The 110,358-nt window shown below is 59.7% G+C and carries 117 protein-coding genes (1 of these 117 running past the window's edge); 82 read left to right on the top strand and 35 right to left on the bottom strand.

Annotated features, from left to right (window positions below):
- Positions 1-152 precede the first annotated feature (152 nt).
- Positions 153-1,259: an ABC transporter ATP-binding protein gene (locus tag DK870_RS24535; protein ID WP_104995641.1), complete on the bottom strand. Its 1,107-nt coding sequence runs from the start codon at positions 1,257-1,259 to the stop codon at positions 153-155.
- Complete coding sequence (gene argF, locus DK870_RS24530; RefSeq protein ID WP_090366486.1) at positions 1,256-2,176, bottom strand: ornithine carbamoyltransferase; 921 nt, start codon at positions 2,174-2,176, stop codon at positions 1,256-1,258. The genes DK870_RS24535 and argF overlap by 4 nt, the downstream gene beginning before the upstream one ends.
- Positions 2,177-2,610: 434 nt before the next feature.
- Between argF and DK870_RS24525 the strand changes: the two genes are divergently transcribed.
- Together DK870_RS24525 and grxD are read left to right on the top strand one after the other, a co-directional pair.
- Positions 2,611-4,719 (top strand): molybdopterin oxidoreductase family protein, encoded by a 2,109-nt coding sequence (locus DK870_RS24525; RefSeq protein ID WP_161549911.1) that lies wholly within the window; start codon positions 2,611-2,613, stop codon positions 4,717-4,719.
- 86 nt (positions 4,720-4,805) lie between these two features.
- Positions 4,806-5,144, top strand: coding sequence for a Grx4 family monothiol glutaredoxin (grxD, locus tag DK870_RS24520; protein ID WP_060753947.1), 339 nt, complete (start codon positions 4,806-4,808; stop codon positions 5,142-5,144).
- A gap of 81 nt (positions 5,145-5,225) precedes the next feature.
- Here the strand turns inward: grxD and bfr are convergent, their stop codons facing one another.
- On the bottom strand, positions 5,226-5,696 hold the full coding sequence (bfr, locus tag DK870_RS24515; RefSeq protein ID WP_060753948.1) for a bacterioferritin: 471 nt from the start codon (positions 5,694-5,696) through the stop codon (positions 5,226-5,228).
- Positions 5,697-5,897: 201 nt separating this feature from the next.
- Positions 5,898-6,116, bottom strand: coding sequence for a bacterioferritin-associated ferredoxin (locus DK870_RS24510; RefSeq protein ID WP_081086986.1), 219 nt, complete (start codon positions 6,114-6,116; stop codon positions 5,898-5,900).
- 244 nt (positions 6,117-6,360) lie between these two features.
- Here DK870_RS24510 and DK870_RS24505 point away from each other — a divergent pair, with 244 nt between their 5' ends.
- Positions 6,361-6,963: a peroxiredoxin gene (locus DK870_RS24505; protein ID WP_034096135.1), complete on the top strand. Its 603-nt coding sequence runs from the start codon at positions 6,361-6,363 to the stop codon at positions 6,961-6,963.
- A gap of 65 nt (positions 6,964-7,028) precedes the next feature.
- Here DK870_RS24505 and rnt read toward each other — a convergent pair whose 3' ends face one another.
- Together rnt and pyrC are read right to left on the bottom strand one after the other, a co-directional pair.
- The gene (gene rnt, locus DK870_RS24500) at positions 7,029-7,700 is read right to left on the bottom strand and encodes a ribonuclease T (protein WP_060753949.1); all 672 of its coding nucleotides are present in this window, start codon (positions 7,698-7,700) and stop codon (positions 7,029-7,031) included.
- A complete protein-coding gene (pyrC, locus tag DK870_RS24495; RefSeq protein ID WP_161549909.1) occupies positions 7,697-8,743 on the bottom strand; it encodes a dihydroorotase in 1,047 nt (348 codons plus the stop codon). The genes rnt and pyrC overlap by 4 nt, the downstream gene beginning before the upstream one ends.
- Positions 8,744-8,899: 156 nt before the next feature.
- Here pyrC and DK870_RS24490 point away from each other — a divergent pair, with 156 nt between their 5' ends.
- From DK870_RS24490 to DK870_RS24480, 3 genes are all read left to right on the top strand, one after another.
- A complete protein-coding gene (locus DK870_RS24490; protein ID WP_104995644.1) occupies positions 8,900-9,808 on the top strand; it encodes an OmpA family protein in 909 nt (302 codons plus the stop codon).
- 142 nt (positions 9,809-9,950) lie between these two features.
- Positions 9,951-11,168 carry an argininosuccinate synthase gene (locus tag DK870_RS24485; protein ID WP_025856870.1) on the top strand — a complete coding sequence of 406 codons (1,218 nt, stop codon included), beginning with the start codon at positions 9,951-9,953 and terminating at the stop codon, positions 11,166-11,168.
- Between the two features lie 624 nt (positions 11,169-11,792).
- Positions 11,793-12,425, top strand: coding sequence for a response regulator transcription factor (locus DK870_RS24480; RefSeq protein WP_060753953.1), 633 nt, complete (start codon positions 11,793-11,795; stop codon positions 12,423-12,425).
- Between the two features lie 82 nt (positions 12,426-12,507).
- On the opposite strand, the gene DK870_RS24475 is transcribed toward DK870_RS24480, so the two are convergent.
- From DK870_RS24475 to metG, 4 genes are all read right to left on the bottom strand, one after another.
- Complete coding sequence (locus DK870_RS24475) at positions 12,508-12,690, bottom strand: PA3496 family putative envelope integrity protein (RefSeq protein WP_060753954.1); 183 nt, start codon at positions 12,688-12,690, stop codon at positions 12,508-12,510.
- 107 nt (positions 12,691-12,797) lie between these two features.
- Positions 12,798-13,436, bottom strand: a complete 639-nt coding sequence (nth, locus tag DK870_RS24470; RefSeq protein ID WP_060753955.1) for an endonuclease III — start codon at positions 13,434-13,436, stop codon at positions 12,798-12,800.
- A 105-nt stretch (positions 13,437-13,541) separates the two neighbouring features.
- Positions 13,542-14,702: an electron transport complex subunit RsxB gene (rsxB, locus tag DK870_RS24465; RefSeq protein ID WP_161549907.1), complete on the bottom strand. Its 1,161-nt coding sequence runs from the start codon at positions 14,700-14,702 to the stop codon at positions 13,542-13,544.
- Positions 14,703-14,933: 231 nt separating this feature from the next.
- Positions 14,934-16,985 carry a methionine--tRNA ligase gene (gene metG, locus DK870_RS24460; RefSeq protein ID WP_060753957.1) on the bottom strand — a complete coding sequence of 684 codons (2,052 nt, stop codon included), beginning with the start codon at positions 16,983-16,985 and terminating at the stop codon, positions 14,934-14,936.
- A gap of 172 nt (positions 16,986-17,157) precedes the next feature.
- Between metG and apbC the strand changes: the two genes are divergently transcribed.
- The gene (gene apbC, locus DK870_RS24455; RefSeq protein WP_161549905.1) at positions 17,158-18,252 is read left to right on the top strand and encodes an iron-sulfur cluster carrier protein ApbC; all 1,095 of its coding nucleotides are present in this window, start codon (positions 17,158-17,160) and stop codon (positions 18,250-18,252) included.
- 502 nt (positions 18,253-18,754) lie between these two features.
- Here the strand turns inward: apbC and fdxA are convergent.
- Together fdxA and mutS are read right to left on the bottom strand one after the other, a co-directional pair.
- On the bottom strand, positions 18,755-19,078 hold the full coding sequence (gene fdxA / locus DK870_RS24450) for a ferredoxin FdxA (RefSeq protein ID WP_003208688.1): 324 nt from the start codon (positions 19,076-19,078) through the stop codon (positions 18,755-18,757).
- Positions 19,079-19,220: 142 nt separating this feature from the next.
- The gene (gene mutS, locus DK870_RS24445) at positions 19,221-21,812 is read right to left on the bottom strand and encodes a DNA mismatch repair protein MutS (protein ID WP_161549903.1); all 2,592 of its coding nucleotides are present in this window, start codon (positions 21,810-21,812) and stop codon (positions 19,221-19,223) included.
- Positions 21,813-22,001: 189 nt separating this feature from the next.
- Here mutS and DK870_RS24440 point away from each other — a divergent pair, with 189 nt between their 5' ends.
- The 42 genes from DK870_RS24440 (at position 22,002) to recX (ending at position 51,814) form a co-directional block, all read left to right on the top strand.
- Positions 22,002-22,745, top strand: coding sequence for an XRE family transcriptional regulator (locus DK870_RS24440; protein ID WP_174554046.1), 744 nt, complete (start codon positions 22,002-22,004; stop codon positions 22,743-22,745).
- Positions 22,746-23,353: 608 nt separating this feature from the next.
- Complete coding sequence (locus tag DK870_RS24435) at positions 23,354-23,692, top strand: phage holin family protein (RefSeq protein WP_060753961.1); 339 nt, start codon at positions 23,354-23,356, stop codon at positions 23,690-23,692.
- Between the two features lie 22 nt (positions 23,693-23,714).
- Entirely contained in the window at positions 23,715-24,230 is a 516-nt protein-coding gene (locus tag DK870_RS24430) for a hypothetical protein (RefSeq protein WP_161549902.1), read from the top strand.
- Positions 24,231-24,233: 3 nt separating this feature from the next.
- Positions 24,234-24,842, top strand: a complete 609-nt coding sequence (locus DK870_RS24425; protein WP_060753963.1) for a phage baseplate assembly protein V — start codon at positions 24,234-24,236, stop codon at positions 24,840-24,842.
- A 12-nt stretch (positions 24,843-24,854) separates the two neighbouring features.
- Positions 24,855-25,187 carry a hypothetical protein gene (locus tag DK870_RS24420; protein ID WP_060753964.1) on the top strand — a complete coding sequence of 111 codons (333 nt, stop codon included), beginning with the start codon at positions 24,855-24,857 and terminating at the stop codon, positions 25,185-25,187.
- Positions 25,184-26,179, top strand: a complete 996-nt coding sequence (locus tag DK870_RS24415) for a baseplate J/gp47 family protein (protein ID WP_060753965.1) — start codon at positions 25,184-25,186, stop codon at positions 26,177-26,179. The genes DK870_RS24420 and DK870_RS24415 overlap by 4 nt, the downstream gene beginning before the upstream one ends.
- Complete coding sequence (locus DK870_RS24410) at positions 26,176-26,817, top strand: phage tail protein I (protein ID WP_161549900.1); 642 nt, start codon at positions 26,176-26,178, stop codon at positions 26,815-26,817. Before DK870_RS24415 ends, DK870_RS24410 begins: the two co-directional genes overlap by 4 nt.
- A complete protein-coding gene (locus DK870_RS24405) occupies positions 26,814-27,344 on the top strand; it encodes a hypothetical protein (RefSeq protein WP_104995651.1) in 531 nt (176 codons plus the stop codon). Before DK870_RS24410 ends, DK870_RS24405 begins: the two co-directional genes overlap by 4 nt.
- Before the next feature lie 49 nt (positions 27,345-27,393).
- Entirely contained in the window at positions 27,394-28,176 is a 783-nt protein-coding gene (locus tag DK870_RS24400; protein ID WP_104995652.1) for a phage tail protein, read from the top strand.
- Positions 28,177-28,178: 2 nt separating this feature from the next.
- A complete protein-coding gene (locus tag DK870_RS24395; protein WP_161549898.1) occupies positions 28,179-28,481 on the top strand; it encodes a hypothetical protein in 303 nt (100 codons plus the stop codon).
- Positions 28,482-28,567: 86 nt separating this feature from the next.
- Positions 28,568-28,741 (top strand): hypothetical protein, encoded by a 174-nt coding sequence (locus DK870_RS29455; RefSeq protein WP_162843515.1) that lies wholly within the window; start codon positions 28,568-28,570, stop codon positions 28,739-28,741.
- A 2-nt stretch (positions 28,742-28,743) separates the two neighbouring features.
- Positions 28,744-29,910: a hypothetical protein gene (locus tag DK870_RS24390; protein WP_060753969.1), complete on the top strand. Its 1,167-nt coding sequence runs from the start codon at positions 28,744-28,746 to the stop codon at positions 29,908-29,910.
- A complete protein-coding gene (locus DK870_RS24385) occupies positions 29,910-30,416 on the top strand; it encodes a phage major tail tube protein (RefSeq protein WP_060753970.1) in 507 nt (168 codons plus the stop codon). Before DK870_RS24390 ends, DK870_RS24385 begins: the two co-directional genes overlap by 1 nt.
- Before the next feature lie 50 nt (positions 30,417-30,466).
- Positions 30,467-31,039, top strand: a complete 573-nt coding sequence (locus DK870_RS24380) for a phage tail assembly protein (RefSeq protein WP_161549897.1) — start codon at positions 30,467-30,469, stop codon at positions 31,037-31,039.
- Positions 31,036-31,161: a hypothetical protein gene (locus DK870_RS29765; protein ID WP_017844653.1), complete on the top strand. Its 126-nt coding sequence runs from the start codon at positions 31,036-31,038 to the stop codon at positions 31,159-31,161. Before DK870_RS24380 ends, DK870_RS29765 begins: the two co-directional genes overlap by 4 nt.
- 5 nt (positions 31,162-31,166) lie before the next feature.
- The gene (locus tag DK870_RS29760) at positions 31,167-32,831 is read left to right on the top strand and encodes a tail tape measure protein (protein WP_256679912.1); all 1,665 of its coding nucleotides are present in this window, start codon (positions 31,167-31,169) and stop codon (positions 32,829-32,831) included.
- Positions 32,831-33,214 (top strand): phage tail protein, encoded by a 384-nt coding sequence (locus tag DK870_RS24370; RefSeq protein ID WP_104995655.1) that lies wholly within the window; start codon positions 32,831-32,833, stop codon positions 33,212-33,214. The genes DK870_RS29760 and DK870_RS24370 overlap by 1 nt, the downstream gene beginning before the upstream one ends.
- A complete protein-coding gene (locus DK870_RS24365; protein ID WP_161549896.1) occupies positions 33,207-33,419 on the top strand; it encodes a tail protein X in 213 nt (70 codons plus the stop codon). Before DK870_RS24370 ends, DK870_RS24365 begins: the two co-directional genes overlap by 8 nt.
- 10 nt (positions 33,420-33,429) lie before the next feature.
- Positions 33,430-34,443 carry a contractile injection system protein, VgrG/Pvc8 family gene (locus DK870_RS24360; RefSeq protein WP_104995657.1) on the top strand — a complete coding sequence of 338 codons (1,014 nt, stop codon included), beginning with the start codon at positions 33,430-33,432 and terminating at the stop codon, positions 34,441-34,443.
- Positions 34,444-34,523: 80 nt separating this feature from the next.
- Complete coding sequence (locus DK870_RS24355; RefSeq protein WP_104996212.1) at positions 34,524-34,715, top strand: hypothetical protein; 192 nt, start codon at positions 34,524-34,526, stop codon at positions 34,713-34,715.
- An 83-nt stretch (positions 34,716-34,798) separates the two neighbouring features.
- Positions 34,799-35,290 (top strand): phage tail tube protein, encoded by a 492-nt coding sequence (locus DK870_RS24350; RefSeq protein ID WP_104995658.1) that lies wholly within the window; start codon positions 34,799-34,801, stop codon positions 35,288-35,290.
- Positions 35,291-35,298: 8 nt separating this feature from the next.
- Positions 35,299-35,649, top strand: a complete 351-nt coding sequence (locus tag DK870_RS24345; RefSeq protein ID WP_104995659.1) for a phage tail assembly chaperone family protein, TAC — start codon at positions 35,299-35,301, stop codon at positions 35,647-35,649.
- 29 nt (positions 35,650-35,678) lie between these two features.
- Positions 35,679-35,933, top strand: a complete 255-nt coding sequence (locus DK870_RS24340) for a hypothetical protein (protein WP_104995660.1) — start codon at positions 35,679-35,681, stop codon at positions 35,931-35,933.
- A gap of 62 nt (positions 35,934-35,995) precedes the next feature.
- Positions 35,996-37,216 (top strand): phage tail tape measure protein, encoded by a 1,221-nt coding sequence (locus tag DK870_RS24335; RefSeq protein ID WP_161549895.1) that lies wholly within the window; start codon positions 35,996-35,998, stop codon positions 37,214-37,216.
- Between the two features lie 28 nt (positions 37,217-37,244).
- A complete protein-coding gene (locus DK870_RS24330) occupies positions 37,245-37,583 on the top strand; it encodes a phage tail protein (protein WP_104995662.1) in 339 nt (112 codons plus the stop codon).
- A 60-nt stretch (positions 37,584-37,643) separates the two neighbouring features.
- Positions 37,644-38,327: a phage minor tail protein L gene (locus DK870_RS24325; protein ID WP_161549894.1), complete on the top strand. Its 684-nt coding sequence runs from the start codon at positions 37,644-37,646 to the stop codon at positions 38,325-38,327.
- Positions 38,328-38,329: 2 nt separating this feature from the next.
- A complete protein-coding gene (locus DK870_RS24320; RefSeq protein ID WP_161549893.1) occupies positions 38,330-39,103 on the top strand; it encodes a C40 family peptidase in 774 nt (257 codons plus the stop codon).
- A gap of 33 nt (positions 39,104-39,136) precedes the next feature.
- Positions 39,137-39,769, top strand: coding sequence for a tail assembly protein (locus tag DK870_RS24315; protein ID WP_104995665.1), 633 nt, complete (start codon positions 39,137-39,139; stop codon positions 39,767-39,769).
- Between the two features lie 14 nt (positions 39,770-39,783).
- A complete protein-coding gene (locus tag DK870_RS24310; protein WP_104995666.1) occupies positions 39,784-40,392 on the top strand; it encodes a tail assembly protein in 609 nt (202 codons plus the stop codon).
- Positions 40,393-40,452: 60 nt separating this feature from the next.
- Entirely contained in the window at positions 40,453-44,316 is a 3,864-nt protein-coding gene (locus DK870_RS24305) for a phage tail protein (RefSeq protein WP_161549892.1), read from the top strand.
- On the top strand, positions 44,313-44,642 hold the full coding sequence (locus DK870_RS24300) for a hypothetical protein (protein ID WP_161549891.1): 330 nt from the start codon (positions 44,313-44,315) through the stop codon (positions 44,640-44,642). The genes DK870_RS24305 and DK870_RS24300 overlap by 4 nt, the downstream gene beginning before the upstream one ends.
- The gene (locus DK870_RS24295; RefSeq protein ID WP_161549890.1) at positions 44,639-45,322 is read left to right on the top strand and encodes a hypothetical protein; all 684 of its coding nucleotides are present in this window, start codon (positions 44,639-44,641) and stop codon (positions 45,320-45,322) included. Before DK870_RS24300 ends, DK870_RS24295 begins: the two co-directional genes overlap by 4 nt.
- A 110-nt stretch (positions 45,323-45,432) precedes the next feature.
- The gene (locus tag DK870_RS24290; RefSeq protein WP_161549889.1) at positions 45,433-46,443 is read left to right on the top strand and encodes a pyocin knob domain-containing protein; all 1,011 of its coding nucleotides are present in this window, start codon (positions 45,433-45,435) and stop codon (positions 46,441-46,443) included.
- 2 nt (positions 46,444-46,445) lie between these two features.
- A complete protein-coding gene (locus DK870_RS24285) occupies positions 46,446-46,772 on the top strand; it encodes a hypothetical protein (protein WP_161549888.1) in 327 nt (108 codons plus the stop codon).
- A 69-nt stretch (positions 46,773-46,841) separates the two neighbouring features.
- The gene (locus DK870_RS24280; protein ID WP_161549887.1) at positions 46,842-47,924 is read left to right on the top strand and encodes a hypothetical protein; all 1,083 of its coding nucleotides are present in this window, start codon (positions 46,842-46,844) and stop codon (positions 47,922-47,924) included.
- A complete protein-coding gene (locus DK870_RS24275; RefSeq protein WP_161549886.1) occupies positions 47,921-48,316 on the top strand; it encodes a hypothetical protein in 396 nt (131 codons plus the stop codon). The genes DK870_RS24280 and DK870_RS24275 overlap by 4 nt, the downstream gene beginning before the upstream one ends.
- The gene (locus tag DK870_RS24270) at positions 48,309-48,500 is read left to right on the top strand and encodes a hypothetical protein (protein ID WP_161549885.1); all 192 of its coding nucleotides are present in this window, start codon (positions 48,309-48,311) and stop codon (positions 48,498-48,500) included. The genes DK870_RS24275 and DK870_RS24270 overlap by 8 nt, the downstream gene beginning before the upstream one ends.
- A 61-nt stretch (positions 48,501-48,561) precedes the next feature.
- Positions 48,562-49,119: a glycoside hydrolase family 19 protein gene (locus DK870_RS24265; protein ID WP_161549884.1), complete on the top strand. Its 558-nt coding sequence runs from the start codon at positions 48,562-48,564 to the stop codon at positions 49,117-49,119.
- The gene (locus tag DK870_RS24260; protein ID WP_161549883.1) at positions 49,107-49,607 is read left to right on the top strand and encodes a lysis system i-spanin subunit Rz; all 501 of its coding nucleotides are present in this window, start codon (positions 49,107-49,109) and stop codon (positions 49,605-49,607) included. The genes DK870_RS24265 and DK870_RS24260 overlap by 13 nt, the downstream gene beginning before the upstream one ends.
- 82 nt (positions 49,608-49,689) lie before the next feature.
- On the top strand, positions 49,690-50,190 hold the full coding sequence (locus DK870_RS24255; RefSeq protein ID WP_060753978.1) for a CinA family protein: 501 nt from the start codon (positions 49,690-49,692) through the stop codon (positions 50,188-50,190).
- Between the two features lie 83 nt (positions 50,191-50,273).
- Entirely contained in the window at positions 50,274-51,332 is a 1,059-nt protein-coding gene (recA, locus tag DK870_RS24250) for a recombinase RecA (protein WP_060753979.1), read from the top strand.
- Positions 51,333-51,340: 8 nt separating this feature from the next.
- The gene (gene recX, locus DK870_RS24245) at positions 51,341-51,814 is read left to right on the top strand and encodes a recombination regulator RecX (RefSeq protein WP_161549882.1); all 474 of its coding nucleotides are present in this window, start codon (positions 51,341-51,343) and stop codon (positions 51,812-51,814) included.
- Between the two features lie 244 nt (positions 51,815-52,058).
- Here recX and DK870_RS24240 read toward each other — a convergent pair whose 3' ends face one another.
- Both DK870_RS24240 and DK870_RS24235 read right to left on the bottom strand, forming a co-directional pair.
- Positions 52,059-53,171, bottom strand: coding sequence for a TIGR00730 family Rossman fold protein (locus DK870_RS24240; protein WP_161549881.1), 1,113 nt, complete (start codon positions 53,169-53,171; stop codon positions 52,059-52,061).
- A gap of 298 nt (positions 53,172-53,469) precedes the next feature.
- Entirely contained in the window at positions 53,470-53,910 is a 441-nt protein-coding gene (locus tag DK870_RS24235) for a PA3611 family quorum-sensing-regulated virulence factor (RefSeq protein ID WP_090366453.1), read from the bottom strand.
- A gap of 178 nt (positions 53,911-54,088) precedes the next feature.
- Here DK870_RS24235 and DK870_RS24230 point away from each other — a divergent pair, with 178 nt between their 5' ends.
- The 3 genes from DK870_RS24230 (at position 54,089) to DK870_RS24220 (ending at position 55,985) form a co-directional block, all read left to right on the top strand.
- Positions 54,089-54,838: a tRNA-uridine aminocarboxypropyltransferase gene (locus DK870_RS24230; RefSeq protein WP_161549880.1), complete on the top strand. Its 750-nt coding sequence runs from the start codon at positions 54,089-54,091 to the stop codon at positions 54,836-54,838.
- Between the two features lie 58 nt (positions 54,839-54,896).
- Complete coding sequence (erdR, locus tag DK870_RS24225; RefSeq protein WP_060753984.1) at positions 54,897-55,547, top strand: response regulator transcription factor ErdR; 651 nt, start codon at positions 54,897-54,899, stop codon at positions 55,545-55,547.
- 69 nt (positions 55,548-55,616) lie between these two features.
- Positions 55,617-55,985: a diacylglycerol kinase gene (locus DK870_RS24220; RefSeq protein ID WP_174554045.1), complete on the top strand. Its 369-nt coding sequence runs from the start codon at positions 55,617-55,619 to the stop codon at positions 55,983-55,985.
- A 3-nt stretch (positions 55,986-55,988) separates the two neighbouring features.
- Here DK870_RS24220 and DK870_RS24215 read toward each other — a convergent pair whose 3' ends face one another.
- Entirely contained in the window at positions 55,989-56,915 is a 927-nt protein-coding gene (locus tag DK870_RS24215) for a LysR family transcriptional regulator (RefSeq protein ID WP_060753986.1), read from the bottom strand.
- 125 nt (positions 56,916-57,040) lie between these two features.
- On the opposite strand from DK870_RS24215, the gene fpr reads away from it, so the two are divergent.
- Positions 57,041-57,820 carry a ferredoxin-NADP reductase gene (gene fpr / locus DK870_RS24210; RefSeq protein WP_017529767.1) on the top strand — a complete coding sequence of 260 codons (780 nt, stop codon included), beginning with the start codon at positions 57,041-57,043 and terminating at the stop codon, positions 57,818-57,820.
- A 54-nt stretch (positions 57,821-57,874) separates the two neighbouring features.
- Here the strand turns inward: fpr and tsaA are convergent, their stop codons facing one another.
- The 7 genes from tsaA to DK870_RS24175 form a co-directional block, all read right to left on the bottom strand.
- Complete coding sequence (tsaA, locus tag DK870_RS24205; protein ID WP_161549879.1) at positions 57,875-58,570, bottom strand: tRNA (N6-threonylcarbamoyladenosine(37)-N6)-methyltransferase TrmO; 696 nt, start codon at positions 58,568-58,570, stop codon at positions 57,875-57,877.
- 3 nt (positions 58,571-58,573) lie between these two features.
- Positions 58,574-59,035 (bottom strand): DUF1456 family protein, encoded by a 462-nt coding sequence (locus tag DK870_RS24200; protein WP_161549878.1) that lies wholly within the window; start codon positions 59,033-59,035, stop codon positions 58,574-58,576.
- A gap of 72 nt (positions 59,036-59,107) precedes the next feature.
- Positions 59,108-59,818 (bottom strand): rRNA pseudouridine synthase, encoded by a 711-nt coding sequence (locus DK870_RS24195; RefSeq protein ID WP_161549877.1) that lies wholly within the window; start codon positions 59,816-59,818, stop codon positions 59,108-59,110.
- A 71-nt stretch (positions 59,819-59,889) separates the two neighbouring features.
- Positions 59,890-60,363, bottom strand: coding sequence for a GNAT family N-acetyltransferase (locus DK870_RS24190; RefSeq protein WP_060753990.1), 474 nt, complete (start codon positions 60,361-60,363; stop codon positions 59,890-59,892).
- Between the two features lie 109 nt (positions 60,364-60,472).
- Complete coding sequence (gene rimO / locus DK870_RS24185) at positions 60,473-61,813, bottom strand: 30S ribosomal protein S12 methylthiotransferase RimO (protein ID WP_060753991.1); 1,341 nt, start codon at positions 61,811-61,813, stop codon at positions 60,473-60,475.
- A 181-nt stretch (positions 61,814-61,994) separates the two neighbouring features.
- Positions 61,995-62,330, bottom strand: a complete 336-nt coding sequence (locus DK870_RS24180) for an addiction module antidote protein (RefSeq protein ID WP_090366443.1) — start codon at positions 62,328-62,330, stop codon at positions 61,995-61,997.
- Positions 62,327-62,650 carry a type II toxin-antitoxin system RelE/ParE family toxin gene (locus DK870_RS24175; protein ID WP_090366441.1) on the bottom strand — a complete coding sequence of 108 codons (324 nt, stop codon included), beginning with the start codon at positions 62,648-62,650 and terminating at the stop codon, positions 62,327-62,329. Before DK870_RS24175 ends, DK870_RS24180 begins: the two co-directional genes overlap by 4 nt.
- A gap of 415 nt (positions 62,651-63,065) precedes the next feature.
- Here DK870_RS24175 and DK870_RS24170 point away from each other — a divergent pair, with 415 nt between their 5' ends.
- The 3 genes from DK870_RS24170 to DK870_RS24160 all read left to right on the top strand — a co-directional run bounded on the left by DK870_RS24170 (position 63,066) and on the right by DK870_RS24160 (position 66,865).
- A complete protein-coding gene (locus DK870_RS24170) occupies positions 63,066-64,967 on the top strand; it encodes a potassium transporter Kup (RefSeq protein ID WP_161549876.1) in 1,902 nt (633 codons plus the stop codon).
- Positions 64,968-65,192: 225 nt separating this feature from the next.
- Positions 65,193-66,299 (top strand): NADH:flavin oxidoreductase/NADH oxidase, encoded by a 1,107-nt coding sequence (locus DK870_RS24165; protein WP_060753993.1) that lies wholly within the window; start codon positions 65,193-65,195, stop codon positions 66,297-66,299.
- A gap of 380 nt (positions 66,300-66,679) precedes the next feature.
- Positions 66,680-66,865, top strand: coding sequence for a hypothetical protein (locus DK870_RS24160; protein WP_060753994.1), 186 nt, complete (start codon positions 66,680-66,682; stop codon positions 66,863-66,865).
- 59 nt (positions 66,866-66,924) lie between these two features.
- On the opposite strand, the gene DK870_RS24155 is transcribed toward DK870_RS24160, so the two are convergent.
- Positions 66,925-68,550: a glucan biosynthesis protein D gene (locus tag DK870_RS24155; RefSeq protein ID WP_090366438.1), complete on the bottom strand. Its 1,626-nt coding sequence runs from the start codon at positions 68,548-68,550 to the stop codon at positions 66,925-66,927.
- A 325-nt stretch (positions 68,551-68,875) separates the two neighbouring features.
- Between DK870_RS24155 and DK870_RS24150 the strand changes: the two genes are divergently transcribed.
- The 15 genes from DK870_RS24150 to DK870_RS24080 all read left to right on the top strand — a co-directional run bounded on the left by DK870_RS24150 (position 68,876) and on the right by DK870_RS24080 (position 84,925).
- Positions 68,876-69,583 carry a tellurite resistance TerB family protein gene (locus DK870_RS24150; RefSeq protein ID WP_161549875.1) on the top strand — a complete coding sequence of 236 codons (708 nt, stop codon included), beginning with the start codon at positions 68,876-68,878 and terminating at the stop codon, positions 69,581-69,583.
- A gap of 416 nt (positions 69,584-69,999) precedes the next feature.
- Positions 70,000-71,643, top strand: a complete 1,644-nt coding sequence (locus DK870_RS24145) for a methyl-accepting chemotaxis protein (protein WP_218580631.1) — start codon at positions 70,000-70,002, stop codon at positions 71,641-71,643.
- Positions 71,643-72,155: a chemotaxis protein CheW gene (locus DK870_RS24140; RefSeq protein WP_161549873.1), complete on the top strand. Its 513-nt coding sequence runs from the start codon at positions 71,643-71,645 to the stop codon at positions 72,153-72,155. The genes DK870_RS24145 and DK870_RS24140 overlap by 1 nt, the downstream gene beginning before the upstream one ends.
- Positions 72,152-73,411 (top strand): protein-glutamate O-methyltransferase CheR, encoded by a 1,260-nt coding sequence (locus tag DK870_RS24135; protein ID WP_161549872.1) that lies wholly within the window; start codon positions 72,152-72,154, stop codon positions 73,409-73,411. Before DK870_RS24140 ends, DK870_RS24135 begins: the two co-directional genes overlap by 4 nt.
- Entirely contained in the window at positions 73,408-74,109 is a 702-nt protein-coding gene (locus DK870_RS24130; protein ID WP_161549871.1) for a chemotaxis protein CheW, read from the top strand. The genes DK870_RS24135 and DK870_RS24130 overlap by 4 nt, the downstream gene beginning before the upstream one ends.
- Positions 74,106-76,370 (top strand): hybrid sensor histidine kinase/response regulator, encoded by a 2,265-nt coding sequence (locus DK870_RS24125; protein WP_060754001.1) that lies wholly within the window; start codon positions 74,106-74,108, stop codon positions 76,368-76,370. The genes DK870_RS24130 and DK870_RS24125 overlap by 4 nt, the downstream gene beginning before the upstream one ends.
- Positions 76,367-77,377 carry a chemotaxis response regulator protein-glutamate methylesterase gene (locus tag DK870_RS24120; protein WP_060754002.1) on the top strand — a complete coding sequence of 337 codons (1,011 nt, stop codon included), beginning with the start codon at positions 76,367-76,369 and terminating at the stop codon, positions 77,375-77,377. Before DK870_RS24125 ends, DK870_RS24120 begins: the two co-directional genes overlap by 4 nt.
- Before the next feature lie 51 nt (positions 77,378-77,428).
- A complete protein-coding gene (locus tag DK870_RS24115; RefSeq protein WP_060754003.1) occupies positions 77,429-78,430 on the top strand; it encodes a PleD family two-component system response regulator in 1,002 nt (333 codons plus the stop codon).
- A 110-nt stretch (positions 78,431-78,540) separates the two neighbouring features.
- Positions 78,541-79,636 (top strand): peptide chain release factor 2 gene (gene prfB, locus DK870_RS24110; protein WP_104995687.1). Its coding sequence is split into 2 segments (ribosomal slippage): positions 78,541-78,612 and positions 78,614-79,636, totalling 1,095 coding nucleotides; the frame shifts between segments, so codons are not numbered across the junction.
- 63 nt (positions 79,637-79,699) lie between these two features.
- Entirely contained in the window at positions 79,700-81,202 is a 1,503-nt protein-coding gene (gene lysS, locus DK870_RS24105; RefSeq protein ID WP_060754004.1) for a lysine--tRNA ligase, read from the top strand.
- Between the two features lie 106 nt (positions 81,203-81,308).
- Positions 81,309-82,025: a TetR/AcrR family transcriptional regulator gene (locus tag DK870_RS24100; protein WP_174554022.1), complete on the top strand. Its 717-nt coding sequence runs from the start codon at positions 81,309-81,311 to the stop codon at positions 82,023-82,025.
- A 73-nt stretch (positions 82,026-82,098) separates the two neighbouring features.
- The gene (locus DK870_RS24095; protein ID WP_060754006.1) at positions 82,099-83,376 is read left to right on the top strand and encodes a flavohemoglobin expression-modulating QEGLA motif protein; all 1,278 of its coding nucleotides are present in this window, start codon (positions 82,099-82,101) and stop codon (positions 83,374-83,376) included.
- A 27-nt stretch (positions 83,377-83,403) separates the two neighbouring features.
- On the top strand, positions 83,404-84,309 hold the full coding sequence (locus DK870_RS24090; RefSeq protein WP_161549870.1) for an alpha/beta hydrolase: 906 nt from the start codon (positions 83,404-83,406) through the stop codon (positions 84,307-84,309).
- Positions 84,306-84,632: a hypothetical protein gene (locus DK870_RS24085; protein WP_104995690.1), complete on the top strand. Its 327-nt coding sequence runs from the start codon at positions 84,306-84,308 to the stop codon at positions 84,630-84,632. The genes DK870_RS24090 and DK870_RS24085 overlap by 4 nt, the downstream gene beginning before the upstream one ends.
- Positions 84,633-84,784: 152 nt before the next feature.
- Positions 84,785-84,925: a hypothetical protein gene (locus DK870_RS24080; protein WP_161549869.1), complete on the top strand. Its 141-nt coding sequence runs from the start codon at positions 84,785-84,787 to the stop codon at positions 84,923-84,925.
- Positions 84,926-84,975: 50 nt separating this feature from the next.
- On the opposite strand, the gene DK870_RS24075 is transcribed toward DK870_RS24080, so the two are convergent.
- The 3 genes from DK870_RS24075 to DK870_RS24065 form a co-directional block, all read right to left on the bottom strand.
- Entirely contained in the window at positions 84,976-85,761 is a 786-nt protein-coding gene (locus DK870_RS24075; RefSeq protein WP_060754009.1) for an OmpA family protein, read from the bottom strand.
- A gap of 56 nt (positions 85,762-85,817) precedes the next feature.
- Complete coding sequence (locus tag DK870_RS24070) at positions 85,818-86,243, bottom strand: DUF4398 domain-containing protein (RefSeq protein ID WP_090366425.1); 426 nt, start codon at positions 86,241-86,243, stop codon at positions 85,818-85,820.
- 283 nt (positions 86,244-86,526) lie between these two features.
- Positions 86,527-86,871, bottom strand: coding sequence for a pilin assembly protein (locus DK870_RS24065; RefSeq protein ID WP_161549868.1), 345 nt, complete (start codon positions 86,869-86,871; stop codon positions 86,527-86,529).
- Positions 86,872-87,054: 183 nt separating this feature from the next.
- Here DK870_RS24065 and ppc point away from each other — a divergent pair, with 183 nt between their 5' ends.
- The 6 genes from ppc (at position 87,055) to DK870_RS24035 (ending at position 93,581) form a co-directional block, all read left to right on the top strand.
- A complete protein-coding gene (gene ppc / locus DK870_RS24060) occupies positions 87,055-89,682 on the top strand; it encodes a phosphoenolpyruvate carboxylase (RefSeq protein WP_161549867.1) in 2,628 nt (875 codons plus the stop codon).
- Positions 89,683-89,979: 297 nt separating this feature from the next.
- The gene (gene adk / locus DK870_RS24055) at positions 89,980-90,627 is read left to right on the top strand and encodes an adenylate kinase (RefSeq protein WP_010212617.1); all 648 of its coding nucleotides are present in this window, start codon (positions 89,980-89,982) and stop codon (positions 90,625-90,627) included.
- Between the two features lie 89 nt (positions 90,628-90,716).
- On the top strand, positions 90,717-91,403 hold the full coding sequence (tsaB, locus tag DK870_RS24050) for a tRNA (adenosine(37)-N6)-threonylcarbamoyltransferase complex dimerization subunit type 1 TsaB (RefSeq protein ID WP_060754013.1): 687 nt from the start codon (positions 90,717-90,719) through the stop codon (positions 91,401-91,403).
- Positions 91,404-91,563: 160 nt separating this feature from the next.
- Positions 91,564-91,866 (top strand): hypothetical protein, encoded by a 303-nt coding sequence (locus DK870_RS24045; protein ID WP_060754014.1) that lies wholly within the window; start codon positions 91,564-91,566, stop codon positions 91,864-91,866.
- Complete coding sequence (locus DK870_RS24040; protein ID WP_090366420.1) at positions 91,866-92,726, top strand: DUF72 domain-containing protein; 861 nt, start codon at positions 91,866-91,868, stop codon at positions 92,724-92,726. Before DK870_RS24045 ends, DK870_RS24040 begins: the two co-directional genes overlap by 1 nt.
- Before the next feature lie 27 nt (positions 92,727-92,753).
- Positions 92,754-93,581 (top strand): oxaloacetate decarboxylase, encoded by an 828-nt coding sequence (locus DK870_RS24035; RefSeq protein WP_161549866.1) that lies wholly within the window; start codon positions 92,754-92,756, stop codon positions 93,579-93,581.
- Between the two features lies 1 nt (position 93,582).
- Here the strand turns inward: DK870_RS24035 and DK870_RS24030 are convergent, their stop codons facing one another.
- On the bottom strand, positions 93,583-94,203 hold the full coding sequence (locus DK870_RS24030; RefSeq protein ID WP_161549865.1) for an energy transducer TonB: 621 nt from the start codon (positions 94,201-94,203) through the stop codon (positions 93,583-93,585).
- Between the two features lie 96 nt (positions 94,204-94,299).
- Between DK870_RS24030 and DK870_RS24025 the strand changes: the two genes are divergently transcribed.
- On the top strand, positions 94,300-95,082 hold the full coding sequence (locus DK870_RS24025; protein ID WP_060754018.1) for a class I SAM-dependent methyltransferase: 783 nt from the start codon (positions 94,300-94,302) through the stop codon (positions 95,080-95,082).
- Between the two features lie 121 nt (positions 95,083-95,203).
- On the opposite strand, the gene DK870_RS24020 is transcribed toward DK870_RS24025, so the two are convergent.
- Positions 95,204-95,839, bottom strand: coding sequence for a TetR/AcrR family transcriptional regulator (locus DK870_RS24020; RefSeq protein ID WP_060754019.1), 636 nt, complete (start codon positions 95,837-95,839; stop codon positions 95,204-95,206).
- A gap of 93 nt (positions 95,840-95,932) precedes the next feature.
- Between DK870_RS24020 and DK870_RS24015 the strand changes: the two genes are divergently transcribed.
- Positions 95,933-97,033, top strand: coding sequence for an efflux RND transporter periplasmic adaptor subunit (locus DK870_RS24015; protein WP_060754020.1), 1,101 nt, complete (start codon positions 95,933-95,935; stop codon positions 97,031-97,033).
- 6 nt (positions 97,034-97,039) lie between these two features.
- Positions 97,040-100,102 (top strand): efflux RND transporter permease subunit, encoded by a 3,063-nt coding sequence (locus tag DK870_RS24010; protein ID WP_161549864.1) that lies wholly within the window; start codon positions 97,040-97,042, stop codon positions 100,100-100,102.
- Between the two features lie 68 nt (positions 100,103-100,170).
- On the opposite strand, the gene DK870_RS24005 is transcribed toward DK870_RS24010, so the two are convergent.
- From DK870_RS24005 to plsB, 3 genes are read right to left on the bottom strand one after another with little or no spacing between them, the layout of a single operon-like run.
- On the bottom strand, positions 100,171-100,860 hold the full coding sequence (locus DK870_RS24005; protein ID WP_161549863.1) for a DUF4197 domain-containing protein: 690 nt from the start codon (positions 100,858-100,860) through the stop codon (positions 100,171-100,173).
- 23 nt (positions 100,861-100,883) lie between these two features.
- Entirely contained in the window at positions 100,884-101,285 is a 402-nt protein-coding gene (locus tag DK870_RS24000) for a YbaY family lipoprotein (protein WP_161549862.1), read from the bottom strand.
- A gap of 52 nt (positions 101,286-101,337) precedes the next feature.
- Complete coding sequence (gene plsB, locus DK870_RS23995; RefSeq protein WP_104995699.1) at positions 101,338-103,842, bottom strand: glycerol-3-phosphate 1-O-acyltransferase PlsB; 2,505 nt, start codon at positions 103,840-103,842, stop codon at positions 101,338-101,340.
- Between the two features lie 180 nt (positions 103,843-104,022).
- On the opposite strand from plsB, the gene DK870_RS23990 reads away from it, so the two are divergent.
- Entirely contained in the window at positions 104,023-104,232 is a 210-nt protein-coding gene (locus DK870_RS23990) for a cold-shock protein (RefSeq protein WP_017844724.1), read from the top strand.
- 132 nt (positions 104,233-104,364) lie between these two features.
- Here the strand turns inward: DK870_RS23990 and DK870_RS23985 are convergent, their stop codons facing one another.
- From DK870_RS23985 to DK870_RS23970, 4 genes are all read right to left on the bottom strand, one after another.
- Positions 104,365-104,742: a hypothetical protein gene (locus DK870_RS23985; protein ID WP_060754025.1), complete on the bottom strand. Its 378-nt coding sequence runs from the start codon at positions 104,740-104,742 to the stop codon at positions 104,365-104,367.
- 55 nt (positions 104,743-104,797) lie between these two features.
- Positions 104,798-105,607: a putative RNA methyltransferase gene (locus tag DK870_RS23980; RefSeq protein WP_161549861.1), complete on the bottom strand. Its 810-nt coding sequence runs from the start codon at positions 105,605-105,607 to the stop codon at positions 104,798-104,800.
- A complete protein-coding gene (gene dapE, locus DK870_RS23975; protein WP_161549860.1) occupies positions 105,607-106,758 on the bottom strand; it encodes a succinyl-diaminopimelate desuccinylase in 1,152 nt (383 codons plus the stop codon). The genes DK870_RS23980 and dapE overlap by 1 nt, the downstream gene beginning before the upstream one ends.
- A gap of 257 nt (positions 106,759-107,015) precedes the next feature.
- Positions 107,016-109,607 carry a glycosyltransferase gene (locus tag DK870_RS23970; protein ID WP_161549859.1) on the bottom strand — a complete coding sequence of 864 codons (2,592 nt, stop codon included), beginning with the start codon at positions 109,605-109,607 and terminating at the stop codon, positions 107,016-107,018.
- A gap of 211 nt (positions 109,608-109,818) precedes the next feature.
- Between DK870_RS23970 and tcdA the strand changes: the two genes are divergently transcribed.
- On the top strand, positions 109,819-110,358 hold the 5' portion of the coding sequence (tcdA, locus tag DK870_RS23965) for a tRNA cyclic N6-threonylcarbamoyladenosine(37) synthase TcdA (protein ID WP_081086991.1). Its footprint extends 276 nt past the window's final position; 540 of the gene's 816 nt are visible here — the first part of the coding sequence; its start codon is at positions 109,819-109,821; its stop codon lies beyond the right edge, outside the window.

The following is a 110,358-nucleotide window of genomic DNA, read 5'->3' as shown; positions in this document are numbered from 1 at the left end:
GCCCCAACAAGGACGCCGTGGTGTTTCAGGAAGATCGCGGTGACTGGATTTGGGGCGGCTTTGCCACCCAGCGCGGGGCAAGCCCGCTCACTACAGACGATGTGTTCTACATCCCACCCTTTAACTGACTGGCATTAGGGCGTGACCGGTCGTTACGCCGGGTTGTAGCGGCGTACGCCGGCGTCGGCGTGCGGGACCTGCGCGGCAACGCTGCCTGACGCCTGGAACAGCACCAGATGTTCAGCGGCAACACGAATGCCCACATCTGCCCCGACCCGGTGATCGGCATGGCTGGGGAAGATCGACTCCAATTGAGCGCCCGTTGGCAACTGCAAGCGGTACAAGGTCGAGGCACCGAGGAAGGTTTTGCCGACAATCCGCGCTTTCAACGGGCTGTCCGGTGCATAAACGATGTCATCCGGGCGCAGCAATACGTCCACTGCGCCACCTGTAGGCCAGGTATAGGCACGCTTACCGCGCAAGTCGCCCAGTTCGGTGCTGACCGATTGCGGCGAACTCAGCTGGCCGCGAATGAAATAGCCTTGGCCGACGAAGCTGGCCACGTAAGGTGTCTGCGGCTGGTGATAGAGGTTGTAGGGCGTGTCCCACTGTTCAAGGCGACCCTCTTTGAAAACCCCGACCTGATCACTGACGGCGAAAGCTTCTTCCTGGTCGTGGGTGACCAGGATCGCACTGGTGCCGCGTGCCTTGAGGATGTCACGCACTTCATGGCTGAGCTTGCGTCGCAGTTCGCCGTCGAGGTTGGAGAAGGGTTCGTCGAGCAGCAAAAGCTGCGGCTCCGGCGCCAGGGCGCGGGCGAGGGCGACCCGTTGCTGTTGGCCACCGGAAAGCTCATGGGGAAAGCGCTGGCCCAGGTTCTTCAGGTTGACCAGTTCGAGCAGCTCGGCGACCACGCGGTCTTTTTGCGGGTGTTTGCGAATGCCGAAGGCGATGTTGTCGGCCACGCTCAGGTGCGGAAACAGTGCGTAGTCCTGGAACACCATGCCGATGCGACGCTTCTCGGGTGCCAAGGTGAAACCTGCACTGGAGATGACTTCGCCGGCCAGGCGGATTTCACCTTCGTGCACCGGTTCAAACCCGGCAATCGCACGCAGGGTGGTGGTTTTGCCGCAGCCCGAGGAGCCCAGCAAGCAACCGATGTCACCTGCATTGAGGTGCAGGTTGAGGTTCTGCACCACCCGTTGAGCTTGATAGCCGCATGCCAGATTGTGCAGGTTCAGCAGAAGACTATGACTCATGCGTGGTGATACGCCGGCTCAACCAGGAATTCGAGCAGGGCTTTCTGCGCGTGCAGACGGTTTTCGGCCTGGTCCCAGGCGACCGAGCGAGGGTCGTCGAGTAAGTCGAGGCTGATTTCTTCGCCACGGTGAGCCGGCAGGCAGTGCATGAACAGGACGTCCGGCGCAGCCAGGTCGAGCAGGGCGCGGGTGACCTGGAAGGGTGCGAACAGGGTCAGGCGCTTGGCAGTTTCTTCTTCCTGGCCCATCGAGGTCCAGACGTCGGTACTCACCAGATGCGCACCGATCACCGCATCGCGCGGGTTGCGCACGATGGTGACGCGGTCACCCGCCTGCGCAAGGAAGCGCGCATCCGGCTCGTAGCCTTCGGGGCAAGCGATACGCAGTTGGAAGTCGAACTGGATCGCCGCTTCTATATAGCTGTTGCACATGTTGTTGCCATCGCCGATCCAGGCCACGGTCTTGCCCTGGATCGCGCCGCGATGCTCAAGGAAGGTTTGCATGTCGGCCAGCAATTGGCAGGGATGCAGGTCATCGGACAGGCCATTGATCACCGGTACACGGGAGTTGGCGGCAAATTCAGTCAATGTGCTGTGGGCGAAGGTACGGATCATCACCGCATCGAGCATGCGCGACATGACGATGGCGCAGTCGCTGATCGGCTCACCCCGTCCCAGTTGGGTATCACGCGGCGACAGGAAGATCGCCTGGCCGCCCAGCTGGATCATGCCGGCTTCGAAGGACAAGCGGGTGCGCGTCGAGGACTTTTCGAAAATCATCCCGAGTACGCGGTTTTTCAAGGGCTCAAACAGTACGCCGCGGTTACGCAGGTCTTTAAGCTCAATGCCTCGACGGATCACGCTGACCAGCTCTTCGGGCGTGCAATCCATCAGGGAGAGAAAGTGCCTTGCGCTCATCATTAACTACCTTTTTGCAACAGACCGCAGATACTCAAAGCCTTGTTTATTGTGACAACGGGCGAGACCTGCGGCGTAAGCCGCACGGGGCGACGAAATAGGGGAAGGCGCGATATTGACATTAAATGTCGCGTCTTACCAATAGGGCTACGGTTTTATGGGTGTTCAAGAAGGGCGCGAAGGCGCTTTTGAAGCCTGATTCCTCACAGCAGTAGGGCCTTTGTACACTGGCGTTGCAGCCTTTTGCAATGCGCGAGGGCGGGCCCAGGCCAGGCTGTGTCGGTTTCAGAGGGGGCATGCGCAGCTTGTAACATTTGCTCATGCTTACCCCCATGCCTTGGCCTGATAGCCGTCGATTCACACGGCGAACGGTGCTGGCGGCGCTGGGGGGCTGGGTCCATAGTCTGGCCAAAGCCCTTATAAAGAGACTGGCCATGACCAAGACTCTCCACCACCGAGCCTGCCATCTGTGTGAAGCCATCTGCGGGCTGACCCTGGAAACCACCCTGGCCGACGACGGCCACCTGGCGATCACCTCGATCAAGGGTGACCCGCAGGACACGTTCAGCCGCGGGCATATCTGCCCCAAGGCCGTGGCGCTGCAAGATATCCAGAATGATCCCGACCGTCTGCGCCAACCGATGCTGAGGGTGGGCAGCGAGTGGCAGCCGATCTCGTGGGAGGAGGCATTCACACAGGTCGCCGAGCGGCTGGCCGGCATCCAGGCCCGGCATGGGCAGAACTCAGTGGCGGTGTATCAAGGCAACCCCAGCGTGCACAACTACGGGCTGATGACCCACAGCAACTACTTCCTCGGCTTGCTCAAGACGCGCAATCGGTTCTCGGCGACCTCGGTGGACCAGTTGCCCCACCATCTCACCAGCCACCTCATGTACGGCCACGGCCTGCTGTTGCCGATCCCGGATATCGATCACACCGACTTCATGCTGATCCTCGGCGGCAACCCGCTGGCGTCCAACGGCAGCATCATGACCGTGCCGGATGTAGAGAAGCGCCTGAAAGCCATCCAGGCGCGTGGCGGCAAAGTGGTGGTGGTCGACCCACGGCGCAGCGAGACGGCAGCGATGGCTGATCAACACCTGTTCGTGCGCCCGGGAGGGGATGCCGCGCTGTTGTTCGGAGTGCTCAACACGCTGTTCAGCGAGAACCTGACCCGCGCCAGTCATTTGCCGGTTGAGGGGCTTGAGGAGGTAAGGCGGGCGATCGCCGGGTTCAGCGCCGACGCCATGAGCCGTCAATGTGCGGTGCCGGCCGAGCAGATTCGCCAGCTGGCGCGGGACTTTGCCGCTGCCGACAGGGCCGTGTGCTATGGGCGAATGGGCGTCTCGACCCAGGCCTTCGGCACGCTGTGCCACTGGCTGGTGCAACTGATCAACCTGGTGACCGGCAATCTGGACCGTGTCGGCGGTGCGCTGTGCACCACGCCGGCGGTGGACCTGGTGGCGTCCACTGGCGGCGGGCATTTCAACCGTTGGCAGAGTCGGGTTTCCGGGCGTCCGGAGTACGGTGGTGAGTTGCCCGTGTCGGCATTGGCCGAAGAAATGCTGACCGAAGGCGAAGGGCAGATCCGTGCGCTGGTGACGGTGGCAGGCAATCCGGTACTGTCGACGCCCAACGGCCGCCAGCTGGAGCAAGCGCTGGATGGCCTTGAGTTCATGTTCAGCATCGACCTCTACATCAACGAAACCACGCGCTATGCCGACCTGATCCTGCCGTCCACCTCGGCGCTGGAGAACGACCACTACGACACCACCTTCAATATGTTCGCCGTGCGTAACGTCACCCGTTTCAATCGCGCGATCCTGCCCAAGCCTGAAGGCGCCTTGCATGATTGGGAGATCTTTGTCGGCCTGGCCAAGGCCTTTGCCACGCGGACCGGTGTGGCGCTCAAGCCGACCATGGAGCCCGCGCAGATGATTGATTTCGGGTTGCGTGCCGGCGTGTACGGTGATGCCTCCAGCCACAAATTGTCGGTGGCGATGTTGGTCGATCATCCCCATGGCGTGGACTTGGGACCGCTCAAGCCCAATCTTGCGGCGCGCCTGAAAACCGCGAATGGCCAGGTGCAGGCGGCGCCCGCCGTGATCCTGGCGGATCTGGCGCGTTTCGCGGCACAGCCGGTACCCATGGCCGATGAGCTGCTGCTGATCGGTCGCCGGCACGTACGCAGCAATAATTCCTGGATGCATAACTATCACCGCCTGGTGAAAGGCAAGCCTCGCCACCAGTTGCTGATGCATCCCGACGACCTTGCCCGGCGCCAGTTGAGTGATGGTCAGCGGGTGCGCGTCAGCTCGCGTATCGGCATGGTCGAAGTGGAGGTGCTCGCCAGCCTGGACATGATGCCCGGGGTGGTCAGCCTGCCCCACGGTTGGGGCCATGGCCGCCCCGGGGTACAGATGACCATCGCCAGCGGGCAGCCAGGGGCCAGTGCGAATGACTTGACCGATGAACGGCTGTTGGATGAGTTATCCGGGAACGCCGCGCTGAACGGGGTGCCCGTGCGGGTGGCGGCGGCTTAAGCTGCCTGAGCACCACGCTGGAATTTTGCGTTACAATGCGTCACCGTGCCGACCAGTGAGTCGCGAAGTTCCTGCAGAGGTGTTCCATGGATATCATCGAAACGATCAAAGAGCAGATTGCCAACAACACCATTCTGCTTTACATGAAGGGCGCGCCAAACGCTCCTCAGTGCGGTTTCTCCGCGAAGGCTTCCCAGGCCATCATGGCGTGTGGCGAGAAATTCGCTTACGTGGATATCCTGCAAAACCCTGAGATCCGCGCCAACCTGCCGAAATACGCCAACTGGCCGACGTTCCCGCAACTGTGGGTAGCCGGTGAGCTGGTCGGCGGCAGTGACATCATCGTTGAGATGGCGGCTGATGGTTCGTTGCAAACGCTGATCAAAGATGCAGCGGCAAACGCAGCAGCCAAGACTGACGCTTGATGCTCTTGTAGAAAGTCCTGCAATAAAAAGCCCCGCTTCTCGTGAGAGAGCGGGGCTTTTTTGTACCTGCGTACGAAGGGCTTATTCGCCCATCTGCGATTGCAGGTAGTTTTCCAGGCTGACTTTGTCGATCAGGCCCAGTTGGGTTTCCAGCCAGTCGATATGCTCTTCCTGATCTTCCAGGATGTCTTCCAGCAGTTCGCGGCTGCCGAAGTCGCCCTTGCTTTCACAATGTGCAATGGCAGCCTTGAGGTCGCTGTGGCTCTTGTGTTCGAACTTCAGGTCGCTGCGGATCATTTCCTGGGTGTGTTCGCCGATGTTCAGCTTGCCCAGGTCCTGCACGTTCGGCAGGCCTTCCAGGAACAGGATGCGCTTGATCAGGGCGTCCGCATCCTTCATGGCCTTGATGGATTCCTTGTATTCACGCTTGCCCAGCTTTTCCAAGCCCCAATCGTCATACATGCGTGCATGCAGGAAGTACTGATTGATCGCGACCAGTTCATTGGCAAGGATTTTATTGAGTTGCTGGATGACTGAGATGTCGCCTTTCATGACTGGGGTCCTGCCCTGTAATTGCTGTGTATAGGGCGGAGTTTGAGCGGCCAATTACAGGGTGTCAAACCTAAGTTATTGAATAATAAATGAAAATTAATAGGAATAAGAATGTTTGTGTTCCGCGTCTTGGCGCTAACTAATTGAATTACGGGCATAAAAAAACCGGACACTAAGTCCGGTTCTTCAAAATATGCTGATTCAAGCGTGTGTAAATTCTGCTGAATAGGGGAGCGCGCCCTGGGCTGTCTGCAACTGCGTCAGGGTTTCCCGTACCACCTGCTTGGCCAGGCACGCACATTTTCCGCACTGGCTGGCAACGCCGGTGGTTTCGCGTACTTCCTTGTAGCTGCAGCAACCTTCGTAGATTGCTTCGCGGATTTGTCCGTCGGTGACGCCAGTGCAGAGGCAGACATACATAAGGGAGAACCGTCGCAGGTTTGAGGCTTAAGTGCGGTGGATCTTAATGTTAACGAGAATGATTGTCAAAGTAGAATCGTAGGGTCCGTTACTGGCACTGCGCCCGCACTGACGAACGGTTTTTTCAGTGTATGATGGTCGGTCTTCACGAAGCGTGACTGCGTCACAGGGCTGTCGTCGGAATGCGGCAGACTCGCGACCGGTCCTTTTACTTCAATCGTCACCTCACATCAGGAGATACCCCATGAGCGTACTCGTCGGTAAACAAGCCCCGGATTTCGACGTACCTGCCGTCCTCGGCAACGGCGAAATCGTAGACAGCTTCAAACTGTCTGAAGCCATCAAAGGCAAATACGGCCTGGTGTTCTTCTACCCGCTGGACTTCACCTTCGTCTGCCCTTCGGAGCTGATCGCTCTGGACCACCGCATGGACGATTTCAAGGCGCGCAACGTTGAAGTGGTAGCCGTTTCCATCGACTCCCATTTCACCCACAACGCTTGGCGCAACACTGCCATCAATGATGGCGGTATCGGCAAAGTCAAATACACCATGGCTGCCGACATGAAGCACGAGATTGCCAAAGCCTACGACGTTGAGTCCGAAGGCGGCGTGGCTTTCCGTGGCGCATTCCTGATCGATGACAAGGGCGTCGTACGTTCGCAGATCATCAACGACCTGCCGCTGGGCCGTAACATGGAAGAGCTGATCCGTCTGGTTGACGCTTTGCAATTCCACGAAGAGCACGGCGAAGTTTGCCCTGCCAACTGGAAAAAAGGCGACAAAGGCATGAACGCTTCGCCAGAAGGCGTTGCGGCTTACCTGACCGAGAACGCTGGCAAGCTGTAAGCCAGAATCTCGGTACAAAAAAACCGGCCTGAGAAGGCCGGTTTTTTTATGTGCGGGGTATGACTTCAGTCGTTGAAGTCTTCCCAGCCGCCCATGTCTTTCCAACGGTTGACGATGCCGCAGAACAGCTCGGCGGTCTTCTCGGTGTCGTAGCGTGCCGAGTGGGCCTCGCGACCGTCAAAGTCGATACCGGCTGCCTGGCACGCCTTGGCCAATACCGTCTGGCCGTAAGCCAGGCCGGCGAGCGTTGCCGTGTCGAAGCTGGAGAACGGATGGAACGGATTGCGCTTCATGTCCAGCCGCGCCACGGCGGCGTTCAGGAAGCCCAGGTCGAAGCTGCTGTTGTGCCCCACCAGGATTGCACGCTTGCAGCCATTGGCCTTCAGCGCCTTGCGTACGCCACGGAAGATATCGGTCAGTGCCGCTTCTTCACTTACAGCCATGCGCAGCGGGTGGTCCAGCTTGATGCCGGTAAATTCCAGGGCTGCCGCTTCGATGTTGGCGCCTTCGAACGGCTCGACACGGAAGAAGTGGGTGTGCTCCGGGTACACGAAACCCTGTTCATCCATGCCGATGGTGGTGGCGGCAATTTCCAGCAGCGCGTCGGTGGCGCAATTGAAACCACCGGTTTCTACGTCGATGACAACCGGCAGATAGCCGCGAAACCGCTCGGCCATCGGGTGACGGGAGCCGCCGCCACTGTGCTCGTGTTCGTCGTCGAAATGGTCTTCACTCACGTGTTTTCCTCCAGCAGGCGCCAGCGCAGTGTTTCACCGGCGCGCAGCGGGATGACAGTCAGCTCGCCGAACGGCAGGCTGGCAAGGGCGGTCCAGTCTTCACGGACCAGGGTAATACGGTCGGTATTCGCCGGCAGGCCGTAGAAACGCGGGCCATTGAGGCTGGCGAAGCCTTCGAGCTTGTCCAGGGCGTTACGCTGTTCGAACGCTTCGGCATACAACTCGATCGCCGCATACGCGGTATAGCAGCCGGCACAACCGCACGCGGCTTCCTTGGCGTGCTGGGCGTGGGGGGCGGAGTCGGTGCCGAGGAAGAACTTCGGGTTGCCGCTGGTCGCCGCATCCAGCAAGGCCACCTGGTGGGTGTTGCGCTTGAGGATCGGCAGGCAATAGAAGTGAGGCCGAATCCCGCCTACCAGCATGTGGTTGCGGTTGTAGAGCAGGTGGTGGGCGGTGATGGTAGCGCCGACGTTGGCCGAAGCCTCGGTGACGAACTGCACGGCGTCGGCTGTGGTGATGTGTTCGAACACGACCTTGAGGGTCGGGAACAGATCGACCACCCGGCGCATATGCTCGTCGATGAAAATCTTTTCACGATCGAATACGTCGACATCGCCACGGGTGACTTCACCGTGGATCAGCAACGGCATGCCGACTTCGGCCATGGCTTCGATGGCCGGCAGGATCTTGTCGATACTGGTCACGCCGGAATCGGAATTGGTGGTCGCGCCCGCCGGATACAACTTGGCGGCATGCACGAAACCGCTGGCTTTGGCCTGGCGGATCTCGTCAGGTTGGGTGCGGTCGGTCAGGTAGAGCACCATCAGCGGTTCGAAGCGGCTGCCGGCCGGCCGTGCAGCGAGGATACGCTGGCGATAGGCATCGGCTTCGGCGGCATTACGCACCGGCGGTACCAGGTTAGGCATGATGATGGCGCGGCCGAACGTGCGCGCGACATCAGCCACAGTTTGGGGTAACGCAGCACCATCGCGAAGATGAATATGCCAGTCGTCGGGACGCAGCAGGGTCAGGCGGTCGGACATTGGGGATTCCAGGCGGGTCAATCTGGTGGGAATGCTACCGGAAAAGACTCTTGCAGGCACTCGCTATCAAGTTTTGCAGGATGCGACCGATATCCCCGGGTATGCCTTAACGATGTATGACGCTTTGAAGTGTTGTAGAAACCAGTGGAGCCTCCCGTGCGCCAGCATTATCTAGCCCTGCTCAGTGCGTTCGCCAGCCTGCCTGTGATGGCCCTCACGTTCCAGACACGCCTGGAGAATATTGAGTGGAAGGTGGAGGGCGATCAGTTCGAGTGCCGTCTGACCCAGCCGATCACCGATTTCGGCTCTGGTGAGTTCGTGCGCCGGGCCGGCGAGCAGGCGACGTTTCGTCTGAAAGCCTTTAACGGGTCGCTGGGTGCCGGTTCAGCTACCTTGTTGGCCGCCGCTGCTCCCTGGCAACCCGGCCGCGGTGATATCAACCTGGGTGCCGTGCGGGTCGGCAGCGGCGACGTGTTGTTCAATAGCTCCCAGGCCCAAGCCGGTCGTCTGTTCAGTGGTTTACTGGAAGGGCGTAGCCCAACCGTGCGGCATTACGCGCGTGAAGGCGGCTATTCGGAAATTCGCCTGCTGCCGGTGAAGTTCAGCAAGGCCTACAACGATTATCAGTTGTGCACCGCAAAGTTGCTGCCGATGAATTACGATCAGGTCAAGCAGACCGAGGTCGGGTTCCCTGGCGGTGGTATCGAGCTGGATGCGGCGGCCAAGAAAAAGCTGTCGGTGATTCTTGCGTTCATGAAAGCCGATCCCACGGTCAATCATATCGAGTTGAACGGCCATTCCGATAACAGCGGTAATCGCCTGACCAACCGCGATGTGTCGCGGCGTCGTGCGCTGGCGGTGATGGACTACTTCAAGGCCAACGGTATTCCAGAATCGCAAATCACTCTGCGTTTCCACGGCGAAAGCTACCCACTGGCGCCCAACACCAATGCGGCCAACCGTGCGCGCAACCGTCGCGTGAATATCCAGCTTGAACGGGTCGCGGCGCCCGAGAAACCGGCGCCTTCGACCGCAGCCCCAAGCAACCCCGCGCATATTTCATAAAGCGCGCTCATAAGGTGCGACCATCGGTCGCCCGCTCGACATAATCTGTCGCTTTATCTTCATTTGCTGTCGCGCCTCTGTAAATTCACGGTTTTGGTCGGTAGAATCGACGCCTTTCCGTACAACCCCGTGGAGTGATGGCATGGCCGACGTAAACAAGGTCGTTCTCGCGTATTCCGGCGGCCTGGACACTTCGGTGATCCTCAAGTGGCTGCAGGATACTTATAACTGTGAAGTGGTGACCTTCACCGCTGACCTGGGTCAGGGCGAAGAGGTCGAACCTGCACGTGCCAAGGCGCAAGCCATGGGCGTGAAAGAGATCTACATTGACGACCTGCGCGAAGAATTCGTCCGCGATTTCGTCTTCCCGATGTTTCGCGCCAACACCGTCTACGAAGGCGAGTACCTGCTGGGTACTTCGATCGCGCGTCCGCTCATCGCCAAGCGTCTGATCGAAATCGCCAATGAAACCGGCGCCGACGCCATTTCCCATGGCGCCACCGGCAAGGGCAACGACCAGGTCCGTTTTGAATTGGGCGCCTATGCGCTCAAGCCCGGCGTAAAAGTGATTGCACCTTGGCGCGAATGGGACCTGCTGTCCCGTGAAAAGCTGATGGATTACGCTGAAAAGCACGCAATCCCGATCGAGCGTCACGGCAAGAAGAAATCCCCGTACTCGATGGACGCCAACCTGCTGCACATCTCCTACGAAGGCGGCGTGTTGGAAGACACCTGGACCGAGCACGAGGAAGACATGTGGCGTTGGACCGTCTCCCCGGAGAACGCGCCCGACAAGCCGCAGTACCTGGAACTGACTTACCGCAACGGCGACATCGTCGCGCTGGACGGCGTCGAAATGACCCCGGCCACCGTACTGGCGACCCTGAACCGTATCGGCGGTGAGCACGGTATCGGTCGTCTCGACATCGTTGAGAACCGTTACGTGGGCATGAAGTCCCGCGGCTGCTACGAAACCCCAGGCGGCACCATCATGCTGCGCGCTCACCGTGCCATCGAGTCCATCACCCTGGACCGTGAAGTGGCACACCTCAAAGATGAGTTGATGCCCAAGTACGCCAGCCTGATCTACACCGGCTACTGGTGGAGCCCTGAGCGTCTGATGCTGCAACAGATGATCGACGCTTCCCAGGTCCACGTGAACGGCGTTGTGCGCCTGAAGCTGTACAAGGGCAATGTGATCGTCACCGGTCGCAAGTCCGATGAGTCGTTGTTCGACGCGAACATCGCCACTTTCGAAGAAGATGGCGGCGCCTACAACCAGGCGGACGCGGCAGGCTTTATCAAGTTGAACGCATTGCGCATGCGCATCGCGGCCAACAAAGGTCGCTCGTTGTTCTGAGTGATTCGCCCGCAGTGAAAATGGCCCTTTGCTCAAGGGGCCATTTTTTTTTGCCTGTTATTTTTAACCGGAGTGAAGTGTTTAAAGTTATAAACGCCTGTTGATAGTTTTGTAGTTGGCGATTTTTATTTCGTTTGATTTGCTCCAGGGATAATTGAATTTTGTAGGGGGAATGAATTTTTTACACCTGAACAGGAACTAGCCTTACAGGAAATTCACTCACAAAAGTACAGCGAAGCCATTTGGCGCTGAAACGTCTGTAGGAATTTTGGGTGTAAGAAAATATGTTAAATGGAACTAAAGCAGTCGATTTTTTTATGCCGGCTTTCCCGTGTACAGGCAAGAGGCAAGGGGCATTTGCTGAAAGGTGTGTGCGCCGCGTTTACCGCATGCCCCATACCCGCTGGAGATTTCACTCAAAATATGTAAAAGCCCGGAAAGGTCTGAAAGGTCTTATAAAACTCGACACATCCGAGTTGTTGGTTTTTTGTAGGTTAATTCTTATATCGTTGTGGGTTGGGTCTCTGCTTGCTGTTGCTCGGGGGGTAACGCTATGCCAACTATGAAACGACTAGGCTATTGTGCTTGCTCTAAATAATTCGAACAGCGAAATTGGACTTTCTCATGAATAAAGTGCTGATCGTGGATGATCATCCCGTCATTCGTCTTGCTGTGCGCATGCTGATGGAACGTCATGGTTATGAGGTCGTTGCCGAGACTGATAACGGTGTCGATGCCTTGCAACTTGCACGGGAACATACGCCGGACATTGTCATACTGGACATCGGAATTCCCAAGCTCGATGGGCTGGAAGTCATTTGCCGGCTGGCTTCAACCAAACAACCTGCACCGTTCAAGGTGTTGGTACTGACATCCCAGGCCCCGGGGCATTTTTCCATGCGCTGCATGCAGGCTGGGGCGGCCGGTTATGTGTGCAAGCAGCAGGACCTGACCGAGTTGTTGAGTGCCATCAAGGCGGTGCTTTCCGGCTACAGCTATTTTCCGAACCAGGCGCTTAATTCGGTGCGCTCCACCATGGGCAACGCCAGTGAAGCTGACATGGTCGAGCGCTTGTCGGGGCGAGAGATGATGGTGCTGCAGCAACTGGCCCGGGGCAAGACCAACAAGGAGATTGCCGACGGTATGTTCCTGAGCAACAAGACCGTCAGCACCTATAAGACCCGCTTGCTACTCAAGCTCAATGCCCGCTCCCTCGTCGACCTGATTGAACTGGCCCAGCGCAACGGGTTGGTATGAGTTAAGACATTCCACCGCTCCGGCATTCGTATACCGGCAAAAAAGCCTCCGTCAGGGAGGCTTCCGGTCGTTCACGAGTCGATCAGAGATCGAAGTCGTAATCGGCCAGCTGTTTTTGCAAGCGTCGCTCTTCCAGAAGATTGTCGATAGTGCGGCGTTTGCTCAAATTGGTCTTGGCCACCTCTACAACAGGGGCATCTCCTTCGTCATCCGCCTCTGCAATGAGGTCGTCTTCTACATCCAGTTGTTCTTTGCCAGTGCTCATAAGGTTAACTCCAGGCTAAGACTGCCGTTGGCGCTCCTTATAACGATAATCCATGATCGGGTAAAAAAGATTTTTTCAATCGATTGATTGCAAAAACTAATGATCACTCAATCGTCGGACGTCTTGTCCTTGTATTCGCACAGGTCTTCGATGCGGCAGCTCCCGCAGCGTGGTTTGCGGGCCTGGCAGACATATCGCCCGTGCAGGATCAGCCAGTGGTGGGAATCGAGCAAATACGGCTTGGGCACGAACTTCATCAATTGTTTTTCCACCTCCACCACGTTTTTGCCGCGAGCAATCCCGGTACGGTTGCTGACGCGGAAGATATGCGTGTCCACCGCCATGGTCAGTTGCCGGAATGCCGTATTGAGTACGACGTTAGCGGTTTTTCGGCCCACACCGGGGAGCGCTTCCAGCGCTTCACGGGTCTGCGGCACTTCACTGCCATGTAGTTCAATCAGCAGGCGGCAGGTCTCAATGACGTTCTTGGCCTTGCTGTTGTACAAGCCGATGGTCTTGATGTATTCCGACAAGCCGTCCACCCCCAAGGCGTAAATGGCCTCCGGTGTATTGGCCACCGGATACAGTTTGGCCGTGGCCTTGTTGACGCCAACGTCCGTGGACTGAGCCGAAAGGATCACCGCAATCAACAACTCGAACGGCGACGAGTAGGCCAGCTCGGTTTTGGGTTCGGGATTGTCTTCGTGAAACCTGCGGAAAATTTCCAGGCGTTTGGCAGCGTTCATGGGGCGGGCGTTTCCTTGCAAGCGGGCAGCGTAGTGTTCAAAGGTGGGGGGCCGGGTCGTGCAGGATAAACCATCATCCGCACACCCGGCAGCGTCTGTCGCGGCTTACGCGCCGGTACGCGCGTTCACTTGGCGCTGTGCCTCGTCCAGCTTGTGCTGTGCGGCGTCCAGCTCAGTCGCGCTGCAGCCAGGTTGGCGTTGTAACTTGCTGACCTCGGCCCGGGCATAGGCCAAGGCGGTTTTCAACTGGCGCAGTTCTGCGTCGATGGGGCGTTTTTCTACGCGCTGCAAGTCGGGCCTGGGTTGCTCGCTGTCATTCTCAGCGTCATGCAAGGCTTGCTCGGCGCTGACCAGCGCTGCGCTCAAGGTTGCCAATTGCTGTTGGTCAGCGTTCAGGTCCTGGGCTTTTTTCAGTTCGGCGCGACGCATTGCCAGTTGGATTTTTGCGCGCTTGAGCGCTGGGTCTTTTTGACTCGGCAGCGCTGTCGGGCTGGGGACCTCCAGGGCCGCGAGGGCCTGCTCCGCCGCTTCGAACTGCTGTTGCAGCACGATCAGTTGCGACTGTTGCTCAAAGGTCGGTGGGTGACCAAAAGCTTTCAAGGATTTGTGCAACTGAGCGCGACTCATTGCGACCGTGATTTTGGCTTTTTTGACCGCAGCGTCCTGGGCTGAATCGGTCGGCATGGGCATAACCGGCGCCGAGCGCTTGGCCCGTGCCAGGCGTTCGTCGAGCTTGCGCGCTTCTTCGCGTTGCAGGCGGGCATTACGCTGCTCGAAGCGCCGTCGTGCCCGGTCGCGCTTGAGGCCGCGTTCATGGTGCTGGTGGTCATTAGCTGCCAGGCCACCCACAATCGGCAACACAGAGGTCGCTGGGCGCATCTCAATGCAATCGACCGGGCAGGGCGCGACACAAAGGTCGCAACCTGTGCACTCATCGATGATAACGGTATGCATCAACTTGGCGGCTCCGACAATCGCGTCTACCGGGCAGGCCTGGATGCACTTGGTGCAACCGATGCATTCGGCTTCTCGGATGTAGGCGACTTGGGCCGGGGCTTCTCCTCGGCTGGTATCCAGCGCCAGAATCGGCACTTTCAGCAATTGCGCCAGGCCGGCGATGGTTTCCTCCCCACCGGGAGGGCACTTGTTGATCGCCTCACCAAGGGCGACACCCTCAGCATAAGGCTTGCAGCCCGGATGCCCGCATTTGCCGCATTGGGTCTGCGGCAGCAGCGCGTCGATACGTTGAATCAGGTTCGTGACCATTGGCATGCCAGTTGAACAAACAGGGCTTGTAGTGAGCGGGCTTGCCCCGCGCTGGGTGGCGCAGCCGCCCCAAATCCAGGCGTCTTGGTGTTTCTGAAACTACTGCGGCGTCCTTATTGGGGCGAAGCCTCCCCAAATCCAGGCGCCTTGGTGTTTCTGAAACTACTGCGGCGTCCTTATTGGGGCGGCTGCGCCACCCAGCGCGGGCAAGCCCGCTCACTACACAGCCGGTTATTTGATGCGTTGGCCCGGCTTTGCGCCGCTGTCCGGGCTGAGCAGGTAGATTTCTTCGCCGCCAGGGCCTGCCGCCATCACCATGCCTTCGGAAATGCCGAACTTCATCTTCCGTGGCTTGAGGTTGGCGATCATCATGGTCAGGCGCCCGTCGAGTTTGGACGGGTCCGGATACGCGCTCTTGATCCCGGAGAAGACATTGCGTCGCTCGTCACCAATGTCCAAGGTCAGGCGCAGCAGCTTGTCGGCACCCTCTACTGCTTCGGCCTTGACGATCAGTGCAACACGCAGGTCCACGGCCGCAAAGGCGTCAAACTCGATTTCCGGAGAAATCGGGTCCTTGGCCAGCTCGCCGTTGCCGGTCGTGGCGGACTCGCCGGTGTCGGTCTGGCTGGCAGTCAGGTCTTCTTTCGAAGCGTCGGTCATGGCCTGGACTTTGGCCGGGTCGATGCGGGTCATCAGTGGCTTGAACTCATTCAACTGATGGTTGCCGAGCAAGGTGGCGTGATCGTTCCAGGTCAACGGCGCGACGTTCAGGAACGCTTCGGCGTCGGCGGCCAGCAGTGGCAGTACCGGCTTGAGAAAGATCACCAACTGGCGGAACAGGTTGACGCCCGTGGCGCAGATCGCCTGCACTTCAGCCTGCTTGCCTTCCTGCTTGTTCAGCGACCACGGTGCCTTGTCGGCGATCCAGGCGTTGGCTCGGTCGGCCAGGCCCATGATTTCGCGCATGGCGCGGGCAAAGTCGCGGGCTTCATAGGCGTCGGCGATGCTTGGCGCAGCGGCCGTGAAGGCTTCGGTCAGCTCCGGCGCGGCGTTTTCGGCGACCAGCAGGCCGGCGTTGCCCTTGTGGATAAAACCGGCGCAACGGCTGGCGATGTTGACCACCTTGCCGACCAGGTCCGAGTTGACCTTCTGTACGAAGTCTTCCAGGTTCAGGTCCAGGTCGTCGACGCCACGGCCCAGCTTGGAGGCGTAGTAATAACGCAGGTATTCCGGCGACAGATGGTCCAGGTACGTGCGCGCCTTGATGAAGGTGCCACGGGACTTGGACATCTTCTGGCCGTTGACCGTCAGGTAGCCGTGTACGGCAATGCCGGTCGGCTTGCGGTAGCCCGAACCTTCAAGCATCGCCGGCCAGAACAGTGCGTGGAAGTTGACGATGTCCTTGCCGATGAAGTGATACAGCTCGGCGGTGGAGTCCTTGCCCCAGAACGCGTCGAAGTCCAGCGCCGGGGTGCGGTCGCACAGGTTCTTGAAGCTGGCCATGTAGCCGATCGGCGCATCCAGCCATACATAGAAGTACTTGCCAGGTTCGCCCGGGATCTCGAAACCGAAGTACGGCGCATCGCGGGAGATGTCCCACTGTTGCAGGCCGCTGTCGAGCCACTCGGACAGTTTGTTGGCCACGGCGTCCTGCAGGGTGCCGCTGCGGGTCCAGGCTTGCAGCATCTGCTGGAAATCCGGGAGCTTGAAGAAGAAGTGCTGGGAGTCCTTCAGTACCGGGGTGGCGCCGGAGATGGCCGACTTCGGATCTTTCAGGTCGGTAGGTGCGTAGGTGGCACCGCATTTCTCACAGTTGTCGCCGTACTGGTCTTCGGAGCCGCATTTCGGGCAGGTGCCCTTGATGAAGCGGTCGGCCAGGAACATTTTCTTTTCCGGGTCGAAATACTGGGTGACCGAACGCTGGTCGATGTGCCCGGCATCCTTGAGCCGCAGGTAGATCTGGCTCGACAGCTCGCGGTTTTCTTCGGAGTGGGTCGAGTGGAAGTTGTCGAAATCCACCAGGAACTCGGCAAAGTCGGCGCTGTGTTCAGCCTGCACATTGGCGATCAGTTGTTCTGGCGTGATCCCTTCTTTTTCGGCGCGCAACATGATGGCCGAACCGTGGGCGTCGTCCGCGCAGACATAAATGCATTGATTGCCGCGATGCTTCTGGAAGCGCACCCACATATCGGTCTGGATGTACTCAAGCATATGGCCAAGATGGATGGAACCATTGGCATAGGGCAGGGCGCTGGTGACGAGGATCTTGCGTGGCTCGGACATGGGGCTCGGCTACTTGATGAAACGGAGGTCGGCCACTATAAAGCGCCGGGAAATATATTTCACCCCGTGGCGTTGTTTCAAAATCATCCCGGCGTTCGAAACGCATGCCGTTGGGCGACGGGAACGGTTAGGATAGCCGCCTGTTTCAGTCAGTCTTTTTCGGGAGTAGCCCATGAGCGCCGTCAATCGCGCAGCGGTGGAAGCCGTTCTTCGCCAGTACACCGACCCCTATTTGAACCAGGACCCGGTCAGTGCCGGTTGTGTGCGGGCCATCGAGGTTCAGGGCGACCAGGTGTCGGTCCTGCTGGAGTTGGGCTATGCCGCCGGCCTGTTCAAAAGCGGCTGGGCGCAGATGTTGCAAATGGCCATCGAGGGCCTCGACGGCGTCGGTTCCGCCAAGGTCGACATCCAGTGCGTGATTGCCCCGCACAAGGCCCAGGCACAAATTCCGGGGCTGGCCAACGTCAAGAACGTGGTGGCGGTGGCCTCCGGCAAGGGCGGCGTGGGTAAATCGACCACGGCGGCCAACCTGGCCCTGGCCCTGGCCCGCGAAGGCGCGCGGGTGGGCATTCTCGATGCGGATATCTACGGCCCGAGCCAGGGTGTGATGTTCGGTATCGCCGAAGGTACGCGCCCCAAAGTGAAGGATCAGAAGTGGTTTGTGCCTATCGAGTCCTTGGGCGTGGAAGTGATGTCCATGGCTTTTCTCACCGATGACAACACGCCGATGGTCTGGCGCGGGCCGATGGTGTCCGGTGCGCTGCTGCAATTGGTCACCCAGACCGCCTGGGGCGACCTGGATTACCTGGTGATCGACATGCCGCCGGGTACCGGTGACATCCAGCTGACCCTGGCGCAGAAGGTCCCGGTGGCCGGCTCGGTGATCGTGACCACGCCCCAGGACCTGGCGCTGCTCGACGCGAAGAAAGGTGTGGAGATGTTCCGCAAGGTCAACATCCCGGTACTCGGTGTCGTGGAAAACATGGCGGTGCACATCTGTTCCAACTGCGGGCATGCCGAGCACCTGTTTGGTGAAGGCGGAGGCGAGAAGCTGGCGACCCAGTACGGCGTCGAATTGCTGGCCTCGTTGCCCCTGTCGATGCTGATTCGTGAGCAAGCCGATGGTGGCAAGCCTACCGTGATGGCTGAGCCGGACAGCCAGATCGCCATGATCTATCAAGAGCTGGCGCGCCATGTGGGCGCAAGGATTGTCTTGCAGGAGGCCGCCGCGCCAGCAATGCCGACGATTACCGTCAGCGAAGACTGAGCAGGTTGCAGGGAAAGAAGCCTCGACACTGTCGGGGCTTTTTCTTGCCTGCAAGATAGTCAATGAGGCGCGCTCGCGCTTTTACGCAATTGCGGGTGTAAGCATTCGCTTACTTTTTCGTAAGTGTTTGGTTTTTTTGCCCTGCACGGGCGCCTCGAATCGTCGAGAGATTTTTCTAATTGTTTGAAATATAAGAATTATTTATCGAGTTTTGGTGGTGGTCGTTGGCGCAGTGGCTGGACGCATCCCGTTGAACTTCCTTTGGAACTCTCTAACATCAGCCCCGTGTCCACGGATTGACACGGCCATCAAGGAACGATGGTTTAAAGGAACGTCGCAGGATGCGATTCATCAGGATGATGAAAAGGAATACAGGGACTAGGGAAAAAATGTGGGCGGGTCAAACCGCCCCTTTTTTTGCCTGTAGAAAAGCAACGGCTCACCCAGAAACGCAAAAAGGCCCGCAAGGGGCCTTTTTGGGTGGGGCGACGCGACGACGCTATCAGCGTTCGAGGTCTGCAATCTTGCCTTTTTTACCATCCCACTCCGCTGCATCCGGCATCGGGTCTTTGCGTTCGGTGATGTTCGGCCAGATTTCCGCCAGCTCGACGTTCAGCTGAATGAATTCCTGCATCTCTGCCGGGACTTCGTCCTCGGAGAAAATCGCGACGGCCGGGCATTCCGGTTCACACAGGGCGCAGTCGATGCACTCATCCGGGTGGATGACCAGGAAGTTCGGGCCTTCGTAAAAGCAGTCCACCGGACACACTTCTACGCAGTCGGTGTACTTGCACTTGATGCAGTTGTCGGTGACGACGAAGGTCATTTCTAATTTTCTCCTCAGGCGGCGGCAGCGAAACCCTTTGTGGCAGGGCTCGCGAGGTTCGGGAGCGATAGTCTGCAGGCCAGGCTAAGAGCCTGCAGCATCCCAAACCGCGCGAGAGTCTACCAGCTTGCAAGCGTCTGCGTTATATCCGAGTCTTCAGTGCATATAACATTTCGAGCGCTTTTCGCGGCGTCAAGTCGTCCACATCAAGTTTAGCCAACTCATCCAGCACCGGATGAGGCAGGCTGGCGAACATATCGCTCTGATGCGGCGTACTGGGCTTGCGGGGCGCCTTGGCCGGGTTTGCGACCACGGTTTCGTGGGGCAGGGCCGTGGTTTCAAGGCGGCTGAGGTGTTCACGGGCGCGGGTGATCACATCGTTGGGCACGCCAGCCAACTGGGCCACAGCCAGGCCGTAACTCTGGCTGGCCGGGCCTGGCAGCACGTGGTGCAGGAACACGATGCGCTCGTTGTGCTCAGTAGCGTTGAGGTGCACGTTGGCGACCAGCGGCTCGCTTTCCGGCAATACGGTCAGTTCGAAGTAGTGGGTGGCGAACAGCGTATAGGCACGCAGATGCGCCAGGCGTTCAGCCGCCGCCCACGCCAGGGACAGGCCGTCGAAAGTGCTGGTGCCGCGACCGACTTCGTCCATCAGCACCAGGCTGCGCTCGGTGGCGTTGTGCAGAATATTGGCGGTTTCGCTCATTTCTACCATAAAGGTCGAGCGGCCACCGGCCAGGTCGTCGCTGGAACCGATCCGCGTGAAAATGCGGTCCACCAGCGACAGCTCGCAGCTGGCAGCCGGTACAAAACTGCCGATGTGCGCCAGCAACACAATCAATGCGGTCTGGCGCATGTAGGTGGATTTACCGCCCATGTTCGGACCGGTGATCACCAGCATGCGGGTATCGTCGTCCAGCGACAAATCATTGGCCACGAACGGGGTGGTCAACACTTGTTCCACCACCGGGTGACGCCCCTGGACGATCCGCATGCACGGCTCGCTGACGAAGCGCGGGCAGTTCAGGTCAAGGTTCAGTGCGCGTTCGGCCAGGTTGCTCAACACATCCAGTTCGGCCAGGGCGGCGGCGGTGTCTTGCAGCGGTGCCAGACGGCTGATCAGGCCTTCGAGCAAGGCTTCATAGAGCATCTTTTCCCGAGCCAGGGCACGGCTTTTGGCCGACAGGGCCTTGTCTTCAAACTCTTTGAGCTCCGGCGTGATAAAGCGCTCGGCACCCTTGAGGGTCTGGCGCCGCTGATAGTCGATCGGGGCCGACTCGGCCTGCTTGCTCGGCAGCTCGATAAAGTAGCCGTGCACGCGGTTGTAGCCGACCTTCAGGTTGGCCAGGCCCGTTCGGGCTTTTTCACGGGCTTCCAGATCAATCAGGAACTGCCCGGCGTTCTCGCTCAGCGACTGCAGCTCGTCCAGCTCGGTGTCGTAACCGGTTTTGAGCACGCCGCCGTCACGGATGATCGCCGGCGGATTATCGATAATGGCTTTTTCCAGCAGGGCCGCGAGATCCGGATAAGTGCCTGCGGTGACTGCAAGTTGTTGCAGATGCGGCGTGTCCAGTTCGGTCATCGCCACTTGCAGTTGCGGCAACGCGCCAAGGGCATCGCGCAGGCGCGCGAGGTCACGGGGCCGCGCGTTGCGCAGGCCGATCCGCGCCAGGATGCGTTCGATATCGCCGATTTCCTTCAGCTGCGGCTGCAGCTTTTCAAAGCGATAGCCATCCAGCAGGCAAGTAATGGAGGACTGACGGGCTTGCAGCACGCCGAGGTCGCGCAGCGGACGGTTCAACCAGCGCGTCAGCAAACGGCTGCCCATCGCGGTCTGGCAACGGTCCACGACCGATTGCAACGTGTTGTCGCGCCCACCCGCCAGGTTGGTATCCAGCTCCAGGTTGCGACGGCTGGCGCCATCCAGCACCACGGTGTCGTCCAGGCGCTCATGACGCAGGCTGCGCAAATGGGGCAGGGCGGTGCGCTGGGTTTCCTTGGCATAGCTGAGCAAGCAACCGGCGGCGCCGATCGCCAGGGTCAGGGTCTCGCAGCCGAAGCCTTTGAGGTCTTGCACCGAGAACTGCTGGCACAGGCTTTTCAGCGCCGAATCGCGTTCGAAATCCCACGGCGCACGACGTTTGGTCCCACGGCGTTTTTCTGCGGGCAAATCCTTCGGCCAATCATCCGGGATCAACAGCTCCACCGGATTGATGCGCTCCAACTCCGCCAGCAGGTTTTCCCAACCCTTGATCTCCTGCACGCTGAAGTTGCCGCTGGTGATATCCAATACGGAAAGACCGAACAAGCGCTCATCGCCCAGCACCGCCGCGATCAGGTTGTCGCGCCGCTCATCCAGCAACGCCTCGTCACTCACCGTTCCCGGCGTGATGATCCGCACCACTTGGCGCTCGACTGGGCCTTTGCTGGTCGCCGGATCGCCGATCTGCTCACAGATCACCACCGATTCGCCCAGCTTCACCAACTTGACCAGGTAACCTTCCAACGAATGGTAAGGAATCCCACACATCGGAATCGACTGCCCCGCCGACTGCCCGCGCGCGGTCAGGGTGATGTCCAGCAGCTTGGCGGCCTTCTTTGCGTCTTCATAGAAGATCTCGTAGAAGTCGCCCATGCGATAGAACATCAACTGATCAGGGTGCTGGTTCTTCAGGCGCCAGTACTGCTGCATCATCGGCGTGTGGGAGGACAGATCGGAAGTGTTTTTACTCATCAGATAGTTGGCAAGTTCGTTGAAAGTGGTGGGGCAAAGATGGGGCACTGGCCCGGCTGATTTTGCAATGGCCGCAAGGTTAACACGCGAGGTTGGCGCTTCGCAGGTCATAAGTGGGCAGACAAAAGGCATGGCAAATGCATAAAATATGCAAATTAGCATTTGCCAACCCTCAAAACTCCCGTCAATATCCGCGCTATGCAAAAACGCAACGTTTCTATCGTCTTAAGAGAGCTGCTGGACCGCGACCGGATCTCCCCCACGGAGCTTCACCGGCGTACCGGCGTGCCTCAATCCACGTTGTCCCGGATCCTCAGCGGCAAGATCGTTGATCCGTCGGACAAGCACATTTCCCGCATCGCCGAGTACTTTCGCGTGGGCACCGATTACCTGCGCGGGCGCGCGGCAGTGGGTGCGCAGCGGGATGAAGGGCGCGACCCGATGCATTCGGAACTCAAGGACATAAGCCTGTGGGATGACGACACGCCCGTTAATGATGACGAGGTGTCGATCCCCTTTCTGCGCGAGGTTGAATTGGCTGCTGGATCAGGAAGATTCGTCATCGAGGAAAGCGAGAAGGCCAGCCTGCGTTTCGGCAAGCGCAGCCTGCGACATAACGGTGTGCAGTTCGACCAGGCCAAGTGTGTGACGGTACGTGGCAACAGCATGTTGCCGGTGCTGCGCGACGGCGCCACGGTGGGGGTGAATGCGGGCAAGAGTGGCATTGGCGATATCGTCGATGGCGACCTGTATGCCATCAATCACAATGGCCAGTTGCGCGTGAAGCAGCTCTACCGCCTGCCTTCCGGAATTCGCCTGCGCAGTTTCAACCGTGACGAGCACCCGGACGAGGACTATAGCTTCCAGGATATCCAGGATGAGCAGATCAGCATCCTCGGCCATGTGTTCTGGTGGGGCATGTACGCCCGTTAACCCTCACGCGTAAGACACAGCCCGCCATTGTGCGGGCTTTTTTTCGCCCGTAGAAAATCGCCAAACCCTTTGTCCACAAGGCCGAAAATGCACATGCGCATTTCCAGTGCAAAAATAAATGCATTTACGCATTGACTGTATATGCATACATGCATATTCTTTGTCTCAAGCCAGCCAACAAGGCTTGGTGGAGGCGGCAAGGATGCTGCCAGGGAAGACAAGGAAGGCACGCAACATCGGCAAGGACGCCATCGAAGCGATGGCAGGGATGCCAGGCAACACCGGCAAGGATGCCGACGCTCTTTAGTTTCAACCGGCTTTCTTGACAGGAAGCACAAAACAGGCAGCGATGAACCGGCCTAATAACGGTTCAGAGGGTTGGCAACTGACCCGGGTGTGCAGCGTAAAGCACCAGAAGCAGTTATCCGGCAGACAGGGATCGTGGTCGGAAAAACATTGAGGAAAGAACCGTACCGCGCCAGTAGCGCCGAAAGTTCGAGGACATCATTACTGAAAAGCCCGGGCGACCGGGCTTTTTGGAATGCCTACCTATCGAAGCATGTGTAAATGAAAAACGGACTATCTAGTGCTCAGCCAGGAGGCGTGACATGACAAATGAACAGCAAGCGTTAGCGGAAATGCCTATCTGGCTGGTCATCGTATTGGCAGTGATCGGCGGGGTATCCGGCGAAATGTGGCGTGCAGACAAGGAGGGCGCCCGTGGTTGGTCGCTGATCCGCCGGCTCGCCCTGCGCTCTGGAGCCTGCATGGTGTGCGGGGTTTCGGCGCTGATGCTGTGCTACGCCGCCGGCATGTCGATCTGGACCGCCGGCGCCATTGGGTGCTTGACCGCCATGGCCGGTGCCGATGTTGCCATCGGCCTTTATGAACGGTGGGCAGCCAAGCGCATCGGGATCAATGAAAGTTCCCGCCAGGACCCGCAGTAACCGCTGCAAGGACGCTACTTAAATGACGCTTATTGAAAAGCCATCTCAACTGCCCCAGGCCATCGGCGAGGCGCTGCACGCTGCGTTCCCGAATTTGAAGGTCGGCAGTCATCAGGACTTCCAGGGCGCAGGGGGCGAAACCGGCGTGATGATCACGGTCGAGGGCAACGGCCCGGGCATCCGCTCCCGCGAAGGGCGCAAGGCGCACGCCTTGGCGATTTCGCTCAAGGCCATGGTCGCGCCAGGCGCCTTGCCGTTTGACGCCTGCGACCTGGCCAGCCAGCTCATGGATTTGGTGCTGGATAACCGCTGGAACCTGCCCCAACCACAGTGTGATCTGCCGACGAATATCGTCGCTGCTCCCACGCTGCGGGCTGGCGCAGGGATGGACTATGACATCTGGACGGTTTCTTTCACCCAAACCCTCTATATCGGGCCTGTGTTGCTCAACGATCCCACAGGCCAGCCGCTGTTTGCCTGCACCTGGGACGTCACGAACATTGACGACCCCGCTCAATACAAACCCCTGTCGGAGTAGCCCATGTTCGACGCGCTGTTACGCATGCAACTGGGGCCGATTGTCGAGCGCCTGGCGGAAATGGAAGCCCAGCTCGAAGACCTTTATCGTCGCGCCGAAAGCTTCTGTCGCATCGGCGTGTGCCAGGAGGTCGACGCTGCCAGTCATACCTGCAAGGTCAGCCACGGTGAATTGCTCACCCCGGCCATCCGCTTTTTCAACCCCAGCGCCGGTACGCAGACCGAGACCCGCATCCCGTCCGTGGGTGAACAATGCCTGTTGTTCAACTATGGCGGCGGCGAAGGTGGCGGGCAGTCCGTGGCCTTGTTCGGTTTGAACAGTGATCGCTTCCCGCCGGTTTCGAGCCTGGCGACATTGACCCGGCGGCGCCATCAAGACGGCACCCAAAGCGATTACGACGACGCCAGCCACACCTTCAACTGGGTCAACGGCCCCACCACGTTCAGCGGTTCGCGCGAGCAAGTCGACGTCAAGGTCGGCGCTGCCGGCCTGACCCTCAACGCCCAAGGCATCATCCTGCAAATCGGTGGTACCCGCCTGGTGCTGGATGCCGGCGGCGCGCACTTCAGTGGCCCGCTGGTGGACCACCAAGGTCGGGTCATCAGCCCGTGATAAGGACATCCCATGATCGGCATCGATCGCAACACCGGGGCAGCCGTCGATGACTGGCTGCAATTCGTGCAGCGCGCCACCCGAGCGCTGACCACCCCCCTGGGCACTCGTCAGAAGCGCCCGCTGTACGGCTCGATGATCCCGCAACTGCTGGGCCAGAACCTCGGCGATGACTTGCTGATCCTCGCCCAAAGCCATGCTGCCCAGGCGTTCTACAACACCCAGAACGGCATTGGCGACTTTCAACCCCAGGTCATCGTCGCCACCCGCCAGGGCGCCGGCCTGCTGCTGCGGTTCGCCGGCACCTGGAAAAACCGCCAACAAACCTTCGAGGTCGTGACATGAGCATGCTGATCCCAGGCCAGAACCAACTGGCGGAGCCGGCCATCATTGCGGTGGATGAGTTCGAGCCGCTGCTGGCCGAATTCAAGGCGTTTGTCGTCGACTATGTCGCCACCCGAGCGCCGCAAAGCGCGGCCAAACTCAAGGTCAGCCTCGACAACGAAAGCGAGCTGCTGACCCTGGCCCTGGAAGCGTTTTGCGTGCGCCTGCAGACTCACGAACGCAAATACAACGCCCGCATCAAGCAGATGCTGGCGTGGTGGGCTACCGGCAGTAACCTGGATGCCCGCCTGGCCGACATGGGCCTGGAACGCCAAGTGCTCGACCCGGGCGACCCCGCGGCTTTCCCGCCGGTGCCGCCGACTCTGGAAAGCGACGACGACGCTCGACTGCGCTACTACCTGGCACCCCACGCTCCTGCGGCGGGCTCGCGGATGCAGTATCGCCGCGAGGTCTTCACCCTGGGTGAACGCCCTGCGGTGAAGGTACAAAGTGCGACACCGGGCGTGGTGACCGTCAGCTACACCTTCGACCCGGACGGCTATGCCGCCCAGGTCAAGGACGGCAACGCCCGCCGCACCGCGCCGGGCGAAGTGATGGTCACGGTGCTTTCGCGGGAAGGTGACGGCACGCCATCCACCGATTTGCTCGACGGTGTGCGACGCCATTTCGCACGGCCCGATGTGCGACCGGAGACAGACCTGGTCAGCGTGCAGGGGGCACAGATTCAACCCTACAAAATTCGTGTGGTGGCCAAGATCAATGCAGGCCCTGACTCCGGGCTCACCCAAGTCGCCGCCCAGAAACTGCTGCAAACCTATGCCGACTCCTGCCATCGCCTGGAAGGGCGAGTGGACCCGAGCTGGATCGACTACGCGATCCACAGTGCGGGCGCGGCGCAACTGCAAATCCTCGAACCCTTGCAGCCGATTATCAGCACCGCGTTCCAGGCCCCGTATTGCACGGGCGTTGAGGTGGAGGTGCGCACGCTATGAGTGAGGAACCCAAAGCAAGCCTGTTGCCGGCCAACAGTTCACCGCTGGAAAAAGCCTTGGACCTGGGGTTCGGGCAGTTGCTCGACCGGGTCATGCCGCCGTTTCCGGCGTTGATGAACCCGCTGCAAACCCCCACCCAATTCCTGCCCTACCTGGCGGCCGACCGTGGCGTCAGTGAGTGGGATGCCGACGCCAGCGAAACCGAAAAGCGCCTCACCGTGGCCCTGTCCTGGCAGATCCAGCGCCAGGCGGGCACGCCCAAGGCCTTGAGCTACGCGGTGGAGTCGCTGGGTTTCACCCCCAACATCAGCGCCTGGTATCAACAGCGCCCGCTGGGTGTGCCTTACACCTTCGACGTCCAGGCGATCATCGGGCGCACTTGGTCCAGCGGTGACCATAACCGGCTGATCCGCCGCATCAATGCGGCGCAGAGTGAGCGGGATCGGGCGACGATCACAGTTGTTCATGAGACCGAAGGTCAGCTCGCGCTCACGCAGGTACTCGATGCCCCATTGAGCGACGGTGAGTTGTATCTGGACGGCGCACTGCCGGAATTGGCGCTGGTTGCTCGAATTAACAGTGCAGGGGTCGCCCAGCACTACACCATTAACGACTACGACCTCAGGGCGCAGCCATGACAGATGACATTACGCGCCTGGTGCGCTTCACCTCCAAAGGTTTGGATGAAGTGCTGCAGGCAAAGAACCAGGGCCTGAAAGGCGAAATCACCCACATCGGCGCCGGCACTGGCCGCTACAACCCGGACGGCACGGAAGTAGCCTTGCGGGACGAGCGTCAGCGGGTTGCCATCGTCGATTACGAAGACCTCGGCGACCGCCAACTCAGGATGGCCGCGCTGTTCGATGGCGAGGCCGAGTATGAAATTGGCGAGTTCGGTTTCTACCTCGCCAGCGGGACGTTGCTGGCGGTGTATTCCGTCGCGGGGAAGTTGCTGACGTATAAGGCGGCGGCGGCGCGGGTGCTGCAAAAGTTCACGCTGGATATTTCGCCGTTGCCGGCGGATAGCGTGACGATTGTGGTGGGCAGTGAAAACCTGAATGTGTTGCTGGCCGAAGAGATCGCGATTTTGGCGGCGGCTTCGGTGGACAACATGTCGCGACATGTGGACTTGATGTTCAGGGTTATGCATCTCGAAGCGAAGTAAGAGTGCTTGCAAAAGTGCTGGAAAGACGAAAATTGACAGGGAGTTGATGATGGGAATTGAAGCGACGATTACGAAAGTTGTGGATGCTTGTAACAAACTCACGGATACCGTGACTAATCAGATTGGCAAAATCGATGCGCGTGTTGAGGTCGCATCGGCTCAATTCACGGCATGGCGCAATAGTGTACAGGCCAAGGATATCAATGGCCGTGCGTCTTATACGCAAACGATCGATCTTACGGGGTTGTCCACCAATATCTTTTATCCGGTCTGGTGGCGTATGCCCGGTAACGAAAAAGGGATGTCGGAGATTATTATCTCGAGAAACTACGCTTTGGACGCCAACCTCAATCCGTTCAATAACAATTTCGAGTCACATGTTGCAGGTCTGAACCTTCAGATAGAAGGCTGTGGGATCCCATGGAACGGGGACGCAAATTTCCTGACTATCAAACGAATCTCTCAGACTTATCGGGAGACCGTACGCCGTGCCCAATTCGGGATGCTGTCTTACGTTCGTCCGGTTACCGGGCTGAAGCCAATCTGGCTTAACCAGACCGTAGGTGCATTGGTCTCTTCTCCCCAGGAGTCTGGCTGCTACTTGCGTGGCGGGCTGACGTATATCGTCACCAAAAGCTTTGAAGAGCCTGTGAAGTTCAGTCGTTCAGATGCCGAAGTTGAACTGAGCCAAGCAGTGACGCCTGAGTATGAAATTTCCTGGAAGGTCAAACCTTTCGCCATCACTGCACCCGAGCTCGGAGAAACCTACCCGGAAAGCAGGTTGGCTTACACACTGGATAATGATCTGCGCTACGCGGTGAAGGGAGCATAAACATGGTTGGGTCTATTAAAAAACTGCTGCTTGCCTCCGGTGAAACGCTCATTAATGTTCCGGCGGATCGCCCAACCTTGGTAGCGCTGGGGCTTGACGAAACCCGAGCAGAGGAACTGTGTCAGCAAGCTGAAAACAGCGCGAAATTGGACGTTGTCATCTCTGCACGTCGTACATTGTACGAGACTGAAGCAGACCCCCTTTTCCTTGAGTGGCAATACGACGAAACCCCCGAAAAAGAAAAGGCTTGGCGTGACAAGGTGGCCGAAATCAAGGCCCTTTATCCATTGCCCGAACGTATCTGAACCCACCGCGAAAGCGGTTTTTTTACGCCCGCCCAAAGCCCCTCTCCGCAGGGGCTTTGGCGTTTCTCACCCGGAGAATTCCACTTATGCACAACCGCCAAACCTACACCGTCCTCATCCCATTCCCCACCGGAGGTGGCCATTGGTCCACCGTCGGCGAGGAGTTGGAACTGCTCGACGTCGAAGCATCCGCCCTGCGCACCGCCGGCCGCCTGGAACTGACCAGCGTCCTTAACTCCACCCCCAAGAAGGCTGACTAATCATGGCTGAGGTTTTGAACTTCGAGCATAACGGCATCACCGTGAATGCCACCGAATCCCCCGAGGCCATGGGTGGCCTGGGCGATAACGTTATCGGCCTGGTCGGCACCGCGCCGAACGCCCATGCGTCGATCCCGAAAAACGCCCCGTTCCGTATCAACAGCTTTACCACTCAGGCGCTGCTGGACCCTACCGGTACTGAGTCGGGCACGTTGTTTCACGCGGTGTACCAGATCCTCAAGGTGGTGAAGGTGCCGGTCTATGTGGTGATCGTGGAGGAGGGCGCAACCCCGGCCGACACCGTCAACAATGTGATCGGCGGCAACGACCCCATCACCGGTCGCAAGCTGGGCCTGGCGGCCCTGAGCAGCGTGCCGGAAGACCTGACCATCATCGGCGCGCCTGGCTTTACCGGCACCAAGGCCGTGGCTGGTGAGTTTGCCGCCTTCGGCAAACGCATCAAGGCCCGCGTGGTGCTGGATGGCAAGGATGCGTCCGTCGCCGACCAAGTGACCTACAGCGGTGAATTGGGCGGTGCCGACCTCGGCTTCGACCGTTGCCTGCTGGTACACAACATGCCGTCGGTGTACTCCAAGGCCGCGAAGAAAAACGTGTTCCTGTCGCCATCGTCCCTGGCCATTGCCGCATTGGCCAAGGTCAAGCAATGGGAAAGCCCTGGTAATCAGGTGACCTTCGCCGAAGACGTTTCCCGCGTGGTCGAGTACAACATCCTCGATACCTCGACCGAAGGCGACCTGCTCAACCGTTACGGCGTGAGCTACTACGCCCGCACTATCCTCGGCGGTTTCTCGCTGCTGGGTAACCGTTCCATCACCGGCAAGTTCATCAGCTACGTCGGCCTGGAAGATGCCATCAGCCGCAAGCTGGTCAAGGCCGGCCAGAAAGCCATGGCCAAGAACCTCACCAAGTCCTTCATGGACCAGGAGGTCAAGCGCATCAACGACTGGCTGCAGACCCTGGTCGCCGACGAAACCATCCCTGGCGGCAGCGTTTACCTGCACCCGGAACTCAACAGTGTCGAGAAGTACAAGAACGGCACCTGGTTCATCGTCATCGACTACGGCCGCTACGCGCCGAACGAACACATGATTTATCAACTCAACGCCCGCGATGAAATCATCGAGCAGTTCCTGGAGGACGTTCTCTAATGTTTACCAACCGTGTAAGACAGGCCATTGCGGCCACCCTTCAAGGCCTGCCGTTGTCCGCGACGGTCAACTCCTTCACGCCGCCGAAGATTGATTTCGATATGGAGCCCATGACCGGCGGGCGATTCATCGCCGAGGAAATGGCCAAGAGCGCCAAAGTGCTCAACGCCACGTTGGAGCTGCAGGGTGCAGGCCCGGAAGTCATGCTGGCCCTGGGTGTGCGCCTGGGCGACGACATTCTGCTGAACGTGCGCGAAGCCGGCCAGGATCAGGATGGCAAGACTTACTTCACCTATCACACCGTCGGCGGCAAGCTGAAAAGCCTGGCCGAGACTGCGCTGAAAATGGGCGAGAAGCCCACCACTACCCTGGAGCTGTCCTGCCGCACCTACAACCGCCTGGAAAACGGTATCCCGGTGATCGACATCGACGTACGCACCCAGAAGTTCGTGCTTAACGGTGTCGACATTCTCGGCGACGCCCGCCGCGCCGTGCTGATGCCTTAAACCCAAAGGGGCGGGCCTGCTCGCCCCCTACTTCACCAAGGAATAGCCCCATGGCCTGGATGCCACCCTTGCACCTGCTGCTCTCGCCGATCACTGCCGACACCGGCGCGACGATCGAGCAGATTCAACTCAAGCCACTGTTCTACGCCGCGCAAAAAGACGCGCTGGCCCGGGCCGGTGATGACGAGGACGATCAGTTCTTTGAACTGGCGAAACTCGCCACCGGCCTGTCGGAAAAAGAACTGGACCAACTCAAGCGTCCGGACTACGTAAGCATTGCGCAGTACGTACACGAAATGTCGACGCAGCCTGCGTCGTTCTTCTTGAAAACCCCCGAAAAAACCAGCCACGACCAGCCCGTCCAGCTGCTGTTGCCACTCGATGCCGCAGGTCGCGCCCTGACTGAGCTGGCGCTGGAAATGCCGGCGCTGCGCGCCACCAAGGTGATGAAAAAACTCGCCACCAACAAAGAGCGCGCCGAGTTCATCACCGCTCATTGCACCGGCCTGATGATTCCGGATCTTGCCAACCTGACCGTGCCCGACTGGACGGAATTGCAGGAGCGCATCGACGATTTTTTAAATCAACCGGCGGACTTCTTTCGGAGCGCGACATCGAAGTGATCCTCGATGTGGTGCCGCTGATCTACTCGGTCAATGAGGCGGAGATCCTCGACTGGGACGCCGGCAAAGCATTGCGCCGCTACGACATCGCGATCACCCGCCTTGGCGTTAAACAGGAGTAAGCGGGATGCAAGAGACTCAATCTGGGATGAGGCTCGCCCAGGAAGACAAACGCTGGCTGCTTGACGACGCGGACTTTGGCAGTGTGCTGGCACCGTTTTCCGCCAGCCTTGCAGCGCCAGCAAGCCTGGATGCGGCATCGCGGCCACAACAGGATCCGCAGTCGGTGCTCGCCTCGGCGCTGGTGACCGTCAGCGTGGATATCAACGCTTTGACGTTGGAGCAAGTGCAGTTGCGCGAGGCGTTGCAAACGCTCACCAGCACGTTGTTCATTACCGGTAATACGCTGGCAACCAAAACGGTTGAGGTCAGTAGCGAGCCTGCCAAAAGTCAGCCGAAAGAACCCGCTCCGGCTTCGACCTCCTGGGTGGACAAAGGCCTGCAAGGCGCAACGGATGCCGGTAAGTTTGTCGGCAAAGAACTGCTCACCAGCTTGTGGGATAAAGCCAAGGAACGGGTTTCGGACAAGGCGCTTGATGCCGTGGCTGACAAGTTTCCAACCGCTGCCAAGTGGCTCAAGAAGGACGATAAGGGCAAGGGCAGTAACGCAGGCAAGGAGTGCTGCTGTACGGGGGCTCTGCCTGCCGGGATCCGCGGCCCGCTGGATTCAGCGACCGCTCAGTTGCCTGAACGTGTCGGCGAAACCGCCAGGGACAAAGACAGCGGCAAAGGCAAGCCAAGCGCCAAGGCTAATGCGAAGGGGCCACGCGGCAAGCGTTACAAGACTCGTCAGGCTACCTCAAGGTCGATCAAGACCAGCGTCGTCAGAAAGCGGGCCGATCTCAAGTCGCAACTTACTGGTCTCTCAGCGCCGGTCTCACAGCCGCTCAATGTCATGGGCCAGCCGTTGCGTGCGTTCGACAGCAAACTGGCGAGCCAGGGCTCGAGCCGTCTGCCGGGCAACACATTTGCCTCCTACGCAGCGCCCTCGACGGCACGCTCGACAGCCTTTCTCGCAGCCAACGGCCAGGTGGCCGGGTTGTTGGGGGTATTAGCCAAACCGGAATCGGCCATAGCCGGTCGCCTCGGCCCGCTGAAGGTTGTCGATACCGTCATCGATGGGGGCCAGGGCATACGCAACGGTGGCGCTAAAGCCATCGGCGCCGGCCTCGGTACTGGCGGTGGCGCATTGCTGGGCGCGTCTGCCGGTTCCGCCATCGGCACCCTGACGCGTCTCGAGTCGGCCGCGGCCCGCCGCCTCGGCCCACTGAAGTATGTCGACACCGCCATCGACGTGGTCCAGGGCGTGCGCAACGGTGACGCTAAAGCCGTCGGCGCCGGGCTCAGCACTGCCGGTGGCGCCTGGGCGGGAGCGTCTGCCGGAGCGGCCATCGGCACGATGATTTTCCCCGGTGTCGGAACGGCGGTCGGCGGTGCGATTGGAGGCTTGCTGGGCAGTGAAGCGGGGAGTTGGCTGGGGGATAAATTGTTTGGGCCAAGTGATCGGTTGCCTGCGCCCGGCGTGGTGAGCAAGGAGCTCAACGCGGCGCGTACGGATAACGTGCAGGTCAGTATTGCCCCGAGCATTCAGATCACCGGCGTAAACCCCGCCGATGCCCAGCAGGTCGTCAACCAGGTGATCCAGGCTCTGCAGTTCCAATGCATGCCGATGGTCACCGACTCCCTCGGTGTCCGACGCAACGCGGCATTGACTGATCCAGGAGGTGATTGATGCGACAGCAGATGGTACTCGGCGACTTTATTTTCGGTCTGTCTCGAGGGTTCGCCTATTCGTCGTTGGTTCGTACCAGCGACGGTGGCTGGAGTGACCTGGCGATTATCGCCAGCAAGTCCCAGTCGCGGCAGAGCGGCCAGAAGTTGGAAAAACTCACATTCAGCGGCACAGCCATGTACGCCATCGGCATGCAGCGCCTGGACGAGTTGCGTGCGCTGCAGAACAGGCGGACGCCGTTACCGCTGGTAGATGGTATTGGCCGTAACTGGGGCCTGTGGCGGATCAATTCGCTGATGGAAACCCAGGGCAATGTGATTGACGACGGCACCGCTCTGGTCATGACCTGGAGCCTGGAACTGGAGGAATTCGTCAATGCGTAGAGTACGAAGTATCGCCGGGGATTCGGTCAACCTGCTGCTCTATCGTGAGTTGGGGCGTTGTGATGATGCGGCGGAAGAAACGTTGTGGCGGCTGAATCCCGAGCTTGCCGAACATGGGCCGGTATTGCCGGCCGGTGTCTGGATCATCGTGCCGGAAATGCAGGTACGGCTGCGCGCTGCACGGCCTGTTCTGGCTTGGGATTAAGGAGGCAGGCATGGCCCAGGAATTTACCCCGATTATCGAGTTTTACGGTGCCAATGCGGCGCTGCTCAATCAACGCCTCATGTATTGGAAACACACCGACACCACGGGTATCGAGAGCGACCGGCTGGAGCTGACCCTCAATATCGAAGGCTTGGAGGGCCTGCCCAGCTTGAGCGGCAAGATTGGTTTGCGCGTCGGTTATCGGGAGACGGGGTTGGTGGAAAAGGGCGAGTTCGTCGTTACCCAGCGAACCCCGGTGCTGTTTCCCATGTGCTTGAAGATCGTGGCCACGGCTGCGCCCTTCAGCATGGTGGATGAAAGTGGCTATCGCCAGCGTCGATCCGCCAGCTATGGGCCCACGACCTTGGGTGCGCTGTTCCGTCAGTTGGTCAGCCGCCACGGGTTTTCGCCGCGAGTGGCGCCGGCGCTGGAGGGCATTGCGATTGCCCATATCGATCAGTCCAACGAAAGCGACATGGCCTTCATCACACGTCTCGCCAAGCGCTACAGCGCCATCAGCAAGCCATTCAACGAACTCTATGTGCTGGCCGAGGCCGGGCAGGTCAAGACGTTGTCTGGCCGTGAAATGCTGCCGCAGGTAACGCTCTCTGTGACGCAGGACAACCGCCCCGGCAACCAGTCGTTCATCACCGCGACGCTCGACGAAAAGTCCCGCGCCAAGTATGCGGGCAGCCGCGTCAGTTGGTGGGATGCCGCCAGTGGCAAGCAGCAGGTGGTTCAGGTCGGCGTTGCTCCGTTCAAGACCGTGCGCCAACGCTGTCAGAACGAAGCCGAAGCCCGTGCCGTGGCCGAAGGCGAGCTGCGCCGTGTGGGGCGCGAAGACTTGAAAATGCAGATCGACTGTCCGGGCAACCCCTTGTTGGCTGCCGAAGGGCTTTTGGTACTGGATGAATCCTGGCCCTCGTACATGCAGGGGCGGTGGTCGATTGCCAAGGTGGTCCATGTCGGCGATCCGGTGGCGGGGTATCGCAGTTCGATCTCGGCTGTCGGGTTGTCGTCTTGATGGTCGGGGTTGCGCGTTGTTGATGAATGCCTCCCTCGCTTGCAATACCTAACTGATTTGAAACAGGAATCCAGATGCCGATGAACGACGAAGATTTGGCTGCGATCAACCGCTTGATCGCCGCCCTGCAAACCCAAACCGATGGCCAGGTGGCGCTCAATGCTGCCTTGCGGCTGTTGGCTCAGAGCAACCAGGCGCTGGTCGACCTGATCAAGAGCCGCGAACCGGACCCGAATGCTCCGCCTTATCTGGATGGCAAACCGGCGCCCTGATTGAGCCTCGACCACCGTCATACAACTGTTGCACCCCCACAACCCGCATTGGCGGGTTTTTTATTGTTCATGGAGAACACTCGATGTCGATTCTTACCCAAGGTACCCAGATTTTTGCCCTCGTCCCGCCGGTCTCCGGCACCGGGCCTTACACCGTGCTGGAAATCGAGCACGCCACTTCGTTCGAACCCGGCGGCGCGCCCGCTGAGCAGATCGAAGACACCAGCCTCAACGCCGAAGAGCGCAGCTACAAAAAAGGCTTGCGCACCCCAGGCACCGCGAGCCTGGGCCTGAACGCCGATCCCACCAACGCCAGCCATATTCGCCTGCACCAATTGTCCGAAGCCAAGGGCGACACCGGCGTCAAATGGGCTGTCGGTTGGTCCGACGGCAAGGACGTGCTGCCTACCGTGAACACCAAGGGTGACGGGTTTGAGCTGCCGGCGACGCGCACCTGGTTCACCTTCGACGGCTACGTGTCGGATTTCCCGTTCAACTTTGCGCTGAACGCCGTGGTCACCACCACCGTCACCATCCAACGCACCGGCGGCAGCGCCTGGATCAAGAAAGCCTGAGAGACGCCATGAACCTCAAACAACTCAAAGCCAAGGGCGGCATCGTCGATGGCGTGCCGGTCAAGAAAGAAGTCAGCTGGACGCACCTGGACAGCAAGAGCGGCAAGGAAGTGACAGACACGTTTACCCTGCACATTCGCCGTCAGTCCTTTGGTGTGATCGAGCGCCTGTTTACTCAAGGTGAGTCCGAGCAGAGCCGCAATGCCAGTTACCTCGCCGCGTCGGTATCGCTGGGCAGCGACGGCACTGAAACGCTGAGCTACGACGATGCCTACAGCCTTGAGCCGTCGTTGGGGTTCGTGATCCTCAACGCAGTCAATGAGGTGAATGGCACGGGTGGCGCGTCGGCAAAGAACTGACGGCCGCCGATGAGTTCTGGCACGAGCTGGTGCTGAACGGAGTGGGCGGCCGCACGATTGTCGAAGCCAAGGAACGCATGACCTACCAAGAAGCCCTGGCCTGGGGGCGCTATATCGACCGATATGGCTCCCTGCATGCCGGTAGGCGGCTGGAGGCGGGCAGCGCGTTGGTGGCGCTGCAGACCCACCGGCTGGGCGGCGGCACGGCCGAGTTGATTGACTTCATGCCCCATGAGTTGCGTCGGGGCCTGTCACTCGAACGTGCGATGAACGAGTGGCGTTAAGGACGACGCCATTTTCCTTGAAACCCGCCGAGGCGGGTTTTATCCATGACCCGGAGAAACCTATGGCAACTGCTTACCAGGGTAATCTGACGCTCAACCTCGGCAGCCTGGAGCAGGCCCTGGCGAAGGCGTCACGGATTACCGAACAAAGCATGCGCGAGATGCAGCAGAAGATCGAAGACGCCGGTAAAAAGGTCAGCGCTTCTGCCGCAGCGGCGTTGCAGGTCACTTCCGGCCAGTTCAAGGACTTTCAAAAGTCTTATGACCCGGCTACGGATGCGGCGCAAAGATTTATCCAGAAAAATGCGCAACTGGTGGAGGTGCTCAAGCAGAGCCAGGGCGCGCAGAATGGTTTTGTCGGCTCGTTGGATACGCAGTCGTATACCGAGCGGGCGGGGCTGAAGTTTCCAGGGGGGGGAGCGTACGGGAGTGATCTGCCCAAGCCCTCGGGGGATGAGCAGGTCATGGCCTTTCTGGACGACGAGAAAACCCGGCAGATGAAGAGCAACTTTGCCGAGATGAACCAATTGCTTGATGATTGGCGTCAGGGGGCCTCGGCTGCTTTCGAAGAGTATTCGAACAAGGCTGGTACGGCAGCCGAGCAGTCCAAAGCCGTGTTCACCAGTGCTTTTGAAAAGATGGACACGGCGGTGCAGACGTTCGCGACTACCGGGAAATTCAACTTTTCGGATTTTGCCACGTCCGTGCTCAAAGACATGGCCACAATGGCGGCGAAGACGGCGGCGTCCAGTGCGTTGAGTTCGTTGTTCGGGATAGCCCGCTCAGCGTTTAGTGCCTTGTGGGGCGACAGCACGCCCACCTCGACGACTACCAGCGTCGGTCCTTTCAGCAACACCTTCACTCCCCAACTCAACGCTGCTGGCATTCAATACCATGCAAAAGGGAGCGCATGGAACGCCGGTATCCAGGCGTTTGCCGGCGGTGGCGCCTTTACCAACTCGATTGCCACGGGCCCAACTTTGGCGCCCTTGGCCCTGTTCGGCGAAGCCGGCCCCGAAGCCATCATGCCTTTGAGTCGCGGTTCCGATGGTTCGCTTGGCGTACGCGCATTGGGCTCGGGCCAATCGGGCAGCACCAGCAGTAACCAGGTGGTCATCCAGCAAACCATCAATGTCGCCGACGGCCAAGGTTCAGGCACGGATACCAACGCCCAGAACGTTGCGCGTGCCTACGCGGGCTCCGCCCGTCAGGGCGCCGCCGAGCAGATCGCGCGTGACCTGAAACCGGGCGGGCAAATCTGGTCGGCCATCAACGGCCGCTGACAACCAAAGGCATATGCCTGGAGAACACATGAGTACAGAAACCTTCACCTGGGAGCCCAAAGTCGAGCCTGTCGGCAGCGTTGAATTTCGCCTTAAATCGGCCAAGTTTGGTGACGGCTATCAGCAAACAGCGGCTGACGGAATCAACAACAAGACCGAGTCCTGGCCACTGACGTTCGTCGGCGACGAGGCGCGGATCAGGGCGATTGCGACGTTCCTTGACCGTCATGCCGGTGCCAGGGCGTTCAGTTGGACCGCGCCGTTGGCCTCGCCTGGGCTGTATCGCTGCAAAGGGTATCAACCGACACCGCTGGGCGCCGGGATCTACTCCCTGACAGCGACGTTCGAGCAGGCCTTCCACCCCTAGCGTCTCAAGCGACGCTCCACACCCCGCGATCGGCGGGGTTTTCTTTGCCCGGAGATTTATATGTCCATCACCGCAGATATCCAGACCCTGGAGCCCGGGGCCTGGGTGGAGCTTTTCGAGCTCGATGCCACCGCCCTTGGCGCCGAGTTGTACCGCTTTCACGGTTATCCCCAGGCGTCATCGATCTTCTGGCAGGGCCACGAGTATTCACCCTGGCCGATCCAGGCCGAAGGCTTTGAAATGTCGGGGCAGGGTACACAACCCACGCCAACCCTGGCCGTGGGCAACGTTGGCGGTTTCATTACGGCGCTGGTGCTGTATTTCGAGGATCTCGTGGGGGCGCGGCTGATTCGCCATCGCACCCTGGGCAAGTATCTCGACGGCCAGCCCGAAGCAGACCCCGAAGAGGAGTTGCCGCCGGACATCTGGTACGTCGAGCGCAAGGTCGCGGAAAGCAATGAGACCGTGAAGTTCGAGCTGGCCAGTGCGCTGGACTTCAACGGTGTACAACTGCCGCGCCGGCAGATCGTCGCCAACGTGTGTTGGTGGCTCAGCTGCGGCGGCTATCGTGGCCCCTATTGCGGCTACAACGGCGGGCCGGTGGCGGATACCAATGACGTGATCGTCACGGATGCCGCCAAGGATAAGTGCGGTGGGCGGTTGACCAGTTGCAAGCTGCGTTTCGGCGAGAACAATCCACTGCCTTACGGTTCCTTTCCGGCAGCGGGCCTGTTGCGGAGCTGAACATGAACAAGATCAACCTGGCGGCGATCTCCCGGCATGCCGTGGCCGACTACCCGCATGAGTGCTGCGGCCTGCTGATTCGTGAAGGGCGCAAGCGTGTGTATGTGCCGTGTCGCAACACGGCGAGTACCCCGAGCGAACACTTTCGACTCGCGCCCGAAGACTACGCCGCCGCCGAAGAGCGCGGCGAAATCCTCGCAGTGGTGCACAGCCATCCGGATTGCCCGGCGACGCCCAGTGAAGCGGACCGCGTGGCGTGCGAAGCCTCCGGGTTGCCTTGGCACATTGTCGAAGTACGCGCCGGTGACGATGGGCAGGTCCGCATCGGGGAGTGGGCCAGTTGTACACCGAACGGTTACCAGGCACCCCTGATCGGTCGTGCTTTTGCCCACGGTGTGCATGACTGCCTGAGCATCATCCTTGACTACTACCGCCGCGAGTTGGGCATCGAGCTGGGTGACTATCAGCGCGAGGACGGCTGGTGGGACAAAGGCGGCAATCTCTATCTGGACAACCTGCCTGCCGCCGGCTTTATCCAGGTCAGCCAGTTGCAGCAGGGTGACATCGTGCTGATGCAGATTCGCTCGCCAGTACCGAACCACGCCGCGATCTACCTGGCTGACGGTGTGCTGCAAAGCGAGCCCGAACATTACCCGGCGCCAGGCTCGATCCTGCATCACCTCTATGGTCGCGACAGCAAGCGCGACACCTATGGTGGCTATTGGGGCGAGGTAACGGTCAGCATTTGGCGCCATCGTCAGCGGTTAAAACACTAATCACAGGGGCGTTTCATTCGCCTGGAGGATGCCATGCATCAAGAAAAAGTCAGGACGGTGCGCCTCTACGGCAGCCTGGGCGCCAGTTTCGGGCGCGTGCATCGATTGGCGGTCAGAAACGCATCGGAGGCCATTCATGCGTTATGCATTCTGGTGCCGGGGTTTGAGCGTTTCCTGATGGAGTCCAAGGATCTGGGGGTGACTTATTCGATCTTCCTGGGCCGGGAAAATATCGGTCCCGATCGTCTCAAGGCACCTTCCGGCGCGTCGGATATCCGCATCGCACCCGTGCTGATGGGCAGCAAGCGCGCGGGGTCGATGCAGACCATTATCGGGGTCGCGTTGATTGTGGCCGCGTCCTACTTCTCGGGCGGCCTTGCGGCGTCCAATGGTACTTCGACATTGATCGGTGCTACGTCCACCACCGGCTGGACCTTCGCCGCGAACATCGGCATTTCCATGGCCATGGGCGGCGCCATGCAGTTGATGTCCCCGATGCCCAAGGGCCTGGGCACCATGGATCGCCCGGAAAACCGGCCCAGTTACAGCTTCAACGGCCCCGTGAATACCAGCATCCAAGGCAGCCCCGTGGGTTTGTTGTATGGCGAGCTGACGGTGGGCAGTGCGGTCGTGAGTGCTGGGATCTATGCGCAGGATCAGCTATGACCAGGAGAGCAATCATGGCCGCTACAGTCGAACAACACACGATGCGAACGGTCTTGTTATCAGGTTCGCTCGCCAGGCTTTTCGGTCGAGAGCATCGCGTGACCACCTCCGGCGGTTTCAGGGATGTGATGGGCTATTTCAAGCAGTTTCCCGGCTTTGAACGCTACATGCTGCAGAGCGCGGACAAAGGGCTGCGTTTCGCCGTATTCAATGGCAAGCGCAACATCGCAGAGGATGATATCCAGAAGCCGCTCGGCAAGGACGTGATCCGTATCGCTCCTGTGTTGACCGGCTCAAAGCGTGCCGGTGGGTTGCAGACCATCATTGGTGCCGTGCTGATCGCCGTGGCGTATTACAACCCGTTTGGTTTTATCACCGGTCCCGCCGCCAGCATGATGATGATGGCAGGCGCGTCCATGGCGATGGGCGGCGTCATGCAAATGTTGTCGCCGCCGCCCAAAGGGCTTTCAGCCCAGGACAGTCCCGACAACCGCCCGAGCTACAGCTTCAACGGCCCGGTCAACACCAACGCTCAGGGCAATCCGGTTGGCCTGCTCTACGGGCAGTTGATCGTCGGGAGCTGCGTGATCAGCGCCGGGATCTACGCCCAAGATCAACTCTAACGTTCTTCCTCTTCAACCAGCCCGCCACTGTGCGGGCTTTATTTCGCCTGAAGGAAAGCCATGACTGACTTCACTCTCGCTGGCAGCAAAGGCGGCGCTTCCAAGCCCCGTCCCTCCGTGGAGGCGCCAGACAGCCTGCAAAGTACGGCCTATGCCCGTATCCTCGATCTCGTCAGCGAAGGCGAGATTGTCGGTTTGAAAAACGATAAGCGCTCGGTGTTCCTCGACGAGACGCCACTGGCCAACGCCGATGGCAGCCTCAACTTCAGTGGCGTGACCCTCCATACGCGCAACGGTAGCCAGGACCAGACTCATATCCCGGGTTTCCCCGCGGTGGAGAACGAAAGCCCGGTATCCATTGAGCTGCACAGCGATCAGCCCTGGACCAAGTCCTATTCCAACCTGCAACTGTCGGCGGTGCGTGTGCGCCTGGCGGTCACGCGGCTTTCGCAGACCAACACCAGTAACGGCGATACCAACGGCTACACCGTGCAGTACGCTATCGATCTGTCTACCGATGGCGGCGCCTTCGTGCAGGTTCTGGCGGCGGCGTTCAGCGGCAAGACCACCACCAAATACGAGCGCTCCCACCGCGTTGACCTGCCGCCCGCCAAGAGTGGTTGGACCCTGCGCGTGCGCCGAATCACGCCGAACTCCACCAGCGGTGCGATTGCCGATACCACCACTGTGGAATCCTCCACCGAAGTGATTGACGCCAAACTGCGCTACCCGGGCTCGGCGCTGATCGGCCTGCAATTTGATGCCGCACAATTTCAATCGATCCCGTCACGCTCTTTCGAACTGCGCGGCCGGATCATCAAGGTTCCGAGCAACTATGATCCACAAACCCGCGTATATGCCGGTGTGTGGGACGGCACCTTCAAATCCGCCTGGACCGACAACCCGGCCTGGATCTACTACGACCTGCTGCTGCACCAGCGTTATGGCCTCGGCCACCTGCTCAACGCCGGCCAAGTGGATAAATGGGAGCTGTACCGCATCGGCCAGTACTGCGACCAACCGGTGTCCGACGGCAAGGGCGGTACCGAACCGCGTTTCACCTGCAACCTGTACCTGTCAGTGCGTGCCGATGCATTGAAGGTCCTGCAGGACTTGGCGACTACGTTCCGAGGCATGTCCTATTGGGGCGCAGGCTCGGTCATGGCGGTGGCGGACATGCCGGAAGACCCGGTCTACACCTATTCCAATGCTAACGTGATCGGCGGTCAGTTCATCTACGGTGGTTCAGCGAAAAAGACCCGCTACACCGTGGCACTGGTCAGCTGGAACGACCCGACGGATTTCTATCGGCAGAAAGTGCAATACGTCGACGACGCCGACGGCATCGCCCGTTATGGCATCCAGCAAACCGAAATCAGCGCCACCGGTTGCACGTCGCAGGCCCAGGCCCAGCGCATCGGCAAATGGGCATTGCTGACCAATCGCCTGGAAACCGAGAGCGTGACGTTCTCGGTCGGCCTCGACGGCACATTGGCCCGCCCTGGGCAGATCATCCGCGTGGCTGACAACGATCGCGCCGGCCGCCGCATTGGTGGGCGCCTGCGTGATGCGACGCTCGACACCTTGACCCTGGACGCCGAAGTCACAGCGGCTGCAGGCGATACCATCACTCTGGTGATGCCCAACGGCAAGGCGGTTTCCCGAGTGGTCAAAGCCGTCAGCGCCAGCAGCGCGGATGAGCAACAGGTCGTGCTGCAAACCCGGCTCGACGCTCTGCCTCCGGCCCAATCGATCTGGGCAATCGACTCCGCGACCCTGGCGTTGCAACAGTTTCGCGTGCTGTCGATTTCCGAAGATTTTTCGGATAACGAAATCAAATACAGCCTCAGCGCGGTCAAGCACGTGCCGAGCAAATTCACCGCCATCGACAACGGCGCCAAAATCGACAGCCCGCCGATCACGGTGATTCCGCCCAGCGTGCAAGCAGCGCCCACGGGGGTGAAGGTCAGTAACGACCATTTTGTCGAGCAGGGCAGTGCGGTCAACGTGATGACCATCGAATGGCAGCGCCCTGCCAATGCCATCGCCTTCGAAGTTTACTGGCGTAAAAACGACGGCGAGTGGATCTACGCCGGGCGCACCGGCGGCACCTCGATTGAAGTTTCCGGTATTTACGCCGGGCGTTATGTGGCCAAGGTGCGGGCGATCAACGCGCTGGATATCGGCTCGTTGTACAGCGAATCGATCGAGACCGTGCTCAACGGCAAAACCACCTTGCCGCCAACCGTCGCAGCGTTGACCACCGAGTCGTTGGTGTTTGCGATCAAGGTGAAGTGGCAGATTCCGCAAGACGTGAGTACAGCGGATTTGCAGCGCACGGAGATCTGGTATGGGAAGACTGCGGATCTGGCGTTGGCGACCAAGTTGGGGGATTACGCGTATCCGCAGACGGATCTGACGTTGATGGGGTTGGGCGCGGGTACTTCGTTGTTTTTCTGGGCTCGGTTGGTGGATCGCACGGGGAATATTGGGCCGTGGTTTCCGACGGGTGCAGGTGTCAACGGGCAAGCCAGCTCTGATGCTTCCCCCATCCTGGATTTGATTGCTGGGCAAATCAGTGAGACGGAGCTGGGCAAGCACCTGTTGGATCGCATCGAGTTGATCGATGGGCCGGGAGCAGGTTCAGTCAACGAGCGTCTGGATAAGACCCGCAAAGAGCTGCAAGCGTTGGTCGATCAAGTGACGGATGCATTGCTGTATGACACAACCAAGGCTTACGCCAGCGGTGAGTTTGTTCGTCAAGGCAATCATCTCTACCAGGCGCTTCAGGCCGTGCCCGTAGGCAGTCCGCCGCCGAATACGATCTATTGGCTGGACATAGGCTCTCTGGTGCAAACCACCAACGCCTTGGCGCTGCAGATTCAACAGAATAAAACCGCGATTGAAACGGTGGACGGCAAACTCACCGCCCAAGCCTCGCAACTCAACAGCGTGCGCGCCAAGGTGGATGATCCGGTCAGTGGTTTGACCGCCACGTCCACCGCATTGAACGGTTTGAAAAGCCAGGTCACCACTTTGGATGGCAAGGTCACCAGCACTTCGGAGAAAAGCGATGGGGTATATGCCCAGGTTAATCCGAAGATGGCGGGTGATGACGAGAAGTCTTTTGCCGGTGATGACACTTCCCTGGCAGGCGCCTGGTCGGTGATGTCGGCGATTGCCGAAGGTGATATTGCCCAGGCGCTGAAGACGGATGCTTTGGAGGTGAAGGTTAATCAGAACCGGGCGAGTATCACTAATGTGGACAGTGCGTCGGCTTCGAGAGACGAAGCACTTGCCCAGCGGGTTACGCGGTTGGATACGAAGTTCAATGACAATGTTTCTTTGATTGAAACCCAATTGAAAACGTTGGCTGGAGTGGATGGAGCTCTTGCGCAGAGTATCGAAACAGTCAAGACCACAGTTAACCAGCAGTCGGTCAGTGTTCAAACCAACGCTTCGGCTATTGCGGATACTAATGGCAAGTTGGCGGCGAATTGGTCTGTGCGGATGGAGATTGCGACGGGAGGGGGATACAAATATGCAGGCGTGGGTTTGGGACTTGAAACGGGCACCAGTGGAGTAGTCGAAAGCCAGTTTTTGATTTCTGCGGATAAGTTTGCAATTTATAACGAAAAAGTAAAGGGCGGTCGCTCCGTTCCTTTTGCAGTCGAAAATGGCGCCACTTATATTGATTCCGCATTTATTAAAAATGGGACGATTACAAACGCTAAAATTGGCGAAACTATTCAATCTAATGCATTGGGTGCTAACGGCAAACCGGTATGGGTTTTAGATAAGTCTGGCTTATTTGAGCTTAATAGCTCAGGGGCGGGTGGCCGTCGTGAAGTTCGTCCCAATGTCGACAAAATTTACGACGCAGATGGAAATCTCAGAATAAAAATTGGAGATTTGAATGCATGACGCAGGGTATTAGATTTTACGATTCTAATGGGGCTGAATATTTAGGTCTCGACTCAAACACGATGAGGGCTGTGTCTCTCATACAAGGAAAAGGTTTGCCTGTTGACGGGCCTGTCATACCTTTACCAAGGTTTGATCCTCTTAAAGGCGTTGTCATGGTCGAGGCATACGGAATCGAGCAAACAGTTATGCCGGGTTACTCGATAGTCGGTGTGTATCCCGAAGCAGCCATAAAATTCGAAGTTTTGGATGCGCAATGGGTGGCTAGCTTTGGCGGCCAATTTGCAAATCAGGAATATTCTATCATGGCGGTACACTATAAATGAGTTATGGGATATTGTGTGTTGGCAATAAGGATCAGACGATAATTGATGATGAGAACTCATTGTTGCATGTCATGTCGTCAGGCTCTTATGCCGCAGCTTCGCCTAACATTAAAGGCTGCTGGATCTATGTGAATTATAACTCGGCGATTAATTCGCCTAGACCCCCGTTGGTATTTATATCTCCGGATGGGGCGGGTGTATATTTTCCGATAGTTCATGCGGGAAGTGCAGGGGCATGGACGGGTTTTTCAGTTTATTTTGCAGGTGATTATCCTACGGTCGGTCTTGCGTATTCTGGAAGATACTGTGCTTGTGTAGCTCACCCACCTGCTACCGGCGGTTATGGAATGCAGGTTTTTGATAAGGGCGGGCAAGTCGTATTCGATAGTAATTATAAAGTTATGAGGTTTGTTGGTGGTGTTCAAGATTGGGTGTCTAGCTATTATGTGGACATGAGCTTTGTGTTCCGGGTGTGGGTGTATAGCCTTGCTTGGACATATGGTAAGGACTCATATTTTTTGATGAATATGTACAGGCAGGACTTTCTGTCGGGCATGAGTTTGTCGTCGGTGAGTGTTGGGTTTCCAGACGTGTCTAGAGCAACTATTGAGTTATCAATAGTTACAGGGAAAGTCAGCGCGCCAAAGTTAAATTGGCCTTTGCTTGTTGGTGTTCCTTAAGCCTTATTTTAATGAGAGCACTGAGTTTGAGGGTTGTCAAAGCAAGTGATTGTTTCGCGTTTTTTTGAAGTGTTACGACAGGAGGATGTATGGCTAGGCAGGAAATAGATTTGGGCACGCGTCCCGCCGGAGTTGGCGGAGACACGCCTCGCAGCGCCAACGTAAAAATCAACGCCATGACGCAGGAACTCTACAGCCGCGTCGAAGCACTCGGCACCGCTGCGACCGCCACGCTGACCACGGGACCTGACGACCACACAGTAGGTCGTGTCGTACGGGTCGGCGATTTTGGTGTGGGTGGCTACAATATGCTTGCTCAAGCCGATCTGGATGTCGTTCGCTCGGTGGGTACCTACTACTCGGTTTCGGGTCTGCATACGCCAACAGGTGTGAACGGCTGGTTGACCGTCAACGAGGCAGGAATCGGCTACACGATGCAGGAGTACGTCGTTGTTACCGACGGCTCCAAGTGGGTCAGGGTCGAAGTCCTGGGCGTGTGGCAACCCTGGCAAAAGGTCCTGACAGACGGACCAGGCCTGGCTGCCAGCCAACAGCGTCTGGGCCTTAAATCACGCGCGTTCCAGGCTGATGGTGAACGCCTGGTCGGGCAGAACATCACGGAGGCGGGCAAGGTCAACGGCTCACTGGTCTCCTCGCTGACCGTTCATACCACCATGCCCTATACCGAGACCGAATCGCCGCTGATTCGTTGTATAGGCTGCATCAACGGCTACACCAGTCCCTTTACCTTGGATCTCTCCTGGTATTACTACCAAGGGGCGTTTAACACCGGCGTTGCATTGTTGAACTCAGCTTCTTCGAGCATCGGCAACCTGCAGGGTGGACCGGCGTTGAAGGTCAGCGTTTACCGGCGTCCGGAGACAGGCCTGATGTCCATCTATATCGGTTTTCCCGGAAAGGTCTACCTGCCGCGTTTTGCCATGTACTCGATCCAGACCGGTGCGCTTGAGGTGTCTACGGCTTATATGTCCGGCTGGACCACAGTAGCCGATATAGCACCGCCCACCGCCAGTATGAATATGGGCGCGCTGACAGTCATCAGTACCTTGAATACCGCCAACTGCGCAAGGCAGGCCGATGGCACGATAAAGGCGATTTGAATATGAGAGCAGTTATTGAATTACGCGGCGCTGAGGGCGATTGCTTGATTGTCCCGTTCAGCAGTCCAAAAGTCACTTCAAAGCGCAAAGCTCAAGGTGTTTATGAGATACGAGGCACGCATGGCCTTGTTACCCTCGCACCCGAAGGAAACGGATGGGGTTACAGCATGGGGGTGGGTGAGAAAGATGTAGTAGCTGTAATCACTTATTACAGAAAAGTCATGACCGTCAAGCTTCAAAAAGATGGACAGCCCTACGACCTGTCTGGAGCCATTTCTCTGCATAGTGAGATTGCTGATTCCGACCCGGTGAAGTTGCCTGATTTTTAGTCAAATGAAAGACCGTTTTTAAAATGCCGCCATTGTGCGGTTTTTTTTACTTTTTTCGGAGGCGCACAAATGGCACGACAAGAAATAAATCTAGGCATAGCCCCAACTGGGCTCGGTGGAGATACGCCCCGCAGCGCCAATATCAAAGTCAACGCGATGACACAGGAGCTCTACAGCCGAGTCAACGCGCTGGGGACGGCTGCAACCGCTTCAGTAACGTCCTCTCATACAGACTACGCAGTTGGCAAGATTCTGCAAACTGGTGATTTTGGTGTCGGTACGCTGACGGGAGTACGTCTTCCGAATGACAACGCAAACATTGCGCAGGCTTCTGGTGAATATTGGACGGCGGGGGTCTGGGACGGCTCAGTCTTTCCGGGTGTTGATGGGCGAAATCAAGGCTATCTGACCATTAGGGTATGGGCCAATCAGTCTTATATAAGCCAGACGTTTCGTGGATTGAATAAAGAATCCGGAGCGTGGGAACGAGTTTTGGAAAATGATGTATGGCGTCCCTGGAATAAACTAATTGATAACTCTGGCAATCGAGGCTTTGCCTTGGGAACTTCTGGCGGCTCGTATCCAGAACAAAATCTAAATGCGATGACGACCGGTATTTATGGTCAATATAATGCACCCGGTAATGCATTTGCTGCGACCAATATATTATCTTGCAACTGGGCACCGGACCCGCAGTGGTATAGCCAACTCTCCATGGGGGTCTCAGCTCCCGCCCTTCATTATCGTTGTGTAAGTTCAAGCTCAGGTGCGCAGAGCTGGGTGCATGTATTAACCAATGCCAACGTCATCGGTGTCGTACAAAGTTCTTCGCAGGGACTCCCCCTGCCAGTTAATTCGGCGATTGTCGAACGAGCTGGTAACGGCGATCGTTGGTATGTGCGGTATGTGGGAGGTTTACAGATTTGTGGGGTTCGTTTCACTGGCTACACATTAGCCGCAGGACAAGTTGTGAAGCCTTGGCTGGCAACTTTTGTGGACGGACCTTCGGTTGCGGTGAATAATCTACCATCGAGTTATTGGGATACTGTTTCGAGCTATTATGCTGATACAGCAAACTTTGTTTTTCGTCCTTTACAAGAAGGTGGCAGTAATACAGTCACCGCAACGGCAATAGGCAGGTGGCATGCATGATTATTAATTATATACCTTTTCGACCATTTTCTGACGGTAGGGTCACTCCAACGACAGCCTTCGTTGAGGGAGAAATACTTGTACTCAATGGTGAGGCAATTGACTTGTCGTTAATTCCGGAAGATACCATACTTCCAATAACTGCGATCGATAATACATTGTTTGGTGGGCCGATTATTCGTGCCAACGGACGTCTTGAATTGACGTTGAAATTGGCGGTAGATGCCGATGCTCCGGACTATATGTGGGTTGATGGCCAAGTGGAGGTAGAAAAGGGAAATGTCCCATTCCCGGTAGCATCATATAGACGCGAGACGGAGTGGGATCTCGCTTCTCAGGTGTCTGTATCGTCAGGCGCAATAAATGTTTCTAAGGAGAAATTTGATGTTTGATCTCAGCCAAGTCCAGAAGATTAAAACCGATGCGGTTCTTGAACAGGAACTTACCTCCAACGAAGCACTTGCGTATCTGGCATCCACTGATTGGTTTGGTTTGCGCCTACTTGAGGAAAATAAACCGATTCCTCCAGATATTCTGGCGGCTCGGTCGTTAGCGCGAAGCAAGGTCATCGCATAAAGTTGCTCAGATAATACCTCAATATGGCTGGCGAGATATTTTAGTATGTTGAAAGGAATCTATGATAATTACTCAGCAGCAACTCTTAAAAATATTGCCCAAAGCTCGTACTTATGCGAGTTTTTTTATATCAGCATTGAATATGGCGATGGTGCGTTTTCAGATTGACTCACCTGCGCGAATTGCTGCCTTTTTAGCTCAAGCAGGCCACGAGTCCGCGCAACTGCGCTACGTTCGCGAACTGGGCAGCGACCAATACCTGAGCAAATACGACACAGGCTCCCTGGCCGCCCGTTTGGGTAACACGCCCGAAGCGGATGGCGATGGCCAGAAGTATCGTGGGCGGGGCCTGATCCAGATTACCGGCCGGCGCAATTACCTGGCATGCAGCCAGGCACTGTTTGGCGATGATCGCCTGCTGCAACAACCTGAACTGCTGGAGCAGCCCCAATGGGCGTGTGAATCCGCTGCCTGGTTCTGGCAAAGCAACGGTTTGAACGAACTGGCCGACAAGGACCTGTTCGACACCATCACCCGGCGCATCAATGGCGGGCTCAACGGCATGGAGGACCGCCTGCAATTGTGGGCGCGGGCGAAGGCGGTGTTATGCATTACTTGACTATCGTGCGCCTGATCGGCGTCTGCCTGCTGATGGTGGTCGTCTGGCAAGTGCAGGCTTGGCGCTACGGTGAGCAGCTTGAGCATCAGGAGGAACTGCATGCCGATGCGCTCAACCAGCAAAGCCAGGCCGCTGCGCATCAGTTAATGATGGTGCAGGAGCAACGTCTGGCCCTGGAGCAACAACTCAACGCCAGCGACCAACAACACACCCGGGAGTTAAGCGATGCCCAACGCAACCAGACTGCTTTGCGTGACCGCCTGGCCACTGCTGATGTGCGGTTGTCAGTCCTTCTCGACGCCAGCGACCCCGCCAACGGTTGCGCAATGCCGGCCACCGCCACCTCCGGCGGCGTGGTTCATGCAGCCCCGCGAGCCCGACTTGACCCAGCGCATGCTCAAAGAATTATCGGCATCACCGACGACGGTGATAACGCCCTGATTGCCTTGCGTGCCTGTCAGGCGTATGTGCAGGCCGTCGCCCGGTAGTTTCTTGATGCACGCTGTAACTTGCATGGCCGATGGGCTCCTGTAGGGTAGGCGAACCCCCCGCCCATCCCTGGAGACGACCGTGAAGGAAATCACTCAACTGGCTGCTGAACTGGGCCGCCGCTTGCAGTTGCTCAATGCCCACGTCACCACCGCCGAGTCCTGCACCGGTGGCGGCATCGCCGAAGCCATCACACGGATACCGGGCAGTTCGGCCTGGTTCGAGGCGGGTTACGTCACCTATTCCAATCGACAGAAGACCCGGCAGCTGAATGTGCCGGAAGCACTGTTCCGCAAGGTTGGCGCGGTCAGCCAGGAAGTGGTGGAGGCAATGGTCCGGGGTGCCCAGGAAAAAAGCCTGGCGCGGTTTGCGGTGGCGGTCAGCGGGGTGGCGGGGCCGGATGGCGGCTCGCCGGACAAGCCGGTGGGCACGGTATGGCTGGCGTTCGGCGTGGGCGACGAAGTAACGAGCGAGCTGGCGCACTTCCCCGGTAACCGGGATGAGGTCCGCCGACAGACGGTAAAGGCCGCGCTGGAGGGCTTGATGCGACGAGCTGCAGCAGAAATAGAAAATCAGGGGTAGGCGATCTCGGATCTTTGTGGAACAATACTGTCTACTTATACAGGTGTTGGCCGCCAGGCCTTATTGATTACGTGAGGACTTTAATGGACGACAACAAGAAGAAAGCCTTGGCTGCGGCCCTGGGTCAGATCGAACGTCAATTCGGCAAGGGTGCCGTAATGCGTATGGGCGATCACGACCGTCAGGCGATCCCGGCTATTTCCACTGGCTCTCTGGGTCTGGACATCGCGCTCGGCATTGGCGGTCTGCCAAAAGGTCGTATCGTTGAAATCTACGGTCCTGAATCTTCCGGTAAAACTACCCTGACCCTGTCGGTGATTGCCCAGGCGCAAAAAATGGGCGCTACCTGCGCGTTCGTCGACGCCGAGCACGCCCTGGACCCTGAGTACGCCGGCAAACTGGGCGTCAATGTGGACGACCTGCTGGTTTCCCAGCCGGACACCGGTGAGCAGGCCCTGGAAATCACCGACATGCTGGTGCGCTCCAACGCCATCGACGTGATCGTGGTCGACTCCGTGGCGGCCCTGGTACCCAAGGCTGAAATCGAAGGCGAAATGGGCGACATGCACGTGGGTCTGCAAGCCCGCCTGATGTCCCAGGCGCTGCGTAAAATCACCGGTAACATCAAGAACGCGAACTGCCTGGTGATCTTCATCAACCAGATCCGTATGAAGATCGGCGTGATGTTCGGCAGCCCGGAAACCACCACCGGTGGTAACGCGCTGAAGTTCTATGCTTCGGTCCGTCTGGATATCCGTCGTACTGGCGCGGTGAAGGAAGGTGACGAGGTTGTCGGTAGCGAAACCCGCGTTAAAGTCGTGAAGAACAAGGTGGCTCCGCCATTCCGTCAGGCTGAGTTTCAGATTCTCTACGGCAAGGGTATCTACCTGAACGGCGAGATGATCGACCTGGGCGTGCTGCACGGCTTCGTCGAGAAGTCCGGTGCCTGGTATGCCTACAACGGCAGCAAGATCGGTCAGGGTAAGGCCAACTCGGCCAAGTTCCTGGCGGATAACCCGGATATCGCCGCCACGCTTGAGAAGCAGATCCGCGACAAGCTGCTGTCTGCAGCGCCTGACGTGAAAGCTGCCGCCAACCGCGAACCGGTTGACGAGATGGAAGAAGCCGACACTGACATCTGAAGCAAACGATGACTGTTGTACTGGATACACTCGTCGCCGTTCGGCGCACTGCAATGGACCTGCTCGCTCGCCGCGAGCATGGTCGAGTCGAGCTGACGCGTAAACTGCGTCAGCGCGGCGCAGAGCCTGAGATGATCGAAACCACCCTTGACCGTTTGACGGAAGAGGGGCTGCTTTCCGAGTCTCGTTACCTCGAAAGTTTTATTTCCTATCGAGCCCGTTCTGGTTACGGCCCTGCGCGAATTCGCGAAGAGTTGGGCCAGCGTGGCTTGCAACGTGCTGATATCGACCTCGCCCTGCGTGAGTGCGGTATCAGTTGGCAGGCGCAGTTGGAAGACACCTGGCGGCGTAAGTTCTCCGGGCATCTGCCGGTGGATGCCAAAGAGCGTGCGAAGCAGGGGCGTTTCCTGAGTTATCACGGGTTTCCGATGGAAATGATCAGCCGCTTATTAAGCGGCCGAGATATGGACGAGCTGTTGTAGTGAGCGGGCTTGCCCCGCGCTGGGTGGCGCAGCCGCCCCAAATCCGTCACCTCGGTTTTTCTGAAACACCGTAGCGTAGTTATTGGGGCGGCTTCGCCACCCAGCGCGGGGCAAGCCCGCTCACTACAGATGACCCGTTCTCATCTCACCGGTTAAAGGCGGCAGGGCTGCACAGCAGTTGCTATACTAAGAACACCAAAAAGGCCCACTATGAAAATAGTGGGCCTTTTTTTTTGCTCAAAAATCAAGCCGTCTCCGGCTCCACCCGCTGTTGGGTCTTACCCTGGGCCTGTGCCCAGTTTTCCGGCAAGTTGATGTAGTCCACCAACTCCCGCAGCCGGCCTTGATCCCGTCCATTGAAGTTGAACACCAGTCGTGTCAAATGGCTGAACCTCGGCTCGTCGTGGTCTTCGCCCGTGTAGGCGAGCTGCTGGAACTCACCACTCAGGCGCAGGCTGGCAAATTCGTTCTGCAAGTGGGCCAGTGCACGATCACTCAGCGGATGATTCATGCGCACCACAAACTCGCGTTTCAGCCAGCGCGTGGAGTGGAAGTTGGCATAGAACCGGTTGATCTCTTCCACTGCTTCTTCGGCGCTGTACACCAGGCGCACCAATTTAAGGTCGGTGGGCAGGATGTAGCGATTGGCTTCCAGCTGGCTGCGGATAAAGTCCAGGGCGCCTTGCCAGAACCCGCCCCCCGGTGCATCCAGCAGCACCACCGGTACCAGTGGGCTCTTGCCGGTCTGGATCAGCGTCAATACTTCCAGCGCTTCGTCCAAGGTGCCGAAGCCTCCCGGACAGAGCACCAGCGCGTCCGCTTCCTTGACGAAGAACAGCTTGCGGGTGAAGAAGAAGTGGAATGACAACAGGTTCTCGGTGCCATCGATGGTGGGGTTGGCGTGCTGTTCAAACGGCAGGGTGATATTGAAGCCGAGGCTGTGTTCCAGGCCTGCGCCTTCGTGCGCTGCCGCCATGATGCCGCCGCCGCCGCCGGTGATCACCATCAAGTCTGACTGTGCCAGCATCGCGCCGACTTCCCGCGCCAAGGCATACAGCGGGCTTTCGACGGGGGTACGGGCCGAGCCGAACACGGTCACCTTGCGCCGGTCCTTGAATTGTTCCAGTACACGGAACGCGTTATCCAGCTCACGGATCGCCTGCAGGGTGATTTTGGCGTTCCAGCGGTTACGATCGTCTTGAGCCATGCGCAAAACGGTGAGAATCATGTCGCGATAAAGGGGGATATTCGGGCTGTTGGCGGCTATCAGCTGGAGCTGCGCGTCGACCTGCTGTGTGAGGTCAGTCCCGTGTTCTTCAAAATGGCGAAGCAGGCGATCATTCGATTCGTAAGGCATTCAACTTCTCCTTTTCTTGCAGGGCCTGGGTAGTCGACGAACGCATCGTCGGTGGCCACGACACTGCATGTGTCATGGCGTGCCGCAGTAAGGCAGGCCTCTTTTGCCCTGAAAATGTTACAGAACAGCAGGTGAAACGGCTGTGAGCGACAATAAGGGGATGGCTTGATCATGTGCCGAAAAACCCTTGGCTGGCAACCGCTTATTGGTCATTCAGCATGAAGTTTAGCGGGGGCGGGAACGCAAGCTGGGGGAAGAGCGCACCGCTGGACAGCAGCGCGCGGGGAACGAGCAAAGGTTACTTTTTCTTCTTGGCCGCAGCCGGTGCCGGGCAATCGGATTCTACGAACTTGACCGACGCCACTGGGCGATTGGTCTTGTTCTCGGTGATTTCATAACGCATCACCGCACCCTTGGCCATCAGTTCGCGGTAGCCCTGGTTCAGGCATACGCTTTGCCCCAACTGGAAATAGACGGCTTTCGGATTGTCACGCATTTGCTGCGCTCGATCAGGCTGCACGCTCAGGTGGTCGATCAGCTGCATGCCTTCAACGGTGTAGGCCACTTCCAGGGTTTTTTCATCGATTTCCCGGGGCAGGTCCTTGTTGCTCTCGGCCGCGACGCTTTGCAGCTTCCTGTTCATTTGGGCCTCCAGCAGCGAGGCCGCATGGGCGCCTGCGGGTATGACCAACGCAAGGGCGACGGATGGGGCGACAAGACGCAGCATGGAACGCAGCATGAAACTCTCCTGATTCGGTTACTGGTGCATAGACCAGCCACTGCGCTGTGCGTTCAGTGGCGCGCAATTATAGGTGACCCCTTGCCACTACAGCCAGGCGTATCGCTGGTAAACTGCTGCCACTTAAGCCTTCATCGAGTTCTCCTGTGTCGATTTATCCCTCCTTGCGGCGTATTCCATGAGCCACGCCGTCTCCCGCCTGCGTTCCGAGCGTCTGGCACGTGCTGTCAGGCCATTCCTCAATCGGGGTTCGCGTGCTGAGCGATGCCCAGGCTGCCGGGTTATTCCCCAGTATTGCCTGTGCGCCTGGCGACCCCAGGTGCAGGCCCGGTCGGCGATGTGCCTGCTGATGCACGATGTGGAGCCAATGAAACCGAGTAACACTGGCTGGTTGATTGCCGATGTGATCGCTGACACCACTGCGTTCGCCTGGTCACGCACCGAAGTCGATCCCCAATTGCTCACGTTGCTGGCTGATCCGCAATGGCAACCGTATATCGTGTTTCCCGGCGAGTTCGTCGCGCCTGAACGGGTTGTCAGCGAAGTGAGGGTGGAGGAGGGCAAGCGTCCACTCTTTATCTTGCTGGATGGCACTTGGAGTGAGGCGCGTAAGATGTTTCGCAAAAGTCCGTACCTGGAGCACTTGCCGGTGCTGAGCCTTGCACCGGAACAGCTGTCGCGGTACAAGCTGCGTCGCTCCAAGCGCGATGATCATTTCTGTACCGCAGAAGTCGCGGCGCTGTGCCTGGAGTTGGCTGCCGATCAGGCGGCGAGCGAAGTGCTGGATGCTTACCTCGATGTATTCAGCACTCATTACCTGGCTGCCAAGTTCCAGATGCCCCTGGGCCTGGGGGATAGCGTCCATAGGCGCCTGACGCCCTACATTGCGACGGTATCACCAGACGACGTTTGCATGATGGCACCGTAGCCGAATCCCCCGCTAAAATGCCTCCTCGGGCACCCCAAAAAACAGGATCATTTAATCAATGGCCACATACGAAATCCTGATAGCCGATGACCATCCGCTGTTTCGCAGTGCACTGCATCAGGCCGTAACCCTGGGCCTTGGCCCCGATGTCCGGTTGGTCGAGGTGGCCAGCATCGCCGAACTGGAGGTCCGCCTCACCGAAAAATCCGACTGGGACCTGGTGCTGCTAGACCTGAACATGCCCGGTGCCTATGGTTTTTCGGGTTTGGTATTGCTGCGCGGGCAATACCCGCAGATCCCGGTGGTCATGGTGTCCGCCCAGGAAGAGGCCGACGTGGTGGTGCGTTCCAAGGAGTTTGGTGCCAGCGGTTTCATTCCCAAGTCCAGTGCCATGGAGGATATCCAGAACGCCGTGCGCAAGGTGCTTGATGGCGATGTGTCCTGGCCGCCGCAGGCATTCGAAGAGGTCAACGTATCCGACGAAGCCAAAGCCGCCCGTGACGGTTTGGCCAGCCTGACCCCCCAGCAGTTCCGGGTGCTGACCATGGTGTGCGAAGGCTTGTTGAACAAGCAGATTGCCTACGAGTTGAGTGTGTCGGAAGCGACCATCAAGGCTCATGTCACCGCGATCTTTCGCAAGTTGGGCGTGCGTACGCGCACCCAGGCCGCGTTACTCTTGCAACAACTTGAGTCAATTTCACAGCATTAAGCTGCAACGCATTCACGCTTTTTTGACTTTGCGTGATCTAGTTTCCCCACTTCTTTGGTTCAGTTGCCTATCTCTATGTCGCCTTTCAAGGGTCAAACCGGTATCAAACGTATCTTCAACGCAGGTGGCTATTCCCTGGATGGCCTGCGTGCAGCTTTCACCGGCGAGGCGGCGTTTCGCCAACTGGTGTTGCTGAACGTCATCCTGATTCCGTTGAGCTTTTTCCTGCATGTCAGCCGGGTTGAACGCGCCTTGCTGATCGCCGTGTGCCTGCTGGCGTTGATCGTCGAATTGCTCAACTCGGCGGTAGAGGCCGCCATTGACCGCATTTCCCTGGACCGTCACCCCTTGTCGAAAAACGCCAAGGATATGGGCAGCGCCGCGCAACTGGTGGCGCTGACCATGATTACCCTGGTATGGGCCGTGATCCTGATCTGAGGATCAGGCAATGTTCGGCAGTACGATTTCGTCGCTGCGCTGAACGCCGGCGGTGAAAGCGCGGCATAGTTCCAGGAACTCGCGCATGGCGGAGGTCTGGTACTTCTGTTTATGCCAGATGAAGTAGAACTGCCGGGCCAGGTCCAGGTCCGGGGTTTCAACCGGCACCAGGCTGCCACGGCGGAATGCATCCCTCAGCGCAAGCCGGGAGATGCAGCCGATGCCCAGCCCGGACTCCACCGCGCGCTTGATCGCCTCGGTATGTTCCAGTTCCAGGCGGATATTCAGCGCGCTGCGGTGATGGCGCATCGCTTGGTCAAACGTCAGGCGCGTGCCCGAACCTTGTTCACGCAAGATCCACGCCTCATGGGTCAATTCTTCCATGCTCGCCACGCCGCGCTTGGCCAGGGGATGTTGCGGTGCGCAGAACACCACCAGCTCATCTTCTACCCAGGTTTGCACCTCGATGTCCGGGTGGCTGCAGTCGCCTTCGATTAGACCCAGGTCAATTTCGTAGTGCGCCACCTGGTGCACGATATGTGCAGTGTTCTGCACATGCAGCTTCACCTGGCTCTCCGGGTGCTGTTGCATGAAACTGCCGATCAGCAGCGTGGCCAGGTAGTTGCCGATGGTCAGGGTGGCGCCGACCGCCAGCGAGCCGAAGCCGGACTTGCCGTTGAGCAGGTCTTCGATCTCCTTGGCCTGGTCTAGAAGCGCGACGGCCTGGGGCAACAGTTGATGCCCGAGGGCGTTGAGACTCAGGCGCTTGCCGGCGCGGTCGAACAGTTGGCAACTGGATTGACGCTCCAGCTCGGTGATCGAGGTGCTGGCGGCGGATTGAGATAAGGCCAGAAGGCCAGCAGCGCGCGAGACGCTTTCCTGCTGGGCGACGGCGACGAAAACCTGCAGTTGACGGAGAGTAAATCGCATATCGATATAACCGATAACCCTTATCTTAATAATCCAGTTAACAGATATTGTCGCCGCCATTAGAATACGCTGCAATTGCGCACCTATATTTCTGGCGCAGACCCATTTCCAGGAGTCCCCCGTACATGAGCAACATGAACCACGAGCGTGTCCTCAGTGTTCATCACTGGAACGACACTCTGTTCAGCTTCAAGTGCACCCGCGATCCGGGCCTGCGCTTCGAGAACGGTCAGTTCGTGATGATCGGCCTGCAACAGCCCAACGGCCGCCCGCTCATGCGTGCTTACTCCATCGCCAGCCCTAACTGGGAAGAGCATCTGGAATTCTTCAGCATCAAGGTGCCCGATGGCCCGCTGACTTCCCAATTGCAGCACTTGAAGGAAGGCGACGAGATCATCATCAGCAAAAAACCGACAGGCACCCTGGTGCTCGACGATTTGAAGCCGGGCAAACACCTGTACCTGCTCAGCACCGGTACTGGCCTGGCTCCGTTCATGAGCGTGATCCAGGACCCGGAAACCTACGAGCGTTTCGAAAAGGTGATCCTGTGCCACGGCGTGCGTTACGTCAACGAAGTCGCCTACCGCGAATTCATCACCGAGCACCTGCCGCAGAACGAGTTCTTCGGTGAGGCGCTGCGTGACAAGTTGATCTACTACCCGACCGTGACCCGCGAGCCGTTCGAAAACGAAGGCCGCCTGACCGACCTGATGCGCAGCGGCAAGTTGTTCCGCGATATCGGCCTGCCGCCGATCAACCCTGAAGATGACCGCGCCATGTTGTGCGGTAGCCCAAGCATGTTGGACGAAACCAGCGAAGTGCTGAACAGCTTCGGCCTGAAGGTTTCGCCACGCATGCGTGAGCCGGGCGATTATCTGATTGAGCGTGCGTTCGTCGAGAAGTAAGCGCTGTCAAAATGTGGGAGGGGGGCAAGCCCCCTCCCATATCGGGTTTGCGGTTTATCCAGCGGTAAGCACTTCCAGCACGCAAATCACTCCGGCCTCGGGATAGTGCCAACGCACATCCACATCCCAGAACTGCGCACCATACTCACGCTCAGGCCCAGGCGTCTGATAGGCCGGCCGCGGGTCCTGTGCCAGGCATTGCTCGATCAATTCCACCAACGGCTCATCCAGCCTGTGCGCATGGCCTTGTGCCTGATGCAGGGCGGTCTTCAGCCATTGCACCGGGATTAGCAGCGGCGCGCTGCTGGCGATGCTGTTGGTGGCGCTGCCGATAATGTCGGCGTAGGGCACATAGGGCTTGATATCCAGTACTGGCGTGCCATCGAGCAGGTCAATTCCGGAAATCCACAGCCGACCCGGTTCCACCTTGTCCAGCTTCACCACCGATTGGCCGATGCCGTTCGGTCGGTGAGTCGCGCGGGTCGCAAACACGCCCATGGACGTATTGCCCCCCAGGCGCGGTGGGCGCACTTTCAGGCGTGGCTTGTCTTCCAGGGCCTGATGAAACAGGAACAGCAGCCACACATGGCTGACCTGTTCCAGGCCCTGCACCGCCTCACCGCCGTCAAACGGCGCCACCAGCTCCAGCACGCCACGCGCGGCAGGCGCCAGTTGTGGCTGGCGCGGGATGGCGAATTTCTCCTTGAAGCAGGAGCGCACAAAGCCGACGGGGGAGACGTTGTAGGCCATGGTTCAGGGGCGAACGCGCATGGTGAGGCCCTTGAGGAAGTTACGCAGCAACTGATCGCCGCACGGGCGATAGTTGGTGTGGCCGAATTTGCGGAACAGTGCGCTCAGTTCCGGTTTGGACACTGGGAACTCGGCGGCCTTGAGGATCGTGTGCATGTCGTCTTCCTTCAGTTCGAAGGCCACACGCAGTTTCTTGAGGATGATGTTGTTGGTCACCGGGGTTTCGATCGGTTGCGGCGGACGACTTTCGTCCTTGCCGCGCTTGAAGATCACCAGGCCATCAAGGAAGTGAGCCATGACTTCGTCCGGGCAGAACACAAAGCCTTCTTCCTCATCCTTCTTGAGGTAGGTCAGCAAATCGTCCTTGGTCACGTCCATGCCGCCGAGCTTGATGATTTCGACCATCTTGTTGTCGCTGATGTCGAGCATGTAGCGCACGCTGCGCAGTACGTCGTTGTGAATCATGGTAGGCAATCCTGGTATTCAACTGAGGACACCGCCGCCATGGGGGCGATGCCGATAAAAAGGGGCAGTGGCTTAGAACTTCTCTTTGGCGGACAGGTAGCGCCATTGGCCCACCGGCACTTTGCCGATGGACACGCCGCCGATGCGGATGCGCCGGATGGCGATGACTTTCAAGCCGACCGCTTCGCAGAACAACGCAATCACGCCCGGTTGCGGGTTTTTCATCGCAAAACGCAGGCGGTTTTCGTTCTGCCAGCTGGCTTTGACCGCCGGCAGTTCCTTGCCTTTGTAAGTCAGGCCGTGGTTCAGGCGGTTCAGGCCATGGGCAACCATGTCGCCTTCGACCTCCACCACATATTCCTGCTCGATCTTGGCGGCGTCGGCGGTCAACTTGCGCAGAATTTTCCAGTCCTGGGTAAACACCAGCAGGCCGCTGGCGTTGGCTTGCAGATCGGCGCTGGCGGTCAGGCGCAGGAAGTGGCCCTTGAGCGGGCGCTTGCCGAAACGGTGTTCGTCCGACAAGGTTTCGGCGCTGATCGAGGCCATGGCGGTCTCGACATCCACGCCGGCAGGCGCGTGCAGCAGGAGGGTCACCGGCTCTGGCGCGGTAGCCTTGGCCTCGGGGTCGAGTTCGACTTTTTGGGTGGTGACCTTGAACTGCGGTTCGTCGATCACTTCACCGTCCACCGAGACCCAGCCGCCTTCGATAAACAGCTCAGCCTCCCGTCGGGAGCAGCCAACCAGTTCGATCAGACGTTTGGAGAGGCGTATGGGGTCAGTCATGACAAGGGCCGTAACAAAAGGGGGCAGCTATTGTACCTGTGTGGGCGCGGTTAATCCCGGCTCCATTTCATTTAGCCGGGTTGGGCTCGTTGCTGCACCTGGCGCAAACGCATGTGCAGCAAAGGATACGGCTGGCCCAGGCCATCCTGCTCTGCGCGTCCGATCACCTCGAACCCTTGTTTGAAGTAGAAGCCCAGGGCCTGCGGGTTCTGTTCGTTGACGTCCAATTCATCGGCATTCAGGTGCTCGATCGCGTATCGCAACAGTTGGCGGCCCAGGCCCTGGCCACGGTGCTGGGGGGCGATAAACAGCATCTCGACCTTGCCGCCCGCTACCCCGGCAAACCCGGTGATGCGTTGGTTCCGGTCTTTGGTGCAGATCAGCATGACCGAGTCCAGGTAACGCGTCAGCACCAGTTCCTTAAGCAATACGATGTAACTGTCCGGCAGGAAATCGTGGGTCGCCCGCACCGAGTCTTCCCAGAGCTGCGCCAGGTGCGTGTAGTCGCTGCTTTTGGGTGTATGGATAACTGAATGCTGACGCATGCCCGCTGCCCCTTGCCGATGATCGGCGACGATGGGCAAACGATAGACCTAAAAAGCCCCGCATCTTGTCCAGAGGCAGGGCTTTTTTAAAATATTTCAAAGGCGCTGATCAGTCGCGCTTTTCAGCCCACAAATCGTATTCGTCGGCATCGGTCACGGTGCACCAGACCTTGTCGCCTGGCTTCAAGCCGCTGGCATCGTCGATGAACACGTTACCGTCGATCTCCGGCGCATCGAAGAAGCAGCGGCCCACCGCGCCTTGCTCGTCGACTTCGTCGATCAGCACTTCGATTTCCTTGCCGATGCGCAGTTGCAGGCGCGCCGAGCTGATGGCCTGCTGGTGCGCCATGAAACGCTCCCAACGGTCCTGCTTGACGTCATCCGGCACCACGGCCAGGTCCAGCAGGTTGGCCGGGGCACCTTCGACCGGCGAGTACTGGAAGCATCCGACGCGGTCCAGCTGCGCCTCAGTCAGCCAGTCCAGCAGGTACTGGAAGTCCTCTTCGGTTTCGCCAGGGAAGCCGACGATGAAGGTGGAGCGGATGATCAATTCCGGGCAGATCTCGCGCCAGTTCTTGATGCGCGCCAGGGTCTTGTCTTCGAAGGCCGGACGTTTCATGGCCTTGAGCACTTTCGGGCTGGCGTGCTGGAACGGGATGTCCAGGTACGGCAGGATCTTGCCGGCGGCCATCAACGGGATCAGTTCGTCGACGTGCGGGTACGGGTAAACGTAGTGCAGGCGCACCCACACGCCCAGGCTGCTGAGGGCTTCGCACAGTTCGGTCATGCGGGTTTTCACCGGCGCGCCGTTCCAGAAACCGGTGCGGTACTTCACGTCGACACCGTAGGCGCTGGTGTCCTGGGAGATGACCAGCAGCTCTTTCACGCCGGATTTGACCAGGCGCTGGGCTTCGTCGAGGACGTCACCCACCGGGCGGCTGACCAGCTTGCCGCGCATCGAGGGGATGATGCAGAAGCTGCAGCTATGGTTGCAGCCCTCGGAAATCTTCAGGTACGCGTAGTGGCGCGGGGTCAGCTTGATACCTTGCGGCGGCACCAGGTCGATCAGCGGGTTGTGGTCCTGCTTGGGCGGCACCACTTCGTGCACGGCATTGACCACCTGCTCGTACTGCTGCGGGCCGGTCACGGCCAACACGCTTGGGTGCACGTTGCGGATGTTGCCTTCTTCCACGCCCATGCAGCCGGTCACGATGACCTTGCCGTTTTCCTTGATGGCTTCGCCGATCACTTCCAGGGATTCGGCCTTGGCCGAGTCGATGAAACCGCAGGTGTTGACCACCACTACGTCGGCGTCCTGATAAGTGGACACCACGTCATAGCCTTCCATGCGCAGTTGCGTCAGGATGCGCTCGGAGTCTACGAGCGCCTTCGGGCAACCCAGGGAAACAAAGCCGACCTTGGGATTGGCCGTCGCGGGAGTGGTGGACATGTCTAACCTCGGTATTGAATGACGCCGCCAGTCGGGCACGACAAGGCGGTAGACGGGCGCTTGGCGCGCCTCTGATCAAAAAGTGCGCAATTCTAGCGACGGGCAACGCACTTGACCAGCTTTATACAGGGAAATACGACGAGTGCTGTATTGGGGAATCCGTACAGCCCTTACCATGCTCTTAAGCTCGGGCGTCATGCTCTGCGCGGTGTGAAACAACTTTAGACATGCCCACACCTAAAGCTTGAAGCACCTTCAAGAGCGTGGAGAGCTTTGGGTCGCCACCGATAGCGATGGATCTATAGAGATTGGCTCTATTGAGCCCCGTATTTTGCGACAGGCTGAGCATCCCACCACGAGCCTCCGCCACTCGACGAATTGCGACAAGGAAGGCGTCCTCACCCCCGGCCTCATCGATTTCCTCAAGTGCTACAGATAGATACTCGAGAGCAAAGGCTTCGTCGTTTCGGAGCATTTCGAGAACGCTGTCTTCATGAGAGCGAGTACGAATGGTCATTTTTGCTGCACCTTGTAAGATTTCCAGAGAGCCTTGGCCTGATCGATATCGTTTTGCTGTCTGGTCTTGGAACCACCGCCCAACAGGAAAACAATCTTCCGATCCTGAATTGCGTAATACACACGAAACCCTGGTCCGAAATCGAGCTTCATCTCAAAAACTCCATCACCCACGGGCTCGGTAATGCCAAAGTGGCCAAGGGACGCCCGGTCCACTCTGGTGGTGATTCTCGCTTTTGAACGCGTGTCTTGCACGGTGTCTAGCCAAGCTTGATAGATATCCACGCCATTGGCTGACAGTACGTGTTTCACTTCGTACATGAGGAATGTACCTTAAAAGAGACAGGTCGATGATTGAATTTTTTGTATCGACGGCGCGTGCCATGCGGGATCACGATTTATTGATCAGGTACGTTGGTCAAAAATTTTTCGCTTAGACCACTGAGGCAGCACTACTGAGCCGGGCCGAAAATATACGGCTGGCCGTTAAGGTGATCAATGCAGGCAAAAAGGCTCCAAGCTGCAGTGACGTCTATGTAAAGACCGCATAAAAAGACACTCGAATCACTTGAGCAGGGAAATACGACGAGTGCTGCGCTATGCTTCGCGCCGTTGCGCACGGGTAAAACCCCGAGGTCAATAAAACGTCTGTTACGAGAAGTAAATCAGCGCATGCTAGGGTCAGCTCAGATGCGCTGGTTATATAAGACCTCAGGTCAAAGGGCAGGAGTGGTTGATGGGTCAGGCAAGTAGTCAGGCAGCAGGTGCCGAGCATTCCAACGCAAAGCCGATTGGCATGCTGGTGGCGGCGGTCGGGGTGGTTTACGGCGATATCGGTACCAGCCCGCTCTATACCCTTAAAGAAGTGTTCACAGGTGGTTACGGGGTTCAGGTCAACCATGACGGGGTCTTCGGCATTCTGGCGCTGATCTTCTGGTCACTGCTCTGGGTGGTATCGATCAAATACGTACTGTTCATTCTGCGTGCCGATAACCAGGGTGAGGGCGGCATCATGGCCCTGACGGCGCTGGCGCGGCGGGCGGCGTCGCCGTACCCGAAACTGCGCTCGGTGCTGGTGATCCTCGGCTTGATCGGCGCGGCGCTGTTCTACGGCGACAGCATGATCACCCCGGCGATCTCGGTATTGTCGGCGGTCGAGGGTCTGGAGCTGGCCTTTGACGGTCTCGAACGCTGGGTGGTGCCGCTGTCGCTGGTGGTGCTGGTCGGGCTGTTCCTGATCCAGAAGCACGGCACCGACCGCATCGGCAAGCTCTTCGGACCGGTGATGGTGGTGTGGTTCCTGGTGTTGGCCGGGCTTGGCATCCACGGCATTTTGCAACACCCGGAAGTGCTCAATGCACTGAACCCGGCGTGGGGCGTGCGTTTCTTCGTGTCCCATCCCGGTATGGGCGTGGCGATTCTTGGCGCCGTGGTACTGGCCCTGACCGGTGCCGAAGCCCTGTATGCCGACATGGGCCACTTCGGGCGCAAGCCGATTGCCCGCGCCTGGTTTGCCCTGGTACTGCCGGCGCTGGTGCTCAACTACTTCGGCCAAGGTGCTTTGCTGCTGGAAAACCCCGAGGCGGCGCGTAACCCGTTCTACCTGCTGGCACCGGACTGGGCATTGATCCCGCTGGTCGCGCTGTCGACGCTGGCCACGGTGATTGCGTCCCAGGCCGTGATTTCCGGGGCGTTTTCCCTGACCCGCCAGGCGATCCAGCTGGGTTACATCCCGCGCATGCACATCCAGCACACCTCCAGCGCCGAGCAAGGCCAGATCTACATCGGCGCGGTGAACTGGTCGCTGATGGTCGGCGTGATCCTGCTGGTGCTGGGTTTTGAATCCTCCAACGCCTTGGCTTCGGCTTACGGGGTGGCGGTGACGGGCACGATGCTGATCACCAGCATCCTGGTATCGGCGGTGATGCTGTTGCTGTGGAAATGGCCACCGGTGCTGGCGATTCCGGTCCTGATCGGTTTCCTGCTGGTGGACGGCCTGTTCTTCGCCGCCAACGTACCCAAGATCGTTCAGGGCGGCGCCTTCCCGGTGTTGGCGGGGATTGTGCTGTTTATCCTGATGACCACCTGGAAGCGCGGCAAGGAACTGCTGATGGACCGCCTTGAGGAAGGCGGGCTACCGCTGCCGATTTTTATCAGCAGCATCCGCGTGCAGCCGCCGCATCGCGTGCAGGGCACGGCTGTGTTCCTTACCGCGCGGCCTGACGCCGTGCCCCATGCGCTGTTGCACAACCTGTTGCATAACCAGGTGTTGCACGAGCAGGTGGTGATGCTGACGGTGGTCTATGAAGATATCCCGCGCGTGCCCGCTTCACGGCGTTTCGAAGTGGACGCCTACGGGGAGGGGTTCTTCCGGGTGATCCTGCATTTCGGCTTTACCGATGAGCCGGACGTGCCCGAAGCCTTGAAACTGTGCCATCTGGACGACCTGGACTTCAGCCCGATGCGCACCACCTATTTCCTCAGTCGCGAAACGGTGATCGCTTCGCGCATCAAGGGCATGGCGCGGTGGCGCGAAAGCTTGTTTGCCTTCATGTTGAAGAACGCCAACGGCAACCTGCGTTTCTTCAAGCTGCCGGTAAACCGGGTGATCGAGCTGGGCACCCAGGTCGAGATGTAAGTTTTTGCAGCACGGGAGCCGGCAATCGGCTCCCGCTTTGTTTCTGAACCCTGTGCAATCCATCGTTGTCGACTAGGCTCTAAGCACTGTTATGCAGGCGCGCCCTTGCCCGCGAAAAACGTCAACGTTAACGCGTCTATCCTGGGTGAACACGGCGCCCGTGAGGCTTTCGCGAGCAAGCGCGCTCCTGCAAAAAGTGCCCAAAAAGTCCAGAAGAGGTGCGCCATGAGTCAGCTGCTCGAACCTTACACACTGCGCCAATTGACCCTGCTCAATCGTATTGCGGTGTCGCCGATGTGCCAGTATTCCAGCGAAAACGGCCTGGCCAATGACTGGCACCTGGTGCACCTCGGCAGCCGTGCCGTGGGGGGCGCCGGCCTGATATTTACCGAAGCCACCGCCGTCACTGCCGATGGCCGCATCACTGCCCAGGACCTGGGCCTGTGGAACGACGAACAGATCGAACCCCTGCAGCGCATCACGCGGTTTATTGCGGCCCAGGGGGCAGTGGCCGGTATTCAACTGGCCCATGCCGGGCGCAAGGCAAGCACCCATCGGCCGTGGATCGGCAAACACGGCAGTGTCACGCCGCAAGAAGGCGGCTGGGTGCCGGTGGGGCCGTCGCCGATCGCCTTTGATCCCAACCATACCCAACCCAAGCCGCTGGACGAGGGGCAGATCCAGCAGGTGATTGCCGATTTTGTCGCTGCCGCCAAGCGCGCCTTGACCGCCGGGTTCGAAGTGGTGGAAATCCACGCCGCCCACGGCTACCTGCTGCACCAATTCCTGTCGCCCCTGAGCAATCAGCGTCAGGACCGCTATGGCGGTTCCTTTGAAAACCGCATCCGGCTGGTGCTGGAGGTGACCGAGGCCGTCCGCGCCGTGTGGCCCCAGGAGTTGCCGTTGTTTGTGCGGGTGTCGGCCACCGACTGGGTGGAAGATGGCTGGAACCCCGATGAAACCGTGGAGCTGGCGCGCCGCCTCAAAGACCTCGGCGTGGACTTGATCGACGTGTCTTCCGGCGGCACCGCCGCCAATGCCGAGATTCCCACCGGCCCGGGCTACCAGACCCGTTTTGCCGAGCGAGTGCGCAAAGAGTCCGGTATTGCCACCGGCACTGTCGGCATGATCACGGAGCCGGCCCAGGCCGAACACATCCTGCGTACCTGCCAGGCGGACATCATTTTCCTCGCTCGTGAACTGCTGCGTGACCCTTATTGGCCGTTGCATGCCGACGATGATCTGGGCGGGCGCAAAGCCATCTGGCCGGCGCAGTACCAACGGGCGACCCATCGCGACCAGCCGATCCACGAGTCGGATCTCAGGGACTGATCACCTGCACACGCAGCCAAAACCCACCCTGGCACGGTGGGTTTTTTCTTGCCTACGTTTAACTGGCATGTCGATCCTGGATCGCTGAAAAGGGACTTCTCAATGTAGGTCGAAGGCGTATTAAAAGGTCCGCGCAGGCTTATGAACGCCCGCTGTATCGTCCTCTTCGTGAGAATGCCCTGTAGGTGTTTGTTACCGAAGAAAAATTTTAAGTGAATACTCTAAAAAAATCCCACGCATGGCGAGATAGTTTCTACGCTTAGGGTAAGCCCGGTTTCTGGCCCAGGGAATCAGGCTGTGAGTCCTTGAAGACATTGCGTTTCACGGCAGGCGGGTAATGGGCATGAGGAATATTTGATCGATTTCAGGAGAAGCAGTCCATGGCCAAGTCCTATGGTGTAGCGGGTGTGGTGGTGTCTTTTCTGACCCGCAGGGTGTTCTTGCGTAGCCGAAGGTTGAGTTCGGATGAGGCCGAATTACTGGCGCAGTACCGCGCCCTGACCGAGAGCGATCAAGTGGCGATGCGGTACCTGATCGGGGCGATGAAGAGTGTTTCGCGGTTCTGAACCACCCGCTTGATATGTGGGAGGCGCGATGCCCCTCCCACATTATGGCAACCGGTGCGTCAGGTGTACTTGCGCTGTTCCGGTGCCGGCGGGAAGTATTGATACAGCCAGGTTTCACTCAGGGTACGGTCCTGCGTGCGGATAAACAGCCGCAATTCCACCGGCTCGACGCTGTCGCTGGTGGGGTACCAATCGAACAGAATGCGATAGCCCTTGATGTTGTCGAGCGCCAGCACGCTGAAATCCTTCACCTGGCCATGGGAGCAGGTCACCACCGGCTCAATCCCGGTGCCGGCCGGCAGGCGGTCCAGGCCGCCGCCCTTGAAGTCCACGGCAAACCGGCGTGCCCATACTTCAGGGTAGTGCTCGCCCGGTGCCCAACCTTCGGTAAAGCCACCCATGCCTGAGCGTGTGGCGTCGACCTGCGCCAACGGTGTGCTGACCGGTGGCAAGGCGCTCCAGTAAAGCTTGTAGCCATAGTTGAGCGAATCGCCGGCGGCCACGGGCTTTTTCGGGGTCCAGAAGGCCACGATGTTGTCCAGGGTTTCGCCGGTGGTGGGGATTTCCAACAGGTCAATGGAGCCTTCACCCCAAGCGGTCGTCGGTTCGACCCACAGGCTTGGACGCTTGCTGTACCAGTCGACGGTGTCCTGGTAACTGGCAAACTCATGGTCGGTCTGGACCAGGCCGAAACCTTTCGGATCGGTATCGGCAAAGGCGTTGAACTGCAGTTTGGCCGGGTTGTTCAGCGGGCGGCAGATCCACTCACCGTTGCCGCGCCACATCGCCAGGCGGTCCGAGTCGTGGATTTGCGGGTGAATGGTGTCGCACATGCGACGCTCGTGAGTGCCGCAACTGAACATGCTGGTCATCGGTGCGATGCCCAGTTGTTCGATGGCGGTGCGCGCATTGATATGCGCATCGATGGCCATCACCACTTGGTTGGCCTGGCAGTCGATATCGAAGCGGTAAGCCCCGGTGGCGCTCGGCGAGTCGAGCAGGGCGTAGACCACAAAGCGCGTGGCGTCCTTGTCCGGCGTTTCAAACCAGAACTGCGTGAAGTCAGGGAATTCCTCGCGTTTTTTCGCGTAGGTATCAATCGCCAGGCCGCGTGCGGAAAGGCCGTATTGGCCGGTGGAGTCCACGGCTCTGAAGTAGCTGGCGCCGAGAAACGACAGCACGTCATGCCGATCCAGTTCCGGCGCCTTGAACAGCTTGAACCCGGAGAAACCCAGGTCGCCGGTCAACTGCTGGGTGTCCACGGTGGTTTTGGCATAGTTGAACAGTGAAGGGCGGAAATGCACCTCGCGCGCCTCACGGGTCTTGGGGTCGACGCTGTGCATGCGCACGGGCGTCTTGAAACCCATGCCGACGTGGAAGAACTGCACGTCCAGTTGGCCGTTCAATTCCTTCCACAGCGAATGGTTGCCGTCGTAGCCGATGGCGTTGAAATTCTGCGGTGTCATGTTCGCCAGGGTCGGCGGCAGCACCTGCTTGGTGTCCTTGTATGCGGTCCCGGCGAGTTGTTTGGCCTGGGCCTTCAGCGACTCAAAATCGAAGGCCACGGCCTTGCCATCGGCGGCGCGGTTGCCGGCCCAAGCCTGTGCGGCCAACAGGCCGCTGGCCGACAAACCGGTGTAAGCCGCAATGGCCATGGATGCTTTGAGCAAATTCCTGCGGTGCATAGAGACAACCTGTCGTGAGCAAATCCCGCGCCGGCCTTGGCGCGTGCTGGATTAAAAATAACGGTTCGGACATGCCTTCGGCCAAACGCTACGGACAATAAACAGACGCTGGATAGCTTAAGCGGTTCGATGAGCCAGGAAAATTGATTGATGGCGGCATGATGGCTTTGCATGTGAAACAAAGCATTTCCGCCGCCCCGCTGTCGTTATCTCTGGCCTTACACCGACGTTACATCTGGAAGCACTCTAGGTCGGGGTTTTTTAGCACTTAGTTTTACGCTGGGGGCCTATTGGTCCTATGAACCCAAGTGTCTGGAGGTTGCGAATGAATACCCGTGGATTACTCGATCAGTTGCTCAAGTCTGGCCAGGATATGTTGCAGAACAAAGCTGGTGGCCAACGTAAACAGGACGATAAAAGTGCCCTGGGCGGCTTGCTTGGAGGGGGTGGCCTGGGCAGCCTGCTCGGCGGTGCGGGCGGCGGCGCCCTGGCGGCGGGAGCCATGGGGCTGTTGCTGGGCAACAAAAAAGCCCGCAAGTTCGGCGGCAAGGCCCTGACCTACGGCGGGTTGGCGGCACTCGGCGTGATTGCCTACAAGGCCTACGGCAACTGGCAGGCGCAACAGGCCGGCGTAGCACAAGGCGAACCGCAAACCATCGACCGCCTGCCGCCGGCCCAGGTCGAGCAGCACAGCCAGGGGATCCTCAAGGCACTCGTGGCGGCCGCCAAGGCCGACGGGCATGTCGATGAGCGCGAGCGGGCGCTCATCGAAGGGGAGTTCACCAAGCTGGACAACGACCTCGAGCTACAACGCTGGCTGCACGCCGAGCTCAACAAACCGCTCGACCCGACCGACGTCGCCCGCGCTGCCGCCACGCCGGAAATGGCCGCCGAGATGTACATCGCCAGCGTGATGCTGGTCGACGAAGAAAACTTCATGGAAAAAGCCTACCTCGACGAACTGGCCCGCCAGCTCAAACTCGAACCCGGCCTGAAAGCTGAGCTGGAAAAGCAAGTGCGGTTGAACGCATAACCCCAGGTAGCACGCAAAACCCATGTGGGAGGGGGCTTGCCCTAATGCTAGTCAGTTAAAAGAACCTGCCGCAACCAAACTCTGTAGTGAGCGGGCTTGCCCCGCGCTGGGCGGCAACGCCGCCCCAACAAAGACGCCGCGGTATTTCAGGACCGAGGTGCCTGCGTTTGGGGCGGCTACGCCACCCAGCGCGGGGCAAGCCCGCTCACTACAGATGATGTGTTCTACAGCCCGCCATTTAACTGACTGGCATTAGGGCTTGCCCCCGATAGCGGTGGTCAATTATGTATAAGTGGCCTGGCACACTGCTATCGGGAACCAGCCCCCCTCTCACAACTATTCGCGTCCTCTGCCTGGTCCGGCAAAAGCTGTTGATAAATGCAGGCATCCGCTCAGCTATACTCCCCTGCATTTGAATGGGCCTTCGAGGAATTACTGTGAAGAACTGGACCTTGCGCCAAAGGATTTTGGCTAGCTTTGCGGTCATTATCGCCATCATGCTGTTAATGGTTGTGGTCTCCTATTCACGGTTGCTGAAGATCGAAACCAGTGAAGTCGCGGTGCGTGACGACGCGGTGCCGGGGGTTTACCTCAGTTCGATGATTCGTAGCGCCTGGGTCGACAGTTACCTGCATATCCTGGAACTGATCGGTTCGGGTCAAAACAAGGGGCTGAGCGACACCGACAAGGCTGAGTTCAAGTCCTTCGAAGCGCGCATCCTGCAACAGATGGCCAACTACCAGGCCACCATCAACGGTGGTGACGATCAGGCCGAGTTCGATAGATTCGAAGCCTACCACCAGAATTACAACAAGGCCCTGGCTGCGGTGGTGGATCGCTTGCAAAACAACGACGTCGCCGCTGCGCGCAAGTTGTTTGACACCGAAATGACACCGGCCTGGACCGCAGGCCGCATGAAGCTCAATGACATCATTACCGAAAACAAGAACGTCGCCGACCATGCAACCAACGCGATCGACGCTGCTGTAGAGGCCGCAAAGATCAGCATGTTCGTCTCGCTGGGCCTGGCCATTCTCGCCGCCGCCCTTTGTGGCCTGTTGTTGATGCGCGCGATCACGGGGCCGATGCAGCGCATTGTTTCGATCCTGGGCACCATGCGTGACGGTGACCTGAGCAAACGCTTGAACCTGGAGCGCAAGGACGAATTCGGCGCAGTCGAAACCGGCTTCAACGACATGATGACCGAACTGACTGCGCTGGTGTCCCAGGCCCAACGCTCGTCGGTGCAGGTGACCACCTCGGTGACCGAGATCGCCGCGACCTCCAAGCAGCAACAGGCGACCGCCACCGAAACGGCTGCAACCACCACCGAAATCGGGGCCACTTCTCGCGAAATTGCTGCAACGTCCAAGGACTTGGTCCGCACCATGACCGAGGTATCCACCGCCGCCGACCAGGCTTCGGTCGCTGCCGGTTCCGGCCAGCAAGGGCTGGCGCGCATGGAAGAAACCATGCATTCGGTGATGGGCGCCGCCGACCTGGTCAACGCCAAGCTGGCGATCCTCAATGAGAAGGCCGGCAACATCAACCAGGTGGTGGTGACCATCGTCAAGGTTGCCGACCAGACCAACCTGTTGTCGCTCAACGCGGCTATCGAAGCCGAGAAGGCCGGCGAATACGGCCGCGGCTTTGCCGTGGTTGCCACCGAAGTCCGTCGCTTGGCCGACCAGACCGCAGTGGCCACGTATGACATCGAACAGATGGTGCGCGAGATCCAGTCGGCGGTGTCGGCGGGCGTGATGGGCATGGACAAGTTTTCTGAAGAAGTGCGCCGTGGCATGTTCGAAGTGCAGCAAGTCGGCGAGCAGCTGTCGCAGATCATCCACCAGGTACAGGCCCTGGCGCCTCGGGTGTTGATGGTCAACGAAGGCATGCAGGCCCAGGCCACCGGTGCCGAGCAGATCAACCACGCGTTGGTGCAACTGGGCGATGCCAGCAGCCAGACCGTGGAGTCCCTGCGCCAGGCCAGTTTTGCCATTGATGAACTGAGCCAGGTTGCGGTCGGTCTGCGCAGCGGCGTATCGCGTTTTAAAGTCTGATGAGCGACTTTGCGGCTAAACGCGGCGCCGTCCCGGCAGCGAAAAAGACGTTGTTCCTGGTGTTTCACATCGGCGGCGAACGTTATGCGCTCAAGGCCACGGAAGTGGCCGAGGTGCTGCCGCGCGTGCCGCTCAAACCCATCGCTCATGCGCCGACGTGGGTGGCAGGCATATTTGCCCATCGCGGGGTGTTGGTGCCGGTGATCGACCTCAGTGCGCTGACCTTCGGTACAGCGGCCCAGGTGCGTACCAGTACTCGTCTGGTGCTGGTCAACTACCAGCCGCAACCCTGGATCGAGGCGCGCAGGCTGGGGCTGATCCTGGAGCAGGCTACCGACACCTTGCGTTGCTACCCGACCGAGTTTCAACCCTATGGCCTCGACAATCGGCAGGCGCCTTACCTGGGGCTGGTGCGTGAAGATGCCCAGGGCTTGATGCAGTGGATCGGCGTGTCCGAGTTATTGACCGATGAAGCCCGCGCTTTGCTATTTTCTGCCGAGCTGAGCCTATGAACAGCGACCCCCGTTTCTTTACCTTCCTGAAAGAACGCATTGGCCTGGACGTCGCATCGGTGGGCGAGGCCATTATCGAGCGCGCCGTGCGCCAGCGCAGCCAGGCCGTGCAGGCGGTGACGCTGGAGCATTATTGGCAGCGACTGCAAAGCTCGCAGGACGAGCAGCAAGCGCTGATCGAGGCGGTGATTGTTCCGGAGACCTGGTTTTTCCGATACCCGGAGTCCTTTGCCACCTTGGCGCGCCTGGCCAAGGCGCGTCTGGCCGAGATCAACCAGCTGCGCGCGTTGCGCATTCTCAGCCTGCCATGTTCGACCGGCGAAGAGCCCTATTCGATTGCCATGGCGTTGCTCGATGCCGGCCTGGCCCCGCACCAGTTCAAGGTGCAGGGCATGGACGTCAGCCCGCTGTCGGTAGAGCGGGCACGGCGCGGGGTGTACGGGAAGAATTCTTTTCGCGGTGGCGACCTGGAGTTTCGCCAGCGCCATTTCACCGAGCAGGCCGACGGTTACCACATTGCCGATCGAGTGCGTGAGCAGGTGCGCCTGCAAGTCGGAAACCTGCTGGACCCTGCGTTGCTGGCGAATGAGCCCAGCTATGACTTCGTGTTCTGCCGCAACCTGCTGATCTACTTCGACCAGCCGACCCAGAAACAAGTCTTCGATGTGCTCAAGGGCTTGACCCATGTCGATGGCGTGCTGTTTATCGGCCCGGCCGAAGGCAGTTTGCTGGGGCGCCATGGCATGCGCTCGATTGGCGTGCCGCAGTCCTTTGCCTTCAGCCGACATGTGGAACCGGTGAAGCCTGCGCCGGTTTTCGTGCCGATGCCGGCACCCGTCCCGGCGCGCAGCGCAGCACCGATCCCGCCCAAACCGCGCCCGTTCAGCACGGTCAGCGCCCAGGTGCTGCCGATCAAGGCGCCGCAAACGGACGCGGGTGATTTGCTCAGCCGGATCGCCACCCTGGCCAATGAGGGCAAAAGTGCTGAGGCCCGGGCTGCCTGCGAACAGTATTTGAGCAACCACCCGCCGGCCGCCCAAGTGTTTTACTGGCTGGGCTTGCTCAGCGATGTGGCCGGCAGCGCCCTGGAAGCCCAGGGGTATTACCGCAAAGCCCTATACCTGGAACCGCAGCACCCGCAGGCCCTGATGCACCTGGCCGCGTTGCTCGAGTCCCAGGGCGACAGTGCGGGGGCGCGCCGTTTGCAGGCGCGGGCCGCGCGTAGCGAGCGAGCTGACAGTGAGTCCAAACGATGAGTACCTCCGACGCGCTCGACACTGCGGGTCTTGACCTGACCCTGGCCGACACCCAACGCATCGACGATTGCTGGAACCGTATCGGCATTCATGGCGACAAGTCCTGCCCGTTGCTGGCCGAACATATTCATTGCCGCAACTGCTCGGTGTATTCCGCCGCCGCCACGCGCTTGCTCGACCGCTATGCGTTGCAGCAGGACGATCGTCACGCGATCGCCGCCGACGCCGTCGACGAGAACGTGGCCACCCGTTCCCTGCTGATGTTCCGCCTCGGCGAAGAATGGCTGGGCATCGCCACCCGCTGCCTGGTGGAAGTGGCACCGCTGCAACCGATCCATTCCCTGCCGCACCAGCGCTCACGGGCATTGCTCGGCGTGGCCAACGTACGCGGCGCGCTGGTGGCGTGCCTGTCGCTGGTCGAGCTGCTTGGCCTGGACGTCACCGATCATGGCGCGACGGGCGGGCGCATCATGCCGCGCATGTTGATCATCGCCGCGCAGGACGGTCCGGTGGTGGTGCCGGTGGACGAAGTCGACGGCATCCATGCCATCGATGAGCGCGCCTTGAAGGCCGCGTCCGCCTCCGGCACCCAGGCCAGCGCGCGCTTCACCCAGGGTGTGTTGCAGTGGAAGGGCCGCAGCCTGCGTTGGCTGGACGAGGCGCAATTGCTGTCCGCCGTGACCCGGAGCCTCACATGACCCCCGACCAGATGCGCGATGCCTCGTTGCTGGAACTGTTCAGCCTGGAAGCTGATGCGCAGACCCAGGTATTGAGCGCGGGCCTGCTGGCCCTGGAGCGTAACCCGACCCAGGCCGACCAGCTTGAGGCCTGCATGCGCGCCGCCCATTCGCTCAAGGGCGCGGCGCGCATCGTCGGTGTGGACGCCGGGGTCAGCGTGGCCCACGTCATGGAGGACTGCCTGGTCAGTGCCCAGGAAAGCCGTCTGTACCTGCAACCTGAGCATATCGACGCTCTGCTGCAGGGCACCGATTTGCTGATGCGCATTGCCACCCCCGGCAATGATGTGGGAGCGGCCGATATTGATGCCTATGTGGCCTTGATGGAACGGCTGCTCGATCCGTCGCAGCCGAGTGCCAATGTCGCGCCGCCGCCACCACCGACCGAGCCTGCCCCGGCGCCGATCATTGAAGCGCTTGCACCTGAGCCCGAGCCGGCGTTGCCGCGCCAGAGCAAACCGATGACCGAGGGTGGCGAGCGCGTGCTGCGCGTGACCGCCGAGCGCTTGAACAGTCTGTTGGACCTGTCCAGCAAGTCCCTTGTGGAAACCCAGCGGCTCAAGCCTTACCTGGCAAGCATGCAGCGCCTCAAGCGGATTCAAAGTAACGGCGCACGCGCACTGGATACGCTGGACGGCCAGCTCAGGGCGCTGGATTTGAGCCTCGAAGCCGAGGAGGCGCTGGCCGACACCCGGCGTTTGCTGAGCGAAGCCCAGGCCCTGCTGGCGGAAAAAATCGTCGAGCTGGATGAGTTCGGCTGGCAGGCCGGGCAGCGTGCCCAGGTGCTTTACGACACGGCGCTGGCCTGTCGCATGCGGCCCTTTGCCGATGTACTGGCCGGGCAGGTGCGCATGGTCCGCGACCTCGGGCGCAGCCTGGGCAAGCAGGTGCGCCTGGAAATCGAAGGCGAAAAGACCCAGGTCGATCGCGACGTGTTGGAAAAGCTCGAGGCGCCACTCACTCATTTGCTGCGCAATGCCGTCGACCACGGCATCGAAATGCCCGAGCAGCGTATCCTGGCGGGCAAGCCGGCCGAGGGCCTGATCCGTCTGCGTGCCTCCCATCAGGCGGGGTTGCTGGTGCTGGAACTGAGCGATGACGGCAATGGCGTCGACCTTGAGCGCCTGCGCGGGACCATCGTCGACCGGCACCTGTCACCGCCGGAAACCGCCTTGCGTTTGAGCGAGGAGGAACTGCTGACGTTCCTGTTCCTGCCCGGTTTCAGCCTGCGCGACAAAGTTACCGAAGTGTCCGGACGCGGCGTGGGCCTGGATGCGGTGCAGCATATGGTCCGGCAATTGCGCGGCGCGGTGGTGCTGGAGCAGGCGGCGGGGCAGGGCAGTCGCTTCCATCTGGAAGTGCCGTTGACCCTGTCGGTGGTGCGCAGCCTCGTGGTGGAAGTCGGCGGTGAAGCCTATGCTTTTCCGCTGGCGCATATCGAGCGCATGTGCGACCTGTCGCCGGACGATATTGTCCAGTTGGAAGGCCGCCAGCATTTCTGGCACGAGGGCCGGCATGTCGGTCTGGTTGCCGCCAGCCAGTTGTTGCAGCGCCCGGCGGCGCAAAGCAATGACGCGACATTGAAGGTCGTGGTCATCCGCGAACGCGATGCGGTGTATGGCATTGCGGTGGAACGTTTCATCGGCGAGCGCACCCTGGTGGTGTTGCCGCTGGATGATCGCTTGGGCAAGGTCCAGGACATCTCCGCCGGCGCCTTGCTGGATGATGGTTCGGTGGTGTTGATCGTGGATGTCGAAGACATGCTGCGCTCGGTGGACAAGCTGCTCAACACCGGCCGCCTGGAGCGCATCGCGAGGCGCAGCCAGCAGGCCACCGAAGTTGCGCGCAAGCGGGTGCTGGTCGTGGATGACTCGCTGACCGTACGTGAGCTGCAACGCAAATTGCTGTTAAACCGCGGATATGAAGTGGCCGTTGCAGTCGACGGCATGGACGGCTGGAACGCCTTGCGCTCCGAAGACTTCGACCTGCTCATCACTGACATTGATATGCCTCGCATGGACGGTATCGAATTGGTCACACTTCTGCGTCGTGACAGTCGCCTGCAATCGTTGCCGGTGATGGTGGTGTCGTACAAGGATCGCGAAGAAGACCGCCGCCGTGGACTGGATGCCGGCGCCGACTATTATTTAGCCAAAGCCAGTTTTCACGATGACGCCTTGCTCGACGCCGTGGTTGAACTGATCGGAGGAGCCCGGGCATGAGGATTGCGATCGTCAATGACATGTCCCTGGCGGTGGAGGCGCTGCGCCGCGCACTCAGTTTCGAGCCTGCCCACGAAGTGGTGTGGGTGGCCAGCAACGGCCTGGAAGCCGTGCAACGTTGCGCCGAACTGACCCCGGACCTGATCCTGATGGACCTGATCATGCCGGTGATGGATGGCGTGGAAGCCACCCGTCAGATCATGGCCGATACCCCGTGCCCGATCCTGATTGTCACCGTGGACCGCCAGGCCAACGTCAGCCGCGTGTTCGAAGCCATGGGCCATGGTGCCCTGGACGTAGTGGACACACCGGCGCTGGGCGTGGGCAACCCCAAGGATGCAGCGGCGCCGCTGCTGCGCAAGATCCTTAACATCGGCTGGCTGATTGGTCAGCGCGGCAGCCGCGTGCGCGCCGACGCGACGCCGCAACGTGCTACCGGCAAGCGTCAGAGCCTGGTAGCGATTGGCTCGTCGGCGGGAGGGCCGGCTGCCCTGGAAACCCTGCTCAAGGGCTTGCCAGGCGACTTTCCCGCCGCCATTGTGCTGGTGCAGCATGTGGATCAGGTGTTCGCCGCCGGCATGGCCGAGTGGTTGAGCAGTGCGTCCGGCCTGCCGGTGCGCCTGGCCCGTGAAGGCGAACCGCCACAAAGCGGCGTAGTCTTGCTGGCCGGCACCAATCACCACATCCGCCTGCTGAAAAACGGCACGCTGGCCTATACCGCCGAGCCGGTGAACGAGATTTATCGACCTTCCATCGACGTGTTTTTCGAGAGCGTCGCCAGCCACTGGAATGGCGATGCCGTCGGCGTATTGCTGACCGGCATGGGGCGCGATGGCGCCCAAGGGCTCAAATTACTGCGTGAACAAGGATATTTGACCATCGCCCAGGACCAACAGAGTTCAGCGGTGTATGGCATGCCCAAAGCGGCGGCGGCAATTGATGCCGCTGTTGAAATTCGCCCACTGGATAGAATTGCGCCCCGATTGCTGGAGGTCTTTGCAAAATGATCAAAACCTCCCGTGCTGCTGGTTTGCAGGTGGTAATTCAGGTGACTGCACATGAATGATTTACAGCTCGACGACTTCAAGACCGATGAAAATGCCGCCATGGTGTTGCTGGTTGACGACCAGGCGATGATCGGCGAAGCCGTGCGACGCGGCCTGGCCCATGAAGAGAACATCGACTTCCACTTTTGCGCCGATCCGCATCAGGCGATTGCCCAGGCGATTCGCATCAAGCCCACGGTGATCCTGCAAGATCTGGTGATGCCGGGGCTGGACGGCCTGACCCTGGTTCGCGAATACCGCAACCACCCGGCCACCGCGAATATCCCGATCATCGTGCTGTCCACCAAGGAAGACCCGCTGATCAAGAGCGCTGCCTTTGCTGCAGGCGCCAACGACTACCTGGTGAAGCTGCCGGACAACATCGAGCTGGTGGCGCGCATTCGCTATCACTCGCGCTCCTACATGACGCTGCTGCAACGGGATGCGGCCTACCGTGCGCTGCGGGTCAGCCAGCAACAGTTGCTGGACACCAACCTGGTGCTGCAACGCCTGATGAACTCCGATGGCCTCACCGGGCTGTCCAACCGTCGCCACTTCGACGAATACCTGGAGCTGGAGTGGCGCCGTGCCATGCGTGACCAGACCCAGCTCTCGCTGTTGATGATCGACGTGGACTTTTTCAAGAGCTACAACGACAACTTCGGCCATGTCGAAGGCGACGAAGCCCTGCGCAAGGTCGCTGCCACCATTCGCGAGGCCAGCAGCCGTCCTTCGGATTTGCCGGCGCGTTATGGCGGTGAAGAATTTGCCCTGGTGCTGCCGAGCACCTCGCCGGGCGGCGCCCGACTGGTCGCGGAAAAGCTGCGCATGGCGGTGGCGGCCCTGAAAATCCCGCACATCGCGCCGACCGAGGGGTCGTGCCTGACCATCAGCATCGGCCTGTCGACCCTGACGCCCAAGCAGGGCACGGATTATCGGCAGTTGATCATGGCGGCGGACAAGGGGTTGTATATGGCCAAGCACAACGGGCGCAATCAGGTCGGTATCGAATAACCGGGTGGCAGGGAGCAAACCCCGCCTTTTCGCCAAGCGGGCTGCCGTTTCAGCCCGATTGCCGTTATACTCGCCGGCTTTCAAAAGTTCGCCAACGAGTGCTGCCCGCCATGGAAATCAACCCGATCCTTAACACCATCAAGGACCTGTCCGAGCGCTCCGAAACTATTCGGGGGTATCTTTGACTACGATCAAAAGCATGAGCGCCTGACCGAAGTCAATCGTGAGCTTGAAGATCCGAGTGTCTGGAACAAACCTGAATACGCCCAGGAACTGGGCCGCGAGCGCGCTGCGCTGGCGCAGATCGTCGACACCCTCGACGAATTGAATGCCGGTCTGGCCGATTGCCGTGACCTGCTGGACATGGCCGTCGAAGAAAACGACGAAGGCGCAGTGGGCGATGTCGTCGCCGAGCTGGCCCGTCTCGAGGAAAACCTCGCCAAGCTTGAATTCCGTCGCATGTTCAGCCACGAAATGGACCCGAACAACGCCTACCTGGATATCCAGGCCGGTTCCGGCGGCACCGAAGCCCAGGACTGGGCCAACATCCTGTTGCGCATGTACCTGCGCTGGGCCGACAAACGCGGTTTCGACGCCACCATCATGGAACTGTCGGCCGGTGAAGTCGCCGGTATCAAGGGCGCGACCGTGCATATCAAGGGCGAATACGCCTTTGGTTGGCTGCGTACCGAGATCGGCGTGCACCGCCTGGTGCGCAAGAGCCCGTTCGACTCCGGCAACCGTCGCCATACTTCGTTCTCTGCGGTGTTCGTCTCGCCGGAGATCGATGACAAGGTGGAAATCGAGATCAACCCGGCCGACCTGCGGATCGACACCTATCGCTCCTCCGGCGCCGGTGGCCAGCACGTAAACACCACCGACTCTGCCGTGCGTATCACCCACGTGCCGACCAACACGGTGGTCAGCTGCCAGAACGAACGTTCCCAGCACGCGAACAAGGACACCGCCATGAAAATGCTGCGGGCCAAGTTGTACGAGCAGGAAATGCAGAAGCGCAACGCCGCTTCCCAGGCGCTGGAAGACACCAAGTCGGATATCGGCTGGGGTCACCAGATCCGCTCCTATGTGCTCGACGCGTCGCGGATCAAGGATCTGCGCACCAACATCGAACGCAGCGATTGTGACAAGGTACTCGACGGTGATATCGACGAATACCTGGAAGCCAGCCTGAAATCCGGCCTGTAATCCCTTGCCGGCGATCCCCGGCCGCAGGCCGGGGACAACGAACCTGATGGAAGATTTAAAGACATGAGCGACCAACAACTCGACCCGCAAGCCCTGCAACAGGAAGAAAACTCCCTGATCGCCCTGCGCAAGGAAAAGCTTGCTGCCGAGCGCGCCAAGGGCAATGCCTTCCCCAACGACTTCCGCCGCGACAACTACTGCGATGCCTTGCAGAAACAGTACGCGGACAAGACCAAGGAAGAGCTGGCAGAGGCTGCAATCCCGGTCAAGGTTGCCGGTCGCATCATGCTCGACCGTGGTTCGTTCCTGGTGATCCAGGACATGACCGGGCGTATCCAGGTCTACGTCAACCGCAAGACCTTGCCTGAAGAAACCCTGGCCGCGGTGAAAACCTGGGACATGGGCGACATCATCGCCGCTGAAGGTACCCTGGCCCGTTCCGGCAAGGGTGACCTGTACGTCGAAATGACCAGCGTGCGCCTGCTGACCAAATCCCTGCGCCCGCTGCCGGACAAGCACCATGGCCTGACCGACACCGAACAGCGCTACCGCCAGCGCTACGTTGACCTGATCGTCAACGAAGACGTGCGCCAGACCTTCCGCGTGCGTTCGCAAGTCATCGCGCACATCCGCAGCTTCCTGATGAAGCGCGACTTCCTCGAAGTCGAAACGCCGATGTTGCAGACCATTCCTGGCGGCGCCGCAGCCAAGCCGTTCGAAACCCACCACAACGCGCTGGACATGGAAATGTTCCTGCGTATTGCCCCCGAGCTGTACCTCAAGCGCCTGGTGGTGGGCGGCTTCGAGAAAGTTTTCGAGATCAACCGCAACTTCCGTAACGAAGGCGTTTCGACTCGTCACAACCCAGAATTCACCATGTTGGAGTTCTACCAGGCTTACGCCGACTACGAAGACAACATGGACCTGACCGAAGAGCTGTTCCGCGAGCTGGCGCAGTTGGTCCTGGGCAGCACCGACGTACCGTACGGCGACAAGGTGTTCCACTTCGGCGAGCCGTTCGTGCGCCTGTCGGTGTTCGATTCGATCCTCAAGTACAACCCTGAGTTGACCGCTGACGACCTGAACGACATCGACAAGGCCCGTGCCATTGCCAAGAAAGCCGGCGCCAAGGTGCTGGGTTTCGAAGGCCTGGGCAAACTGCAGGTGATGATTTTCGAAGAGCTGGTGGAGCACAAGCTCGAACAGCCGCACTTCATTACCCAGTACCCGTTCGAAGTGTCGCCGCTGGCCCGTCGCAACGACGACAACCCGAACGTCACCGACCGTTTCGAGCTGTTCATCGGCGGCCGCGAAATCGCCAACGCTTACTCCGAGCTTAACGACGCGCAAGACCAGGCCGAGCGCTTCATGGCCCAGGTGGCCGACAAGGACGCCGGCGACGACGAAGCCATGCACTACGACGCCGACTTCGTCCGCGCCCTGGAGTACGGCATGCCGCCGACGGCGGGCGAAGGTATCGGCATCGACCGTCTGGTGATGTTGTTGACCAACTCACCGTCGATCCGCGATGTGATCTTGTTCCCGCACATGCGGCCACAAGCGTGACCGTAGCGTAATCCGAAGCCGCCTTATATAAGGCGGCTTTTTTATGCGGCGTCTATAAGCGTCAAGCGAACAGCGCCAGATTTTGATCAATGCAAGGATGTGTGTGGTGAACCGCGTAATGGCTCAAGAAGGCGCCGCCGGCATTGCGGCTGCCGTGGCTGAAAGTGTCCAGTACCAGGGCCGCAAGGCCAGTCGCCGGGGCAGCGAGCAACGTCGGCAAGACATTCTCGATGCGGCGATGCGCATCGTGGTGCGTGACGGTGTGCGCGCCGTGCGCCATCGCGCCGTGGCGGCGGAGGCGGGTGTGCCGCTGTCCGCAACCACCTATTACTTCAAGGATATCGATGATCTGCTCACCGACACGTTTGCCCAATACGTCGAACGCAGCGCGGCCTACATGGGCAAGCTGTGGGTGCGCAATGAGGGTCTGCTGCGCGAAATGGTCGCTTATGGTGATGGCAGCCCCGAATCCCGTTCGCAATTGGCCGATGATATTGCGCGACTGACCGCCGATTACGTCTTGCGCCAGTTGACCAACCGTCGCGAGTACCTGATGGCCGAGCAGGCGTTTCGTCAGGAAGCGCTGCTCAACCCGCGCCTGGCCGAGCTGGTGCGTTCCCACCAGCAGATTCTGTTGCAGGGCACCGGGCAGTTTTTCCAGGTACTGGGCTCTCGCGAGCCGCAACAGGATGCCAAAGTGTTGACGGCGATTATCGGTCGGATGGAGTATCAGGGCCTGCTTGACGGTCTGGAGCCGCTGACCGGTGAAGAGATGCTCGCGATTCTCAAGCGATACATGCATTTGGTGTTGGCTTCGGTCTGACACTACGCTCCAGGTAAAACTCACCTTGCACCTGCAGCGCGCGAGCCGATAACGTTTATAGAGGAAGCACCAGGTGGACGATTACCAGCAGACGATACGCACCTTGTCTGATCGCATTGTGCTGGCGCAAACACCGATTCGCGTCCTTGACGCGGTGAAGTGGGACGAAAATATTCGCCAGGGGTTTCTCAAGGCCAAGGGCAAGGCCATGCCTGCCGTGGATCGTGATTACTACCTCAACCGACCGTTGTCGTTCGATTCCAGCGCCGTGAAGCTGGAGTTCCAGAACATCGAGCGGGACATTACCCGCCGTCTCGGCCAATTCAGCCCGGTCGGGCAGATCATGCGCCGCATGTGCCGCGAGTACCGCATGGTCGTGCGCATGCTCGAAGCTCGCGGCACCGAGGATTTCGGCCTGATTTCCCAGGAGCTGTACGGCGCCGCCTCCGATGCGTTCCATGCCGGCGACCCGACCCTGGCGGACCTCGGCCTGATGCTCTCCGACTACCTGAACAATATCGACGGCCGTGGCGACCTCAAGGACGAAGCCAAGACCCTGACGGCCAAGGATGCCGTCGCCTTGCTGCAAACCCGCTTGAATAAAGTGTTTGGCGAGGCCGAGGAAACCATCCGTGTGTTCGAGTCCGACGGTATCGTCGCCGACGCTGCGGCGGGGGCCGACTACATCAAGATCCGCGCCGACGCGATGTTCAACGAGCGCGATGTGCGCGCCCTGGAGGTGCATGAAGGTCTGGTCCACGTCGGCACCACCCTTAACGGCCTGAACCAGCCGATCTGCACGTTCCTGTCCAAGGGCCCACCGTCGTCCACCGTGACCCAGGAAGGCTTGGCGATTCTGATGGAAATCATCACCTTCGCCTCTTACCCAAGCCGCTTGCGTAAATTGACCAACCGCACCCGCGCCATCCATATGGTGGAAGAGGGCGCCGACTTCCTGCAGGTGTTCGAGTTCTTCCGCGAGCAGGGCTTTGAGATGGCTGAAAGCTACGGCAATGCCAGCCGGGTGTTCCGAGGTTCGGTGCCGACCGGCTTACCGTTTACCAAGGATCTGTCCTACCTCAAGGGCTTTATCATGGTCTACAACTACATCCAGCTCGCCGTGCGCAAAGGCAAGCTGGAGCAAGTGCCGCTGCTGTTCTGCGGCAAGACCACCCTGGAAGACATGCGCACCTTGCGCCAACTGGTCGACGAAGGCCTGGTGGTACCGCCCAAATACCTGCCCGAGCAGTTTCGCGACATGAACGCGTTGGCGGCCTGGATGTGCTTTTCCAACTTCCTCAACCACTTGAGCCTGGACCGGATCGAGGCCGATTACTCCAATATTCTTTAGGGTATTGGCCTGTGGAGGCTTTAACGGATGAGAGTCCTCGGCATTCTGTGCCTGTTACTGACATTGAGCGGCTGCAGTTCGCTGCTGTTCTATCCCGAACCCGGCCTGCCGTTCACGCCGGAAAAAGCGCACCTGCACTACCGTGACGTCACCCTCACGACCGCTGACGGGGTAAAACTTCACGCCTGGTGGTTGCCGGCCAAGCCCGGCGTGCCGCTCAAGGGCACGGTGCTTCACCTGCACGGCAATGGCGGCAACCTGGCCTGGCACCTCGGTGGCAGTTGGTGGTTGCCGGAGCAGGGCTATCAGGTGTTGATGCTCGACTACCGTGGCTACGGGTTATCGGAGGGTAAACCGTCATTGCCGGCGATTTACCAGGATATCGATGCGGCCTGGCAATGGCTCGATCAAGCGCCTGAAACCCGGGGCCAACCCCTGGTTATCCTGGGGCAAAGCCTGGGCGGTGCGCTGGCTGTGCATTACCTGGCCGCGCACCCGGAGCGTCAAACCCAACTGAAGGCCTTGGTGCTGGATGGCGTGCCCGCCAGTTATCGTGACGTAGGGCAATTCGCCTTGAGCACTTCCTGGTTAACATGGCCATTCCAGGTGCCGCTGTCCTGGCTGGTGCCCGACGCCGACAGTGCGATCAACGCCATGCCGGCGCTGACCGGTGTCCCCAAGCTGCTGTTCCATAGCCTGGATGACCCGATTGTGCCGCTGGCCAACGGTATCCGCTTGTATCAGGCCGCGCCGCCGCCACGTGTGTTGCAACTGACCCGTGGCGATCATGTGCAGACCTTTGCCGACAAGACCTGGCAGACCGTGATGCTGCGTTATCTGGACGACCCGCAGCACTTCAACGGCCTGCGCCGCCTGGGCGAGATCCCGAATTATCCGACTCCTAAAGTTGATTCATCAGAGAGCCCGCAATGAGTGAAGAACGCAACATGATCCCACTGATCCTCACCGGTATCGGCACCATCATCGGTACCGTCGGTTGCCTGTGGTTTTATGGCTACCTGCATTTCGCCAAGCCGGAGGACGCATTGCTTCTGAGCGATTTCACGATGCTCAAGACCGTGCCGGGAGAGGATTACAAAATCTCCCTGACCCCGGCCGCGCAAGTGGCGCAGTGCGTTGACGGTGTGCTGGTGATGTTCGACACCGAACAGAAGGGCCTCAGCGGTGTGTTGGTCAACAACAAGAAACAGGCTGTGCGCTGCCTCGGCCAGGAAACACCGCAACTTCAGCAGTAAATCGCTCCAATTAACCGTTTCTGAAATATCTGGAACCGTATTCCGTAAGACGCCACTCAATGCCCAGTCAGCGGTGCTGACGGGTAACTTACGAATAGTCAGCCAGGGGGGAAGTCACGGTGAATATCGGTGCGATCAGTAGGATGTTGGACATGGCCCGGGCGCAGCAGATTCTGGATGAGTGCAGCGAGTGCGAGGCTGAGTCGCCCCTCGCGAAGCGAGATGAACTGAAGCGCAAGCTGGAGTTTGATCCTTTCGGCGCCGACGAAAATAAACCCCAGATCCAGTACTGAACGAAAAAACCCACCGTCTCCGGTGGGTTTTTTTATCCAGCTTCAATCAATCAGTTAGCCAGGCTGGAGCGCGGCTTGACTGGCTGGTTGTCGTTGGAGATGGTCACTTCAACGCGACGGTTCATGGCACGGCCCGATGCGCTGCCGTTGTCGGCAACCGGGTATTCCTTGCCGTAACCCTGGGTCACGATGCGCGAGATATCCACGCCTTGTTGCGCCAGTGCACGTTGTACCGAAGCGGCACGACGCTCGGACAGGCTCTGGTTGTACGAATCGGAACCGGTGCTGTCGGTGTAGCCTTCGACGATCACTTTACGGTCCGGGTTATCGCGCAGGAACTGCGCCAGTTTGGTGATGTTGACCAGGCCGCTGGATTTCAGGTCGGACTTGTTGGTGGCGAACAGCACGTCACCGAAAGTCACCAGGGTGCCACGATCGGTCTGCTTGGCGTTCAGGCTGTCTTGCAGTTGCTTGATCTGCGCATCACGGGCTTGCAGCAGGGCGCGGGCACGTTCGTCACCGGCGTTTTTCAGCTTGGCTTCGGATTCACGCAGCACGATGGTGTCTTTGGCCACTTCAACGCGCTGGTTGGTCAGGTAGGCCAACTGGTCGACTTTCTTCTCGTCTTCCTTGTCACGGTAGGCTTTTTCAGCCTTGTCCAGCCAATCGCTGGCGTCCTTGGTTTCCAGGGCCGCCAACTTGGTGGCTTGCGGGTTGGTCTGCAAAGCCGCGAAATTGGTCTTGGCGTTTTCCAGGTTCTGGTTCGGTGGGGTGGAGCAGGCCGCCAGAGCAACGCTCATTGCCAACAGGGCAGGGATCATCAGTTGTTTACGCATAATCGTGTCGTCCTTTCAGTTCGATTTCGGGTGCAATGCAATCAGGGGCAGCGGGCTTATTTCTGCTGGATAACAGCCGGGCGCATACCTTCCTGACGCAGCTCCTGAACAGCTTTCTGGGAATCCTTCACGGCCTGTTGAGCCTTGGCTGCCTGGGCCTTGCGCTCTGCAACGCGAGCGTCCCATTCGGCTTGTTCAGCCAACTGACGGGCTTTGTCGTAGTTCTTGTCGTGCATGGCGATTTCGGCTTCTTTGAGCTTGTCCTGGGCCGATTTCATTTCCACAGCCGCGAACTCGGTACCGCCAGCGCTGACTGCGCTGTTAACAGCCGATTGAGTCACCGCGTATTGCTCAGTCGGAGGGTTGCCTGCGCAACCCGCCAGTACGAAGCTGGTGCCGATCGCCAGCGCGGCCAATTTGAGCCCGCGCAGGTGGTTAAACGAGGATTTGGCAGTGCTGGTTTTCATCGTCTTCAACTCCATTGGATAACTCCTGAAAAACATCAAAATCCACTTCGTTGGTCAGCGGTTGGGGCCCGGCGGTAAAGCTCGAAATGCCCTTTCAAACGGCCGTTCCAAGTTGATGGCTTACTGGCTGTGACCTGAGGCTTTTTTCAAAAGTTCAGAGAAGATGGCGATTTGCCTAAAAAAATATTTGACTGACTGGTCAGCGTTTTGAAGATGGAACTTTCGTCGCGCGCAGCGGTACTCCGAGCCTGTGAAAGGCCCGGAATACAAGGGGTTTACCGGTTTTTAGAGTGGTTCGTCAGTGCTTCTGTTTATCGGCACTCGCCGAAAAATCATGCAGATAGCGTCGCGACAGGCTGAGAAAGCGTGGGGTAGGGCCGACGTCCTCATACAACGGATCGCCCTCTTCATCGGTGGCAATCACCTGTTGACCCTTGACGTACGGAAAGCTGGCTTCGAGCTCTTCAAGGGCGGCGCCGATCAGTTCGCCGAGCAGTTCTTCGGTGTGGCGCTTGGGGTACATCTCGGCAATGGCGGCCAGCCTCGCGGCGGCCTCCACATCCAGATGGATCGCGTATTCGGTTTTGGTCATGCGACCCTTGGCGGTTTCTTCCCAATGCTGGGCCAGTTCTCGAATTTTCATGGCTACCTCAATATGCCCGCGGGTTGCGGGCGCTGATGAGTGACCAGTCGCTGATGTGGATAACACGGCGACTCATAGTTGAGACTAGCTGCAATTGATAAGGTTTAAAGCCTTGTCAGAAACCGACGTCGGCGGCACTCTTGAACCCCTGCGCGTCCCGGATTTCTGGCTGGAGATTGGCTGATGAGTGATATCGATGCACGCTTGCGCGAGGATGTTCACCTGCTGGGTGAGCTGTTGGGCAACACCATTCGAGAGCAGTACGGTGATGATTTTCTCGACAAGATCGAGCAGATCCGCAAAGGCGCCAAGGCTGACCGGCGAGGGGCTGGCGATGAATTGAGCGCCAGCCTGAACCAGTTGCAGGAAAATGAACTGCTGCCCGTGGCGCGAGCCTTCAACCAGTTCCTTAACCTGGCCAACATCGCCGAGCAGTACCAGCTGATTCATCGACGCGATGAGTCGCAACCGGCGCCCTTCGAGTCCCGGGTACTACCGCAATTGCTGGCCCGCCTGCAACGCGAAGGTCACAGCAACGAGTCCCTGGCCCGCCAATTGGCGCGGCTGGAGATCGAACTGGTGCTCACGGCCCACCCCACCGAAGTCGCCCGTCGTACCCTGATCCAGAAGTACGATGCGATTGCCGCGCAACTGGCCCTGCAGGATCACCGTGATCTCACCACGGCCGAGCGCGAGCAGATCCGCGAGCGCCTGCAACGGCTGATCGCTGAAGCCTGGCACACCGAAGAAATCCGCCGCGTACGGCCCACCCCGGTGGATGAAGCCAAATGGGGCTTTGCGGTGATCGAGCATTCGTTGTGGTACGCCATTCCCAATTATCTGCGCAAGGCCGACAAGGCGTTATTCGCCGCTACCGGATTGCATCTACCCCTGGAGGCGGCGCCGATTCGATTTGCCTCGTGGATGGGCGGGGATCGCGACGGTAACCCCAACGTCACCGCACCGGTCACCCGTGAAGTGTTGCTGCTGGCACGCTGGATGGCGGCCGATCTGTATCTGCGTGATGTCGACCACCTGGCCTCGGAGTTGTCGATGCAGCAAGCCAGCGCGGCATTGCAAGCCAGGGTCGGTGACAGCGTCGAACCCTATCGCGCCTTGCTCAAGCAACTGCGTGAACGGCTGCGCGCCACGCGCCAATGGGCGCACACCGCGTTGACGGCCGCCACGCCGGCCACCGCCGAAGTGCTGCAAAACAACCGCGAGCTGCTGGAGCCGTTGGAGCTGTGCTATCAGTCGCTGCATGAGTGCGGCATGGGCGTGATCGCCGATGGGCCGCTGCTCGATTGCCTGCGCCGTGCGGTGACATTCGGCTTGTTCCTGGTGCGTCTCGATGTGCGTCAGGATTCCAGTCGACATTCGGCGGCCATGACCGAAATCACCGATTACCTTGGCCTCGGCCGCTATGAGGACTGGGACGAAGAGGCCCGTATCGCCTTCCTGATGAAGGAGTTGGCCAATCGCCGGCCCTTGTTGCCGGGCTACTTCAAACCCTCTGCGGAGACCGCTGAGGTGTTGAATACCTGCAAGGAAATCGCTGCCGCCCCGGCGGCGTCGCTGGGCTCCTATGTCATCTCCATGGCGGGCGCCGCGTCGGATGTGCTGGCGGTGCAATTGCTGCTCAAAGAGTCGGGCGTTCAACGCCCGATGCGTGTGGTGCCGCTGTTTGAGACCCTGGCTGACCTGGATAACGCCGGTCCGGTGATGGCAACGCTGTTGCAGTTGCCGGGCTACAGGGCGCGCCTGCAAGGGCCGCAGGAAGTGATGATCGGCTACTCGGACTCGGCCAAGGACGCGGGCACCACAGCCGCTGCCTGGGCGCAGTACCGGGCGCAGGAACGCCTGGTGGATATCTGCCGCGAGCAACAGGTGGAACTGCTGTTGTTCCATGGCCGCGGCGGCACCGTCGGCCGTGGCGGCGGCCCGGCTCACGAGGCGATTCTGTCGCAGCCGCCGGGTTCGGTGGCGGGGCGCTTTCGCACCACTGAACAAGGCGAAATGATCCGCTTCAAGTTCGGCCTGCCCGACATTGCCGAGCAAAACCTCAACCTTTACCTGGCGGCCGTACTGGAAGCCACCCTGCTGCCTCCGCCGCCACCCGAGCCTGCCTGGCGTGATTTGATGGACGAACTGGCCGCCGACGGTGTCAGCGCCTACCGCGCCGTAGTGCGGGAAAATCCGCAGTTCGTCGAGTACTTCCGCCAATCCACGCCGGAGCAGGAGCTGGGGCGTCTGCCACTGGGCAGTCGCCCGGCCAAACGGCGTGCGGGGGGCATTGAAAGCCTGCGCGCCATTCCGTGGATCTTCGGCTGGACCCAGACCCGCCTGATGTTGCCGGCCTGGCTGGGCTGGGAGGCCGCCTTGAGCAAGGCGCTGGAACGCGGCGAAGGTGAGTTGCTGGGGCAGATGCGCGAACAGTGGCCGTTCTTCCGCACGCGCATCGACATGCTGGAAATGGTGCTGGCCAAGGCCGATGCCGACATTGCCCGCCTGTATGACGAGCGTTTGGTGCAGCCTGACCTGTTGCCGCTGGGTGCGCACTTACGCGACCTATTGTCGCAGGCATGCAGCGTGGTACTTGGCCTGACCGGTCAGTCGCAACTGCTGGCCCATAGCCCGGACACCCTGGAGTTCATCCGTCTGCGTAACACCTACCTCGACCCTCTGCACCTGCTGCAGGCCGAGTTGCTGGCACGCTCGCGTCAACAGGAAGCCGAGCAAGACAGCCCTCTGGAACAGGCGCTGCTGGTGTCCGTGGCCGGTATTGCCGCCGGCTTGCGCAATACCGGCTGAAGTTTTCCAAGTGTTCTCAACGGCTTGCAGATAAACCACGACGGCCGCCCGGAAAGGGGCGGTCGGCGTTTGTGCCGGCGGGTTGCACTCAGGCATACCCTACCTATGACGCATGTCCGGCGCGGGTTCCTGCGACTTTTGGCGGCTTGTATGGTGACGGCCCGCTGTGTATCTTGATCAGCCTTTGGCCGTTTGATTCGGCCTGGACCCACATATTCAAGCTTCATATTTCTACGAGATTTGCCCCTACGCGGCGAATCCGGGCACCATCTCTATAAAAAATTGAGGAGCACATCGATGCGCGTCATTCTGCTGGGAGCTCCCGGGGCCGGTAAAGGTACTCAGGCGAAGTTCATCACTGAGAAGTTCGGCATTCCACAAATCTCCACCGGCGACATGCTGCGTGCTGCCGTCAAGGCCGGCACCGAGCTGGGCCTGATCGCCAAGAGCGTGATGGACAGCGGCGGCCTGGTCTCCGATGACCTGATCATCAACCTGGTCAAGGAACGCATCAGCCAGGAAGATTGCAAGAACGGTTTTCTGTTCGACGGCTTCCCGCGCACCATTCCCCAGGCTGAAGCCTTGGTGAAGGCCGGCGTGGAGCTGGATGCGGTGGTTGAAATCGCCGTCGAGGACGAAGAGATCGTGCAACGTATCGCCGGTCGTCGCGTTCACGAAGCCTCGGGTCGCGTGTACCACACCGTTTACAACCCGCCCAAGGTTGAAGGCAAGGACGATGTCACCGGCGAAGACCTGGTGCAGCGCAAGGACGATACGGAAGAAACCGTGCGCCATCGTCTCTCGGTCTACCATTCCCAGACCAAACCGCTGGTGGACTTCTACCAGAAGCTTTCCGCTGCACAGGGCAAGCCGAAGTACAGCCACATCCCTGGCGTCGGTTCGGTAGAAGCCATCACCGCCAAGGTGCTGCAGGCTCTGAGCTGATTCATTGATCAGCTTCATCTACAACGGCCCGCTTGCGGGCCGTTGTTGTTTATACTGGCGCACTTTTTTCGACTTGGACACCCACACCGATGAGCACCCTGCTGGCCCTGGACACCGCGACTGAAGCTTGCTCCGTTGCCTTGCTGCACGACGGCAAGGTAACGAGCCACTACGAGGTGATCCCGCGCCTGCATGCGCAGAAGCTGTTGCCGATGATCAAGCAACTGCTTGAGGAGGCGGGCACCACGCTTGCTGCCGTGGATGCCATCGCCTTCGGCCGTGGCCCTGGTGCATTCACCGGCGTGCGTATTGCCATCGGCGTGGTACAGGGCCTGGCGTTTGCGTTGGAGCGCCCGGTGTTGCCGGTTTCCAATCTCGCGGTGCTGGCCCAGCGCGCGCTGCGTGAGCACGGTGCGACCCAGGTCGCGGCGGCCATTGATGCGCGCATGGATGAAGTGTATTGGGGATGCTATCGCGAAACCGCTGGGGAAATGCGTCTGGTGGGGAGTGAAGTGGTTCAGGCGCCAGAGGCGTCCGTATTGCCCGATGACGCCCAAGGCGATTGGTTCGGTGCCGGCACCGGCTGGGGTTACGGTGAGCGTCTCGGCGTGAAGACCGTCGGCCAGGCCGCCGATATGTTGCCGCATGCGCAAGACTTGCTGACCCTGGCGCGTTTCGCTTTCGAGCGCGGCGAAGCCATCCCGGCCGATCAGGCGGCACCGGTTTATCTTCGCGATAAAGTGGCGCAGACCAAGGCCGAACGCGGGATTATTTGACGTCAAAAAGGCGGGATTTGGCCGACAAATTTCGCCAATCGTCAGAATTTGCGCGGGTTTCTAAACCTTTTACAAATTATGTGTTCTAGTTAGCACCAGAGCATTTGCGCGCCATGGAAAGTGCCGCTAAATTGCCATCATCGATTCCGAGTCTGCATGTATGCGTATAGACGGATTTTCCTCACAGTCCTACCCCATCAAACGCAAGCCACGTAAGGCGAGCGTGACGGTAGACGAGTCCGTTGAAGATTCGCCGGACTTCATTGAGTTACAGTCCGACTCGCCCTCCAACGCCCAGGGTTCCACAGGCTCGCGTATCGGCGGTCTGCCTGCCCGCCAGCAAGACATGGTCTTCCCGCGCTCCATGAGCAAAAGCGTCGCCACCGCCCTGGCCAGCTACCTGACCACCGCCGGCTTTGTCGAATGGGATATGGAAGTGCTGGGTCTCGATATCCACATCTGATGCGCCTGCCTTACTACATCGGTTGCCCTTCCTGGAGCGAAAACGCCTGGCGCGAGTATTTGTACCCGGCCGATGCGCGTTCCGGCGATTACCTCGCGCTGTACTCCCAGGTTTTCAACGCCGTTGAAGGCAACACCACATTTTATGCCCGCCCCTCGGCCGCCACGGTGCAACGCTGGGCTGAAATCATGCCTGCGGATTTTCGCTTCACCGCCAAGTTCCCCGGCGATATCAGCCACGGTGGTGACTTGCGTGAGCAATTGCCGGCGGCGGAAAGCTTTGTCGGTTTGATGAGCCCGTTGGGCGAGCGCATTTCACCGTTGTGGCTGCAACTGCCGGCGACCTTTTCGCCACAGCGCCTGGGTGAACTGGCCGGGTTCATCGATGGCCTGGAGCGCCCGCTGGCGGTGGAAGTGCGTCATCCGGAATTCTTCGCCAAGGGTGATGCCGAGCGGATGCTCAACCGTTTGTTGCGTGACCGTGGTGTCGAGCGTATCTGCCTGGATCCCCGCGCCCTGTTCAGTTGCACCTCCACCTCGGCCGCGGTGCTGCATGCTCAATCGAAAAAGCCCAAGGTGCCACCGCGCCCGGCGGCGCTCACCCAGTTTCCTCAGGTACGGTTTATCGGCCATCCGGAACTGGAGGCCAATGACCCGTTCCTGATCCCTTGGCTGGAAAAGATCGCCGGCTGGATCGAGGAAGGGCGCACGCCCTACGTGTTTTTGCACACGTCGGATAATCGCCTGGCCGCGCAACTGGCACTGCGTTTTCACGCCAAATTGATGGTGCGCCTGCCAGGCCTGCCGCCTTTGCCGACCTTGCATCGAGAACCCGCAGCGGAGCAACTGGGGTTACTCTAAGGCTCCTTTTTCCGACAGGAGTGAGCCATGGACGCACAAGCCCTGCGCGCCGATACCTTCAAGGCCCTGCATGAAGGTGATCGCGCCTTCGTCATGCCCAATCCGTGGGACGCCGGTTCCGCCATCATGCTTGCCAGCCTGGGTTTTGAAGCCTTGGCCACGACCAGTGCCGGGTTTGCGTTCAGCCTGGGACGGCCGGATGCCGAGGGCGCGCTATCGCTGGAAGACACCCTTGGCAATGCTTCAATGATTGTCCGGGCGACTTCCCTGCCGGTGGCGGCCGACCTCGAAAACGGCTTCAGCGACACCCCCGAAGGCTGCGCCCAAACCATTTTGCGGGCGGCGGCCACGGGCATCGTCGGTGGCTCTATCGAAGACGCCACCGGCATCGCGGCCGACCCGATCTACCCATTCGATTTATCGGTTGAGCGTGTTGAGGCGGCTGCCGCGGCTGCGCGCAGCTTGCCCTATGCCTTCACGCTGACGGCCCGCGCAGAAAACCTCCTGCACGGGCGCCTGGATCTGCCTGACACCATTCGCCGCCTGCAAGCCTACGCCGAAGCCGGCGCCGATGTGTTGTATGCCCCGGCGTTGCGCACTGCCGAAGAGGTGTTGGCAGTGGTCAAGGCGGTCGCGCCCAAGCCGGTGAATGTGTTGATGTCCGGTGGCTTGAAATTGAGCGTGGCGCAGTTGAGCGAGATGGGAGTGCGGCGTATCAGCGTCGGTTCGGCTTTGGCCCTGGCGGCCTATGGCGAGTTCTACCGGGCGGCGCAGGAAATGTATGAGTCGGGCACGTTCGAATTCACCGAGCGCAAGATGCCGTTCAGCCAGGCCAATGGGTTTTTCAAGCGTTGAATCAGGCGGCCAGGCGCAGGTTGTTGAGGATCAGTGGGCGCGCCCAGTGGTAATCGAAGTCCAGCGCCTTCTGTTGCGCCTCCAGCTCTTGCGGTGGGTACGGCGTGGCTGGCGGTGGCAGCAGGTCCAGCTCGAACTCGGCAATCGGCAGATGCAGTGGGCGCGGTTGCGGTGCGGGGCCAGGTTCAGGCAGTGGTTGGCCGGCGTTCAGCACGAGCGGGCGAACCCAGCCGCTGTCGAAATTCTGTTGGCGCTGCTGGGCGACAATTTCTTCTGGCGCAAAAGGTGTGGCGGGAGGCGGCAGCAACTCGGTTTCGAATTCGGCGATCGGCAGGAACAGCGGCTCAGGTGGGGCGATTTCGGTGTCTATCACGTCGCATTCACGCTGGGTGAGGATCTGCGCCAACAGATCGGCGCCTTCGCTGGGTTCTACCGCAGGGTCCAGGGTTGCAGGCGCCTTGATGGCCAGCGCGTTCGGTGAATCACCAAGCTGTTCGGCCAACGCGCGGGCGAAGAAGTCCTGCCACACATGACTCACCCCGGCCAGCGCTTGAGTATTGCGCAGGCCGTAATGGTTGTGGGTCGGCAGTACACCGATGGTTAGGGGAAGAATGTCTGACATTTTTCTCGGTCGACGCTCAGCTCTGGCAAAATACCTGACTGTTGGTTTTATCGGCCAGTGTTGGCCGATCCTTAATATTTTTGAGCGTAGCGATTGATGAGCGAACAACCAGCGGCCAGCCGCATTCGGGTCGAGGCCTTGGCCGAAGGTTTCCAGGCGCGTGCCGAGCAATGGGCTGAGCAGCTTGGGCTGCCGTTGCAGCTGGAGGCGGCGGACTTTTCCCTGCAGGTCGGGGAACAGGGACTGCAACTGCAACAGCTTGGGCCTGACGCACCGGGGCCGGTGCGTGTGGATTTTGTCGAAGGCGGCGCGGCGCACCGGCGCTTATATGGCGGTGGCAGCGGGCAGATGATCGCCAAGGCCGTGGGCATCGCCCAGGGCGTGCGCCCGCGTGTGCTGGATGCCACGGCCGGGCTGGGCAAGGATGCGTTCGTACTGGCGAGCCTGGGCTGCGAGATGAGCCTGATCGAGCGTCAACCGCTGATCGGCGCTTTGCTCGAAGATGGCCTGGCACGTGGCGCGGATGATTTCGAGGTGGCGCCGATCGTGGCGCGCATGCAGTTGCTCAAGGGCAACTCCATCGACGTGATGCTCAATTGGCAAGGCGAGCCACCCCAGGTGATCTACCTGGACCCGATGTTCCCCCACCGTGAGAAAACTGCCCTGGTAAAGAAAGAAATGCGCCTGTTCCGCCCCTTGGTGGGCGATGATCCGGACGCGCCGGCGTTGCTCGCGGCCGCACTGGCCCTGGCCAGCCACCGTGTGGTGGTCAAGCGCCCACGCAAGGCGCCGTGTATTGAGGGGCCCAAGCCGAGCCATGCGTTGGATGGCAAGTCCAGCCGGTATGATATTTACCCGAAGAAAGCGCTCAAGCCCTGACTCTTCATTGGCCTTGAGGGCCTCATCGGGAGCAAGCCCCCTCCCACACTTGAGTGTATTCACAAATCAAATGTGGGAGGGGGACTGCCCCCCGATGAGGCCACCCGGATAACACCCGGGCTCAGGCCCGATAAGCCCGCATAAACAACCCCACCACTTCCTGCACATGGGCTTCGGCGGCTTCCTCGCTCAGTTGTCCGCCGCAGCCGTATAGCAAACAGAAGTTCGCCGTGCCCTTGAGCAGGCAGAAGAAATGTTCGGCTGCCGTAAACGGCTTATCGATGCTCAGGGCGCCGCTCTGGTCGATCTTGCCGAGCAGGCGCTCCATCCCCTGGAGCATGCGCATGGGGCCGGCTTCGAAGAAGATCTGTGAGAGTTTCACGTCCTGATTGCCGGTGGTCATCATCAGGCGGTGCAGGTTCACCGATTCTGCGCTGTTGATCAGCCGATGAAAGCCCCGTGCGATGTTCAGCAGCACGGTCTCCACGGGCACACCTTTGGGGAGCTCGAAATACATCACCGGTAACTGTTCTTCGCACGTGGCCACCACGGCAGCGGTGAACAGGGTTTCTTTGTCGGTGAAATGGCTATACACGGTCAATTTTGACACGCCGGCCTCAAGAGCCACGGCATCCATGCTGGTACTGGTGTAGCCATTGCTCAGAAACAGGGTTTTCGCCGCTTCGAGAATTGCCTGGCGTTTTGCCATGTCCTTGGGACGCCCGGGGCTATTGGTGTTCACAGGATTGTCGGACATTTTCACCTTTAATACTGGACTGGCGAGTTTGGTATTAATAACATACTGGCCAGTATAATTATTCCTAGCTTCATTTGCGAAAGGTCCTTCAGCATGCGCAGCACTTTCCTGCCCCTTGCGTTGCCTGCCAGCCTGGCCTTCCTGTTGGCCGCCTGCGGCCATGAGGAAGCGGCCCAAACCACCATCCGCCCGGCCATGGTGGTGCAACCACAGCCATCCGCGCAGGCGATGGAAAGTTATCCGGGTGAAGTGCGTGCCCGTTACGAGCCGGACCTGGCCTTTCGCATCGGCGGTAAAGTCAGCAAACGCCTGGTGGAGGAGGGTGAGCGGGTCAAGGCCAATCAACCCTTGGCCGAACTCGACCCCCAGGACGTGCGCCTGCAACTGGAAGCCACCCGCGCCCAGGTGGCCGCCGCCGAGGCCAACCTGAGCCTGGTGCGTGCCGAGCGTGATCGCTACAAGACCCTGATGGATCGTCAGATGGTCAGCCGCTCCCAGTACGACAATGCCGAAAACCTCTACCGATCCGGTGAGGCGCGCCTCAAGCAGATCAAGGCCGAGTTCGACGTGTCCAGTAACCAGGCCGGTTACGCCGTGTTGCGCGCGCCGCAGGACGGTGTGGTCGCCAAGCGTGCAGTGGAAGTCGGGCAAGTGGTGTCAGCCGGCCAGACCGTGTTCACCCTGGCCACCGATGGCGAGCGCGAAGTGTTGATCAGCCTGCCTGAACAAGGCTTTGGCCGGTTCAAGATCGGTCAGCCGGTGTCGGTCGAATTGTGGAGCCAGCCGGACCAACGCTTCACCGGGCATATCCGTGAACTGTCCCCCGCTGCAGACCCCAAGTCGCGGACCTTCGCCGCCCGTGTTGCCTTCACCGGCGGCAAAGTCCCGGCCGAACTGGGCCAGAGCGCTCGCGTTTTCATCCAGGCCGAGGGCGCGGTCGCGCTGTCGGTGCCGTTGTCGGCCCTCAGTGCAGAGAATGGCGCCTCCTACGTCTGGCGCGTGCAACCCGACAACACCCTTAAGCGTACTCCGGTGCGCATCGGTGCCTTCGGCGAAAAAACCGTACCGGTGCTGGAAGGCCTGGCGCCCACCGATTGGGTGATTGCGGCGGGCGTGCATGTGCTCCATGAGGGCCAGCAAGTGCGCCCGGTGGACCGCTCCAACCGCGTTGTGAATCTGGCGACCAAGGAGTAGTCCCCGATGGGTTTCAATCTTTCCGAATGGGCGTTGCGTAATCGCCAGATCGTACTGTTCCTGATGATCCTGCTGGCGGTGGTCGGCACCCTGTCCTACACCAAACTGGGGCAAAGCGAAGACCCGCCGTTTACCTTCAAGGCCATGGTGATCAAGACCAACTGGCCCGGGGCCACGGCCCAGGAGGTTTCGCGGCAGGTCACCGAGCGCATCGAGAAAAAACTGATGGAGACCGGCGACTATGAGCGCATTGTCTCGTTCTCGCGCCCCGGCGAGTCCCAGGTCACCTTTATGGCCCGCGACTCGATGCACTCCGCGCAGATTCCGGAGTTGTGGTACCAGGTGCGCAAGAAGATCAGCGACATTCGCCAGACGTTGCCGCCGGATATCCAGGGGCCGTTTTTCAACGATGAATTCGGTACCACCTTCGGCAACATCTATGCGCTGACCGGCGACGGCTTCGACTATGCCGTGCTCAAGGACTACGCCGACCGTATCCAGATTCAACTGCAACGCGTGCCGGATGTGGGCAAGGTCGAGCTGCTGGGCCTGCAGGACGAGAAAATCTGGATCGAGCTGTCCAACCTCAAGCTCGCCACCCTCGGCCTGCCCTTGGCGGCCGTGCAGCAAGCCTTGCAGGAGCAGAATGCGGTCTCCACGGCGGGCTTCTTTGAAACCCCGACCGAGCGCGTACAGCTGCGGGTGTCAGGCAACTTCAAGACCGTGGAGGAGATTCGCAACTTTCCGATTCGCGTCGGTGACCGTACCTTCCGTATTGGTGACGTGGCCGACATCCACCGTGGCTTCAACGATCCACCGGCGCCGCGTATGCGCTACATGGGCGCCGACGCGATCGGCCTGGCCGTGGCCATGCGTGACGGCGGCGACATTCTGGTACTGGGCAAGGCCCTCGAAGGGGAGTTCGCACGCCTGCAGAAGAATCTTCCCGCGGGTATGGAACTGCGCAAGGTGTCGGACCAGCCGGCGGCGGTAAAAACCAGCGTCGGCGAATTCGTCCAGGTGTTGGCCGAGGCATTGGCCATTGTATTGCTGGTGAGCTTTTTCTCCCTTGGCCTGCGCACCGGCATGGTGGTGGCCCTGGCGATTCCGCTGGTGTTGGCGATGACCTTTGCCACCATGTATTACCTCGGCATCGGCCTGCACAAGATCTCCCTTGGCGCTCTGGTACTGGCGCTGGGCTTGCTGGTGGACGACGCGATCATCGCCGTGGAAATGATGGCGATCAAAATGGAGCAGGGCTACGACCGGCTCAAGGCGGCGAGCTTTGCCTGGACCAGCACGGCGTTTCCGATGCTTACGGGGACGTTGATCACGGCGGCGGGCTTCCTGCCGATTGCCACTGCGCAATCGAGTACTGGCGAATACACCCGCTCGATCTTCCAGGTGGTGACCATCGCACTGTTGGCGTCATGGGTCGCCGCCGTGGTGTTTGTGCCGTACCTGGGGGAAAAGCTCCTGCCGGACCTGGCAAAGATTCACGCAGCCAAACACGGCGCCGATGGCCCTGATCCCTACGGCACACCCTTCTACCAACGCGTAAGAGGTCTGGTTGAGTGGTGTGTGCGTCGGCGCAAAACCGTGATCGTCCTGACCTTGCTGCTGTTTATCGGCTCGGTTGCGTTGTTCCGCTTCGTGCCGCAGCAGTTCTTTCCGGCTTCGGGGCGCCTGGAGCTGATGGTCGACTTGAAACTGGCCGAAGGCGCGTCCCTGAGCAACACGGCCGACCAGGTCAAACGCCTGGAAGCCTTGCTCAAGGACCACGCCGGCATCGACAACTATGTGGCCTATATCGGCACCGGTTCGCCGCGTTTCTACCTGCCGCTGGACCAGCAATTGCCGGCGGCCAGCTTTGCGCAATTTGTGGTGTTGGCCAACACCATTGAAGAACGTGAAACCCTGCGCACCTGGCTGATCGAAACCCTCAACGAACAATTCCCAGAGCTGCGTTCGCGGGTCACACGCCTGGAGAACGGCCCGCCCGTGGGGTACCCGGTCCAGTTTCGCGTGACGGGCGAGCACATCGAAGAAGTGCGTGCCCTGGCGCGCAAAGTCGCCGTCAAGGTTCGCGAAAACACCCACGTGGTCAATGTGCACCTGGACTGGGAAGAGCCAAGCAAGATCGTCTACCTCAACATCGATCAGGACCGCGCCCGTGCGCTCGGTGTCAGCACCGCCAACTTGTCGAAGTTCCTGCAGAGTTCGCTGACTGGTTCCACCGTCAGCCAGTACCGTGAGGACAACGAGTTGATCGAAATCCTCCTGCGCGGCACCGTGCATGAACGCACCGAACTGTCGTTGCTGCCCAGCCTGGCGGTGCCGACCGACAACGGCAAAAGCGTAGCATTGTCGCAGATCGCCACCCTTGAATATGGCTTTGAAGAGGGCGTCATCTGGCACCGCAACCGCCTGCCGACCGTGACTATCCGTGCCGACATCTATGGCAAGGAACAACCGGCGACCCTGGTCCAGCAAATCCTGCCGACTCTTGAGGGTGTGCGTGCCGAACTGCCGGATGGTTACCTGCTCGAAGTGGGCGGCACCGTCGAAGACTCCGCCCGTGGCCAGAACTCGGTGAAGGCCGGCGTGCCGTTGTTCATCGTGGTGGTACTGACCTTGCTGATGTTGCAGCTGCGCAGTTTCTCACGCACTGCCATGGTGTTTCTGACGGCGCCACTGGGCTTGATCGGCGTGACGTTGTTCCTGCTGGTGTTCCGCCAGCCCTTCGGCTTCGTGGCCATGCTGGGCACCATCGCGCTGTCAGGGATGATCATGCGTAACTCGGTGATCCTGGTGGACCAGATCGAACAGGACATCAAGGCGGGTCTCGCGCCGTGGCAGGCGATCATCGAAGCTACCGTGCGACGCTTCCGCCCGATTGTACTGACTGCGCTGGCGGCAGTCCTGGCGATGATCCCGCTATCGCGCAGCGTGTTCTTCGGGCCAATGGCCGTGGCGATCATGGGCGGGTTGATAGTGGCGACGGCGTTGACACTGTTGTTTCTGCCGGCCCTTTACGCGGCTTGGTTTCGAGTCAGGAAGGATGCCTGACCTGCTTGCGTAGCTGAAGGTAGTTGCGCCCAGCCGGTTGGAACGGCCTGGGCGCAGCCAGGGGGACGTTACAGCGCGCCGAACACCTTCTTCGCCAAACTGGTGGCCGCTGCCGCCGGGTTCTTGCGAATGGTTTCTTCCTGCTGCGCAATCATCTTGAACAGCCCGTCCAGCGCCTGCTCGGTCACGTAGTTTTCAACGTTGGCATTCTTGGCATCGAGCGCGCCGAAGGTCGCGGCCTTGCCGGCCAGGGCGTTGTACTGTTGGGCCACGCCCACCTTGTCGGTGGCGGCCTTGACGATCGGCAGGAACTTGGCACGGATCTGGTCACGGCTGCTTTTGTTCAGGTACTGAGTCGCCGAATCCTGGCCGCCGGTGAGGATGCCTTTGGCGTCGGTCACGCTCATGTTCTTCACCGCATTGACCAGGATCGGCTGCGCCTGGGTCACGGCGGTTTCTGCCGCCTTGTTCATGCTGGTTTCCAGTTGCGTGACCTGATCACCCATGCCGAACATCTTCAGCTTATCGGCGACTTTGCCGAGCTTGCCGGGCAGGCCGATCCTGACTTCAGGGTTGTTGCTGAAACCACCGGGTACGCCCAGTTGTTTCACGGCGATCTGTGCACCCTGGGTCAGTGCGTCCTTGAGGCCGCCGTTGGCATCGCCCTGGGACAGGCTGCCAAGGTCCAGGGCCATGGCGTTGGCACCGAGCAGCAGGCCGGCACACAGGGCGGTAAGGCGAAGGGAGTTACGGAGCATGGGCGCTTCCTTGAGTTCGTGAATCAGTGGGCGACGGCATCAACACGCAGGCGCAGCGGCGGTTGAGCCTGGCCGTCGAGCTGTACGGCGTGCCGTTCGGTGGTGACAAACAGTAGCTTGCCCTCCAGTTCGATGCGAGCGCTGACCGAGTAACTGTGGCCCGGCTTGACTTGCGCAGGGTCGTAGCTCAGGTGAAAGGGCAGCGGGACCTGGCCTTTGACCGGGCCTTTCTGTTCGGCGAGCGTCACGGCCGGGGCGTCCATCAGGGACACGTCTTGCAGGCTCACGCTCAAGGTGGCCGCAGGCGGCAAGGCAATGCGTTGCAGGTAGAACACTTCGCCGTCGAGGCTGGCCTTGGGGGCTGGGGTCATGGACTGGCAGGCTCCGAGCAGGGCGGTGAGGCCCAGGAGGATGATTTTTTTCATGGTGCAGCTCCTTTTTCAACGGCGCCGGAAACCGCCCGGCGCCTGATTCAATCTAGCGGGTTTCTGGCGTGTCGACGGATGCCTCGGCCGCGCCGTCAACCCGATGCAGGGCCACTTGCCGGATCGACAGGCGAATGTCTGCCGGCAGCACGCGTTTCGCCGCGCCTTCGGCCAACTCACCGAGCAGGTCGTGGTAACTCAACTTGCCTGCCTCATCACGGCGCAGCACATCTTGCTCCAGCAATGTCTGGATGAAATGTCGGAAAAGGCTTTTGTCGAAGAATTCCGGAGCGTTCAGGCCATGCAGGATCGACAGGCGCTGGGCCATGATCGTGCACAGGTCTTCCAGTTCTTCGGCGCTGATGCTGTTCTGGCCGCTGTTGAGCAGCAGCGAGATGGCCATGTAGAAGCGCTGCAGGGTCTGGGCAATGCTTTTGGACAGCAGTGTCAGCAGCACAAAGTGCCGTGAACTCGGGGCCGGGCGCAGGTAGACGGCGTTCTCGAAGCGCAGCAGGCCCTGTTCCACAAACGCTAGCAGCCATTGATCGACGACGGCGTCCAGCTCTTCCAGTGACCAGCGGATAAACAGCTCCGATTGCAGGTACGGATAGAGCGCGCGGGTGTAGCGCAGGATCTGTTCGCGGCTCATCCGCGAGCTGCTCTGGAAGAAGCTGGCCAGCAATGCCGGCAGGGCGAAGATGTGCAGCACGTTATTGCGGTAGTAGGTCATCAGGACGGCGTTCTGTTCGTCCAGATACAGGATCTTGCCCAGGGCGTCGCTCTGCTCCGACAACAGGGCCATGTCCTTGACGTGCTTGATCAATGCCAGGCCGTTGCCCTCGGGCAGGGTGGTGTGGGGCGAGTAGGGCACGCTGCGCAGCAACGCCAGGTACAGGTCCAGTTGGCGCGCCATGGCCTGTTCATCCAGGGCCAGGCGCGTGGTGGACAGCAGTGCCAGGGCCACCAGGTTCACCGGATTCACCGCCGCAGCTTCGTTCAAGTGGCGCGCCACCTGTTCACCTAGGCGGTGCGTGGTTTCATTGAGCCATGCCGGTTTGTAGTTCGGGCCCAGTTCCTGGGCGCGCCAGTCCGGTTGCTCGCCGTCGAGGAACTCGGCCAATTTGATCGGCTCGCCGAAGTTGACCGCGACCTGGCCGAAACGCTGCTTGAGCGCGCCGACGACTTTGAAAATATCGAAGATCGACTCTTTTTTCTTGCTCGCCCCACGCAGTTCGCCCAGGTAAGTACGGCCTTCGAGCACACGTTCGTAGCCGATGTACACCGGTACGAAGACGATCGGCGTGCGTGATGAACGCAAGAAACTGCGCAGGGTGATCGCCAGCATCCCGGTTTTCGGTTGCAGCATGCGCCCCGTACGTGAACGACCACCTTCGACGAAGTATTCCACCGGGAAGCCTTTGGTAAACAAGGTATGCAGGTACTCGTTGAACACGGCGGTGTACAGCGGGTTGCCCTTGAAGGTGCGGCGCATGAAAAACGCACCGCCACGGCGCAGCAGGCTGCCGATCACCGGCATGTTCAGGTTGATGCCGGCGGCGATATGCGGCGGGGTCAGGCCGTTCTTGAACAGCAGGTACGACAGCAGCAGATAGTCGATATGGCTGCGGTGGCAAGGCACGTAGATGACCTCGTAGCCCTGGGCAACCTTTTGCACGCCTTCGATGTTGTTGACCTTGATGCCATCGTAGATTTTGTTCCAGAACCAACTGAGCACCACTTCCAGGAAGCGGATCGCGGTGTAGGTGTAGTCCGAGGCGATTTCGTTGCCATAGCGCAGGGCCAGTGCCTTGGCTTTTTCCGGGGCTATTTTTTCCCGCTCGGCTTCTTCCGCAATGGCTTGGCGCACCAGCGGCATATTGACCAAACCCTTCACCAGGTTACGGCGGTGGGACAGATCGGGGCCGATCACGGCGGTCTTCAGGTTACGAAAGTGCACACGCAGGATGCGTTGAGCCATGCGTACGGTGCGTTCGTGACCTTTATTGTGCTCGATCAATTCACGCAGGTTAATTGGCGCAGAGAATTGCACACGGGTCTTGCGACCGAGGATCAGGATGCTCAGCAGCCGGCGCAGACGCCCGGTGACGGCCCAACTGTCGGCAAACAGCAGCTTCCACGGGCTGGACTCGCTCTCGGGCGATTGGCCCCAGAACACGCTGACCGGAATGATTTGTGCATCTTCCTCGGCGCGTTCGCTCAGGGTATCGACCAGCCGGGTCAGGGTCGGCGGTGCGCCTCGCTTGTCCTGGCGGCCGAGCCAGTCGGGGTCCGGCGTGAGGTAGAAGAACGCGGCGGGTTCGATCAGTGGGCCTACCGAGACCGGCAGCACCGGGCGCGGTAGGCCGGCCTTGGTGCATTCGGCGTCGACCACGGCCAATTCGGTGAGAGAAGGCGATTGCAGGACATAGAACACTGGCCGGCTGCGGTCGAGGTTAAGGGTTAGGGACGACTGGTTGATCGTCTCCGAGCGAACCCAGAGGTACAACAGTCGGCGCAAGGTGCCAAACACCAGACGGCGGAACGGGGAGCGGGTCATAGGCGTGCTGCTTCAAGTGGGAAAAACCGAGCAGATGCTCGGGCGGGTAGTGTGCCGTATTCGCCGAAAATCGGCAAAAAGCGGCTAAATAAACTTGAGTTGAAGCTTTTTGAGCCTGCCATATACTCGGCAGTTCAATGCGGCTCACTCAACAATAAAAAGCATGTGGGAGAAAAACAGATGACAACGCGCGAAACCGGCAATGTGAAGTGGTTCAACGATGCCAAGGGCTATGGTTTTATCCAACGCGAAGACGGCAAGGATGTGTTTGTGCACTACCGCGCCATTCGGGGTGAAGGCCACCGCTCCCTGGCTGAAGGCCAGCAGGTGGAATACGCCGTCGTGAGCGGCGAGAAAGGCTTGCAGGCGGAGGATGTGGTCGGCCTCTAAGCCCACCGCTGAACAACTGTGGGAGGGAGCTTGCTCCCGATAGCGATGGACCAGTCAGCTTAATGTGCAACTGACCCACTGCAATCGGGAGCAAGCCCCCTCCCACTTTTTGATTCGGTTCACACTGGCGGATCAGGCCGTTTTCCAGGTGATCTGCTCTTCACCGTCCGCGCTGATGCGAATCCAGGTGTCGGCGCTTTCCTCACCTTCTTCCTCAACCCAGGTGCCCGGTGCACAACGCACTTCCACGTTCAGCGCGGCAAAGGCTGCGCGGGCGCAGGCGATGTCGTCGTCCCAGGGCGTCTGGTCGCTTTCCAGGTACAGGCTGTTCCATTTGCCCACGGCTTTGGGCAGCCAGGTCACGGGTACGGTGCCGGCTTTGCACTTGTAGGTCTGACCCTTCTGGACCCAGTCGGTGCACGGGCCCAGGGCTGCGCCCAGCCAGGCGGCAATGGCCTTGTGGTCGACGTCGGCGTCCTTCAGGTAAATCTCGATATCAGGTTGGCGCATGGATGTTCCTCGTTGCGGGATTTAAAAAATCCATTCGCGGATACTAAAAAGTCGGTTATTGAAGCACGAAATAATCGTAGCGCATTGACACCGTCACCCGCAGCGGCTCGGCCGCCTCGATCACCTGTGCGCGGCGCTCGGCGCTGGCGCGCCAGCCGTGTGGGGTCATGGCCAGCAGGTTGGCACGGTCTTCGGGCCTGGCCAGGCTCAGGGTGAACGTCAGTGTTTCGCTGTGCGCCAGGCTCATACCGTCCGGCACCAGGGCCAGATGCTTGTCGTCGGTGTACTCGCGCACTTCGTCGTACAGGCGCTCGCGCAGCTCCATCAAGTGGCCGCTGGTCGGCCCGACCTTCATCAGGCCGCCGCCAGGGCTGAGCAGACGTTTGGCTTCCTGCCAGTCCAACGGGCTGAACACGCTGGCGAGGAACTGGCAACTGGCGTCCGCCAGCGGCACGCGGGCCATGCTGGCGATCAACCAGGTCAGCGCCGGGTTGCGCTTGCAGGCACGCTTGACGGCTTCCTTGGAGATATCCAGCGCGTAGCCGTCGGCATGCGGCAGGGCTTCGGCGATCTGCGCGGTGTAGTAACCCTCGCCGCAACCGATGTCGACCCAGCGTTGCGGCGCCCGTTCGGCAGCCAACTCGGCCAGGCGCCTGGCGACCGGCGCATAGTGCCCGGCGTTGAGGAAGTCGCGGCGCGCCTCGACCATGGCCAGGTTGTCGCCCGGGTCGCGGCTGTTCTTGTGTTGTACCGGCAGCAGGTTCAGGTAACCCTGGCGCGCACGGTCGAAGCGGTGCCCGGCCGGGCAGGCCACGCCGTTGTCCACCGCGTTGAGCGGTGCGCTGCAAATGGGGCAGGCGAGCATCAGGCGAGCAACTTGATCAGGGTCTGGTAATAGATTTCGGTCAGCACGTCGAGGTCACTGGCCAGGATGCGCTCGTTGACCTGGTGAATGGTCGCGTTGACCGGGCCGAGTTCGACGACTTGAGTGCCGAGCGTTGCAATGAAGCGCCCGTCCGATGTACCACCGCTGGTGGACGCCTGGGTGTCGCGCCCGGTGATCGCCTTGATGCTGGCGGAGACCGCATCCAGCAGGGCACCCGGTTCGGTCAGGAACGGCAGGCCCGACAAGGCCCAGTCCACATGCCAGTCCAGCGCGTGCTTGTCGAGGATGGCTGCAACGCGTTGTTGCAAGCCTTCGACGGTGGACTCGGTGGAGAAACGGAAGTTGAACACCGCCTTCAGCTCACCTGGGATTACGTTGGTGGCACCGGTGCCGGAATTGAGGTTGGAAATTTGGAAGCTGGTCGGCGGGAAAAACGCATTGCCGTCATCCCAGTGCTCGGCAGCCAATTCGGCCAGGGCCGGAGCCGCCAGATGAATCGGGTTCTTCGCCAGGTGCGGGTAAGCCACGTGACCTTGTACGCCGCGCACGGTCAGGGTGGCGCCGAGGGAACCACGACGGCCGTTCTTGACCACATCGCCCACCAGGGTGGTGCTCGACGGTTCGCCGACGATGCACCAGTCCAGGCGTTCCTTGCGGGCCGCCAGACGTTCGATCACGGCTTTGGTGCCGTGGTGCGCCGGGCCTTCTTCATCGCTGGTGATCAGGAAGGCCACCGAGCCCTTGTGGTCCGGGTAGTCGGTGACGAAGCGCTCTGAGGCCACGAGCATGGCCGCCAGGCTGCCTTTCATGTCTGCCGCGCCACGGCCGCAGAGCATGCCGTCTTCGTCGATCAGGGCATCGAACGGGTCATTCTGCCAGGCCTGCACCGGGCCGGTTGGCACCACATCGGTGTGACCGGCAAAACACAGCACCGGGCCGTCGTGCTTGCCATGGGTGGCCCAGAAGTTGTCCACGTCTTCAATGCGCATCGGCTCAAGCTTGAAACCGGCGTCACCCAGGCGCTGCATCATCAGCTTCTGGCAGTCGGCATCGATCGGCGTGACCGAGGGGCGACGGATCAGGTCGATTGCGAGTTGAAGGGTCGGCGAAAGGTCGGCATGGGCCGTCATGGGAAAACTCCGGAAGCGTGTCGTGGCGCAGAACGAATGTGAAATACGGCACCGATTCAGTGTGGGGGGGCGGTGCGACGATTCGACTTGCTCCCGATTGAGGGGTGTCAGTCACTGTCTATGTTGACCGGTACACCGCTATCGGGAGCAAGCCCCCTCCCACATAAAGCATTGGCGCAAGGCTGGCGCATAAAACGGCCGTTATCTTATAGCAAAACGGCGGCCAGAGGCCGCCGTTTAGTGCATTGCGCAAGTTTTTACGCGGCCGGCGCGGGTTCCGGTTTCGGCGCAGGTTTTGGCAACGAAGACAGGAACGCCATGATCAAGGCCGCCACATACGGCAGCGATTGCACCAGCAGCATCACCACCCAGAAGCGCATGTCATTGCTCGGCAGGCCTTGCACCAGGTAGATCCCCAGCGCCGCGCCCCACAACAGCAGCATGATGAACATCTCTTCACGGGCTTCCGAGATCGCGACCCAGAAGCCGTGGTTATCCGCGTTTTTCGGTGTACGGAAGAACGGAATACTGCTGGTGAAGAAACCATACAGCACCGCCTTGGCGATGGTATGGGACAACGCCAGGCCGGCCAGGGCTGCGCAGAACGCGTCCTTGAGGTTCACGCCTACCGCACGGCGGTAGAGGAAGATGATCTTGCCGACCTTGAACACGAACAACGCCAACGGCGGGATCGCGAAAATCAGCAACGGCGGGTCGACCCGCGTCGGCACGATGATCATCGCGGCCGACCACAACAGCGCGCCGACGGTGAAGAAGATGTTCATGCCATCCGCCACCCACGGCAACCAGCCCGCGAGGAAGTGGTAGCGCTGGCCACGGGTCAGCTCGGTATCCTTGCCGCGCAACAGGCTGGCGGTGTGACGCTTGATGATCTGGATCGCGCCATAGGCCCAGCGGAAACGCTGTTTCTTGAAGTCGATAAAGGTATCCGGCATCAAGCCTTTGCCGTAGCTGTCGTGGTAGTACGCGGCCGACAGACCTTTTTCGAACACCCGCAGGCCCAGTTCGGCGTCTTCACAGATGCACCAGTCGGCCCAGCCCAGCTCTTCGAGCACCGAGCGACGGGTCATGGTCATGGTGCCGTGCTGGATAATCGCGTCGCGGTCGTTGCGGGTGACCATGCCGATATGGAAGAAACCCTTGTATTCGGCATAGCAGAGCTTCTTGAAGGTGCTTTCGTTCTGGTCGCGGTAATCCTGCGGCGACTGCACCACGGCGATTTTCGGGTCGGCGAAGTGCGGCACCATGTGCTTGAGCCAGTTGGGCGACACGCAGTAGTCCGAGTCGATCACCGCGATCACTTCGGCATCCTTGGCGGTATGCGGGATCAGGTAATTCAATGCGCCGCCCTTGAAACCGGCCAGGGGCGAGACATGGAAGAACTTGAAGCGCGGGCCCAGGGTTTCGCAGTAGTCGCGCACCGGCTCCCACACCGCCGGGTCCTTGGTGTTGTTGTCGATGATCAGGACTTCGTAGTCCGGGTAATCGAGGGCGGCCAGGGCGTCGAGGGTCTGTTTGACCATCTCCGGCGGCTCGTTGTAGCACGGCACGTGGATCGATACTTTCGGGCGGTAGTGCGAATCCCCTTCCACCGGCAGGAATTCACGCCGACGCTTGTGGGTCCATACCGCTTCGGCCAGTTCGTGGGCCTCGGTCAGCAACACGATAAACACGCCGAGTGCACCGAGTGCCAGCAAGATACCGACGGTCACGCTGAACCAGGTGCTGTATTGCTGGCTGTAGTCGTAGCCGATCCATACCAGCACCGAACCGCACAGGAACGCGATAAAGGTCAGGAAGGTACGGCCACGCTGGCGCAGGGCCGAGCCGTCGATCATCAGCAGGGTGAGGGACAACAGCGCAAGCACCACCGAGCCGATGGCCAGAACGCGCCATTGCGGGATCGCCACGACCGGGCCTTCGAAATTGAATTTCTGCTGGCGTGCCGCGTTATAAACGCCCCAATAGGCGCCCGCCGAACCTTCGTCGCTGACTTTCCACGGCTGATCGAAGGCCTCGATCACGAAGTAGTTGTAACCTTGGCGGTTCAGCTTGTTCACCAGGGTGCGCAGGTAGATGGCCTGGTCCGCCGGGGACGTTTCGTTGCCACCGCGCATGCGTCCGTTACTCGGCCAGCCAACCTCCGACAGCAGCAGCGGCTTTTTCGGGAACAGTTTCTTCAGGTCCCGGGCACGGTCGAGTACGTACTGGCCAGCCTTGTCCATCGGAATAAATTCCCAGAACGGCAAGATGTGCGCGGCGATCAGGTCGACGTGCTTGGCCAGTTGCGGGTTCTTCTCCCAGATGTGCCATTGCTCGGAGGTGGTCACCGGCACTTTCACGGCGGCGCGCACCCGGTCCAGCAGCACGATCAGTGCTTGCGGGGTGATTTCCTCGCGGAACAACGCCTCGTTACCGACCACTACGCGCACGACACTGCGCGAGCTGTTGGCAATCTCGATGGCGCGCTGGATTTCGCGTTCGTTACGCTCAAGGTCCGGGCTGATCCAGATCCCCAACGTCACGCGCAGGCCGAATTCTTCGGCCAGTTTGGGGATGTCGCCCAAGGTGCCGTCGACCGAGTAAGTACGGATGTTGTCCGTCAGCTTGCTCATGATCGCCAGATCCTGGCGCATCTGATCGTCGGTCGGGTACTGGTCTTTCTGTGGGAACTGGCCTTGCTGGAACGGCGAGTAAGAGAACCCGGAGATCTGTTCAGGCCAGTTGGGGGTAGTGACCGGGCGATTGATCAGCGCCCAGAAGCCGGTGAACAGCGCGGCAATTGCCAGCACTACCACCAGGTTGAGTCCAAATTTACGCGATGACATGGCGGTTTCGGGTTCCAAAGGCTGTGGAACGAAAAGAGGTGTCGGCCAACGCCGAACGGCGCGCATCCTACACTGGCACTTCCCTGAGCGTACAGCGGACAGAGAAAAGCCGGACGTTAGTCAGCGAAAGCCCTCCTAAGTTCTTTACTTGTAGCTTGTCGCTTCGAACTTGTCGCTGCGTAGTCCATAATGCGCGCCGGTTTTTGGGGTAATGGTCATGAGTACAGAAGATCCGCGGTTTGCAGGCGTCGCCCGCTTGTATGGCATTGAGGGCCTGGAACGCTTGAAGGCGGCCCATGTGGCCATTGTCGGCGTGGGCGGCGTTGGCTCCTGGGCGGCGGAAGCCATGGCCCGCTGCGGGGTGGGCGAAATATCGCTGTTTGACCTGGACGATGTCTGCGTGAGTAACAGCAACCGCCAGTTGCATGCCCTGGACAGCACCGTGGGCAAGCCCAAGGTCGAGGTAATGGCTGAGCGCCTGCGCGGTATCAACCCGCACTGCACGGTCCATGCGGTGGCCGACTTCGTGACCCGCGACACCATGGCCGAGTACATCACCCCGGATATCGACTGCGTGATCGACTGCATCGACGCCGTCAACGCCAAGGCTGCGCTCATTGCCTGGTGCAAGCGCCGCAAGATCCAGATCATCACCACCGGTGGCGCCGGCGGGCAGATCGACCCGACGTTGATCCAGGTATGCGATTTGAACCGCACGTTCAACGATCCGCTGGCCTCCAAGGTTCGCTCC

The organism is Pseudomonas sp. Q1 (genome assembly GCF_009935975.1).
GTDB classification, from domain to species: Bacteria; Pseudomonadota; Gammaproteobacteria; order Pseudomonadales; family Pseudomonadaceae; genus Aquipseudomonas; species Aquipseudomonas palleroniana.
The sequence above is the reverse complement of the archived record's forward strand: the minus strand, read 5'-3'. Positions and strand labels throughout refer to the sequence as shown.

Coding starts and splice junctions, on each gene's coding strand:
- argF (WP_090366486.1), bottom strand. CDS start 2,176: ATGAGCGCAAGGCACTTTCTCTCCCTGATGGATTGCACGCCCGAAGAG.
- DK870_RS29455 (WP_162843515.1), top strand. CDS start 28,568: ATGCACAACCGCCAAACCTACACCGTCCTCATCCCATTCCCCACCGGA.
- DK870_RS24135 (WP_161549872.1), top strand. CDS start 72,152: ATGAACAGCGACCCCCGTTTCTTTACCTTCCTGAAAGAACGCATTGGC.
- DK870_RS24475 (WP_060753954.1), bottom strand. CDS start 12,690: ATGAGCACTGGCAAAGAACAACTGGATGTAGAAGACGACCTCATTGCA.
- DK870_RS24285 (WP_161549888.1), top strand. CDS start 46,446: ATGAGAGCAGTTATTGAATTACGCGGCGCTGAGGGCGATTGCTTGATT.
- DK870_RS24140 (WP_161549873.1), top strand. CDS start 71,643: ATGAGCGACTTTGCGGCTAAACGCGGCGCCGTCCCGGCAGCGAAAAAG.
- DK870_RS24165 (WP_060753993.1), top strand. CDS start 65,193: ATGAGTCAGCTGCTCGAACCTTACACACTGCGCCAATTGACCCTGCTC.
- DK870_RS23990 (WP_017844724.1), top strand. CDS start 104,023: ATGACAACGCGCGAAACCGGCAATGTGAAGTGGTTCAACGATGCCAAG.
- recA (WP_060753979.1), top strand. CDS start 50,274: ATGGACGACAACAAGAAGAAAGCCTTGGCTGCGGCCCTGGGTCAGATC.
- fdxA (WP_003208688.1), bottom strand. CDS start 19,078: ATGACCTTCGTCGTCACCGACAACTGCATCAAGTGCAAGTACACCGAC.
- DK870_RS24320 (WP_161549893.1), top strand. CDS start 38,330: ATGAACAAGATCAACCTGGCGGCGATCTCCCGGCATGCCGTGGCCGAC.
- DK870_RS24040 (WP_090366420.1), top strand. CDS start 91,866: ATGCGCCTGCCTTACTACATCGGTTGCCCTTCCTGGAGCGAAAACGCC.
- DK870_RS24190 (WP_060753990.1), bottom strand. CDS start 60,363: ATGCGTCAGCATTCAGTTATCCATACACCCAAAAGCAGCGACTACACG.
- DK870_RS24350 (WP_104995658.1), top strand. CDS start 34,799: ATGTCGATTCTTACCCAAGGTACCCAGATTTTTGCCCTCGTCCCGCCG.
- DK870_RS24145 (WP_218580631.1), top strand. CDS start 70,000: ATGGGCCTTCGAGGAATTACTGTGAAGAACTGGACCTTGCGCCAAAGG.
- DK870_RS24200 (WP_161549878.1), bottom strand. CDS start 59,035: ATGATTCACAACGACGTACTGCGCAGCGTGCGCTACATGCTCGACATC.
- ppc (WP_161549867.1), top strand. CDS start 87,055: ATGAGTGATATCGATGCACGCTTGCGCGAGGATGTTCACCTGCTGGGT.
- DK870_RS24000 (WP_161549862.1), bottom strand. CDS start 101,285: ATGAAAAAAATCATCCTCCTGGGCCTCACCGCCCTGCTCGGAGCCTGC.
- adk (WP_010212617.1), top strand. CDS start 89,980: ATGCGCGTCATTCTGCTGGGAGCTCCCGGGGCCGGTAAAGGTACTCAG.
- bfr (WP_060753948.1), bottom strand. CDS start 5,696: ATGAAAGGCGACATCTCAGTCATCCAGCAACTCAATAAAATCCTTGCC.
- DK870_RS24395 (WP_161549898.1), top strand. CDS start 28,179: ATGGTTGGGTCTATTAAAAAACTGCTGCTTGCCTCCGGTGAAACGCTC.
- mutS (WP_161549903.1), bottom strand. CDS start 21,812: ATGAGTAAAAACACTTCCGATCTGTCCTCCCACACGCCGATGATGCAG.
- DK870_RS24315 (WP_104995665.1), top strand. CDS start 39,137: ATGCATCAAGAAAAAGTCAGGACGGTGCGCCTCTACGGCAGCCTGGGC.
- DK870_RS24365 (WP_161549896.1), top strand. CDS start 33,207: ATGCGTAGAGTACGAAGTATCGCCGGGGATTCGGTCAACCTGCTGCTC.
- DK870_RS24415 (WP_060753965.1), top strand. CDS start 25,184: ATGAGCATGCTGATCCCAGGCCAGAACCAACTGGCGGAGCCGGCCATC.
- tsaB (WP_060754013.1), top strand. CDS start 90,717: ATGAGCACCCTGCTGGCCCTGGACACCGCGACTGAAGCTTGCTCCGTT.
- DK870_RS24300 (WP_161549891.1), top strand. CDS start 44,313: ATGACGCAGGGTATTAGATTTTACGATTCTAATGGGGCTGAATATTTA.
- DK870_RS24125 (WP_060754001.1), top strand. CDS start 74,106: ATGACCCCCGACCAGATGCGCGATGCCTCGTTGCTGGAACTGTTCAGC.
- DK870_RS24275 (WP_161549886.1), top strand. CDS start 47,921: ATGATTATTAATTATATACCTTTTCGACCATTTTCTGACGGTAGGGTC.
- DK870_RS29760 (WP_256679912.1), top strand. CDS start 31,167: ATGCAAGAGACTCAATCTGGGATGAGGCTCGCCCAGGAAGACAAACGC.
- DK870_RS24405 (WP_104995651.1), top strand. CDS start 26,814: ATGACAGATGACATTACGCGCCTGGTGCGCTTCACCTCCAAAGGTTTG.
- DK870_RS24025 (WP_060754018.1), top strand. CDS start 94,300: ATGAGCGAACAACCAGCGGCCAGCCGCATTCGGGTCGAGGCCTTGGCC.
- DK870_RS24045 (WP_060754014.1), top strand. CDS start 91,564: ATGCGTATAGACGGATTTTCCTCACAGTCCTACCCCATCAAACGCAAG.
- DK870_RS23970 (WP_161549859.1), bottom strand. CDS start 109,607: ATGTCATCGCGTAAATTTGGACTCAACCTGGTGGTAGTGCTGGCAATT.
- DK870_RS24030 (WP_161549865.1), bottom strand. CDS start 94,203: ATGTCAGACATTCTTCCCCTAACCATCGGTGTACTGCCGACCCACAAC.
- erdR (WP_060753984.1), top strand. CDS start 54,897: ATGGCCACATACGAAATCCTGATAGCCGATGACCATCCGCTGTTTCGC.
- DK870_RS24420 (WP_060753964.1), top strand. CDS start 24,855: ATGATCGGCATCGATCGCAACACCGGGGCAGCCGTCGATGACTGGCTG.
- metG (WP_060753957.1), bottom strand. CDS start 16,985: ATGTCCGAGCCACGCAAGATCCTCGTCACCAGCGCCCTGCCCTATGCC.
- DK870_RS24160 (WP_060753994.1), top strand. CDS start 66,680: ATGGCCAAGTCCTATGGTGTAGCGGGTGTGGTGGTGTCTTTTCTGACC.
- DK870_RS24115 (WP_060754003.1), top strand. CDS start 77,429: ATGAATGATTTACAGCTCGACGACTTCAAGACCGATGAAAATGCCGCC.
- DK870_RS24215 (WP_060753986.1), bottom strand. CDS start 56,915: ATGCGATTTACTCTCCGTCAACTGCAGGTTTTCGTCGCCGTCGCCCAG.
- DK870_RS24170 (WP_161549876.1), top strand. CDS start 63,066: ATGGGTCAGGCAAGTAGTCAGGCAGCAGGTGCCGAGCATTCCAACGCA.
- DK870_RS24240 (WP_161549881.1), bottom strand. CDS start 53,171: ATGCCTTACGAATCGAATGATCGCCTGCTTCGCCATTTTGAAGAACAC.
- DK870_RS24015 (WP_060754020.1), top strand. CDS start 95,933: ATGCGCAGCACTTTCCTGCCCCTTGCGTTGCCTGCCAGCCTGGCCTTC.
- DK870_RS24505 (WP_034096135.1), top strand. CDS start 6,361: ATGAGCGTACTCGTCGGTAAACAAGCCCCGGATTTCGACGTACCTGCC.
- DK870_RS24150 (WP_161549875.1), top strand. CDS start 68,876: ATGAATACCCGTGGATTACTCGATCAGTTGCTCAAGTCTGGCCAGGAT.
- DK870_RS24310 (WP_104995666.1), top strand. CDS start 39,784: ATGGCCGCTACAGTCGAACAACACACGATGCGAACGGTCTTGTTATCA.
- plsB (WP_104995699.1), bottom strand. CDS start 103,842: ATGACCCGCTCCCCGTTCCGCCGTCTGGTGTTTGGCACCTTGCGCCGA.
- DK870_RS24510 (WP_081086986.1), bottom strand. CDS start 6,116: ATGTATGTCTGCCTCTGCACTGGCGTCACCGACGGACAAATCCGCGAA.
- DK870_RS24090 (WP_161549870.1), top strand. CDS start 83,404: ATGAGAGTCCTCGGCATTCTGTGCCTGTTACTGACATTGAGCGGCTGC.
- DK870_RS24390 (WP_060753969.1), top strand. CDS start 28,744: ATGGCTGAGGTTTTGAACTTCGAGCATAACGGCATCACCGTGAATGCC.
- DK870_RS24425 (WP_060753963.1), top strand. CDS start 24,234: ATGTTCGACGCGCTGTTACGCATGCAACTGGGGCCGATTGTCGAGCGC.
- DK870_RS24070 (WP_090366425.1), bottom strand. CDS start 86,243: ATGGAGTTGAAGACGATGAAAACCAGCACTGCCAAATCCTCGTTTAAC.
- DK870_RS24075 (WP_060754009.1), bottom strand. CDS start 85,761: ATGCGTAAACAACTGATGATCCCTGCCCTGTTGGCAATGAGCGTTGCT.
- DK870_RS24155 (WP_090366438.1), bottom strand. CDS start 68,550: ATGCACCGCAGGAATTTGCTCAAAGCATCCATGGCCATTGCGGCTTAC.
- grxD (WP_060753947.1), top strand. CDS start 4,806: ATGGATATCATCGAAACGATCAAAGAGCAGATTGCCAACAACACCATT.
- nth (WP_060753955.1), bottom strand. CDS start 13,436: ATGAACGCTGCCAAACGCCTGGAAATTTTCCGCAGGTTTCACGAAGAC.
- DK870_RS24005 (WP_161549863.1), bottom strand. CDS start 100,860: ATGCTCCGTAACTCCCTTCGCCTTACCGCCCTGTGTGCCGGCCTGCTG.
- DK870_RS24280 (WP_161549887.1), top strand. CDS start 46,842: ATGGCACGACAAGAAATAAATCTAGGCATAGCCCCAACTGGGCTCGGT.
- DK870_RS24130 (WP_161549871.1), top strand. CDS start 73,408: ATGAGTACCTCCGACGCGCTCGACACTGCGGGTCTTGACCTGACCCTG.
- DK870_RS23980 (WP_161549861.1), bottom strand. CDS start 105,607: ATGCTCGCCTGCCCCATTTGCAGCGCACCGCTCAACGCGGTGGACAAC.
- DK870_RS24020 (WP_060754019.1), bottom strand. CDS start 95,839: ATGTCCGACAATCCTGTGAACACCAATAGCCCCGGGCGTCCCAAGGAC.
- DK870_RS24360 (WP_104995657.1), top strand. CDS start 33,430: ATGGCCCAGGAATTTACCCCGATTATCGAGTTTTACGGTGCCAATGCG.
- pyrC (WP_161549909.1), bottom strand. CDS start 8,743: ATGTCCGACCGCCTGACCCTGCTGCGTCCCGACGACTGGCATATTCAT.
- DK870_RS23985 (WP_060754025.1), bottom strand. CDS start 104,742: ATGCGCCAACCTGATATCGAGATTTACCTGAAGGACGCCGACGTCGAC.
- DK870_RS24435 (WP_060753961.1), top strand. CDS start 23,354: ATGACAAATGAACAGCAAGCGTTAGCGGAAATGCCTATCTGGCTGGTC.
- dapE (WP_161549860.1), bottom strand. CDS start 106,758: ATGACGGCCCATGCCGACCTTTCGCCGACCCTTCAACTCGCAATCGAC.
- DK870_RS24305 (WP_161549892.1), top strand. CDS start 40,453: ATGACTGACTTCACTCTCGCTGGCAGCAAAGGCGGCGCTTCCAAGCCC.
- DK870_RS24335 (WP_161549895.1), top strand. CDS start 35,996: ATGGCAACTGCTTACCAGGGTAATCTGACGCTCAACCTCGGCAGCCTG.
- DK870_RS24400 (WP_104995652.1), top strand. CDS start 27,394: ATGGGAATTGAAGCGACGATTACGAAAGTTGTGGATGCTTGTAACAAA.
- DK870_RS24080 (WP_161549869.1), top strand. CDS start 84,785: ATGGCCCGGGCGCAGCAGATTCTGGATGAGTGCAGCGAGTGCGAGGCT.
- fpr (WP_017529767.1), top strand. CDS start 57,041: ATGAGCAACATGAACCACGAGCGTGTCCTCAGTGTTCATCACTGGAAC.
- DK870_RS24085 (WP_104995690.1), top strand. CDS start 84,306: ATGAGTGAAGAACGCAACATGATCCCACTGATCCTCACCGGTATCGGC.
- DK870_RS24235 (WP_090366453.1), bottom strand. CDS start 53,910: ATGCTGCGTTCCATGCTGCGTCTTGTCGCCCCATCCGTCGCCCTTGCG.
- DK870_RS24230 (WP_161549880.1), top strand. CDS start 54,089: ATGAGCCACGCCGTCTCCCGCCTGCGTTCCGAGCGTCTGGCACGTGCT.
- rimO (WP_060753991.1), bottom strand. CDS start 61,813: ATGTCCACCACTCCCGCGACGGCCAATCCCAAGGTCGGCTTTGTTTCC.
- DK870_RS24480 (WP_060753953.1), top strand. CDS start 11,793: ATGAATAAAGTGCTGATCGTGGATGATCATCCCGTCATTCGTCTTGCT.
- DK870_RS24355 (WP_104996212.1), top strand. CDS start 34,524: ATGAACGACGAAGATTTGGCTGCGATCAACCGCTTGATCGCCGCCCTG.
- DK870_RS24525 (WP_161549911.1), top strand. CDS start 2,611: ATGACCAAGACTCTCCACCACCGAGCCTGCCATCTGTGTGAAGCCATC.
- DK870_RS24035 (WP_161549866.1), top strand. CDS start 92,754: ATGGACGCACAAGCCCTGCGCGCCGATACCTTCAAGGCCCTGCATGAA.
- DK870_RS24180 (WP_090366443.1), bottom strand. CDS start 62,330: ATGACCATTCGTACTCGCTCTCATGAAGACAGCGTTCTCGAAATGCTC.
- DK870_RS24410 (WP_161549900.1), top strand. CDS start 26,176: ATGAGTGAGGAACCCAAAGCAAGCCTGTTGCCGGCCAACAGTTCACCG.
- DK870_RS24485 (WP_025856870.1), top strand. CDS start 9,951: ATGGCCGACGTAAACAAGGTCGTTCTCGCGTATTCCGGCGGCCTGGAC.
- recX (WP_161549882.1), top strand. CDS start 51,341: ATGACTGTTGTACTGGATACACTCGTCGCCGTTCGGCGCACTGCAATG.
- DK870_RS24430 (WP_161549902.1), top strand. CDS start 23,715: ATGACGCTTATTGAAAAGCCATCTCAACTGCCCCAGGCCATCGGCGAG.
- DK870_RS24345 (WP_104995659.1), top strand. CDS start 35,299: ATGAACCTCAAACAACTCAAAGCCAAGGGCGGCATCGTCGATGGCGTG.
- DK870_RS24325 (WP_161549894.1), top strand. CDS start 37,644: ATGTCCATCACCGCAGATATCCAGACCCTGGAGCCCGGGGCCTGGGTG.
- rsxB (WP_161549907.1), bottom strand. CDS start 14,702: ATGGTCACGAACCTGATTCAACGTATCGACGCGCTGCTGCCGCAGACC.
- DK870_RS24370 (WP_104995655.1), top strand. CDS start 32,831: ATGCGACAGCAGATGGTACTCGGCGACTTTATTTTCGGTCTGTCTCGA.
- apbC (WP_161549905.1), top strand. CDS start 17,158: ATGAGCGCCGTCAATCGCGCAGCGGTGGAAGCCGTTCTTCGCCAGTAC.
- DK870_RS24265 (WP_161549884.1), top strand. CDS start 48,562: ATGATAATTACTCAGCAGCAACTCTTAAAAATATTGCCCAAAGCTCGT.
- DK870_RS24385 (WP_060753970.1), top strand. CDS start 29,910: ATGTTTACCAACCGTGTAAGACAGGCCATTGCGGCCACCCTTCAAGGC.
- DK870_RS24175 (WP_090366441.1), bottom strand. CDS start 62,650: ATGTACGAAGTGAAACACGTACTGTCAGCCAATGGCGTGGATATCTAT.
- tsaA (WP_161549879.1), bottom strand. CDS start 58,570: ATGGCCTACAACGTCTCCCCCGTCGGCTTTGTGCGCTCCTGCTTCAAG.
- DK870_RS24195 (WP_161549877.1), bottom strand. CDS start 59,818: ATGACTGACCCCATACGCCTCTCCAAACGTCTGATCGAACTGGTTGGC.
- DK870_RS24120 (WP_060754002.1), top strand. CDS start 76,367: ATGAGGATTGCGATCGTCAATGACATGTCCCTGGCGGTGGAGGCGCTG.
- DK870_RS24260 (WP_161549883.1), top strand. CDS start 49,107: ATGCATTACTTGACTATCGTGCGCCTGATCGGCGTCTGCCTGCTGATG.
- DK870_RS24380 (WP_161549897.1), top strand. CDS start 30,467: ATGGCCTGGATGCCACCCTTGCACCTGCTGCTCTCGCCGATCACTGCC.
- DK870_RS24535 (WP_104995641.1), bottom strand. CDS start 1,259: ATGAGTCATAGTCTTCTGCTGAACCTGCACAATCTGGCATGCGGCTAT.
- DK870_RS24270 (WP_161549885.1), top strand. CDS start 48,309: ATGTTTGATCTCAGCCAAGTCCAGAAGATTAAAACCGATGCGGTTCTT.
- DK870_RS24330 (WP_104995662.1), top strand. CDS start 37,245: ATGAGTACAGAAACCTTCACCTGGGAGCCCAAAGTCGAGCCTGTCGGC.
- DK870_RS24065 (WP_161549868.1), bottom strand. CDS start 86,871: ATGAAAATTCGAGAACTGGCCCAGCATTGGGAAGAAACCGCCAAGGGT.
- DK870_RS24295 (WP_161549890.1), top strand. CDS start 44,639: ATGAGTTATGGGATATTGTGTGTTGGCAATAAGGATCAGACGATAATT.
- DK870_RS24010 (WP_161549864.1), top strand. CDS start 97,040: ATGGGTTTCAATCTTTCCGAATGGGCGTTGCGTAATCGCCAGATCGTA.
- lysS (WP_060754004.1), top strand. CDS start 79,700: ATGAGCGACCAACAACTCGACCCGCAAGCCCTGCAACAGGAAGAAAAC.